The organism is Longimicrobium sp. (assembly GCA_036377595.1).
GTDB lineage: Bacteria > Gemmatimonadota > Gemmatimonadetes > Longimicrobiales > Longimicrobiaceae > Longimicrobium.
This window is the reverse complement of sequence record DASUYB010000130.1, coordinates 1-111,547: the sequence shown is the minus strand read 5'-3', so window position 1 is coordinate 111,547 and position 111,547 is coordinate 1. Positions and strand designations below refer to the sequence as shown.

Genomic DNA, 111,547 nt, shown 5'->3' with positions numbered 1-111,547 from the left:
CGACGTGCGGGCGCTCTGGTCCGCGCTGTCCGGGGTGCCCGCGGAGACCGGCCGGCCCACCGTGGTGATCGCGCACACGGTGAAGGGGAAGGGAGTGAGCTTCATGGAGCACCAGCTCCTCTGGCACTACCGCTGCCCGAAGGGCGACGAGCTGGAGAGCGCGCTGGCCGAGCTGGAGGCTGCCCGCCCATGAGAACCGCGTTCATCGAGGCGCTGGCCGACGAGGCCCGGCGCGACCCGCGCGTGGTGCTGATGACGGGGGATCTCGGCTTCGGCGTGTTCCACGGCTTCATGGACGAGCTGGGGCCGCAGTTCGTGAACGCCGGCGTGGCCGAGCAGAACATGACCGGGATGGCGGCGGGGATGGCGCTGGCGGGAAAGTGCGTCTTCACCTATTCCATCGCCAACTTCCCCGTGCTGCGCACGCTGGAGCAGATCCGCAACGACGTGTGCTACCACGACGCCGACGTGCGTATCGTGGCCGTGGGCGGGGGGATGTGCTACGGCTCGCTGGGCCCTTCGCATCACGCCACCGAGGACCTGGCGGTGATGCGCGCGATGCCGAACCTGCTCGTCGTCGCGCCGGGCGATCCCGTGGAGACGAAGCTGGCGGTGCGCGCGCTGGTCCGCCACCGCGGCCCCGCGTACCTGCGCCTGGGCCGCGCGGGCGAGCCCGTCGTCCACACCTCCGAGCCGCCGTTCGAGCTGGGGAAGGCGATCACGGTTCGCGAGGGCGGCGACGTCACCCTCATCTCCACCGGCGGGCAGCTGCGCGACACGGTGGCCGCGGCGGAGATCCTGGCAGCCGAGGACAGGGTGGGCGCGCGCGTCGTCTCCATGCACACGCTCAAGCCGCTGGACGCCGACGCGGTGCTGGCGGCCGCGCGGGAGACCGGCGCGATCTTCACCGTCGAGGAGCACAGCATCATCGGCGGGCTGGGGAGCGCGGTGGCCGAGGTGCTGATGGAGGCCGACGAGCGCCCGCAGCACTTCCGGCGCATCGGCCTGCGCGCGGGCTTCTCGTCCGTCACGGGCGACCAGGACTACCTGCGCGCCCACTACGGCCTCGACACCGCCGGCATCCTGCAGACGGTCCGCGGCGTCCTCGCCGGCGCGCCATCGTCCTGATCTCTTCTCGGTCGATTGCTGATGACGAAGCGGCGGCCTCCCTCGCGGAGAGCCGCCGCTTCATCCTCATGTAGATTCTAAAACAGACAGGTCTCACGCAGAGTCAGCAGGGTGAGCAGTTGAACTGCAGTTCACTGCTTACCCTGCTGACTCTGCGTGATACAAATTCATCCTCGACCTCACGCGGAGACGTGAAGTCGCGGAGATGCCGGTGCGGAACTGAGTTCTCCGCATCTCCGCGTGAGGTTCTCTTCGGCGTTGGGGAAACGAGAGCGGCGGCACCCCGCGCGGGATGCCGCCGCTCTCGACGATGGTGGCGGAGCGACTCAGTGCTTGCCGTTGCTGCCGTTGCCCTGGTTCGCGTACACACCGTAGGAGCCGTACGAGTACCCGTAACCGTAGCCGTAGTACCGGCCGCTCCCCTCCACGTCGACGTCGTTCAGCACCACGCCGCAGATGCGCGCGTGCACCTGCTGCAGTTGCATGGCCGCGTGCTGCAGCGCGCGCTTGTCGGTGAAGCCGGTGCGGGTGACCAGCACCGCCCCGTCCACCAGCCGCGCCATGATCGACGCGTCGGTCACCAGGTTCAGCGGCGGCGCGTCGAGCACGATCGCGTCGAAGCGCGAGCGCAGCTCCTTCATCAGCCGCGCCATGGCGTCGGAGCCCAGCAGCTCGGCCGGGTTGGGCGGGAACACGCCGGTGGGAAGGAAGTGCAGCACCCCGCCGTGCTCGCCCGGCACCTCCACCAGCGCCTCGTCGAGCGAGGCGCGCCCCAGCAGCACGTGGGTGAGCCCCGGCTCCGACGGGGTCTGCAGCAGGTTGTGCAGCGTGCCGCGGCGCAGGTCGGCGTCCACCAGCAGGGTGCGCGCGCCCTGCTGCGCCTGCGTCAGCGCCAGGTTCACCGAGCTGGTGCTCTTCCCCTCGCCCGGCACCGCGCTGGTGATGACCAGCGCCTGCGGCGGGCGATCGAGGGTGGAAAAGGCCAGCGTGGTGCGCAGCGCCCGGAAGGCCTCGGCGGCCGGGCTCTGCGGGTTGGCCTGCACCACCGGCAGCAGCCCCGCGATGCGGTCGCCCGACACGCGCCGGGCCCGGCTCCCGTTCTGCCCCTCGGTCTGCAGGCGGAAGCGCGGGATGAGCGCCAGCACCGGCATCCCCGAGGTGGCGGCCTGCACGTCTTCCTTGGTGCGCACCTTGGTGTCGAGCACCTCGCGCGCCAGCGCCGCGGCCAGGCCGGCCAGCAGCCCCAGCATCAGCGAGAGCACGCCGGTGCGAAGCGGGCGCGGGGCCATGGGCCGGGTGGGCACCAGCGCCGCGTCGATCACGCGGATGTCCGAAGCCTGCCCCGCCTGGCGGATCTCCGCCTCCTTCAGCCGCGTCTGCAGCAGCTTGTACAGCTCGCCCACCAGCTCCTGGTTGCGCGACAGCCGGGCGAACTCCACCTCGCGCGAGGGGATGGCGCCCAGCGCGCTGTTGAAGCGCGACAGCGTCTGCTCGGCCGAGCCGATCTGGCTGTCGAGCCCCTCCAGGTAGTTGCGCGACATCTGGTACAGCTGCAGCTCGATGTCCTGGATGCGCTTGTCGAAGCCGCGCACGTCCTCGTTGCGCTCGGTGCGGCGCACCAGCAGCAGCGCGCGCTGGTTCTCCAGGTCGGTCAGCGACTGGAGCATGTCCTGGATGGCGCGGTTGCTCAGGAACACCGGGAACGACGCCAGCTGCCGGAAGGGCGAGGGCGCGTCGGCCGCGCGCTGCGCGCTGCCCACCTGGTTCAGCAGCCTGGCCAGCGCGTCGCGCTCGGAGCGCAGCCGGTCGCGCTCGGCCTGCAGCTGCGCCAGGCGCTGCACCTGCTGCGTGGCCTCTTCCTGCGGGTTCACCACGCGCTGCGCCTCGCGGAACGAGCGCAGCCCCTCCTCGGCCCGCTGCAGCTCGCCCGCGTACTGCGACACCTGCTCGCGCAGGAAGCGCACGGTGCCCTGCACCTCGGCCCGGTTCCACGAGGCCTTGAGCCCGATGAAGGTGGCCGTGGCGGCGTTGGGCACCGCGGCCGCCAGCGCCGGGTCGGTGCTCTGGTAGCTCACCGCCAGCACGTCGGCCTTGGGGTCGGGGCGGCTGACGCCCAGCCCCGACTGCAGCGCCGCCACCGCGTCCTCGAAGCGGCTGACGGTGAGCGTGATCCGCCCCGGCGGGTCGTCGGCCAGCGAGGGGGCCAGCGCCAGCGTGGCGCCGCCCAGCTGGAACGGCACCCCGATGCGCACCCGCGGGGGCACGCGCACGCCGCGCACCGGCTTCTTCGCCTCGACCGAGTAGCTGCCGTCGTCCCGACGCTCCAGCACCCAGGTGCCGGCGGGGGCGTTGCGCGGCACCGCCAGCGGCCGCACCACCTCGGCGCGCGGGCGCTTGGGCTCGTCCACCTGCACCGCCAGCCCCAGCGAGTCCACCACCGCCTCGGCGATCTGCCGGCTGCGCAGGATGGCCATCTCCGTCTCGATCCGCCCCGCCCCGCCCACCCCCGCCAGCGGCGAGAGCTCCGACAGGATGTCGCGCTGCTGGCGGCTCAGGTCCAGGCTGAGCGTGGCCGTGCTCCCGTACACCGGGCGCGAGCGGACGATGTAGGCCAGCCCCAGCAGCACCACCGCCAGGGTGGTGCCCAGCACCAGCCAGCGGTTGCGCAGGACCCCGTTCCAGATCTCGCGGATGTTCAGCTCGTCTCCGTCGGCGGCGGGCGCCGCCGGAGGGGCTGCTTGAGTGGTCAGCATCGGTGCCTGAAGCTTCTTCCTGACATGGTTCGCCCTGGGCCGCGCGGCCCTTTGTCGCGCGAACGCTAGCGGTTGACGATGATGGCGGTGGTGATGATGGTGGCCAGGACCGACAGCCCCGAGGCCAGCACCGTGGCGCTGTTGCGGTCGAGCCAGCTGCGCCGCTCCACCACGATCTGGTCGTTCGAGCGGATCCCCGCCGAGTTCAGCGTCTGCGCCGCGTCGGCGCGCTCGAGCAGCACGGTGGTGCCGCGCAGGATGCGGATGCGGTCGAGCCGCCCCCACCCCGTGGCGCCGCCCGCCATGGCCACCACCCCGGCCAGGCTCACGGTGGGATCCACCGGGTACATCCCCGGCTTCTGCACCTCGCCCAGCACGTTCACCCGCCGCAGCGGCACGATGTTGATGGACGGGTTGCGCAGGTTGGCCTGGTACAGCCCCACCAGCCGGTTGCGCAGCTGCCGCAGCGGCACGCCCGCCACCGTCTGCGGGCCGATCATGGGCAGCGTCACCACGCCGTCGGGGTCCACCTGGAACTCGCCGGAGAGGTCGGGCTCGCGCCATACCGTGACCCTCACCAGGTCGCCCGGCTGCAGCGTGAGCGCGGCCCAGGCGCTCGAGTCGGTCTGGGGCGGCGCGGCGGGGGCCTGCGCGGCCAGGGGCCGGGCGGCGAGGGTGGTGGCGAGGAGAAGGAGCCCGAAAAACGTTCGCATGTGCCTGAGGCCGGGTGACAGGGACCGGACCCGATGGTCCAGCCTTTCAGTATAACGGGGAGAGGCATGGAGATACAAGCGCACGCCGCATACGTTCCACCCCGGCCCGCGTGTTGCGAGGGCGCGGGCGCGCGCGTACGTTTGCGCGCCTCAATGACTGAAGGCGGGCGGGCCCGGCGTGCCCTCCGCCGTTTCACCGTTCTTCCGGAGCACGCATGCACATCGCCGTGGTGGGGTCGGGCTACGTGGGCCTGGTGGCCGGCGCCTGCCTGGCCGAGACCGGCAACGACGTGGTCTGCGCCGACATCGACGCCGCCAAGGTGGAGCGGCTCTCGCGCGGCGAGATCCCCATCTACGAGCCCGGGCTGGAGCCGCTGGTGCGCCGCAATCTCGACCAGGGGCGCCTTTCCTTCACCGCCGACGTCTCCGCCGCCGTGCGCGACGCCGAGGTCGTGTTCATCGCCGTGGGCACGCCGCCGGGCGAGGACGGCTCGGCCGACCTGCAGCACGTCCTGTCGGTCGCCGAGACCATCGGGCGCAGCATGCCTGCGAGCGGGCCCGACAAGATCGTCATCACCAAGAGCACCGTTCCCGTGGGCACCGCCAGGCGGGTGCGCGAGGCCATCGCGCGGCACACGGGGCGCACCTTCCACGTCTGCTCGAACCCCGAGTTCCTCAAGGAGGGGGCGGCGGTCCAGGACTTCATGAAGCCCGACCGCGTGGTGGTGGGCGTCGACCATCCCCACGCGCGCGAGCGGCTGGCCGAGCTGTACGCGCCCTTCGTGCGCACGGGGAACCCCATCCTGTTCATGGACATCGCCTCGGCCGAGATCACCAAGTACGCGGCCAACGCCATGCTGGCCACGCGGATCTCGTTCATGAACACCATGGCCGCGCTGTGCGAGGCGGTGGGCGCCGACGTGGGCCAGGTGCGGGTGGGGATCGGCTCCGACGACCGCATCGGCCCGTCCTTCCTGTTCGCGGGGATCGGCTACGGCGGGAGCTGCTTTCCCAAGGACGTGAAGGCGCTGATCCACACGCTGCGCGACTGCGGCGTCGATCCCGCCATCCTCGACGGGGTGGAGCGGGTGAACGCGGCGCAGAAGCGCCTCCTGGCCGACCGCGTGCGCGAGGCGTACGGCGGCGACCTCTCCGGCCGCATCTTCGCCGTGTGGGGATTGTCGTTCAAGCCCGAGACCGACGACATGCGCGAGGCGCCGTCGCTCACCATCGTGCGCGAGCTGTGCGTGGCGGGGGCGAAGGTGCGCGCGCACGACCCCGAGGCGCGCGACGAGGCGGGGCGCTACTTCGCCGACCTGCTGGCCACGGGCTCGCTGGAGCTGTGCGAGCGCAACTACGACTGCCTTCCCGGCGCCGACGCGCTGCTGGTGCTGACCGAGTGGGGCCCCTACCGCGTGCCCGACTTCGAGCGGGTGCGCGCCCTGCTGAAGGAGCCCGTGGTGTTCGACGGCCGCAACCTGTGGGACCCCGAGCGGATGGCCGAGCTGGGCTTCCGCTACCTCTCCGTCGGCCGGCGCCCCGCCGTGCCCGAGGGGGCGGGGCACTCCGCCGCCCGCGCGGGGTGACGGCCGGGATGCGCGTGCTGATCACCGGCGCGGCCGGGTTCCTGGGCTCGCACCTGTGCGACCGGTTCCTGGCCGAGGGGCACCAGGTGGTGGGGATGGACAACTTCATCACCGGCCACCCCGACAACATCGCGCACCTGATCGGGCGCGGCGACTTCCACTTCGTGCAGCACGACGTCACCAACTTCATCTACGTCGACGGGCCGCTCGACGGGGTGCTGCACTTCGCCAGCCCCGCCTCTCCCGTCGACTACCTGGAGAAGCCGATCCAGACGCTCAAGGTGGGCTCGCTGGGGACGCACAAGGCGCTGGGGCTGGCCAAGGCGAAGGGGGCGCGCTTCCTCCTCGCCTCGACGTCGGAGGTCTACGGCGACCCGCAGGTGCATCCGCAGCCGGAGAGCTACTGGGGGAACGTCAATCCCGTCGGTCCCCGCGGGGTGTACGACGAGGCCAAGCGCTTCGCCGAGGCCATGACCATGGCGTACCACCGCTTCCACGGGGTGGAGACGCGCATCGTGCGCATCTTCAACACCTACGGCCCGCGCATGCGGCCGGGCGACGGGCGGGTGGTGAGCAACTTCATCGTGCAGGCGCTGCGCGGCGAGCCGCTGTCGGTGTACGGCGACGGGAGCCAGACGCGCTCGTTCTGCTACGTCGACGACCTGATCGACGGGATCTATCGCCTCTTCTTCTCCGATCGCGCGGAGCCGACCAACATCGGCAATCCCAACGAGTTCACCGTGCTGGAGCTGGCGGAGAAGGTGATCGCGCAGACCTCGAGCTCCTCGTCCATCGACCGGCGCCCGCTGCCGGAAGACGACCCCAAGGTGCGCCGCCCCGACATCTCCATCGCCCACGACGTGCTGGGGTGGGAGCCGCGGGTGCCGCTGGACGAGGGGCTGGCGCGCACCATCCCGCACTTCCGCCGCCTGGTGGAGGAGCAGGGCTCCACCGCCCGCACGCTGTAGGCGTCCGCGCGTGATCGACTTCCACAACCACGTCATCCCCGGGGTGGACGACGGCGCCGCCGACCTGGACGCGTCGCGCGCCGCGCTGGCCGAGTACCAGGCGCAGGGGGTGACCGCGCTGATCGCCACGCCGCACCTGCGCGGCTCGGAGACGATCAACGAGGGGATGCGCGAGCTCTGGCTGACCCGCGTGGACGCGGCGTGGGAGCGGCTGCGGGAGATGGCGAGCGCCGAGTTCCCCGGCCTCCGCCTGGAGCGGGGCGCGGAGGTGATGCTGGACGTGCCCCTTCCCACCCTCGGCGACGCGCGCATCCGCCTGGCGGGAACGCGCTTCGTGCTGGTGGAGTTCCCCTTCATGACCGTGCCCCCGCGCGCGAGCGAGGTGCTGTTCGAGCTGGCGATGGCGGGGTGGACGCCGGTGCTGGCGCACCCCGAGCGCTACGCCAACCTCGACACCGGCCCCGACGGCGCGGCCGAGTGGCACCGCCGCGGGACGCTGCTGCAGGTGAACTGCGGCTCGCTGCTGGGGAAGTACGGCCCCACGGCGCGCGACGTGGCGTGGGGGCTACTGAAAGCGGGCGTGGTGGACTATCTTTGCAGCGACTTCCACACCCGGGGCTCGCTGCACCTGGCCGCCTGCCGCGCCGAGCTGGAGCGCCGCGGCGGCGCCGCGCAGGCCGCGCTGCTGATGGAGCGCAACCCGGCGCTGCTGCTGCAGGGCGCTCCGCCGGAGCCGGTGCCGCCGCTGGAGGGCGGCGGGCTGTGGAAGCGCCTGTTCGGGCGCGGGTAGGACCGCGCGTCCGCACCCTCTCTTCGATCTCCCTGACGTTTTTACCAGGCTCCCCCGACATGTCCGAGCAGCAGTCCGCGGCGCCGCCGGTGACGGCGCCGAAGGTGGTCCCCAAGCCGTGGGGGCGCGAGATCTGGTACGCGCACGAGGAGCGCTACGCAGGCAAGGTGCTGGAGGTCACCAAGGGCCACGCGCTGAGCCTGCAGAAGCACGAGCGGAAGATGGAGACGATGTACCTGCTCTCCGGCCGCCTGCTGTACCACTTCAACGGCGTGGACTTCGAGATGAGCCCCGGCGAGTGCATCACCGTGCGCCCGGGCGACGTGCACCGCGTGGAGGCGCTGGAAGACGCGGTGATCCTGGAGGTCAGCACCCCCGAGCTGGACGACCTGATCCGGCTCGAAGACCGCTACGGCCGCGGCTGAGCCCAGCGATGAGCGCGCCCGCCGGCGACGGCGTGGTGAGGGAGGCGCTGGCGCTGCGCGCGTGGGCGCTGCGGCTGCTGGGCGGCGAGCCCGCGCCGCCGCCGCGGGCCGGCGAGGCGGCGTGGCAGGCCTTCCTCTTCGCCGAGCGCTGCGCGATGCCGCTGCGCGTGCGGATGGCGATGCAGGTCTCCGGGGCGGAGACGGTCGGTGTGCTGGAGGCGCGCGCCACGATCGAGCTGCAGCGGGCGATGGCCGCGCGCGCGGGGCTGGCGGAGCTCGCGCGCATGGTGCGCGAGCACGGGCTGCGCGCGATGGTGCTGAAGGGCGGCGTGCCGCTGGCCCAGGGCGGCGAGATGCTCGACGTCTCGGACGTGGACCTGCTCCTCTCCGCCGAACACGCGGCGGCGCTGGCGGCGGCGATGGACCGCTCCGGATGGAGCCCGGAGTACGCCGACCCGGTGCCCGGCACGCCCGGGTGCTTTCATCTGGCCGGGCGGACGCGGCCGGGGTACGTTGGTGTCGAACTGCACTACGCGCTGGCCTTCCTGGGCGGGGATTTCGATCCGTGGGAGGGCGCGCGGCCGTCGGCCATCCCCGGGCTGCTGCGGATGGCGCCGCGGGCGCAGGCGTGGCACGTGCTGGCCCACGCGGTGGTGCACCACCCCGCGCGGCGCGGCACCCTCCGCGACCTGCTGGTGCTGGCGCAGGCGCTGCGCGAGTGCACGGCCGACGACCTGGCCGCGCTGGAGGCGCGCGCCGCGGCTTCCGTCCACGCCGCGCCGCTGGGCGACGCGCTGGCGATGGCGCGCGCGCTGGCCGGGGGGCGGGCGCCGGACGACGCGTTCGCGGCGGTGGCGGCCATCGTGTACCTGCTCGTGTCCGGCGCGTCGCGGGTGCCGCACGACGGCCGCTTCGGCGGCGCGCTGGTGGCGGCGGCGACCGGCTTCGTCGCCGGCGGCGGCGAGTACCGGCGGCTGTGGGCGGGCGGGCCGACCGCGGTGCTCACCCCCGAGGCCTTCCAGGGCGGCTACGGGATCGACCGCTGGGCGCCGGGCGCCGCCCGCGCGCTGCGCAAGCTGCAGCGCGGGAGCGTACTGGCCGCGGCGTCGGTGCCGGGATGGATGCTGGCGCGGCGCGCGGCCCGGCTGACGGGGCGCGCGGAGCAGGCAGCGGCGCGGAACTGACTTCACCTCACGCGGAGGACGCATGGCGCTGGACCCGGCCGTCGAGCAGATGATCGCGCGGGCCAAGGACAGCTTCGCGCGCGGCGCCTACATCGCCGCGCTCGAAGAGCTGCAGCCCGTGGCCGAGCGGCACCCGGCGTTCGCGGACGTGCAGAACCTGATCGGCCTCTGCCTCTCGCTGCTGGGACGGGGCGAGGAGGCGCTGGCGGCGTTCGAGCGGGCCACGGAGCTGAACCCGGGCTACGTGGAGGCGCACCTGAACCGCGCCATCACGCTGAACGACCTGGGGCGAATCGACGAGGCGCGCGAGAGCTTCCAGCGCGCGGCCGAGGCCGACGAGGAGAAGGCCGGCGGCGGCCGCTTCAGCAGCGCGGCGGCGGCGCGGCTGGCCAACATGCACGCCGAGCTGGGCGACACCTACGCCGCGGCGGGCGCGGGCGAGGAGGCGCTGGAGGAGTACCGAAAGGCGGCGGGGTTGCGCCCGCAGTTCCTCGACATCCGCAACAAGCTGGCGCGCACCCTGATCGACCTGGGCCGCGCCGACGAGGCGGTGGCCGAGCTGCAGGCGATCCTCGACGCGCGCCCCTCGTTCGTGGCCGCGCGCGCGAACCTGGGGCTGGCGCACTACCGCGCCGGCCGCCTGGACGACGCCGAGCGCGAATGGCGCCGCTGCGAGCAGCAGCAGCCGGAGAACGCGCAGGTCTCGGGCTACCTGGGGATGCTGGCGCGGCAGCGGGAGACGGGCGCCAGCTGAAAGTGCGTGAGTGCGGAAGTGCGTGAGTGCGCTGCGCGATCCGCACTCATGCACTTCCGCACTCACGCACTCCGGCGATGAGGTTCGGCTCGCGCTGGATGGCGGGTCCCTGCCGAACGCGCACGGACCCTGACGAAAACGGATGCGCCGCGCCGGGCGCGCCGCCGGAACGGCAGCCTTGGCGCGGCGCGCGCCTTGCGGAAATCCCCGCCCCGTGCACCGGATGCGCGGGGCCCACACGGAATGAACAACCCCCCGCCCGGCGGGGTACTCGGCTCGCATGACCAGAAACCGTATCGGGCGCAGGCTCGCCCCCGCGCTCATCGTGGCGCTTTTCCTGCCCGCCTGCGCCGTCTTCAAGAAGGAGCTCCCGCTCACCCCGGAGATGGCCTATGTGCGCGGGATGGCCGCGTACCAGGCCAAGCGCTACGCCCGCGCGGCGGACCTCATCAAGCGCTGGGTCGACGCCAACTCCGCCGGCGATCCGCGCATGCCGCAGGCGCTGCTGGCGCTGGGGATCTCGCACATCCACACGGGCGAGTACCTGACCAGCGCGTCGGAGCTGCTGCGGCTGATCACCGACTATCCGCAGCAGGCCGAGCAGCAGGAGGCGCGCTACCGCCTGTGCGACGCGTACCACCACCTGTCGCCGCGCGCGCAGCTCGACCAGCAGTACACCGAGACGGCCATCACCTACTGCGAGAGCTTCGCGCAGTACTACGGCACCACGCCGCAGGCCGACACGGTGCGCCAGTGGGTGTCGGGGATGCGCGACAAGCTGGCCTACAAGTCGTACCTGAACGGGATGTTCTACCTGCGCCGGCAGGCGTACGACGCGGCGGTGATCTATTTCAACGACACCGCCAACGGCTTTCCCGACACGCCCTGGGCGCCCGCCGCGCTGGCGCGGATGGTGGAGGCGTACGGGAAGATCAACTACCGCGAGGAGGCCGAGGAGGCGCGCCAGCGGCTGCTGCGCGACTTCCCCCAGAGCGCCGAGGCCCGGCAGCTGAGCGCCGCCGCCACCCCCGCGCGGGCCGATTCGGCCGCGGCGGCGGGCTCGGCGTCGACGCCCACCCCGACGCCGTAGCACGGGGCGGCGGAAGGCGGGCGGCGCGGTGAGGCTCGGCGTGTTTGGCGGCACCTTCGACCCACCGCACGTGGGTCACCTGGCCGCCGCCTCGGAGGCGGCGGAGGTGCTCGGGCTGGACCGGGTGCTGTGGGTGCCGGCGGCGGTGCACCCGTTCAAGGGCGGCGCCGTGGCCGCCTCGCCCGACGCACGGCTGGAGATGGTGCGCGCGGCGATCGCCGGCGACGAACGGTTCGAGGCGTGCGACCTGGAACTGCGCCGCTCCGGGCCGTCGTACACCGTCACCACGCTCCGGGAGCTGCAGGCGCGGCACCCCGGGGCGGAGCTGTTCTTCCTGACGGGCGCCGACAACCTGCGCGACCTCCCCAAGTGGAAGGAGCCGGACGAGGTGGTCCGTCTCGCCCGCTTGGTCGTCGTCTCCCGGCGCGGTGAAGGGGTGCCCGCCGGGCTGCCGTATCCCGCGACGGCGGTGAGCGTCACGAGGATCGACGTCTCCTCCACCGAGCTGCGCCGCCGCGCCGCGGCGGGCGAGACGATCCGCTACCTGGTGACCGAGCCGGTGCGTGAGATCATCGAGCGGATGGGGCTGTATCGGGGCGAAGAAGAAAGTCCTGAGTCCTGAGTCCCAAGTCCTAAGTTTCTTGGGTCCGAGATTCGCGGGCGTGTCCGACAGTTTTGCCACTCAGGACTTAGGACCCAGGACTTAGGACTTTGATCGTCTGATGTCCGACTGAAAACAAGAGCGGAAGGGTTCGTTTCCGATGTTGAAGAGCGTGATCCGGGCGGTGTTCGGCACGCGCCACCAGCGCGAGCTGAAGCGCCTGCAGCCGATCGTGGACGAGATCAACCAGCACTTCGAGAGCCTGCAGGGGCTCTCGGAGGACGAGCTGAAGGCGCAGACGGAGAAGTTCCGCGCCTACATCCGCGAGGCCACGGGCGAGGTGCAGGCCGAGCTCGACGAGCTGCGCGAGCGCAAGCGCTCTGCCGAGAGCGCCGCCGAGCGCGAGCAGCTGGCCGTGGAGATGGGCGACGCCGAGCGCCGCCTGAAGAGCGCCACCGAGGCCGCGCTCGACGAGATCCTGCCCGAGGCGTTCGCCACGGTGAAGGAGGCGTGCCGCCGCCTCGTCGGCACCGAGGTCTCCGTCACCGGTCAGCCGCTGGTGTGGGACATGGTGCCGTACGACGTGCAGCTGATCGGCGGCATCGTGCTGCACCAGGGCAAGGTCGCCGAGATGGCCACCGGCGAGGGGAAGACGCTGGTCGCCACGCTGCCGCTGTACCTGAACGCGCTCACCGGGCGCGGCGCGCACCTCGTCACCGTCAACAGCTACCTGGCCCAGCGCGACAGCGAGTGGATGGGCCACGTCTACAAGTACCTGGGCCTGTCCGTGGGCTGCATCGACCTGCACGAGCCCAACGGGCCCGAGCGGCGCGGCGCCTACGCGGCCGACATCACCTACGGCACCAACAACGAGTTCGGCTTCGACTACCTCCGCGACAACATGGTGCACGCGCTGGAGCAGCGCGTGCAGCGCGGCCACGCGTACGCCATCGTCGACGAGGTCGACAGCGTGCTGATCGACGAGGCGCGTACCCCGCTGATCATCAGCGGCCCCGTGGGGAACGAGACGAACGACGCGTACGCGCGCTACAACCCGCAGGTGGCCGACCTCTACCGCCGCCAGACGCGCATCGTCAACGAGCTGATCGCGCAGGCCGAGAAGGACATCGCCGGGAACGAGAGCTACGCCGCCGGCGAGCGGCTCTTCCTGGCCCGCCGCGGATCTCCCCGCAACAAGCGCCTGCTCAAGCTGCTGGCCGACGACCCCGGGCTGGTGAAGACGATGGGGAAGGTCGAGCGCGACTACATGCAGGAAAAGAAGGTGCACGAGCTCGAGGAGCAGCTGCTCTTCTCCATGGACGAGAAGGGGCACAACGTGCACCTGACCGACCAGGGGCTCGACGTCCTCGCCCCGGATGACCACGAGGCCTTCGTGGTGCCCGACATCAGCGAGGAGGTCCACCGCGTGGAGGTGAACGCCGAGCTGGGCGTGGACGAGAAGCGCGACGCCATCGCCACGCTCGAGCGCGAGTACGCGGAGAAGAGCGAGAAGATCCACGTCATCCACCAGCTGCTGAAGGCGTACGCCCTGTTCAACAAGGACGAGCAGTACGTCATCCAGAACGGCGAGGTGATGATCGTGGACGAGTTCACCGGCCGCATGATGCAGGGCCGGCGCTGGTCCGACGGGCTGCACCAGGCGGTGGAGGCCAAGGAGGGCGTGTCGGTGAAGGCCGAGACGCAGACCATGGCCACCATCACCATCCAGAACTACTTCCGCATGTACGACAAGCTCGGCGGCATGACCGGCACCGCCGAGACCGAAGAGGGCGAGTTCCACCAGATCTACGGCCTGGAGGTGATGGTCATCCCCACCAACCGGCCGGTGCAGCGCGACGACCGCCACGACCTGGTCTACAAGACCAAGCGCGAGAAGCTGAACGCCATCATCACCGAGATCCAGCGGCTGAACGCCATGGAGCTCCCGGTCCTGGTCGGCACCGTCTCGGTCGACGTCAGCGAGACGCTGTCGCGGATGCTGAAGCGGGCGGGGGTGCCGCACGAGGTGCTGAACGCCAAGCAGCACCAGCGCGAGGCCGAGATCGTGGCGCGCGCGGGGCAGCCGGGGTCGGTGACCATCGCCACGAACATGGCCGGGCGCGGCACCGACATCAAGCTGGGGCCCGGCGTCACCGAGCCGCGCACCATCGCCTGGCTGAAGGAGCGCGGCGTCGACCTCAAGCTCGTGGGCACGCTGCCGGATCCCGAGCAGAGCGAGGATCTCACCACCAAGCCCGACGACTACGTGGTGGAGGTGGGCGGGCTGCACATCCTGGGAAGCGAGCGCCACGAGAGCCGGCGCATCGACCGGCAGCTGCGCGGCCGCGCCGGCCGCCAGGGCGACCCCGGCGCCAGCGAGTTCATGATGTCGCTGGAAGACGACCTGATGCGCCTGTTCGGCTCCGAGCGCATCGCCAGCATCATGGACCGCCTCGGCGCGCAGGAGGGCGAGGTCATCACCCACCCGTGGATCACCAACTCGATCTCGGGCGCGCAGAAGCGGGTGGAACTGCAGAATTTCGAGGCGCGCAAGCGGCTGCTGGACTACGACGACGTGATGAACCAGCAGCGCGAGGTGATCTACGACCTGCGCACCTTCGCGCTCGAGGGCGGCGGCGAGCTGCAGGGCGAGGTGTGGGAGATGATCGAGAAGTCGCTCCCGCCCATCGTGGACGAGTACACCGACGGGCCGCACCCCGAGGAGTGGGACCTGACCGGGCTGCGCCAGCGGCTGACGCTGGACTTCTTCATCACCGCCGACCGCTTCCCCTCGATCGAGGGCGGCGGCGACACGTTCGACAGCAAGCAGGAGGTGGTGGACTACGTGCAGGAGCTGGCGCACGAGGCCTATCACCAGAAGCTCGACCAGTTCGGCGCCGCCAGCGACGACGTGCTGCGCTACATCGTGCTGTCCACCATCGACGAGAAGTGGAAGGACCACCTCTACGATCTGGACCACCTGAAGGCCAGCATCGGGTTCCGCGGGTGGGGGCAGAAGGACCCGCTGGTAGAGTACAAGGCCGAGGCCTACGACATGTTCGAGTCGCTGATGCGCGACCTGTACCTGTCGGTGGCCAAGTTCGCCTTCCGCGCCACCATCGCCGCGCCGCAGCCCGCGCCGCCGCCGCCGCTGTTCTACGGCACGCCCATGCACGGCGACGAGCCGGTCGACGCCACCTACGGCGACGAGACGCCGGCGCCTGATGCCGAGCCCGCGCCGCCGCCGCGCCGGTCGTCGCTGGGGATCAACCCCTACGCGGCGGTACCGCCCTCGCAGCGGCAGCTGAGGACGAACCGCGAGGAGGAGGCAGGCCCGAAGCCCGCGGCCGCCGCGGCCACGGTGGGACGCAACGACCCCTGCCCCTGCGGCAGCGGCAAGAAGTACAAGAACTGCCACGGCCGCGGGGCATAGCGGACGGGCAGAGGGCAGCAGGAAGGCGGGGTGGCGTGCCAACGGGTGCGCCACCCCGCTTCTTCTTTGGGTGATCAAAGACTCTGGACAGGGTGGGGGTACTTTCGTATTTTGTTCGGTATTGTAAAGGGCATCCACCTTTGCTCCGCGTGGCAGCCATGCACTTCCCCATCAAGCAGTGGCCCGTCGACGAGCGTCCTCGCGAGCGCGTGCGCGCGCTGGGGGTGCGGGCGCTCTCCACCCGCGAGCTGCTGGCGCTGCTGATCGAAACCGGGCAGGCGCCGCGCAACGGTTTGCCCGGGCGGAGCGCGCTGGAGCTGGCCGGCGATCTGCTGGCCGCGTTCCCGGGCGAAGACGGCGGCGAGTCGTTGCGCCGCCTGATGGCGGCGCCGGTGTGCGTGGTGGCCGGCAGCGTGCGCGGCGTGGGCCAGGCCAAGGCCACGCGCGTGCTGGCGGCGCTCGAGCTGGGGCGCCGCGCCGCCGAGGAGGCGCGTCCCGAGCGCATCCGCCTGGCCACCGGGCGCGACGTGTACGAGCGCTACCGCTTCCGCATGCGCGACCTGCAGCACGAGGAGTTCTACGTGCTGGTGCTGAACACGCAGAACGAGCTGCTGAACGAAACCCTCGTCTCCCGTGGCACGCTCGACGAGTCGCTGGTGCACGCGCGCGAGGTGTTCCGCCACGCGCTGCATCACTCCGCGGCGTCGGTGGTGCTGATGCACAACCATCCCAGCGGCGAGCCCACCCCGTCGGGCGCCGACCGCCAGATCACCGCCGACCTGGTGAAGGCCGGCGAGATCCTGGGCGTCCCCGTCGCCGACCACGTCATCATTGGCGAGTCGCGCTACTGGTCGTTCCAGGAACGCGGCGAGCTCTACCGTGGCGTGCCAACTCTGCAGGCGCTGGCCGCGTAGATCGCAGTCCGGGGCGGGGCGCGCACACAGTTCTCCGCCGGCTCCAGCACGTCGGCGAGCCCGGCGTTCCAGGCGGTAATCTTTGTTGCGGTGGATCGAACCAGCTCGCGCAGCTCGGGCGGGAACTCGGGGTGGTCGGCGCCGAGCGCGAGGATGCGGAGGTACCGCGCCAGATCGCCCGCCTCATCTGCCACGATCTCGAAGTTCGGTCCTGGCCGCTGCGACGCGTCTGGAATGGCGCGCATGCAGATGTTCGTGATTCCGCGGAAGACGTCGATCGGATCGCACTCGATGAACGTCGTCACGTCCTCCGCGGTCGCTCCGGCGAGGCCCGGTCCGCACACGATGCGGTTCGCGACGACGTGCAGCGGGCGAATGATCTCCCATCCCCGTTCCAGGTAATTCAGAAGCGCGAAGAACATCCGCCGGTCTCGCGCGGACCTGAGCATCGCCACCCTCTCGCGCGCCGCACGCCATTCTTGTGCGGTCAGCATGCAGGCAGGTCCGTCGGCGAGCACGATGTTTCGGGCGAGCTTCGACATACCGCGACTCCTTCTCGCGATGAACAATCGATGCGGGCGCGCCGGTTCTGTTATCTATGACCCCTTGTTCTAGCGCTCCAATACAAGTAGGCTGTCCCGTGTATCCTACCTGAAACGCACCACCTTCGTACGGTAATTCTTTCACGCGGGAGCGTCAATGCTTCCGCGTGAGACTGCTGTATCCCGTGAGAATGCTGTATCCGTAGACGAACTCCGCACCGCGGCTACCGATCGGGTGCGCCGGAGCAGCTTCCGGCTAGTCGCACAAGAAATCGGTGTGGCTCACACCACGCTGGCGAGCTTCATTCACGGCGCTGAGCCATACGGGCGCACTTTGGCCAAGCTGCAGGCTTGGTATCGAGGAGAGGCGAACGAATTGGCGCGCCTCCGGAACGAAGTCGCGGAGTTGAAGAAGCGAGTCGCCGAGTTGGAGGCGCAGCTTCGTGAAGCCAGGAAATAGAGTGGGGCACCCCGGATAGAGGCGCTCCGAAGCATTTGTGCGTCACACCCGCGGCTGGGCGATTCGAGCCTGATACCATATCCGCGCACAGGGGGACGTGACCTACGGCGCCTGTGCGTTTACATTTGACGATATGCGAACGCCGCGCAGCATCCCGGCCGCAGGTTCCTGCGCCCGCCCGTCCACTCTGGACGGGCGGGCGTGTGTGCTGGCCCGAGGGAGGCGCTGATGGCCACCGCCGTCCCCGTGGTGCTGGAAGGCGACGCGCTGGAGCACGCGCGCTCCATCCTTCCGCCGATCCTCTTCAACAGCATCGAGAGCTACGCCGACCGGCTGGACCTTGAGCTGGTCACGAAGGCGTACGAGTTCAGCAGCGTGGCCCACTCCGGCCAGAAGCGCCGCTCGGGCGAAGACTACGTCACCCACTGCGTGGAGGTGGCCGCCATCTTGGGCGAGCTGCACCTGGACTCGGTGACCATCGCCAGCGCGCTGATCCACGACGTGGTGGAAGACACGCCCGCCACCGTCGAGGACGTGCGCGAGGCGTTCGGCGACGAGGTGGCCACCGTCGTCGATGGTCTCACCAAGCTGGCCAAGGTCCAGTTCCGCACCAGCACCGAGCAGCAGGTGGAGAACTTCCGCAAGCTGCTGCTGTCGATGGCGCAGGACGCGCGCGTGATCCTGGTGAAGCTGGCGGACCGGCTGCACAACATGCGCACGCTGGACTACCTCCCCGAGGAGAAGCGCCGCCGCATCGCGCTGGAGACGCGCGAGATCTACGCGCCGCTGGCCCACCGTCTGGGTGTCGCGACCATCAAGTGGGAGCTCGAGGACCTGTGCTTCAAGTTCCTGGAGCCCGAGGCCTATCGAGATCTCGCCAAGAAGATCAGCGAGAAGCGGCGCGAGCGCGAAGACCTGGTGGAGCGGATGCGCGAGCCGCTGCAGCAGGAGCTGCTCGACGCGGGGATCGACGCCGAGGTGACGGGCCGGCCCAAGCACCTGTGGTCCATCTACCGCAAGATGGTGCGCCGGACCAAGAACTACGAGGAGATCTACGACCTGATGGCCATGCGGGTGATCGTGGAGACGGTCACCGACTGCTACCACGCGCTGGGGGTGATCCACAACCGCTGGACGCCGCTGACGGAGCGGTTCCACGACTACATCGCCACGCCGAAGAGCAACATGTACCGGTCGCTGCACACGACCATCTTCGGCCCCGGCGGCAGGCTGTACGAGATCCAGATCCGCACGCGCGAGATGCACCGCACCGCCGAGTACGGCATCGCGGCGCACTGGAAGTACAAGGAGGGGCGCGCCACCGACGACGTCGACGAGACGCTGACCTGGTTCCGCCAGGTGCTGGAGTGGCAGCAGGAGACGAAGGAGCCGGAGGAGTTCATGGAATTCCTCCGGATCGACCTGTTCCAGGACGAGATCTTCGTCTTCACCCCCATGGGCGACGTGAAGCAGCTTCCCAAGTCCGCCACGCCCATCGACTTCGCCTTCTCGGTGCACACCGAGGTGGGTGTGCACTGCGTGGGCGCGCGGGTGAACGGGCGCATCAGCCCCATCACCCGCGAGCTGCAGAACGGCGACACGGTGGAGATCCTCACCGACCCGCGGCAGCGCCCCTCGCGCGACTGGCTGGCGTTCGTGAAGACGGCGCGCGCGCGCAACAAGATCCGCCAGTGGATCAAGGAGGAGGAGTTCGGCAGCTCGGTGGAGCTGGGGCGCGAGTTCATCGAGCGCGAGATCAAGAAGGCGCGCCGCGAGAAGGTGACCGAGGAGCGCTTCGACGAGGCGGCGCGGGCGCTGAACCTGCCCAACGCGCAGCACCTGTTCGCCGCCCTGGGGCGCGGCGACCTGGGCCCCGGCGCGGTGATGCGCGAGCTGTGGCCCGAGCTGGCCGAGCAGCCCAAGCAGCCGTCGGCGTTCGAGCGGCTGGTCTCCCGCGTGCGCGGCGAGCCGCCGGCGGTGAAGATCCAGGGGATGAGCAACCTGATGGTGCGCTACTCCCAGTGCTGCCAGCCGGTGCCGGGCGACAAGGTGATCGGCTACATCACGCGCGGGCGGGGCGTCAGCATCCACCGCATCGACTGCCCCAACATCCTGCAGCTGCGCGACCACCCCGAGCGCCGCGTCGACATCCAGTGGGACGGCGACGGCAGCGACCGCTTCTTCGTGCGGCTGGTGATGGAGGGCACCGACCGGCGCGGGCTGATGGCCGAGGTGGCCAGCGCCATCACCGGCACCAACACCAACATCCAGAGCGCCGAGATGAAGGCCGACGAGCGCGGGATGAAGGGCGAGTTCGTGGTGGAGGTGGAGAACCTGACGCACCTGAACCGCGTGATCAGCGCGGTGAAGAAGATCAAGGGCGTGGTGAAGGTGGAGCGGCGCGAGCAGGTGGACCCCGGCGACGTGGTCGACGCCTGACGGCGGTCCGCGCCCGGCCGGCTGCTCGCCCCCGCGATCGCGGGGGCGTTTTTGTTGCGGTCGAGCGCGAAATTATCTGGGACGATGCGACTGAAGTCGCGGCTACAACTACACGCTGTCCGCCTTCGCGGACATCATCGGCGTGCGGCCACGGCTCCCGCGCGTGAGACGAGTCATGCCAGTCCGGGTATTCAGTTTATGCATCCCACACTGGCCCCACTGACGTCATCCTGAAGCCGGCCAGACTGTAACCAGCGTATGCACAGTAGCTTGCAGGCCGAAGGATCTATAATCGACTCAGCACTGGCTCAGACGAGTTGCATCAATTCTTCAGCCGGAGTTGGTATCATCAATGACGAGTCCATCAACCCAGATCCTGCGCACGCCGGACGAGCGGTTTCGCGATCTCCCCGGATATCCGTTCGAGCCGCGGTACGTCACCGTCGACGGATTGCGGATTCACTACGTGGACGAGGGGCCGCGGGATGGATCGCCCGTGCTGATGCTGCACGGCGAGCCGTCGTGGTCGTATCTCTACCGCAAGATGATCCCGGTCATCGCCGCGGCGGGTTTCCGCGCCGTGGCGCCCGATCTCGTTGGGTTCGGGCGGTCGGACAAGCCGGCGGATATCGGCGCGTACTCGTACCAGCGGCACGTGGACTGGATGCGCGGCTTCATCGAGGCCATCGGGCTCGAGGCGATCACGCTCGTCTGCCAGGACTGGGGTTCGCTGATCGGGCTGCGGATCGCGGCGGAGGATCCGGAGCGCTTCGCGCGCATCGTCGCCGCCAACGCCGCGCTGCCGACGGGGGATGGGCGCACGCCGTTGATCTTCCGCGCATGCCAGGCGTGGGCGCGGTGGACGCCATGGTTCCCCGCCGGCCGCATCGTGCAGGCGGGATCGCATACCAAGCTTCCGCGCGAGGTGCGGCGGGCCTACGACGCGCCGTTCCCGCCGGAGCGGTACAAGGCCGGCGCGCGCGCCTTCCCGCCGCTCGTCCCCACGCGCCCGGACGACCCCGCCGCGGAGGCCAACCGCCGCGCGTGGGCGGTGCTGGAGCGCTGGGGGAAGCCGTTCCTGACCGCGTACGGTCAGCACGAGCGCATCACCCGAAGCTTCGAGCGGCGGTTCCAGCAGCGGATCCCGGGCGCGGCCGGACAGCCGCACGCCACCATCCGCGGCGCCGGCCACTTCCTGCAGGAGGATCGCGGCGAGGAGCTGGCGCGCGTCGTGGGGGAGTTCATCCGCTGTACCTCCTGAATCTCCCTGCACGAACGTCGGTCCCGCCCTTGCATTTACGCGGTGTGACTGCAGGAACGTGATGAACCCGTTGCGGGACGTGCCTTGACCGATCTCCAGCCCGACAATCCCCCCGCGCCCGGCGCGCGCCGCCGCCGCGGCGATGCCGTCCGCACCGTGGCGACCGTCGTCATCGCGGTGGTGGCGGTGGCGTTCGCGCTGTACTTCGGGCGCGAGGTGTTCATCCCCATCGCCCTGTCGCTGGTGTTCATGGCGCTGCTGCGGCCGGTGGTGCGCGCGCTGGAGAAGCTGCGCATCCCGACCGCCCTGGCGGCGCTCGTCGTGGTGCTCGGCTCGCTGGCGCTGCTGGCCGGGGCGGGATTCGCGGTGGCCGCGCCGGTGCAGAGCTGGGTGAAGGAGGCACCGCAGAGCATCCACAAGGCACAGGGAAAGCTGCGCGAGCTGGCGCGCGGCTTCGACCCCGTGGTCCGATCGATGGGCGGTGCGTCCGGCGGCGGACCGGCCGGCGGCGCGCGCTCCGCGGGCTCCGGCGGTTCCGGCGGCACCGGCGGGGAGACGCCGAGCCCGGCCATGCCGGGCGTAGCCACGAAGGTGTTCGGCACCACGGCCGGCGTGCTGTCGGCGTTCGTGGAGGTGGTGCTGCTCGTGTGGTTCCTGCTGGCGTCGGGCGACCTGTTCCTGCGCAAGCTGGTGCACGTGCTGCCGCTGATCGGCGAGAAGAAGCGCGCGGTGGAGGCGGTGCGCGAAACCGAGGCGGTGGTCTCGCGCTACCTGGTGGTGTCGCTGCTGATCAACCTCGGGCAGGGTGCCGCCGTGGGGGTGGCCATGTGGCTGATCGGCATGCCCACGCCGGTAATGTGGGGGATGATGACCGTGCTGCTGGAGTTCATCCCCTATCTGGGCGGCGCGCTGATGGTGCTGCTCCTGACGCTGATCGGCCTGGCCACGTTCGACTCGGCGGGGCACGCGCTGCTGGCGCCCGGCGCGTACCTGCTCATCACCACGCTGCAGAACAACCTGGTCAGCCCCATCCTCTACGGCCGGCGGCTGAAGCTGAACCCGGTGGCGGTGCTGGTGGGGGTGATGGTGTGGTGGTTCCTGTGGGGCGTGCCCGGCGCGTTCCTGGCCGTGCCCATCGTCGCCGCCGCCAAGGTGCTGGCCGACCGCGTCCCCGGCCTGGCCGCCCTCGGCGAGTTCCTAGGCGATTGAGGGCGAGCTTGCCTTCAGAGTGACGGGAGAGGCTGGATCGGAGGAATGACAGCGAGCGGCGCGAGTAGGTCCTAATTACTAAGGCACGAAAGGTGCGCAAACGGGTTACGAAAGCTTCGCTCGGCATCTCCCATCGAACCACGGAGGAACCATGGCCAAGCTCAGGATCGACGTCGATGCCCTGAAGGTCGAAACCTTCCAGACGGTGCCCGACGCTGGGCCGCGTGGCACAGTGGTCGGCGCGGCAGACGCCCCGCTGAACCGAGGAACCCGCTTCACACGGTGCTATGCTGAATGTGGGGTGTGCACTTACAGCAACTGCAACAGCACCGAACGGACGGAAATCGACTGCTTCTGCTGAGCGGTTCCAGCTGGCGCCAAGCTCGGTGCGGCGTGCGGTGCCGCGCCGAGCTGCGATGTATAACCCCTCTACTAAACATCAACGTCTGTCCGAGCCTCGTTTCCGACCGGATCTGCAATATTCCGCCACGGATGGTTCCGCCGCATGCGTTGCTGGCTGATGAACAGCGCGCGTAGAATTCGCCTCGGGCCTGTTGTGGTGGAAGCGGGCCGACGACGCACTCCCCTTGGCCGAGCCTTCGAAGAGCCTGTATGCCAACCGCGGATGTGGTGGTGATCGGCGGCGGGGTGATCGGCGCGAGCGTGGCGTATCACCTGGCGGCGCGCGGGTGCTCGGGTGTGCGCGTGCTGGAGCGCGAGCCGCGGCCGGGGCAGGGGAGCACGGGGAAGGCGACCGGCGGCTTCCGCTGCCAGTTCGGCTCCGACGTCGGCGTCCGCCTGTCGCTGCTGTCGAAGGAGAAGCTGCTGCGCTTCGCGGACGAGACCGGTGTGGACCCCGGCTATCGCCCGTGCGGCTACCTCTTCCTCGCCGATGACGCCGTCACGCTGAACCTCCTCCTGGCATCGCAGACAGTGCAGCACGCGGCGGGCGCGCTGGATCCGCGCGCGGTTACGCCGGAGGAGGCGAAGGAGATCAATCCCGCCATCTCCATCGACGGGCTGGTGGGCGGCACGTACTGCTCGTGCGACGGGTTCATCCGCCCGCTGGAGATCCTGCGCGGCTACACCGAGGCCGCGCAGCGTCTCGGTGTGCGCTTCGACCACGGGTGCGAGGTGACGGGGCTGCGGATGGAGGGCGGCCGCATCGCCGCCGTGCGGACGCGGGGCGGAGAGATCGCGGCCGGCGCCGTGGTCGACGCGGCGGGCGCGTGGGCGGGCGCCGTCGCGCGGATGGCGGGTGTGGAGATCCCGGTGACGCCGCTGCGGCGGCAGGTGGCGGCGACGGTGGCCACGGACGCGCTGCCGGAGACGATGCCGATGACCATCTTCGCCCCCGACGGTTTCCACGCGCGCGTCCGCGACGGCCGCGTGCTGATGCTCTGGCCCGACGAGCCGGCCACGCCATCCCCCTACGACCACGTGTTCGACGAGCGGTGGCTGCCGCAGGTGACGTCGCGCGCGCACCGGCGCATCCCCGCGTTGCGCGAGGTGGCGGTGGATCGCGGCGCGTGCTGGGCGGGGCTGTACGAGATGAGTCCCGACCGGCACGTGCTGCTGGGCGCCGCGCCGGGCGTCGACAATCTCTATCTCGCCAACGGATCGTCCGGCCACGGGGTGATGCACTCGCCCGCGCTGGGCCAGCTCCTGGCCGAGATCATCCTCGACGGCGCCGCGTCCACGCTGGACGTCCATCCCCTGCGCCCGTCGCGCTTCGCCGAGGGCGAGCCGATCGCATCTCCCGAGCTGCTGTGAACCGAAGTGCGTGAGCGCGGAAGTGCATGAGTGCGCTCGATCTCCAAGCGCACTCATGCACTCCCGCACTCACGCACTTCAGTTCACGCACTTCCCTCGAAGGTATCACACTGCTGCGGGTCGCCGGACCGGAGGCCGCGGGTGAACCATTCCACGCGCTGCGCCGAGGTGCCGTGCGTGAACGACTCGGGGACCACGCGGCCCTGCGCCTCCTGCTGCAGCTTGTCGTCGCCGATGGCGCTGGCGGCGTTGAGCGCGGTTTCCACGTCGCCCGGCTCCAGCACCAGCTCGCCGCGCTGGCGCGCCTGGTTGGCCCACACGCCGGCGAAGCAGTCGGCCTGCAGCTCCAGCCGCACGGAGTACCGGTTGGCCTCGGCGCGGCTGCCGGCCTGCTGCTCGGCCTGCTGCACCTGCGCCGAGATCCCCAGCAGGTTCTGCACATGGTGCCCCACCTCGTGCGCGATCACGTACGCGCGCGCGAACTCGCCCGGGGCGTGCAGCCGCTCCTCCATCTCGCGGTAGAAGCTCAGGTCGATGTACACCTTCTCGTCGCGCGGGCAGTAGAACGGGCCCATGGCCGCCTGGCCCATCCCGCACGCCGAGGGGTAGGCGTTGCTGAACAGCACCAGCCGCGGCTCCTGGTACTGGCGCCCCATCTTCTGGAAGATGTCGCCCCAGGTGAGCTCGGTGCTGCGCAGCACCTTGCTGACCCACTGGCTCTGCGCGTCGTTCTGCTGCGCCGGCGCGCCCGCGTTGCTCGGCGGCGGCTCGCCGCCGGTGACGTCGCCGGGATTGCCGCCCAGCAGCATGTACAGCAGTCCCAGCACCAGCGCGCCCAGGCCGCCCCCCACGGCCATCCCGCCACCCATGCCGCGGCGGTCCTCGACGTTGCTGCTTCCCCCCGTGTTCAGGCGCATCGGCCTTTCTCCGCGTCGCTGATCCCTTCGGCCCCGCTCGAACCCCGGGTCCGTCTAGCAAGCCCTTTGCCATTGAGCGGATGTGTACGCCGGGCCTTGCTTTGCGGCGCCACGGGACGTATTCCCCGACGCACCTTCCGGCGCGGCGTGCGCCGGTGGATCACCCGCATGCGGATGGACTGGACGGATGGACGGACAGATGTGGCTGGAGCTGCTGGGCTACGTGGCGTCGGTGCTGGTGGCGGTGTCGCTGATGATGAGCCGCATCCTGCGGCTGCGCCTGATCAACCTCGTGGGATCGCTCGCGTTCACCGTCTACGGCGTGCTGATCGGGGCGTACCCGGTGGCGGCTGTGAACGGGTTCATCTGCCTGATCAACCTGTGGTTCCTGGTGAAGATGCTCCGCGCGCACGAGTACTTCCGCCTGCTGGAGATCGAGCCGGACACGAAGTACCTGCGCTACTTCCTCTCCTTTCACGCCGACGACATCAAGCGCTTTCTCCCCTCGTTCGAGCACGCGCCGCGGAAGGGCGAGATGACGCTGTTCGTGCTGCGCGACCTGGTGCCGGCGGGGCTGTTCATCGGCGAGCCGCGCGGCGACGGGTGCCTGTGGGTGCGGCTGGACTACGTCATCCCCGCGTTCCGCGACCTCAAGGTGGGGCGATACCTGTACGAGGAGTGCGCCGGCTTCTTTCGCGAGCGCGGCATCCACACCATCGTCAGTCCCGCGGGACATGCCGGACACGCGAAGTACCTGCGCCGCATGGGCTTCACGCCTGCGGACCCACGGAATCGCGACGGAGCGTACCGGCTGCGCGTGGGGTGAGCCGACAGTCGGCGGGTTGGATTTCGGGGATTGTGTGACGGGGGATTGAAATGCCCCGCTGGAACTTCAAGAAGTCCGCCTTCGCGGACTGGGAATGGCGCGGCATCACCATCGAAGCGGGGGATGACGCGGCCGCACGCCGCGAACCCATCCTCCCGCGCCCGTCCAACCTTGCGGGTGAGCGGCTCGCTCACGCGCATCTTGATCGCATCTACCGACCTTTTATCGTGCACATCAGGGCGATCCGGCGATCTCACGGCGTCGTCCACCATCCCGTTCATGGCAGGAGGGGATCATGAGCTCGCTCGCGGAGGTTACGCCCATCGCGGTGGCCGTCATCGGGCTGATCGGCACGGTGGCGGTGAAACTCCTCGACCGCCCGCGTCCGGCCGGCGCGGACGGGACGCGGGAGCGCGGACGGCGGTCGCCGCGCGCGGGGATCGTCTTCTACTTGTTCATGGGGATGCTGGTGGGTGGCGCGGCCGTGGCCGCCGTCTCCCGCATCACCAGGCCGGCCGCCACGCCCGAGGTGCGCATCACCTCGCCGGCCAACGGCGGCAGCGCGGGCATGCAGGAGACCATCCGCGGCACCTCGCGCCACCTGCCGCGCGGCGACTCGATCTGGGTGGTGCTCTACATCCCCTCCACGGCGCGGTACTACCCGCAGGACCGCCCGGCCGACGTGCAGGCGGGGGGCGGATGGAACGCGCTGGCGCAGTTGGGCGGCGCGCAGGACGCCGGCCGCCGCTTCGAGGTGCTGGCCGTGGCGGCGGACGCGGCCGCGCGGGCAGAGTTCCACGGCTACATCGACGAGGGTGCGCGCCGGCAGAGCTGGGACGGCCTGGTGCGCCTCCCCGCCGGCGCGCGCGAGTACGACCGCGTGGCGGTGACGCGGCTGCCGTAGCTTCTCCGTCGCGGGGAAAACGGAGTCAACCTTGAGGGGATCGCGCAGCGTCGTGAAGAAACCCGCCATTCAACAGCAACTCGGCGGTGCGGGGAAGGCGGGCTGTCCCTCTCAACGCGGTCAGGTAGTCGGCAGGCGCGAGGGGGCTGATACGGAGGGAGCAGCGGTGTTGCTCTGCCGCGGCGAGAACTCGTTGTCGATCGAGGAACCAGAGGATCCCGACGAACGCGTCCGGATCGATTGCCGCAGTGCCTAGCGGATGAAGAATAGTCGAAGGGAAGTGCTTCAGATTGTGTGTCACAATGAAGTCGGCTTCATAGTGTACCGCAAGCGCGAGGACGTGGCGGTCTCCCTCGTCGGGCAGCTCGATGCGATCCGCACGTCCAGCGAAACCCGATCCCCATGCGGATGCGAAGACGCGGCGCATCTGGACGAGTAGGTGGTCGCACTGGGCTTGAGTGAGCTGGGCGTCACGACGCAGCGCGCGCATGCACTCGTCGATGATCTCGGCTGACCAGAGTGGCCGGAAGAGACCTTCGACCGCGAGGTGCAGCAGCAGGTTCCTGAGCTGGAACGGGAAAAGAACGTTTGCATCGAGCACCACGAGCGGGTGCTCGCGCATCAGTACCCCAGGCCCAGGCCGTGGGTGTACTCCGCCATCTCCTCCATGGCGCGAAGCATCTCCTCGCGCGAGGGTTCGGGTGCCGGCCGCTCTGCCCGTTCACGGAATGCGAGAACGTCGACCACCAGAAGACGGCGGTGGGTGCCTACGAAGCGGTACGGGATCGATCCCTGGTTCAGGAGGTTGATGAGGGTTGGGCGAGACATTCCGAGCAGGCGAGCAGCCTGGCTGGTCGTAAGCTCGGTGCTGTCGTCGGGAATGGCATGCACGGCGATTCGGTGTCCTTCGGACAACTCGTCCACCATGCGCGACAACGCGCGCACCACGGACACCGGCAGCTCCAGCTCCTCGAGCCGGACCGTTCCGGACCGCCGCATCCCCGCACGCTCGGCGGCCTCGGCGATGGAGTCGCGGCTGCGCTGCGCAGCTTTCACCGCGGACGCGGTGGGCTCGATGATCTCGAGGGGCTCAGTGGTCGCCATGGGATCTCTCTGGTTCGGTGCTTCCAGAATATAATCTAAGTGCAGCAAACGCAAAATCGGCGGCAGTGTCGATGGCGCGGCGAATTGCATCGCGGCGGCGGGGGCGCTACGCTGTCGGCACATCTCACATCTCACGACCGATGCGCGGAGCCGCCCCGATGCCGATCTTCCGTCGTCTGCTCTTCATCCCCCTCCTGCTCGCCCTCGCGTCGCCCGCCGCGGCGCAGCGGACGGTGAAGCCGGTGCTGCACGGGCGCCACTGGGTGGCGGTGACCGGAAAGCCGCTGGCCGCCACCGCCGGCGCCATGATCTTCCAGAAGGGCGGCAACGCGGTGGACGCGGCGTGCGCCATGATCGCCGCCACCAGCACCATGTGGGACGTGCTGAGCTGGGGCGGCGAGACGCAGGCGCTGATCTACAATCCCCACACGGGGCAGGTGATCGGCGTGAACGCGCTGGGGGTGGCTCCGTCCGGCGCCACGCCCGAGTTCTACCGCGGGCGGGGGATGCGGTATCCCCCCGAGTACGGGCCGCTGGCCGCGGTCACGCCGGGGACGCCGGGCGGGATCATGACCATGCTGGCGGAGTGGGGGACGATGTCGCTGAAGGATGTCCTGGCCCCCGCCATCCAGATGGCCGACGGCTACCCGATGGAGGACGAGGCGTCGAACTCCATCGAGCGCAACAAGAGCTGGATCCGGCAGTGGCCGTACTCGCGCGCGCTGTTCCTGGTGCACCCCGGCCAGCCGCGCGAGGGCCCCGCCATCGGCGAGATCTTCCGCCAGCCGGACCTCGCGCGCACGCTGCGCAGCCTGGTGGAGGCCGAGCAGCAGGCGCTGGCGCAGGGGAAGGGCCGCAAGGAGGCCATCTACGCCGCCTACGACCGCTTCTACCGCGGCGACATCGCGCAGGAGATCGTGCGCTCGGTGCGCGAGCAGGGCGGGCTGTTCACGATGGAAGACCTGGCGAGCTGGCGCGTGCGCATCGAGGAGCCGGTGCACACCAGCTACCGGGGGATCGAGGTCTACAAGCTGAACGTGTGGCAGCAGGGGCCGGCCATGCTCCAGGCGCTCAACATCCTGGAGACGTTCGACCTGAAGTCGATGGGCTACAACTCGCCGCGCTACCTGAACACCGTGTACCAGGCGATGTCGCTGGCCTTCGCCGACCGCGACTTCTACTACGGCGACCCCTACGTGCCGCCCGACGAGCCGGTGCGCGGCCTCCTCTCCAAGGAGTACGCCCGCCAGCGCGCGCGGCTGATCAACCCCCAGCGCAACGATCCGGACATCGGCCCGGGCGACCCGTATCCGTTCCAGGGCGGGCGCAACCCGTTCGTCGCCCTGCTGCGCGACTGGCCGAAGACGATGAACGGGCGCGACTCCGTCTCCGCGCCGCCCACGTCGTTCGCCGAGTTCCAGCGCCAGTTCCAGATGGGCACCACGTCGGTGGAGACGGCGGACGAGGAGGGGTGGGTGGTGAGCGTGACGCCCAGCGGCGGGTGGATCCCCGCCGTGGTCGCCGGGCGCACGGGGGTGGGGTTGAGCCAGCGGATGCAGAGCTTCGTGACCGACCGGGCGGAGAACCCGTTCAACGTCGTCCGCCCGGGCCAGCACCCGCGGGTGACGCTGACGCCCACGCTGGCGCTGCGCGACGGCAAGCCGATGCTGGCGTTCGGCGTGCAGGGCGGCGACAGCCAGGACCAGAATCTCCTCCAGTTCTTCCTGAACGTGGTGGAGTTCGGGATGAACGTGCAGCAGGCCGTCGAGGCGCCCAACATCAACACCTACCAGATGCGCAGCTCCTTCGGCGGGCACGAGGCGCGGCCCGGGCGGATGCTGGTGAACGCGTCGATGCCCGACTCGGTGCGCGCCGAGCTGCGGCGGATGGGGTACACGCTCGAGGTGCAGCGGCTGACGTCTGGCCCCATCAACGCCGTCTTCATCGACCGCGAGCACGGCAGCTTCTGGGGCGGCAGCAGCAACTACGGCGAGGACTACGGCATCGCCTGGTAGGAGATGGGGATTGGGAATGAGACGAGGGCCGGCGCTTCCACGCCGGCCCTCGTTCGTCGTCGTCGCCTGGACAGTCACGGGGTGATGCGGGCCACCGACATCCCCTCGCGCCTGCGATCCTCCCTCGCCGGGCCGTCCGCGATCGCCACCAGCCCGGTGAGGATCGTGAGCGGCGCGCACCGGGATTGGGGAATAAATGAATCACACGGAGGGAACGGAGGGAACGGAGGAACTCAGATCAGTCCTCCGTTCCCTCCGCGTGATTCATTTCTTTGGGTGTCACCGCGCCGGGGTAGGGCCGGGGAGCCGCTCCTCCATGTTGGCGGCGGTGTAGGCGATCACCGCCATCGCGGCCACGCACTCGCCCATCTCCCGCGGGTCCAGCTTGTCCAGTGTGTCGGCCTCCGTGTGGTGGTACCAGAAGTAGCGCGACGGGTCCGTGGCGATGGCCATCGCGGGGACGCCGCGCTGGAAGAGCGGGCCGACGTCCGCCTCCGGGCCGCTCGCCTGCACCGAGTCGACGCCCACCTGCCGCAGCAGGCCGGCCATCTCGCGCACCAGCGGCAGCCCGCCCTCGCCGCCGGAAAAGAGCAGGCCCTGCGGGTGGAAGACGCCGTTGTCGCTCTCCATCGCCAGGACGTGCTTCGCCAGCTCGGCGGCGTGCGCGTCGCGGTAGGCCAGGGCGCCGGCCAGCCCGATCTCCTCGTTCGTCCACAGCACCACGCGCACGGTCCGCCTGGGACGCTGGCCGAGCTGCCGGATCAGCCGCAGCGCCTCCCACGCGGCCACGCTTCCCCCGCCGTCGTCCACCGCGCCCTGCCCCACGTCCCACGAATCGATGTGGCCGCCGAGGACCACCACCTCGTCGGGACGCTCGGAGCCGCGCACCTCGGCCACCACGTTGCGCGACCGCGCGGGCGGCAGCGTGCGCGCGCCCATCGTCAGCCGCACCACCGGGCGCTCGCCGCGGTCCTGCATGCGCTGCAGCATCTCGGCGTCTTCCACGGTGATGGCGGCGCCGGGGATCCGCGGGACGGTGCGCGTGGTGTCGGTGTACGCCAGCCCGCCCGTGTGCGGCGTGCGCAGCGAGTGCGGGGTGACGGAGCGGACCAGCACGCCCACCGCGCCCAGCGCCGCGGCCGAGTCCACGCCGAAGGCGCGGTACTGCACCGCCGCGCCGTAGCCGGCGAAGGGATGCACGGTGGTGTCGAACGGCGCGTTGAAGACCACGATCCTCCCCCGCGCCTCCGCCCCGCGGCGCCGCAGCTCGGCGAAGTCGCGCACCACCAGCACCGGCGCGGCGATCCCCCTGGGCGGCGTGCCCACGCTGCGCCCCAGCCCCAGCATGTGCAGCGGCATGCGGCGCGGGCTCTCGAGCACCGCCGACTCCTCGCCGCGCACCCAGTGCATCACGGCCACCGGCTCGGTGTGCACGTTCTCCAGCCCGTCGCGGCGCATCTCCTCCACGATCCAGTCGATGGCGCGCTCCAGGCTCTCCGACCCGCTCGCGCGGTGCCCGAAGCGGTCGACGAGCACGCCCAGCCGGGCGTAGGCGGCGCTGTCGCGCAGGGCGGCGCGCACCAGGCGGTCGGCGGCGGCGCGGTGCGCGTCCAGCCGCTGCGCGCCGGCGGAGACGGGGAGCGCAAGCATCACGGCCGCGCACAGGAAGCGGCGAAGCGGAGTCATCGGTCGGGTCGGGAAGGGGATGGGGGATGGGGAGTGGCGGTGTCCGATCGGGTTTGCTCGCTCATCCTATGCGCCCCATCGCGGGACGCCAGTGGGTGATCGTATGGGATCTGTAAAAAGATCAGCGCGCCGTTGCGGCCAGCGGTGAGCATCTTTGTATCACTTCTGCCGATGCTGGTTTCGCTGCGGCGCATTCGGTGCTATCTTACAGCGTATCATCCCGTGCGCGAACGACTTCGGCGCCCGGGTGTACAGATGAATGCGGCTCAGTGCGGGGGCGCTCGTCCCCGCCGGCCACCGCCCGCGGCGCCCGTCCACCGCTGACGCGCGCCGCGGGCGTTCTTCCCCACTGCCGGACGTATCCGGCGGAAAGCGACGGTATGGCCAAGCAGGAATCGATCGAGATGGAGGGGGTGGTGAAGGAGGTCCTGCCCGACCGGCGCTACCGCGTGGAGCTCGTCAACGGTCACAGCGTGCTGGCCTACGGCGCGGGGAAGATGGCCAAGTTCCGGATCCGCGTGCTGGAGGGCGACCGCGTGACGCTCGCCATCAGCCCGTACGACCTCACCAAGGGGCGCATCACCTACCGGCACAAGTAAGCCGGCGGCCCCTTCCGCAATCACCGGAGGCAGGATGACGATGAACAACAGTGCCCGGCGGATCGAGCGTGAGTCCCTGACGGTGAACCACGATGCGCGTCCGGGCTGGGTCACGGCCATGGACCGCGTCCCCATGGCCGGCGAAGAGGTGTTCTGCACCGCCGGCGCCGGCACCGTCGTGCGCGTGCTGGGCCGCACCGGAGACGGCGGCCGCCTGCTGGAGCTGAAGCTGACGGAGGGAGACGGGAAGCCGTTCTTCGCCGCGTCGTCCAACGTGCTCCTGCCGCCCGAGCCCGCCGTCCTGGCCGGCTGAAGCGCCTCTGGCCCCGCCGCGCGCGCGGGCCGATCTTCCGGGAATGACGGAGGCGCGTTCCCACCCCCATGACGCAGCAGACGAGCGCGGCGCCGCCGACCCGGCCGCCGCGCTGCTGCGCTTCCTGCACCTGGCCGGGCGGCTGAAGGACACGCCGCGCGCCGGCTGGGCCCTGCGCGGCATCTCCGCCCCCGAGTCCGTCGCCGAGCACTCGCACCGCGTCGCATTGCTGGCGCTCGTCCTCGCCCCGCGCGCCGCGCCGCCGCTGGACGCCGCGCGGTGCGTGGCCATCGCCCTCGTCCACGACCTGGCCGAGGCGCTGGTGGGTGACATCACCCCGTACGACGGTGTCTCCGCGGACGAGAAGCGCCGCCGCGAGGAAGCGGCGATGCGCGAGCTGGCCGCGCTGGCCGGCGATGCGTCGCTGCTGGCGCTCTGGCGCGAGTACGACGCGGCGGAGACGCCCGAAGCGCGCTTCGTCAAGGAGCTGGACAAGCTCGAAACCGTGCTCCAGGCTGCCGAATACGGCCGCGACGAAGCCGCCGCCGGCGCGCTGGACGAGTTCTGGGCCAGCGCCGGGGCGCGCCTCGCCTCGCCCGTCACCCGCGCGCTGCTCGAGGCGCTCCACCGCGAGCGGCGGGGCGATGGGTGAGATGACGGACCTCGCCGCGGGACTCGAATCTTCCATCTCCGCCGACTACCGCCGGCACGCGGACGCGAAGGAGGCGCGCATCGCCGCCGTTCTCGCGGAGCACGGGCTGGACGGCCTGTTCCGCGGGATGATGCGCTCCCCGGTGGACGCGGGCTACCGCATGCGCGCCAGCTTCTACGTCTCGCGGGGCGATGACGGAGAGGCGCGCGTCGTCGGCGTGGACCCGCGAGTGGGCCGCGTCCCCTTCGAGCAGGCGCTGTGGGTGATGCCGCCCGCCGCGCACGGCCACGTCCGCCGCGCCGCGGACGCGATCTCCGCATTGCCCGGCGACGGCGCGGTCTCGGGCTTCGAGGTGCGGCTGGAGTTCGGCAGCGACCGCGCACATCTCACGCTCGCGGCGGAGCGGGGGAGCGCACCGCTGGACGGGTTCTGCCGCGGGTTGCTGGACGCATCGCCCGGCCTGCTCGGCATCGCCGTTCCCTCCCAATCGCTCGAGCTGGGCGAGACGCACCTGCGGCACGTGCTGCTGGGGAAGACCGTCCTCGCCCACCATCTCGCCTTCTTCCAGACCAACCGCTGGCTCACGCCCGAGCTGGCCGCCGCCGCGCGCGCGGCGGCGGCCGATCCGTCGCGCATCGTGGACCTGTACTGCGGCGTGGGGTTGCACTCCATCCTGGCCGCCGTGCCGGAGAGCGCGATCCTGGGCGTCGACACCAACCGCTGGGCCATCGAGAGCGCCGGGCGCAACGCCGCGCTGCACGGGCTGGCGCACGCCCGCTACGAGCGCATCCCCGCGGAACGCCTGGCGGGGCGGCGCGAGGTGGAGCGGCCATCGGTCGTCTTCGTCAATCCGTCGCGCTACGGGTGCGCGCCGGGCGTGCCGGAGCGGATCGCGGCATGGCGCCCCGAGGCGGTGTGCCTCGTCTCCTGCTCGATCGATTCGCACGCGCGCGACCTGGCCGCATTCGCGCGCGCGGGGTACGTGCCGCGCCCGTTCTCCAGCTTCGACATGTTCCCCTTCAGCGACTTCGTGGAGAGCGTCACCGAGCTGCGGCCCGCGTGAACCGGCGGGCGCGCGGCGGGTAACTCATCTCCATCAAACTCTTGGTGATGTGAGGGTCGGGAGCACCGGAACGAGAGGAGACGACGATGGCTGATAGAGAGCTTGCCACGCTGGCGGGCGGGTGCTTCTGGTGCCTGGAGGCGGTGTACGAGGAGCTGCGCGGGGTGGAGAAGGTGGTGAGCGGCTATTCGGGCGGGCACGTGCCGAACCCCGACTACGGCGCCGTGTGCAGCGGCAAGACCGGGCACGCCGAGGTGGTGCAGGTGACGTTCGACCCGGCCGTGGTGAGCTTCCGCGAGATCCTGGAGGTGTTCTTCACCATCCACGACCCCACCACGCTGAACCGCCAGGGCGCCGACGTGGGGACGCAGTACCGGTCCGCGGTCTTCACCCACTCGCCCGAGCAGGAGCAGACCGCGCGCGAGGTGATCCGCGACCTGGAGGCCGAGGGGGTGTGGGAGAACCCGATCGTGACCCAGGTGGTGCCGCTGACGGAGTTCCATCCCGCCGAGGAGTACCACCAGCACTACTTCGCGCGGAACCCGGGGCAGGGGTACTGCCGCGTGGTCATCGCGCCGAAGGTGGCCAAGTTCCGGCAGAAGTATCTCTCTCGGCTGCGGCAGACGGCGTGACGGGAGTGCTGAGTGCTGAGTGCGGGGGTCCTCGTCGGGTGGGGCTCTCGCTTTCTTTTTCGACGACGGAGAGACGATCTGTCATTCCGAGGGCGGCCAGACCGTAACCGCGTCCACGGCGATGGTTGCAGCCCGAGGAATCTTTGGCCAGCGTACGCGCGAGCGCCCGGCTGTCGCGCGGAAGCAGGCCACAGATTCCTCGGGAGCCGCCAGGCGCCTGTGCAGTCGCGGGTTCGGCGCAGCGGCTCCGCTCGGAATGACGGAGGATCGGAGTTGCGCGGTCGATAGCGATCCGTGGTATGATTTCCCCATGATCCCGATCCTCGACTCCATGACCGATCCCGCGGCGCTGCTCGCGCGCCTGCGCGCCGCCCTCGCCGCGGCGGGCGACCCCGCGACGGCGGAGGGCGCTCGGGCGTACATGAAGTCCGCGATGCCGTACCATGGCGTGAAGGCGACGCCGCAGCGCGCCATCTTCCGCCAGGTGTTCGCGGACGTCGATCTCCCCACGGGTGAGGCGTGGCGCACGTTGGTGCTCGGGATCTGGCGCGGGGCGGAGTTCCGCGAGGAGCGCTACGCCGCGCTCTGGCTGGCGGGCGACCGGCGCTTCGCCCGGTTCCAGTCGATGGACGCGCTGCCGATGTACGAGGAGATGATCGTCACCGGCGCGTGGTGGGATTACGTCGACGACGTCGCCACGCACCGGCTGCCGGTGCTCGTCCGCCGCCACTCCGTGGAGATGCGGCGCGCGATGCTGGGGTGGAGCATGGACGACGACATCTGGAAGCGCCGCGCCTCCATCCTCTGCCAACTCCCGCTCAAGCGCGAGACCGACGTTGACCTGCTCGCCCGCTGCATCGAGCCGTCGCTGGGCAGGAGCGAGTTCTGGCTGCGCAAGGCGATCGGGTGGGCGCTGCGCCACTACGCGCGCACGGACGCCGATTGGGTGCGCCGCTACGTCCGCGAGCACGAAGCCAGTCTCTCCCCGCTCAGCAAGCGCGAGGCGCTGAAGCACGTCGGGGCGGGGTGATGGCCGCTCGCGCGAGGCAAGGGGCGAGGATTGTGCTCGGCCCGAGTTGAGAAGGGCGAATGAATTCGCATCAACAACCACACGAAGTCCGCCTTCGCGGACTACAGGCTTTGGTGTAGACGAGATCTCCGTGCTCGCGGCGGGTGCTCGTGCCCACGCGCCGCCCAATGCCCGTCGCGAGCGCGGATGCCGGGGCGGGGCCGGAGGGTGTAGTCCGCGAAGGCGGACTTCGTGTCGTTGTTGCCGCGAATTTATTCGCCTTCTATCCTTCCCAGGATCCCCCCGGCGCCGCGCACCCAAGCACCTCCGCACGCCCATGAAACGCACCCTCGCCCTCGCCGCGCTCGGCCTGCTCGCGACCCTGCCCGCCCGCGCGCAGATCGTCCCCGCCACGGCCCGCACCGCCGCGCCGATGCGGCCGCCGGTGGCGCGCACCGTTCCGCACGCCGACACCACGCTGGGCGACGTGCGCATCGACAACTACCACTGGCTGCGCGACGACCGCCGCCAGGACACGGCCGTCATCCACTACCTCGAGGCGGAGAACCGCTACACCGAGGCCATGCTGGCGCACACCGCCGCGCTGCAGGAGCGGCTCTTCCAGGAGATGCGCGGGCGGATCAAGGAGACCGACCTCTCCGTTCCCGAGCGCATCGGCGAGTACTTCTACTACTCGCGCACCGAGGCGGGGAAGCAGTACCCGATCTATGCCCGCAAGCGCGGCAGCCTGGCCGCGCCCGAAGAGGTGATGCTGGACCTGAACGCGATGGCGGGGAACCGACCGTACTTCTCCGTCTCCGGCCAGCAGGTGAGCCCCGACGCGCGCCTCCTCGCGTTCGCCACCGACACCAGCGGCGCCGAGCGCTACACGCTGATGGTGAAGGACCTTTCCACCGGCCAGCTCCTCCCCGACCGCATCCCCGGCGTGAACGGGAACGTGGCGTGGGCGGCCGACGACCGCACGCTCTTATACGGCACCAGCGACGCCGCCAACCGCCCGTACCGGGTGATGCGCCACGTCTTGGGCACCGACGCGTCCGCCGACGCCGTCGTGGCCGAGGAGCCGGACGTGCTGTACCGCATCGGCGTGTCGAGGACGAAGGACCGCAGGTTCCTGCTGATCACCTCGTCGTCGTTCAGCGCGTCGGAGGTCAGCTATCTCCCGTCCGACCGGCCGGCGGAGCGCTTCCGGATGATCCGCCCGCGCACGCCGGACGTGCTGTACGGGGTGGAGCACCACGGCGACCGCTTCCTGATCTCCACCAACGAGGGCGCGCCCAACTTCAAGCTCGTGTCCGCGCCCGACACCGACCCGCGGCGCGAGAACTGGAGGGAGATGGTTCCCGCCAGCGACTCGGTGCTGCTGGACGGGATCGAGGTGTTCCGCGACTACCTCGTGCTCTACCAGCGGCAGAACGCGCTGCGGAAGATCCGCGTCGTCCCCTTCGGCGGCGGCGCAGCGTACGACGTGGACTTCCCCGAGCCGATCTACACCTTCCGCGGCGGCAACAATGCCGAGTACGACAGCCGCGTGCTGCGCTTCACCTATCAGTCGATGGTCACCCCGTCCGCCGTCTACGACTTCGACCTGGCGACCCGCACGCGCGAGCTGAAGAAGGCCACCGAGGTCCCGGGCTACGACCCGTCGCTCTACGCCAGCGAGCGCACCTGGGCGCGGGCGGAGGACGGCACGATGGTCCCCATCTCCCTGGTCTACCGCAAGCCGCTGGTGCGCGACGGGAGCCGGCCGCTCCTCCTCTACGCCTACGGCTCGTACGGCTCCAGCACCGATCCCACCTTCAGCAGCAACAACCTCAGCCTGCTGGACCGCGGCGTGGTCTACGCCATCGCGCACATCCGCGGCGGGCAGGAGATGGGGCGGCACTGGTACGACCAGGGGAAGCTGCTGAACAAGAAGAACACCTTCACCGACTTCATCGCCTCTGCCGAGCACCTGATCGCGCAGCGCTACACCACGCGCGAGCGGCTGGCCATCCGCGGCGGGAGCGCGGGCGGGCTGCTGATGGGCGCGGTGGTCAACATGCGCCCCGAGCTCTTCCACGCCGTGGTGGCCGACGTCCCCTTCGTCGACGTCATCAACACCATGCTCGACGCGTCGATTCCGCTGACCGCGGGCGAGTGGCTGCAGTGGGGCGACCCGCATCAGCCGCAGTACTACGCGTACATGAAGTCGTACTCGCCGTACGACAACGTCCGCGCCACGGCGTATCCCGCGATGCTCGTCACCACCGGGCTGAACGACCCGCGCGTGGCGTATTGGGAGCCGGCCAAGTGGGTGGCGAAGCTGCGCGCCACCAAGACGGACGACCACCCGCTCCTGCTGCGGACGAACATGGGCGCGGGCCACGGCGGGTCGTCCGGCCGCTACGACGCGCTGCGCGAGTGGGCCATCCGCTACGCCTTTCTGCTGGACCAGTGGGGGATCGGGCAGTGAAACGCTGAGGCCGGTCCAGCGCGTATTGTGGGAAGTGTCGTCGCGGCAGGGGGAGTTGGGCGAATAAATTCGCGGCAACAACTACACGAAGTCCGCCTTCGCGGACTACATACTTTTGTGTGGGCGCGGTTTCCGTGCTCGCGCCAAGGTCACGTTCCGCCGCGCCACCGCGATGCTCGTGGCGTGCTCCGATGCCGCGGATGCGCCGAAGCCGGTAGTCCGCGAAGGCGGACTTCGTGTGGTTGTTGCAGCGAATTCATTCGCCCTCCACCACCTTGAAACTCTGCATTCCACCTGAACGAACAGGCGAATGGGATCATCATACTCGAACATCACCCTGCGCGGGTCGGAGCGTGGGCGCGTGATCGCGGCGCTGGAGGCGCGCGGCCGCACCGCGTACGTGGGGCCGGTGACGGACGGCTGCGTGGTGGTGTTCGACGAGGAGAGCGAGGACGATCCGGCGCTCGGCTCCGAGCTCGCGGTGGAGCTGAACCGCGAGCTGGGCGGCGTGGCTCTGCTGGCCACCATCTACGACGACGACATCTTCCTCTACACTCTGGTCCGCGGCGGCCGGGTGGAAGACGAGTACGACTCGTGCCCCGGCTACTTCGGCGGCGACGACGTGGCGCCCACCGGGGGCGATGCCGCGAAGCTCGTCGACGCGTTCGGCCGTGGCGACGCGGCGGCGGTGGAGCGCATCCTCCGCGCGCCGGCCAAGGAGGGCGAGTACTTCTTCGAGAGCGCGCGCCACGGCGACTTCGCCGAGGCGCTGGGGCTGCCGGAGCACTCGGTGGGGCTGGGCTACGGCTACGTGTACCAGGGCGAGGCCGAGGGGCTGGAAGACGAGCTGACGGAGATCGGCGGCGAACCGGACGAGCCCCACGACCCCCGCGCGCTGGCCACCGCCCGCCTCGCGCGGACGCCCGGCGGCGCCGACGCGCTGGCGGCGATGGAAGCGTTCGTGGCCGCGGGCAAGGGCCCCGCGCACGGCTACTTCCGCGCGCTGCTCGCTGGTGATGCGGCCGCCGTGCGCGCGCTGTTCGCGGGCGAGCCGGTGCTGGACGACCCGCTGAGCGGGCGCGTCGACGGAACCTCGCTCGATGCGCACGTCGCCGCCGCCCGCGCGCGGTTCCCCGACGCCTCCCAGTACGGCCCCCTCGGGCTGGTCGAGACGACGGAGCGCGTCGTGGCCTGGGGGCGCATCATGGCCGTCCGGCCGGGACAGGTGAGAGCGCTCTCCGTCGCCTGCGTCTGGGAGAAGGCCCCAGAAGGCGGCTTCCGCGAGCTGCGCGCGTACTGGTCGCCCGCCGCGCTGCAGGGCGGGCGGGGCGAGCGCCCGCCGGTGCTGGAGCCGCGCCCGGGGCTGGAGCTGCCGGAGCCGATCGGGCGCCATCTCCGCGCGCTGGCGGCCGACGACCTCGCCGGGGTGCTGGCGACGTACGACGAGACCAGCCTGGCGCCGATCCCGGTCCCCTGGGTCACCCCCGAGGGAACCGCGCGCCGCCACTACGGGGCGCAGATCGGCCAAGGGGGCGCGGTGGTCCTGGCGCCCTGCACCGTCACCGACGACGGCCAGGCGTGCGCGGTCGAGTTCGTGGCCACGCGCTGGAACGGCGCCGAGATCCCGCCCCAGGCCGGGCTGGTGGTGTACCGGCGCCGCCGCGGGCTGATCAGCGAGGTGGAGATCTACGGCGACCTGGCCCCCGAGCCCACGGTCGGTCCGGGCGGCGTCTCGCCCCAGGCGATGCAGCAGGCCATGCAGGAGATGATGCAGAAGGTGATGCGGGGCGAGACCGCGTTCCCGGGCGCCCCGCCCGGCCTGGCCGACATGATGAAGGGGCTGCAGCGGATGATGGGCGGGGCGATGCCCGGGATGCCGCCGCAAGATGAGGACGACGAGTGATACGGTCCGAGAACCTGGATGATGCACCGCGCCCGATCCACCGCGCCGACGTCATCCTGAGGCCGGCCAGACTGTAATCAGCGTCTGCGCAAGAGCTTGCAGGCCGAAGGATCCATAACCGCGTCGGCACGCGATCCGGTCGGACGCACTGTCGACGCGGCGAGGGAGCCGGGCGAATAAATTCGCGGCAACAACGACACGAAGTCCGCCTTCGCGGACTACAAACGCTCGTGCGGACGCGGTTCCGGGGCTCGCAACAAGGTCACGTTCCGCCGCGCCACCGCGATGCTCGCCGCGCGCTGCGATACCGCGGATGCGCCGAAGCCGGTAGTCCGCGAAGGCGGACTTCGTGTGGTTGTTGCAGCGAATTCATTCGCCCTCCACCCCGCTCCGCGACGATGCGGGGTGGTTTTCTCCCAACCTCGGAACTCGTCATTTCACCTGAACGGACAGGCGAATGGGATCATCGTACTCGAACATCATCCTGCGCGGGCCGGAGCGCGGCCGTGTGATCGAGGCGCTCGAGGCGCGGGGGCGCAGCGCGTACGTGGGGCCGGCGACCGACGGCGCCGTGGTGGTGTTCGACCGCCAGAGCGAGGACGACCCGAACCTCGGCTCCGCGCTGGCGGCCGAGCTGAACCGCGAGCTCGGCGGCGTGGCGCTGCTGGCCACCGTCTACGACGAGGACATCTTCCTCTTCCGCCTCTTCCGCGACGGCCAGGTGGCCGACGAGTACGACTCCAACCCCGGCTACTTCGACGGCGAGGCGCTGGAGCCCGCCGGCGGCGACGCCGCGAAGCTCGTCGAGGCGTTCGGCGGCGGCGACGCGGCGGCGGTGGAGCGCATCCTCCGCGCGCCCGCCAACAGCGGCGACTACACCTTCGAGACCGCGCGGCACCAGGATTTCGCCCGCGCGCTGCGTCTCCCCGCGCACTCCGTCGGCCTCGGCTACGGTTACGTGCAGCAGGGCGACGCGGAGGAGCTGCAGACGCAGATGACGCACGTCGGCCCCACCGAGGAGGAAGAGGACGGCGGCGGCGGGGGGATGGCGGACCCGTTCGCCTTCCTGCGCGACAGCCTGGGGCAGTCCCCCGGCGGCGCGGCGGCGCTGGCGCAGCTCGACGCGATGAGCGCGCTGGGGCAGACGCCCGCGCACGGCTACTTCCAGGCGCTGCTCGAGGGCGATGCATCCGCCGTCCGCGACCTGTTCGGCGGGATGCCGGTGATCGACGACCCACTCTCGGGCAAGGTCGACGGCGCGTCGCTCGAGGCGCACGTCACCGCCGCGCACGCGCTCTTCGCCGGCGGGATGGCGCAGTACGTGGCGTCGGCGACGGTGGAGACGCCGGAGCGCGTGGTCGCGCAGGGGATGGTCTCCGTGCAGGGGGCGATGGGGATGCAGGTGCTCCCCGCGGCGTGCGTGTGGGAGCGCTCCGCCGACGGCCGCTTCCGGGCGCTGCGCGCGTACTGGGCGCCAGGCGGGCTGCGGGGGATGCGCGGCGAGCGCGAGCCCATCCTCGAGCCGCAGCCCGAGATGGCGCTGCCGGAGCCGATCGGGCGCCATCTCCAGGCGCTGGCGGCCGACGACCTCGACGCGCTGCGGCAGACGTACGACGACGCCTGCCTCGTCCCCATCCCCATCCCCTGGGTCACCGCCGAGGACACCATCCGCCGCCAGTACGGCGCGCGCATCGGCGAGGAGGGCTCCATCGTCCTCATCCCCTGCCTGCTGACGGACGATGGCACCACCTGCGCGGTGGAGTACGTCACCACGCGCTGGGACGGCGCCGACGTGCAGCCGCAGGCCGGGCTCGCGGTCTACCAGCGCCGCGGCGGGAAGATCTGCGAGGTGCAGGTCTACGGCGATTTCGCGCCCGCGCCCGAGGCCGGCCTCCCCGGCGGCCTCCCCTTCTCGTCCGAGGGGATGCAGCAGGTCATGCAGCAGATGATGCAGGGCGGCGGCGCGGACCTCTTCGGCGGCCTGGGGGGATTGGGCGATCTCGGGGGGATGCAGAGCCTGGAGGGGCTCGGCGACCTCGGCCAGATGGGCGATCTCGACGAGATGATGAAGCAGCTGCAGGGGATGCTGGGCGGCGGGATGCCCGACCTCTCCGGAGGCGCTGCTTCGGAGGGTGAGGAGAAGAAGGAGGGCGATGGGGACGGCGGGGCGGGGGAGTCTCCGAAGCCCTGATGCGCATCCGCGCCGCCACCGACGACGACGTCCCGCTGATCCTGCGCTTCATCCGCGCGCTGGCCGAGTACGAGCGCTTGGCACACGAGGCCGTCGCCACCGAGGACGGTCTGCGCGAGACGCTGTTCGGCCCGCGCCCGTACGCCGAGGTGGTGATCGCGGAAGACGAGGGCGAGCCGGAGGGATTCGCGCTCTTCTTCCACAACTACTCGACCTTCCTGGGCCGCCCGGGGGTCTACCTCGAAGACCTGTTCGTGCGCCCCGAGGCGCGCGGGAAGGGCGTGGGGCGCGCGCTGCTGGCGCACCTGGCGCGGCTGGCGGTGGAGCGGGGATGCGGGCGGCTGGAGTGGTGGGTGCTGGACTGGAACGAAGATGCCATCCGCTTCTACCGCTCCCTCGGCGCCCAGCCGATGAACGACTGGACCGTCTTCCGCGTGGCCGGAGAGGCGCTCCAGCGGCTGGCGGAGGGTGTTCGTAGAGGGACCGATGGAGCGTCCCGGGCATCGCTAACTGACGGCGATCAGGTGGGTGCGGGGGAGTCTCCCCGCCGCTCCGATAAGTCTGGGGTGGCCAAGTATCATGAGATGCGCAGGGATGGGAGATACTTTAGCACTTACTTAAGTATTCGAATCCGGGAAAGGCATGGCGATGAGAGGATCATCTGATACTTAAGTGGATGCTTAAGTATCATCCCCGCAATGAGATCCCCATCGTCTCCTTCCGGCCGGGGAGGTGGGATCGCGAGTGCGCAGCCCCCGCACCCACCCGATCGAATCTGTTTGTCCGTTTTCAGTCGAGGGAAACATCCCGTTTCCGCGCCTACACCCGGCGATCTGGCATTGCGAGCCGTTGCTTACCACCGCGTACAACTGTGGCAGCGTGGCGATCGATCACGACGCAGCGGGGTTCCTGGAGCTCGTCTCCGGCCGGCGGGGACACTTTCGGCTGGAGTCGGGGCATCACGGCGGACTGTGGCTGGACCTCGACCCCCTTTTCACCGAGCCGGCGCGGGTCGATCCGTTCGTCGCGCGGCTGACCGAGGCGCTGCGGCCGCACGCCGCGGACGTGGTCTGCGGCCCGTTGCTCGGGGGCGCGTTCCTGGCGCAGCTGGTGGCGCGCGAGTTGGGCGTGGCGTTCTGCTTCACCGAGCGCGTGACAGTGACGGGCGACGGCGCGCTGTTCGGCGCGCGCTACCGCCTGCCGCCCGCCTTCGCCCCGCGCGTCCGCGGCCGCCGCGTGGCGATGGTGGACGACGTGATGAGCGCGGGGTCGGCGCTGCGGGGAACGTTTGCGGAACTGCGGGCGCACGGTGCCGTTCCCGTCGCCGCCGGCGCGCTGATGGTGCTCGGCTCGGCGGGCGCGGATTTCTTCGCCCAGCGCGGCATCCCCGTCGAGGCCGCCGCGCGCGACGAGTATCCGCTCTGGCTCCCGTCCGACTGCCCGTTGTGCGCCGCCGGCGTGCCGCTGGAGGACGTCACCGCGACCATGGCGGGAGATGACGCGTCGGGAGCCTGACGAGCGGGTGTTCGAAGAGATCCGCGGGCGCTATCTCCACTTCGCGGAGCACGAGGCGCGGGGAGTCTCGCCGCTGTACGAAGAGCTCGCCCGCGCGGTGGCGGATTCCGAGCCGCTGCTGCGCTTCGTCGCCGCGCTCCCCGGCGCGAAGAAGCAGCCGAATCTCGTCTTCGCCGCCGTGCGCCATCTCTATGGCACGCCGAAGGATACGCGGCACTTCGCGGCGCTGGTCGAGCAGAATCCCGCGCCGATCCGCCTCGCGATCTTCTCGCACGGAACGCAGACGAACGAGCCCGGCCGCTGCGCGGTGCTGCTGCCCGTGCTCGCGCGGCTGCCGGAGCCGCTCGCGCTGCTGGAGGTCGGCGCGTCCGCCGGGCTGTGCCTCCTCCCCGACCGCTACGCATACGACTACGGCCGGGCGCAGGTCGAGCCGGCGTGGCCCGGCGCGTCGCCATCCCCCGTCTTCCCCTGCCGCGCGAACGAGGCGACGCCGATCCCGCCGCGCGCGCCGCGCATCGCCTGGCGCGCGGGGATGGACGTCAACCCCGTCGACGTCTCCGATCTCGAAGCGTCGCGGTGGCTGGAAACGCTCGTCTGGCCGGGCGACGAGGCGCGCGCCGCCCGGCTGCGCGCGGCGCTGGCGATCGCCCGCGAATCGCCGCCCGAGGTGGTGCAGGGCGACCTCACCGCCGATCCCCCCGCGCGGATCTCCGATCTCCCCGCGTTGGCCGCGAAGGCGCCGCGCGACGCGACGCTGGTCGTCTTCCATTCCGCCGTGCTGGCGTACGTCTCGCCCGAGGACCGCCGGGAATTCGCGGAGATGGTGAAGGAGCTCGGGGCGGTCTGGATCAGCAACGAGGCGCCGCGCGTCTTCCCCGGGATCGCCGCGAAGCTCCCCGATCCCCCACCCGAGGATCGCTTCCTGCTCGCGGTCGATGGCGATCCCGTTGCATTCACCGGCCCGCACGGGCAGTCGATCGACTGGCTGGCCTGACCGCCTCTTCTCCGAGCCCCGTGCCGATCTCCCCCTACCTCCGCACCCTCCGTGAGCGCGTCGGCTCGATGCGCCTGGTGCTGCCGTCCGCGAGCGCCACGGTGCGCGACGAGGCCGGCGGCGTGCTCCTCGTCCGCCAGCGCGACGACAGCGTGTCTTCAGCAGATGCTCACGTCATCGGTGCAGTACCAGAGCGAGTTGGGGCAGCCGTGCTCGGGATACGTGCCGCACCAGCCGTACAGCGGCTCGCAACTATCGGGTGCACCGCACGAGCCGCCGCAGGTGCCGTCGCAGGTCCACTGCCTGTACGTCTCCTGGTTCGCGCGCACCGTTCCGCGCCCCTCTTCGGCATCAGCGGTCTCGAACGACTGCACCTCCAGTTCTTCCGCGTTCAGCGTGAGCTTGCGCACGGCGTCCTCCTGATGATGAGTGGTGGGGAGACGTGCAGCCTCTTCGGGAACCGCACGGAATCTGGCCGATTCGATTGCCGGCCAGAGCTGCCCGGCGGGCGATATGCGCCGGATCTCTCCGTCTGATCCACTGCGACAGGCTGGTCTTGCCAGAACGTCAAGGCGCTTTAGGTGCTGCAACTCTCGTACCGATCACCGGGGCGGGCGCCGTGACTGCACTGGCGGGTGAAGCCGATCGTCGGCTATCGCCGCGGCTTCGCCCTTGCCGTCGCTTCCGCCACGAGCGGGTCGTCGGGCCAGTAGTGCTTGGGATAGCGGCCTTTCAGATCCTTCTTCACCTCGAAGTAGCCGGTGCGCCAGAAGCTGGCCAGGTCGCGCGTGACCTGAACGGGCCGGTGCGCGGGCGACAGCAGGTGCAGCGTCAGCGGCACGCGCCCGCCCGCGATCCGCGGCGTCTCCGTCCACCCGAACACCTCCTGCAGCCGCACCGCCAGCACCGGTGCCTCCGCGTCCGAGTAGTCTACCGGGATGCGCGAGCCGCTGGGCACCTGCACGTGCGTCGGCGCCAGCTCGTCCAGCCGGCGCCGCTGCTCCCACGCCAGCATCCCCTCCAGCACGGGACCGAGGTCGATCCGTCGCACCTCGTCCATCTTCCGCATCCCGTAGACGTGCGGCCCCAACCAATCGGCCAGCGTCTCCGAAAGGGCCACGTCCGACACGTCCGGGAACGACGGGTCGTGGAGATGGAGGAAGGCGATGCGCTCGCGCAGCTGCGCCGACGCCTTCGTCCACGGCAGCGACGCGACGCCCGCCTGCCGCACCGCGTCGAGCAGCGCGGCGGCGATGCGCCCGGGATCGGGGTCCGCCAGCGGCGCCTCGCGCAGGGTGAGGGCACCCAGCCGCTCGACCCGCCGCGCGCGGACGGCGCCCGCCGCCTCGTCCCACGCCACCGACTCCTCGGCGACCACCTGGTCGGCGAACCCGCGCTCGATCTCCGCCGCCTCCACCGGCGCGGCGATCAGGATGCGCCCCTCGCGCCCGGCGTCGTCCAGCTCCGCGGCCACGATCCAGGGCGCTTCGGAGAGCGACTGCGGCTCGGGGAAGGCGGCGCCGCGGCCGTTGCGCAGGAGATAGCGCCCGCTCGTTCCCGGCCGCCGCTGCGCGATGCGGTCGGGATACGCGAACGCCAGCAGCACCCCCGCCGCCTCATCGTCCGCGTCGGAGGAAGATGCGGAGAGGTGGCGGCGGAGATCCTTCGCCTCGGCGCGGACGCGGTGCAGCGCCGCGTGGTCCACGCCATGGCCGCCGTGCCCGCGGTCGCCGCGGAGCGCGGCCAGGCGCAGCCGCACGTCGGCGTCCGGCGCGCGCCCCTCGCCGCGCAGCACGTCGCGCTCGGCGAGCAGGGCGGCCAGGTCGCAGGCGGTGGCGCCCAGGCGCATCTCCTTCGCGCGCAACAGCATGTGGGCCAGGCGCGGATGCAGCGGGAGCGCCGCCATCGCCCGCCCGTGCGGGGTGACCGCGCCGGGGGCGTCGAGCGCGCCGAGCTCGGCCAGCAGCTCGCGCGCCTGGGCGAAGGCCGCGGCGGGCGGCGGGTCCAGCCACTGCAGCTCGGCGGGATCGGCCACGCCCCACGCGGCCAGCTCGAGCGCGAGCGGCGCCAGGTCCGCCTCCAGGATCTCGGGCGGGCGATACGGCTGCAGCGCCGCGTCCTCCGCCTCGGTCCAGAGACGCCAGCAGATGCCCGGCCCGAGCCGCCCCGCGCGCCCGCGCCGCTGGTCGGCCGACGCGCGCGACACCGGCACCGTCTCCAGCCGCGTCATCCCCGTGCGCGGCGAGAAGCGGGGGACGCGCATCAGCCCCGAATCGACCACCACGCGCACGCCTTCGATGGTCAGGCTCGTCTCCGCGATCGCCGTCGCCAGCACGATTTTCCTGCGGCCGGGCGGGCTGGGGCGGATGGCCTCGTCCTGCTGCTCCGGCGGGAGGTTGCCGAAGAGCGGGTAGATGCGGACACCGGGGGGCAGATCGCCGCCCAGCATCTCCTCCACCCGGCGAATCTCGCCCGCGCCGGGAAGGAAGACGAGCACGTCGCCGTCCTCCGTCTCCAGCGCGTGGCGGACCGTGCGCGCGGTGACGGCTTCGATGCGCGCCTCGGGCCGGCGCGGCAGCCAGCGCGTCTCCACCGGGTGCGCGCGCCCCTCGCTGGTGACGACCGGCGCATCCCCCAGCAGCGCGGCGACGGGGCCGCCGTCCAGCGTGGCGCTCATCGCCAGCACGCGCAGGTCGTCGCGCAGCACGGCGCGCGACTGCAGCGTCAGGGCGAGGCCGAGGTCCGCGTGCAGGCTGCGCTCGTGGAACTCGTCGAAGATGACGATCCCCACCCCCTCGAGCGCCGGATCGTGCTGCAGCATCCGCGTCAGCACGCCCTCGGTGACCACTTCCACGCGCGTCGCTGGGCCCACCCGCGTCTCCATGCGGATGCGGTAGCCGACGGTGTCGCCGACGCGCTCGCCCAGCAGCTGCGCCATGCGGTGCGCGGCGGCGCGCGCGGCCAGGCGGCGCGGCTCCAGCATCACGATGCGGCGCCCTTCGAGCCACGGCTCGTCCAGCAGCGCCAGGGGGACCACGGTGGTCTTCCCCGCGCCCGGCGGCGCCTGCAGCACGGCCGACGTCCCCACGCGCAGCGCGTCGCGCACGGCGGGGAGCACGGCCTCGATGGGCAGTCCGGTGTGGGGGAGGCGAGTCATCGCGGCGCAATATCGCACCTCGACGCGGCGCGTTCCACTCGCGTCGAGCGGGCGCGGCGTGCATGTTGGTCGGCATCCCATCTTCCGGAACGGACGATTCCCATGCGCCGCAGCCTCGTCTCCATCTTCGCAGCCGCCGTCGCCATCGGCTCGCTCGCCGCTTCGTCCCCGCCGCCGCGGGCGCCGCAGCTCGCCTATACGATCGCCCGCGCCCGCACGCTGCCGGTCGGCAGGACCGTGACGGTGGAGGGGATCGTCACCGTTCCCTCCGGCGTGATCGACGCGGGGTTCGCGATGCAGGATGCGAGCGGCGGCATCTACGTCGCGGACAGTAGCGGCCACTGGCGCACGGGCACGCGGATGCGGGTGACGGGGAGGCTGGCGAGCAACCACGGCCTGCTGACCGTCGCGCCGACGGCGGTGCGCAGGATCGGGCGCGGACGGGTGCCGCGGCCGCGCCGGGTGCGCACCTCCGCGGTCGGCGAGCGCACGGAGGGGCGGCTGGTGACGGTGCGGGGGACGGCGGTCGATTCGGTGCAGAACGACCTGCCGTACGGCCACAAGCTGTGGATCGACGACGGGTCCGGCCGCGTGCAGGTGTTCTTCCCCGCGGGCGCCGGCGTGTTCGACTTCTCCGCCATCCGCCGCGGCACGCGCGTGACGGCGATCGGCTTCAGCGGCCAATACGACCAGGCGTACGAGGTGATGCCGCGGTCGCGCGCGGACTTGATAGTGGTAACGCGCGGGAGGTGAGCTGATGACCTCATATTGATGAATGTCTCCGTCGGGTCGATGTGGCACTCGGCAGAAACATGTCCAGCCTCCAAGTATCCTGCTACGATGTTGTTGTATCTACACTTGCGCGCTGTTTACTTCTTTCGTATGTTTCTCGTCCCGGAAGTCTCGCTCCTGCCTTTGGTCGGATTGCCACTCCTCCCGCAGTCCGATTCCGTTCCACCTATCCCCGCACATACGAAGTCGGCAGATCAATCGTCGTGTGCGCCCCGACTCTCGCGATTCCTGAACCTTGATCGACGGGATAGTCATGACCAACGAGCGAAAGGCGTATCTTTGTACCGCGGTTGCGGGGTGCGTGGCGGCTCTCGGTATGCTGTACGTTCTGGCACGCGTCGTTACGTCTCGTCAGCCGGCACTGCTGATCGCGGCCGTGGCACTCGCCTGCGTCGAGGGAGCGATCCTCACCTGGATCGCGTATCGCCGCTTCCGGTTCGGCCGCGCCGCCGACATCGCGCGCTGGGTCCGCGCGGGGGGCGTGCTCACCTGGATGGTGCTCGTCCTGCTGTTCGCGCCCCGCATCTGATCCCTCCTGCACCACTGACCGCAGATTTCGACGAAAACGAAGCGGGCGGGGCGCCGATGCGCCCCGCCCGCTTCGCATTTTCACCCGCGGCGGCGCCGGATGCCGGCGCCCAGCGCGAGGCCGATCGCCAGCGCCGCGCCGGCGCCCAGCAGGATCGGCGCGGCGTGGAAGATGGGCGGCGGCACGGAGAGGGTGCCGCGCTCGTCGGCCAGCGCCGGGGCGCGCACGTAGCGGCCGTCGCGCGGCACGGCCAGCATCTCGAAGTTGGCCGCCAGCATCTCCAGCGCCTCGCGCATCACCCGGCCGCGCATCGGCGGGCCGTGCCCCGTGGCGGCCACCTCGGGGTGCAGCTCCGCCAGCCGCTGCACCGACCCGCGCGCCGCGTCCCAGTCCTGCGTGAAGTACGACGGCGGCCCGTGCAACTCCGGGCGCTGCTCCAGCACCGCCAGCAGCGACTCCTGCTTCGTGGTGACGAACGCGTCGCCCGCCAGCAGCACCGCGTCGGCCTCGCGGAAGAAGGAGACGTGGCCGGGCGTGTGGCCGGGGGTGAAGAGCCAGCGCCACCCCGGCATCCCCGGCACCGAGCCGTCCTCGGGGAGCGCGTGGACCCGATCACCGAGATGGAGCGGGCGGCGCGGGAAGAGCGGGCTGCTGAGCGCCATGAATCCCCCGCCCACCGTGGGGTCCGGCGGGGGATACGAGGAGCGGCCCGTGAGGTACGGCAGCTCCAGCGTGTGCGCGTACACCGGCGCGTCCCACGCCTCCGACAGCTCGCGCAGCCCTCCCACGTGGTCGAAATGCGCGTGCGTCAGCACGATGGCCGCCGGCCGCGCCTCGATGCCGAAGCGTGCTTCCGCCTTGCGCGCGATGGTGTGCGCGAAGCCGATCATTCCCGCGTCCACCAGCACCCATCCCCGGTCGCCCGCGCCCGGCTCGCCGACGAGGAAGCAGTTGACGATCCCCGTGCGCAGGCATTCCACGTCGCGCGCGATCTCCGTGTCCGGGCGGCCCCTCAGGACCTCCGGCAGCAGCTCCGTCGCCATGCTCCACTCCTGGCCGATGTGACTGTCATCGCATGAGATGCGGGGACCGGAACCCCGCTTCAAGGCGTGTGCCGCCACCGATGGGATCGCGCCGGGCGATCGCGGGGCTCACGGCGGCGGATGGACGACGGATCGGGGGGAGACGGAGGAGCGGAGCGCCTCCCGCCGGCATCCCGGCGAAGGCGTGGACGAAAGCACCGGAGGCATCGGGACGGGCGCTCCCGATGCCTCCGGTGGTCTGGATGGATGGCGATCGCGTCGCCTACGCCGCGGCCCCGGCCTGCGCCACCTCGGCCAGCGCGGCGTCGATGCGCGCCTTGGGCACGGCGCCGACGATCTGCCCCAGGGGCTCGCCGTCCTTGAAGAAGATCATCGTCGGAACGGAGCGCACGTTGAAGCGCGCCGCGGTCCGCGGGTTCTCGTCGGTGTCGAGCTTCACCACCTTCACCTCGCCGGCGCGCTCGGCGGCCACCTGGTCCAGGATGGGCCCCAGCATGCGGCACGGGCCGCACCAGGTGGCGGTGAAGTCCACCACCGTCACCCCGGCGTGCTGCTCGACCTCGGCGGCGAAGGTCGCGTCGGTCACCTCCATCGTGCTGCTCATCTCGTTTCCCCAGCGTCGGATGTGGTCGATCGGGCGGCGCGCTTCAGCACGGCTCCAGCAGGGCGATGCGCTCCTCAATGCGCCCGCGCAGCTGCGAGAGCGTCTGCAGCTGCAGGTCGATCTTCGCGAGCTTGGAGCGGTAGAGCGCCACCGTCTGGGTGCAGCAGCAGGCGTCGTCGCCCCCGGCGGTCAGGCAGGAGGAGAGCGACTGCACCTCCTCGAGCGTGAACCCCGTCTCCAGCAACGAGCGGATGGCGCCGACGCGCTCCACCGCCGACGCGTCGAACTCGCGGTAGCCGTTCGGCCGCCGCGCCGCGGGCAGGAGCCCCGCCTGCTCGTAGTACCGGATCGAGCGGACGCTCACCCCCGTCCGCGCCGAAAGCTCACCCACGCGCATCTGTCCGCCTTTCATCGCCTGTCCGCCGGCCGCGCCGCCCCGGACGCAGTGAAGTTAAACCGTGACACTGATGTTAGGGTCAAGAGGCGCATAGAAAAAGCAGAGGCCGCCCGAAGGCGGCCTCGCACCCGGTCACCGAAGTAAGCCGGGGGGGTTGGATGTTCCTTGGAAAGATAGTATCTCCGACCGCGTCTGTCAGGCCTCCCAGCGACGATCTCGTGGAACGGCTGCTCAATACTGCTCCTCGAACAGAACCACGATGCGCTCCAGCGCGCGGGCAAGGATCGGGCGCTGCTTCCACTCGTGCAGGCGGATCTCGCGGCTCTGCGCCAGGTCGGCGAAGAAGGTGTCGGTCAGCTCGCGTGCGAAACCCTTGTCGGCGATCCCCAGCACCGCCTCCTGGTTCAGCTCCTTGCTGCGGATGTCCATGTTGGCCGAGCCCACCACCCCCCATGCGTTGTCGACCACCAGCGCCTTGGTGTGCATCATCGTGGTCTGGTACTCGTAGATGCGCACCCCCGCCTCCAGCAGCCCGCGGTAGTAGAAGTGCCCCGCCAGCCGCACGATCTTCACGTCGGTCAGCTTGTTGGGAAGGAGGAGACGAACGTCGAGCCCCGCGCGCGCCCGCTCGGCCAGCGCGCGGCGGATGTCGCGGTCGGGGACGAAGTAGGCCGAGGTGAGGTAGATCGTCTCGGTGGCGCAGGCGATAGAGGTCCAGTAGAAGAGCCGCAGCGGGTGCGACCCGTCGGCCGGCGAGCTGATGACGGCGATGTGGCGCGACACCCCCTCGGCGCCCGGGTCCTCCGCCGCCTCCTCGGCGCTGGGGAAGTGGTCGGGCCCGATCAGGATCTCGCCCGTGCTGTTGGCCCACAGCTGGGTGAAGGCGCTCTGGAGGTTCGCGGCCAGGCACCCGCGCACCTCGATCATCACGTCGCGCCAGTGGTCGCGGTCCTGCGCGTTCCCCAGCCACTTGTCGCCGATGGACGCGCCGCCGGTGAAGGCCACCTTCCCGTCCACCACGACCGCGCGGCGGTGGTTGCGGCGGTAGAACGCGGTCAGCTTCCCCACGCGGAAGGGGTTGAACCAGCGCACCCGCCCGCCGGCCGCCTCCAGCTCCTTGAAGCGGCGGTGCGGCGCGCGCCAGGCGCCCATCCCGTCCAGCATCACCCGCACCTCCACCCCCGCCTTCGCCCGCTCGACCAGCACGTCCAGCGTCTCGTCCGACAGCTTCCCCTTGTGCCAGATGTAGGTCATGAAGTTGATGGTGCGCTTCGCGTTGCGGAGCGCGTCGAGCATGGCCGGGAAGATCTGGTCGCCGTTGTTGAGCAGGCGCACGGTGCCGCCGCGCTGCAGCGGCTCGTTCAGCAGCCCCGACACGCTCTCCAGGAAGCGCGCCGAGCCCGCGGCCGGGCGGTCGTAGATGGTGAGGCGGCGCGGGCGGCGGCCCAGCGCCAGGAACATGGTGGCGAAGGCCCACGCCGTGGCCAGCACGCCCACCACGAAGAAGAGCGAGATCCACCAGGGCCAGTCGATCCACTCGGTCCACTTCAGGATCATCGCGCCGGCCCTCGCGTCACGGCGCGCCCACGCCCGCCGGCGGCCAGCGCGGCGGCGGAGCGGGGCGCCCCGGCTGCGGCGCCACGGGAAGCGGCTGGCCGCGGTGCTCGCGGATCACCACCGTCTCGCTGATCTTGTCCTGGATCGCCTGGCGGTTGCGGTCCCAGAACACCTGCGCGTAGCCCATCAGCCCGGTGAAGAAGCCGGCCGCGTAGCCGCCGAAGCGCTCGAAGCTGGCCCACAGCGTCATCGGCAGCCCGTCCAGCCGCAGCACGCGGATCCCCATCAGCTTCTTCCCCGGCGTCTGCCCCTTCCAGAGCGCCGTGAAGGCGGTGAAGTACAGGCCGATCCACCCGAACCCCAGTCCCAGGTCGTCCAGCCATTCGATCAGGGTGGAAAGGAGGCCGCGGTTCTGCAGCTTCTCCTTCTCCCGCCGCAGCTCGTCCCGGTCCGAGCGCAGCTCCGTCATCTGCCCGCGCAGCTCGTCCAGCGAGTCGCGTGCGAGCGCCGAAGCAAGTCTCGGGCGCAGCGCCTCGGCGCGGGCGCTGTCGCGGGCGTGCACGGCGGCCACGTAGGCGCCGGCCAGCGAGTCCGGCCCCGCCGCGGCCGCCCGCGCGGCGATCGCCTCGGGGGAGGCGGCGCTGTCCGCCGCGGTCGTGTCCGCGCGCGATGAGTCCGCCGCGGCGGCAGCGGCGTCGACCACGGCCAGGGCGGAGCGGATGCCGGCGCGCACCGGGGCGGAGCGCTCGTTGCCGGCGTCGTTCAGCGCCTCGTGGATCTGCGCGCTGGTCAGGTTCATCCGGCGGAGCTCGCGCGCCGCGGTCAGCGAGGCGGCGTGCGCGCTGGCGGAGTCGTCCGCGCGCCCCAGCGCGGCCACGGCCAGGGCCACCCGCGCCGCATCGACCACCGACGCCTTGCGCTCCCCGCCGCCGCTGACTGACATCGCCGCCGTGCGGGGGCGATCGCCGTCATCCTCGTCCGAGGCGGAGGCGATCGAGCGGCGCGCGCCGTTCCACCCGGCGATGGCGGCGATGAAGAGGAAGAGCGCGCCGAATCCGCGCAGCGCCATCCGGCTCGACCACGAGAAGAAGCCGCCGCCCTTCCCCAGCTTGCGCCCGGCCATGTAGAAGAAGGCCACGGACAGGGCGAGCGCGAAGAACACCTTGCCGCTGTTGGCCAGGATGGCGACGAGGAGCAGGTCGATGAGGATGGCCGTGAGCCGGCGGCCGGGCGACGCCAGCGGCAGCCCCAGCAGGTGCGGCGCCACGTGGAACGACTCGGCGGTGATGATCTTGCGCGGGTCGAACCCGGGGGCGGTCTGCGCGTGCTGCATCGCGGTGCCGGGGAGCGCGGAGACGGGGCGGGGGGAGGCGGAAATGTATCTGCGCGTGGCCCCGGCGGACAACCTTCCCCCGGTTCTACAGGAGAAGATCACACGGAGGAAACGGAGGGAACGGAGATGAAGAAGTCCTCCGTTTCCTCCGTTCCCTCCGTGCCGTGTGATCCCTCTTTTTCGTCACTCGGCCACGCAGTCGAACGCCATCAGGTGCCAGGGGAAGCGGATGGACCGGCGATGCTCGGCGGCGACGCGGAAGCCGGCGCCCCGCAGCAGCGCCGCCGCCTCGTCGCGCGAGTACATGCGGTGGAAGGGATTGCGGGTGACGCGGAGAAAGGTGTTCAGCGCCTGCATCGGAAGGGTGTCGCGGCACCAGTCGAGGAGGAGGAAGCGGCCGCCGTTGCCGAGCACGCGGCGGATCTCCGCCAGTGCGCGCTCCGGGTGCGGCCAGTCGTGCAGCGCGGAGGCGGAGACCGCCGTCTGGAACATCGCCGGCGGCATCGGCAGCGCGGCGACGTCCGCATCCACGAGCACCGCGGGGAACGGCGCGGCCGCGGCCTTCGCCTCCGCGACCGCCAGCATCTCCGGCGACAGGTCCACGCCGACGTAGTGGTGCACGCCGACGCCCCACGCGGCGAGCCGCGGCAGCAGGTTTCCCGTGCCGCACCCCGCGTCGAGCAGGTGGCGCACGTTCGCGCCGGCGACGAACGGCCGCAGCAGCGCCAAGCTCTGCTCGTTGTACGCGCGCCAGCGTCGGTCGTACCGCGCCGCCAGCCGCGCGTAGTCACGTCGGACCGGGGATTCCATCGCACTCAACTCATCAAAACAGAGACAACCTATGGTCTCACGCAGAGGAGCAGAGGCAGCAGAGAACTCACCTCTGCTGCCTCTGCTCCTCTGCGTGAGACAAATCTTTTTCGATTCCTCACATCCGCTTGTACGCCGGCCCGCTCCCGCCCTCGCGCGGCGTCCAGCGTGGACCCACCACGTCCGTCGCCTTGCAGTCGATGCAGTTCGGCGCGTTGACCACCAGCTTGTCGCCCTGGCGCTCGTAGACGCCGGCGGGGCAGACGTGCGCGTAGAAGTCGGCCACCTCGCCGTCCACGTCCTGGCCGACGATCAGGTGACTGGGGATGTCGTCGCGGGTCTGGTTCCCGCTCTTGAACACCGCGTCCACCTTGCTGAAGGTCAGCTTGCCATCGGGGACGAACGGCTGCTCGGGCGCCACCTGCCGCGGCGCCTCGGCGTCGGCGTGCATGGAGATCTTCCCGCCCGGCACCTTGCCGCCGGTGAGCGTCATCAGCCCCGCCTTGAAGCCGCCCACGAAGAAGCCGCTCTTGAACGCCAGCCGCATGTTGCGCGTGCGGAACAGGTCCTCGCGGATGTAGCTCTGGTCGACCGCCTTGTCGTACGCGGCGAGCCCCGCCTGCGAGGTGTCGCCCGCCTTCAGCGCGTCGAAGATGGCGCGCGCGGCGTAGATCCCGCTCTGCATCGCGTAGTGGATCCCCTTGAGCGACGGCACGTCAACGAAGCCCGCGGTGTCGCCCACCATCACCATCCCGTCACCGGTGCGGCGCTGGGGGAGGGCGTAGAAGCCGCCCTCGGGGATGGTCTTCGCACCCCACTCCACCATCTCCCCGCCCTCCAGGTACCTGCGGAAGAACGGGTGCTGCTTCATCCGCTGGAAGAGCTGGTGCACGTCGAGCGTCGACGACTTGTAGTCCAGGCCCACGACGAGGCCGAGCGCGACGAGGTTCGGCTCCAGCGCGTACATGAACGAGCCGCCGAATGCGTCGCGCGGAAGCGGCCACCCGAGCGTGTGCACGATCCCCTCGAACGGCACCTTCGTCTCCCACAGCTCCTTTACGCCCAGCGCGAAGATCTGCGGGTTCTCCGAGCCGATCCCCTGCCAGTCGCGCCAGGCCTGCCCCAGCGCCCCGCGCGTTCCCTCGGCCAGGACGGTGACGCGCGCGGTGAGGTCCGTCGGCGGCTCCGAGCCGGGTCCGGGCGTGCCGTCGCGCTTGAGTCCCGACGGCGTCGTCCGGCAGCCGATCACCTTCTGCCCGTCCACCAGCAGGGAATCGACGGGGAAGCCGGGGAGGACGTTGATCTCCAGCTCCTCGGCCTTCGTTCCCAGCCATCGCACGATCTCGCAGATCGAGGCGATGTAGTTGCCGTGGTTCTTCATCGGCGGCGGCGTGGGAAGGCGGATCTGGCCGTTCTCGCGCAGGAGCAGCACCTGCTCGCGCTTCACCTCGCCGCGGAAGGGGAAGTCGCTGTCCTTCATCTCCGGGAACAGCTCCCGGAAGGCGCGTGGGTTGACCACGGCGCCCGACAGGTTGTGCTCGCCGAGCGCCGCCGCCTTGTCGAGGATGGCGATCTGCAGCTCGCCCAGCGCGCCGCCCGCCTCTCCGTCCTTCTTCGCCAGCCGCGCGAGCTCGATGGCGCAGGCCAGCCCCGCCGGCCCGGCGCCGACGATCACCACGTCCATCTCCAGCGCCTCGGCGTCGGGCGCCTCGGCCAGGATCAGCCGCTCGCGCGGGAGTGCGGGCTGGTGGGCGATGGGAAGGATGCGGTCAGCCATCGGGTGCTCTCCGACGCGGTTCGGATCGTGTTTCGCTCGCGATGAGTTCAGGAACGGCGCGGAAGATACGGCGCGTCGAGGAGAGCCGCAAAGGCTGAACGGCGGGTTCTGGGCGTGTTTGGCGCCGAGACGCCAAACCGGGCTGCGCGCGCCGTAGGCCACGATACCGCTGTGGCCAACGGCGCCGGGCCTCCGCCGCGCCCGGCATCCGCGCGGTCACGCGGCGACGGCGCGCGCGTGGCGGTGTCCCGGCCCTCCGGGCGCGCATCTCTGACGCCGAAGCGGGAAGCTGTGTCGGGGCGCGTATTCCGGATTGCTGCACGACGTCGGTGGGAAAAACGCCGGCATACGACCATCCGATTCAGGCGGAGGACGTTCGTCCTCCATCGCACCCGCACGCACCTCCCTCTCACCGTGGATCTCACATGAACACAGGAATGATTCGTTCGCTCGCGCTGCTCGCCCTGCTCGGCGCCGCACCCGTGGCCGCGCACGCACAGATTGGCTTTCCCGGCGGGATCCGCGAGTCCGGGCGGCAGGTGGTGGACGCCGGACAACCGGTGCAACTGGTCGCCGCCGCCACCGCGGCCCCGAAGGTGAACTGGTTCTTCGGCCCCGCTGGCCGCGTGAGCGACAACGCGAGCGGTTTCTCGGGAGCGGCCGGATTCTCGTGGGAAGGTGCTGTTCCGGTCGAGGCAGCGCTGGGCTACGCCCGGAGCGAGCCAGACGGGGTGGACGGAACGAACGCGTTCTCCGCCACAGTGGAGGTGGGGGTGCCCAGCAAGGCGCTCGCCTCGCTCGGAACCACGCTGGCGGTGAGCGGCGAGGGAGTTTGGGTTGTGGACGTGGCGCAGTCGTATACCGCTGCCGCCTCGCTGACCCAAGAGCTCGGTTCGCACGTCGAGGTGGTCGGGAGCATGGCCTACGGGAGGACGGACCCGGAGGCCGGTCTCACCACGACCGGTTTTCGCCCGGGAGCCTCGCTGGCCGTCGTTCCCGCGAAGGGAACGCAGGTGCGCGTGGAGTACACCTTCGACAACGACCTCGACGGAGAGGACTCGGTGGAGCTCCGCGTCGCGCAACGCGTCGCGCCGCGAGGCGTCATCCCGTTTCAGCTCCGCGGCGGCATCGCCAAGCACGGCGTGGTGTCTGTGGGGATACTGTTCTTCCCCTGATCGCAGGGAACTGCCGCGCGGCGCCGCCTCGACAGTTGTGCGCCGCGTCGGCGCCGACGATGGGTTCCAGATCGAGCTCCGGATCACCGACCGGCTCACTCCCGTGCAGCAGGAGGTGGTGGTTGGTGCGGCCGAACGGTGGGTCAAGCTCGTTCGCGGCCCCGCGGGAATGGTTCAGGAGGTCGGGGGAACAAAGGTCCGTGGGCTCCTCGTACATGTCACCGCGAGTTTCGGCAAGCACGGGGGCGTGGTCGCATCAACCCAGTCTGTACGTAAGTGGCCCGTGGGCCCGCTCGCCGGGCTTCCCCGCGTGGTGAAGATTGAGTTCGACACCGCCGAGCTCGACGAGTTGCAGGAGGATGGTCGCTTAGGAGACGTCGCCGTCCACGAGCTTGCACACGCGCTGGGCTTCGGTGTCGTCTGGCGTGACCGGAAGCTCGTGGAAAAGGATGCTGCGGGACAGCTGGTCTTCCGTGGCACTATGGCGATGCAGGAGTACGCCCGGTTGCGGGGCGCGGTCTCTCCCGTTCCCGTCCCCATCGACGAGGGGATCGGGAAGTCGGACGACCACTGGCAGGAAAAGACCTTCGCTCCGGAGTCGATGACGCCGACCGTCCACAAGGCCTCGCGGCCCCTCAGCCGCATCACGGTGAGTAGTCTCGGCGACCTCGGCTACGCCGTAAGCCTCGACGCGGCCGACCCGTTCAAGCTCGCTCCGCCCGTCAAGTGAGCGGGCCAAGGTTCGCGGCGTCGGAGATTGCGATCCGTGACCGCGATCTATGTCGTTCCCGCAGACACCGTGTCGTGCGCTGATACATCGAAGCCCCTCGCCGGACACTCCGGCGAGGGGCTTCACGGTAGGGTGCTCCATCCGCTCGCGTGTCCCCAATCATGCGAGCCAATGCGTCGGCGGGCGGGGAGCGCGGCGGTCCCTCCGTGGGGGACGCGAGGGCGTCCGCGGCGGAGGTCAGGCGGCGTCGGGGGCCATCAGCTTCACCATGATCGCCTTCTGCGCGTGCAGGCGGTTCTCGGCCTCGTCCCACACGCGGCTGCGCGGGCCCTCGATCACCTCGTCGGCCACCTCCTCGCCGCGGTGCGCGGGGAGGCAGTGGAGGAAGATGGAGCGCCGGGACGCGCGCGCCATCAGCGCGTCGTCCACGTAGTAGCCCTGGAAGTCGCGCAGCCGCTTCTGCGCCTCCTCCTCCTGGCCCATCGACGTCCACACGTCGGTGTTGACCACGTCCGCGCCTTCGACGGCCTCGCGGGGATCGTGGGTGAGCACGACGTTGGCGGCCGAGCGGGCGCGCGCCAGGATCTCCGCGTCGGGCTCGTAGCCGGCGGGCACGGCCAGGCGCAGCTCGAAGCCCAGGCGGTACGCGGCGTTCAGCCAGGAGTTGGCCATGTTGTTGCCGTCGCCCACCCACGCCACCTTCACCGGCTCGAGGTCGGGCCCGAAGCTCTCGCGGATGGTCTGCAGGTCGGCCATGATCTGGCACGGATGAAGCAGGTCGGTCAGCCCGTTGATCACCGGGATCGACCCGAAGCGCGCCAGGTCTTCCACGTCCTGCTGCGCGAAGGTGCGGATCATGATCCCGTCCACGTAGCGGCTGAGCACGCGGGCGGTGTCGGCGATGGGCTCGCCGCGACCCAGCTGGATGTCGCGGCTGGAGAGGAAGAGCGCGTGGCCGCCCAGCTGGTACGTTCCCACCTCGAACGACACGCGGGTGCGCGTGGAGCTCTTGGTGAAGATCATGGCCAGCGTCTTGCCCGCCAGCGGCTTCGCGGCGTATTCGCCCCGCTTCATGCGCGCCGCCAGGTCGAGCGTGGCGATCAGCTCCTCGCGCGTGAAGTCGGGGATGGACAGGAAGTGGCGGACGTCGGGCATGGCTCGAAGAACGTAGACGGAGTGCGGGTTGGGCCGGGAGCGGCGCGGGAAGATAGCACCCGCCGCGCGGCCGGACCACACCCGCGGAACCATCGCACCGCGAATGCGTACAACTCCTTTCACTGCATCGAGTTGTGGGCGCAGGAACACCGCCGTGCGGGCGCGCGCGGCGGTCGGGGGTGCCTTCCGTTTTCGGACGGACGTTCCTACACTATCCGGCAGCAGACGAACCACCAGCTTCCCGCGCGTGTCGCAGACGTGCCGCGCGGGGCGTTCTAACGCGTCCGCGCGAGAGCGCGCGGGCACCGATCCCTCACCGCTGAGCCCAACATGAAGCGTACCCTCCCGCTCCTCCTACTTGCCCTGGGCGGCCTGGCCGCCTGCAGCGACGGCACGGGAGGCGAACCGCTGGCCCAGCTCGACGTGGAGCCCAGCACCTACTTCCTGAGCGTGGGCGACACCTTCCGCCTGACCGTGACGGGGAAGAACGACGCGGGCACCACCGTGTCGGTGAACGGCGCCAGCTTCAAGAGCGAGAACCCCGGCGTGGCCTCGGTCACCGGCGACGGCAAGGTCACCGGCGTGTCCGTCGGCACCACCGACATCATCGTGAAGGCGGGGGGGCAGACCGACACCTCCACCATCAACGTGCTGGCGCAGGGCTCCATCAAGACCTTCAACGTCGACGCGCTGAGCGAGACGGGGTGCGAGGAGCCCGTCTACCATCCCGCCCGGCAGGTGGCCAGCGCGGCGCACGTGGCGATCTACGAGGACCTGAACAACCCGTCGGGGGGCTTCACGGCGGCCGAGTACCAGTCGATCGCCGACGAGTTCGAGGCCAAGATCTATCCCACCGACATCGCCAACTTCGGCACGCCGACCGACCTCGACGCCAACGGCAAGGTCATCATCCTCTACACCCGCGCGGTGAACGAGCTGACCCCGCCGGGCGCCGGGTTCATCTACGGCGGCTTCTTCTACGAGCGCGACCTCTTCCCGCGCACGGAGACCTCGCAGTTCCAGGCCTGCCCGACCAGCAACCTGGCCGAGATGTTCTACCTGCTGTCGGTGGACCCCACCGGGAGCATCAACGGGCACGTGCGCGACAAGGCGTACGTGCGCGAGAGCACGCTCAGCACCACCGCGCACGAGCTGCAGCACCTGATCAACCACTCGCGCCGGCTGTACGTGACGCACGCGCCCGCCGAGACGCTGTGGCTGGACGAGGGGCTGTCGCACGTGGCCGAGGAGCTGGTCTACTACGCCGAGAGCGGGCGCTCGCCGCGGCAGAACCTGGGGCAGGCGCAGATCCTGGCCAGCCAGGCGCAGCTCGACGACTTCAACGAGTTCATGATCCAGAACACGGTGCGCTACCGCGAGTACCTGCGCGCGCCGGCGCCCAACTCGCCCTGGGCCAACAACGACGAGCTGGAGACCCGCGGCGCCACGTGGAGCTACCTGCGCTACCTGGCCGACCGCAAGGGCGGGAGCGAGCCGGCGTTCTGGGCGGCGCTGGTCAACTCCAGCACCACCGGCATCGGCAACCTGAACGCGGCCACCGGCACCGACGCCACGGCGTGGGCGCGCGACTGGGCGGTGTCGAACTACACCGACGACGCGGGCTTCACCACGGGCGCGCAGTTCACGCAGCCCAGCTGGAACTATCGCGACATCTTCAAGAACTCGGGGCTGGGCGGCACGTATCCGCTGCAGGTGAGCACGCTGGGCGCCGGCACCACCGGCGTGTCGGTGAAGGCGGGCTCGGCCGCGTACCTGAAGTTCGGCGTGGCCGCGGGGCAGCAGGGCGACATCCGCGTGGCGCCGTCGGGAGGCACGGTGGCGGGCGCCTGCACGGTGCTGAACCTGAACGTGGGCGACGTGCACCAGGTGGTGATGGGCACCGGCGTGGCGCTCTGCCCGGCGGGCGGCGCGGCCGGGGCCGAGTTCGTGGTGATCCCCTTCTACGGCTCGGCCACCTCCGACGCGACCATCGGCATCGGGGTGACGGCGGCGAACGTGATCGCGCCGGTCGGTCCGCCCAACCCCAGCCGCACGGCCGAGTCGAGCCTGGTCTCGCCCTTCCCGCTGGACCACTACGGGCTGTCGCGGCCGTACGACGGCGGGCTGGAGCTGCGCCTGCGCCTGCGCGAGCGCCGCATCGCCGAGCGCCTGCGGCCGTCCACCACCAGCGGCGCCCGCCGCGACGCCAACGCCGTCGACGGGCCCAACGGCGTGACCGTGAACGTGGTGCGCACGAAGTAGTCTCCGCGCTGCAACCGAACGCGAATGAAGCCCCCGCCGTCACCGTGACGGCGGGGGCTTCGTCGTGGGGTGGTGGAGATCGCGCTCCAGCCGTCTTCGCCTTACGGCGATCGCCGCCGCCGGCGCGGGATCAGCACCGGTGTAGCAGCGCCTCCAGCTCCCGCGCGCCTTCGTAGTTCGGGTTGAAGACCTGCAGGCCGTGGCGGCGGGCCGCGGAGTACAGCCCCTGGTCGGCCGTGGCGAACACCAGCGGCGCGCCGGTGTCGCGCACGATCCCTAGCGCTGTGGCCAGGTGGATGGCGTCGCCCGCGCCGATCTCGTGCTGGGGGTTCCGCCTCAGCTCCGCGATCCCCGCCTGCACCAGCGCCTCGTCCACGTGCACGATGGTGAAAGCGCCGCCGCGGAACGCGCGCTGGAACTCGTCCACCGTCTTCGGGACCCGCCGCAGCGCCTCGCCGCGTCCTAGCGGGTTGCGGTACTCGCGCGCGGACTTCGCGATGCCGGACACCACCTCGATCTCCACGAACTCCGAAACGACCAGGCCGCCCCAGCGGACGGGACGGCCCGTGATCTCCTTCATCCTCTGGCTGCTGATCCCCTCGTGCAGGTAGCGCTTGACGAGGGCGCAGGCGTCAAGGAACAGCATACGGCACCCCCGCGGACCTGCGGTGGAACAGCCTGCCGAGCAGGTGTCGGATCCCCGCGAAGGCGGCGGCGCCGCGGGGCGGCAGGGTGTGGACGGGGGGCGGCAGATCGTCGCGCGTGGCGGCGGTCACGTGATAACCCGCGGCGCGGAGACGCGCGACCCAGTCGAGCTCGACCTGATGGGACATACGCTCGCTCTCCTGAGTGGGTGTGGACGTGCAGGCGGTGGCGCGAGGAGCCGCGTCCGCCGTGCCCCAAGGATGATGCATCACGGCGTTCACGTCAACGGGTCCGAAACCGTGTAAATGGCCTCAGGACAGCACTTTGCGTGAAACTGTACAGGCGCAGGTCATCGCCCCGACAGCGTTTACCACCCATCTCGGATTCCGGTGGCCGCTTTGGATGTGCCAGAAAGCCGCCACCGCTGCTCCAGCGTTGCGTCCACTATGCCGGGATGTGTCCCCTTCGGCCGCTGACGCCTGGCTCCTGTTCCCGCTACGCGCGTCCCGAACACCAACGTATCACGCGGAGACGCGGAGAACTCAGCACCGCGCCCTCCGCGCCTCCGCGTGAGGCCTGCTCTGGGTTCGTCGCCCTCATCCCCGGTCCTTCCGCCGCCGGCCGACGCGGGTCCACAGCGCGCGGAGCTTGCGCAGCACGTTGTCGAGCTTGACATGCGCCTCGCGCAGCTCGTTGAGCGCCTGGCCGATGAGGCGCTGGTGCACGGTCAGCTGCTCGCGCACCGCGTCTTCCAGCCGCTCCAGGCGCTGCCGGTCGGCCACCGCCTGCTCGTACACGCGCTCCAGCCGCTTGCGGTCCTCCGCCGTGAAGCCCGCGGCCGCGGCGCCGCCGGCCGCGGGCGCTGCGTCGCCGCCGCCGCGCCACACGGGGAGCTTGTCCACCACCTTCGACAGCAGCTGAACCAGCCCGTAGGCCAGCAGCGCCAGCCCCACCGTGTTCAGCGGGTCGATCCCGCCCCGCCCGGCGCCGGGGATGAGCGTGGGATCCACCGGCAGCTGCCCGGCGGCCGTGGTGTCGTTGGTCTGCAGCAGCGCCGCGCCCAGGGCCATCCCGGGCGCGACGCGTGCGTGAAGTACGGGGTCCATCGCGTACCTCCCTGCGCGCGTGGGTCCGCCAGCGCGCGCGGACGGCGCACGCATGCTCACCGGGCGCCCTCGTGGCGGCGCCGGTCTCGCTTCGGTCGCTTGGGCCGGCGATCCCCGGCCTCTGTCTGTGGCGGATTGTAGCGCAGCGGGGGAGGGGGCCGCCGCGGCAGAAGGGGGCTCAGCTCGCGCGCTGGAAGGCGGCGGCGCTGATGTCGTAGATGGCGCCGCACCCGCGGCGCTGGCACTGGTAGGTGCCGATCCTCATCGTCGGCGGCTGCCCGTCGAGCGCGCGCACCACCGCCGGCGTCACCCGCATCGCCGGGCGCGCGCCGCAGCGCGGACAGCTGGCCGCGGGGCGAAGCAGCCGGCCGTCGTCACCCCGCTCCGGCTGCTGCGGCTCCTCCGAGGGCGGCCTGGGGCGGAGCACGCGCCGCACCGTGCGCGGCGCGTCCGGGGGTCCGGCTGGAACGCTGGACTGCATTGTTCCGACCTCCTGGAATTGGGTAAACACTTGCGGGGAACCTCCCGCCCGACCAACGGGACCGTTGACACCACGCCTCCACATGTTTAACACTTATAACGAATCTGATCGTTTGTTTCGTCGCTGTCAACCGCTGGGCGTAGCAGCCGCAGGATTGGACCGGGGAGTGGAACGATGACGACCGACGAGCGGAGATGCGTGGGGTTCCGCATCCGCGCGGCGCGCGAGCGCCAGGGGTGGGACCGGGGCGAGCTTGCGCGGCGCCTGGGGGTGCACGCCGGGTCCGTGGCGCGATGGGAGTCGGGCGGCGCGGTACCGCACGCCTGGACGGTGCAGCGCATCGCCGAGCTGGCGGGAACCACGCCCGAATGGCTGACTTCTGGTGGGGATGCGGTGCCGTCCGCCGGGGACGGAGTCGCGGGAGAAACGGCGGGGGTGAAGGCGGATCCCTTCACCCTCGAGGCGATGGCCCCGTTCGTGGCGGCCATCGCCCCGCCAGGCGGCGAGCGGCTGCGCAAGCTCGACGTGCTCGAGGGGCTGCGGCGGATGCTCACCGCGCGCGGCGCGCTCCCCGGCTGGTGGTACCAGCTGCACGCGCGCGTGGAGGAAGGGGCGCTGTAGAAGCTCCACGCGTCAAAGGTGTTGTGGGCACGCCTTGACGGGCGACTGTGGAATACATATTTTTACAGCAGGAAAACCACGACAACGGACGCGCTCAGGTCCTGCTCCCGGGAAGCCCGGGGCGGGGCCTTTTTGCGTCCAGGAACCGGGCGGCGGAGGCCGGCGGGACGCCTCGCGAGAGGCTACCGCGGTGGAGGGCGGTCTTCGCCGCCCGCACCCGGATCGACGGGACGGAACGGGACAGGAACAGATAGACGGGAACAACTGGGAGATTGCCGGGAAAGGCCTTGCCGGAACCACTTGGGTCCGGCCGGGCCTTTCGCGCTTTCTCACCATGCAGAAGATGGTGTACTGCAGGCTCGAGCCGCAGACATAGATGGCGGCACATCGTCGCGATGAGGCCCCCGACGGCGGTAGCACTTCGACCGCCGCAGGTGCAAAGTGCTTCCACGTCGGCCCGACTCCTGCTTAGGACCTTTACTTACCTGAAATGAGCTATTTGTTTTCGAACGTTATGGCGCTTATGTCACAAAAGATGAATGCGGGCTTGGAGATGGAACCGTTTTCAGAATTTTGGTGGAAAAAAACTTTACAATAAAATTGTCGGAACATGGCATGATCCTCCGGTGTTCAACATGACACGAAACTGACCGGGCGCGGCGCCGCGGCGCCGGTCCCGTCGAAGCCGCAACGAGCGAGCGGAGGCACAGCATGTCGAGCGACGCAATGGTGATCGCGTCGGCCGCTCGTCTCGTGGCGGCCGCGCGCGGTGCGGTGGACGACTACGCGGCGGCGGGCGCGCCCATCACCCCCGACCAGGTGGGGGCGCTGCTGGCGGCCAGCGGCTGCCACGTGGAGATCTTCCCCTTCCGCTCGGGCGCGATGGGGATGACGCTGCCGCTGTGCGAGGGCGTGCACCCGGTGCTGGTGAACGGCGGCGCGCGGGGGATGGACCTGGGGCTGGCGCTGCGCCACCAGGCCGCGCACGTGCTGGCCGAAGACTCGTCGGGCGCGGTGTGCCTGGCCGACGAGGGGTACGTGCGCCATCCCGAGCGGCTGGCGGACCTGTTCGCGCTGGCCGACGCGGTGCCGGGGTGGTGGATCTCGCGGGTGATGCGGCGGACGTGCTCGTGGGGCCACGTGCACGAGGAGATCGCCGCGTGCTGCGAGGAGCTGGCGCCCGCCTGGCCCGCCGAGCGCGTGCACGACCGCGCCCGGCTCCGCCTCCGCCTCTTCCGCCAGACCGGCATCTGAGGAGCTGAAAAGAAGGGCTCACGCAAAGTCGGCAGGGGAAGCGGTTTGTTGGCTGCTTCCTCTGCTGACCCTGTGTGAGCCCTTCTTTATTGAGATCCGGTGCGACGCGATATAATCTCCCATCTCCGCGATCCCCATCCTCTCCGATTCGGTGACGCAGATGAAGATGCCGCGCGCGCTCGTCCTCCTCGCGCTCTCCGCCGCCCTCCCGCGCGCGCTGGCGGCGCAGGGCGAGATCCGCGTGACCTCCATGAACGGCCCCGGCGGCGATCCGCCCGCGTTCAGCGCCATCCGCGAGGCCGACCTGCGGCGCGACCTGACGGCGATGGCGGCGGACACCTTCCGCGGGCGCGAGGCGGGGACGCTGGACGAGCTGCGCGCGTCGATGTGGCTGGCCGAGCGCGCCCGCGCGGCCGGTCTCCAGCCCGCCGGCGACGACGGCACCTTCTTCCAGTTCTGGCCCATGCGCCGCGTGCGCGTCGCCGGCCACAGCCGCATCGAGGTGGGCGGCCGCGCGCTCGCCCTCTGGCGCGAGGCGACCGTCGTCTCTCCGGCGGACGCGGTCATCGACGCCCCGGTCGTGTGGGTGGGGGAGGGAGACAGCGCCGCGCTGGCGGGGATGGATCTCCGCGGCAAGGCCGTCGCGGCGGTGGTGACGCCGCCGCGCGCCGTACCCCCGCGCTCGGTGAGCCTGTGGGCGTGGCGCTACGTGCGCGCCGCGCTGCGCGACCGCGCGGAGACCTTCCTGGCGCGCGGCGCGGCGGCCGTGCTGCTGGTCTCCGACTCCATCGCCGACACGCAGTTCGACGTGCAGTCGTCGTACATGGAGCGGGGGACGTACGGGCTCGACTCGGCCGGCGTGGAGCCGCGGCGCCCGTCGCGCGCGCCGGTGGTCTGGCTGCGGCGGGGGATGGCGGAGGCGCTGCAGCGGCCGGGGCAGCGGCTCGTGGCGCGCATCTCCAGCGAGTCGTTCGTCTACCCGTCGGTGAACGTGGTGGCGATGGTCTCCGGCGCGGACCCGTCGCTGCGGCGCGAGTACGTGGTGTTCAGCGGGCACCAGGACCACGACGGCGTCCGCTTCCCCGCCAACGGCGACTCGATCTGGAACGGCGCCGACGACAACGGCACGGTGAGCGTGGCGATGCTGGCCATCGGCCGGGCGTTCGCGCGGCAGCCGGGGAAGCGCACCGCGCTCTTCGTCTGGCACGGCGCGGAGGAGCGCGGGCTGCTGGGCTCGCGCTGGTTCGTCGAGCATCCGACGGTGCCGAAGGGCGCGCTGGTGGCGGTGCTGAACGGCGACATGATCGGGCGCAACCGGCCGGACAGCGCCGCGCTGCTGGGCGCCGTGCCGCCGCACCGCAACTCCGTGCGGCTGGTGGAGATGGCGATGGACGCGAACCGCCGTTTCACCCGCTTCGCGCTGGACACCACCTGGGACGACCCCGCGCACCCGGAGTTCTGGTACTTCCGCAGCGACCACCTGCCGTACGCGCGCGCGGGGATCCCGGCGATCTTCTTCACCACGCTGCTGCACCCCGACTACCACACGCCGCGCGACGAGGCCGAGCGGATCGACTACGCCAAGCTGGCGCGGATGACGAGGTGGATGTACGCCACCGGCTGGGCCGTGACCAACGCGCCGCAGCGGCCGGCGGTGGACCCCGGCTTCCGGCTCGAGCGGTAGATCCGCGGAGCGGCGGAGAATCTCCTTGCACGGCGGAGCGCCCCCGCAGAGCTTGTGGGGGCGCTTCTCCATCTCCGCGCGATCCGCGCATCATCCCCATCCCACCGATTTTCGAGAGATCCATGAGCGACACCTTCGCATCCACGGACATCGCCGCCGAGGTCGCGCCGATCGTGCAGGCGCTGCAGGACGCCTGGAACGCGGGCGACAGCGCCGGGTTCGCCGCGCCCTTCGCCGGCGACGCGGACTTCGTGAACATCGTGGGGATGCACGCCCGCGGGCGCGACGCCATCGCCGCGGGGCACGAGCACATCTTCCGGACGATCTACGCCGGCAGCCGCGTCGAATACCGCCTGAAGTCCGCGCGCCTGCTGCGGGCGGACGTGGCGCTGGCGCACGTGGACGCGAAGCTGCACGTGCCCGCGGGCCCGGCGGCGGGCGACATGGCCGCGCTCTGGAGCGCCGTGCTCACCCGCGACGGTGGCGCCTGGAAGATCGCCTCGTTCCACAACACCCTCGTGCAGGAGCGCCGCTGATGTCGAACCCAGCGCCCGACCGGCTGATCATGACCACGACGATGGCCATCGAGGGCTACCGCATCCGCGAGTACCTGGGGCTGGTGCGCGGCGTGGTGGTGCGCGCGCCGACCTTCTCACAGGGGTTCATCGGGGGGCTGAAGACCATCGTGGGCGGGCAGATCCGCGAGTTCACGGAGATGTGCGAGCAGACGCGCCAGCAGGCCACCGCCGAGCTGGCCCGCCACGCGCGCGAGCTGGGCGCCGACGCGGTGATCGGCATCGGCTACGACGCGTCGGAGATCGGCCAGTCCGCCACCGAGGTGCTCTGCTACGGCACGGCGGTGATGCTGGAGCGCCTGGGCGACGCGTCGTAGGTCTCCCGCCGCCCATTGCGCGCGGGGGCGGGGAATGCCAGGTTACGCGCCGATCAAGACTTCCGACCGAGACGAACCGATCCCGATAGACCGACCGGAGGAGCTGGAGATGTCGCACGTGGAGTACACGCGGGAGGATTCCCGGAAGGACCGCGCCGCCAGCTTCCTGGGCCTGGCCGCGGGGCTCACGTGGGTGCTGATCGTGGGCGCCATCAGCTACTACATCGCCATCCGGATGCTCTGACGCGCGGCCGCGCGAAACGAAGATCGGGGTGACCGGCCATGTGCCGGTCACCCCGATCTGCGTTGGGGAGATTGCCCCTCCAGGGCTCGAACCTGGACTTTCCTGATCCAGAGTCAGGCGTGTTGCCAATTACACCAAGGGGCAGTGCACCGGGAAGGAATCGAACCTTCAACCTTGGGATTAAGAGTCCCCTGCTCTGCCAATTGAGCTACCGGTGCGAGCCCCTCAATCTATCGAATTCCTCTTCGGTTTTCAACCCCTAATGGGTCCCCAACATCTTGCAGGAAGATGATTTACGAAAAGAAATCTCACGCAGAGGGCGCAGAGGACGCAGAGAACTCACCGTGGTCCTCTGCGTCCTCTGCGCCCTCTGCGTGAGACTTTCTGTTTCTATCTCACACCGCGTCGGAGAGCGAGGTGAAGGTGAAGTCGTGCGCCTTGATCGCCGGGACGACCACGGCCGGGCTCACGTCGCCGCTCTCGCTGGCCGAGATGCGCACCGGCGCGCTCATCATCTCCACGTTGTTCAGCATGAACACGGGCGACTCGTTCCAGCGCAGGTTCTTCACCGCCGTGGTGATCTGGCCGTTCTCGATCAGGAAGGTGCCGTCGCGGGTGAGGCCGGTGTACAGGATCGTGCGCGGGTCCACCGGGCGGATGTACCAGAAGCGGGTGACCAGCAGCCCGCGCTCGGTGGCGCGGATCATCTCCTCCACCGTGCTGGTGCCGCCCGCCATCTCGAACCCGGCCGGGAAGCCGGTGGGCTCGCGCCCCTGCCGCTGCGCCCAGAAGCGGTTGTAGACCAGGTTCCGCAGCGACCCGTTCTCGATCCACAGCATCCGCCGGTTGGGAAGCCCCTGCCCGTTGAACGCCGCCATCGGCGCCACCGCGCTGCCGGGGTCCGAAACGATGGTCACCCGCTGGTCCAGGAACTTCTCGCCGATCTTGTTCCCCCCGGCCTTCGAGAAGAACGAGCGCCCCTCGTCGGCCTGGCGCGCGTCGAGCGACCCCATCATCAGCCCCACCATGTTGGCCACGGCGGTGGGCTCCAGGATCACCGTCCACTTCCCCGGCTCCACGGCGCGCGGGTTGCGCGAGAGCTGCGCCTTGCGGATGGCGCGCTCGGCCATGGCCCCCGGGTTCAGCCGCGCCCAGTCGTTGGCCGCGTCGCCCGCCCACCCCGAGCCGGTGCCGTCGGGCGTCCGGACGGTGGTGGTCAGGTTCACGATCGACGCGGTGTCGTACGCGAACAGCCCCTTCTTCGTCGCCACCGCCTGCGAGCCGGTGATGATGTCGAGGAAGCCCGTGGAGATGAGCCCCTGCGCCTCGGCGGGGCGGGTGATGGCGTTGACCGCCGCGGCCCGCTGCTCGGGCGTCAGGTTGGCCGTGGCCTCGGAGAAGGCCGTGGTGCGGGAATACTGCTGCGGGCCCAGCTCGCCCAGGTACTCGGGATCCTCGGGCACCAGCCGCGCCAGCCGCTCGGCCGTCTGCACCACGCTGCGCAGCGACTCCTCGTCGAAGCGGTTGGTGCTGGCCGAGGCCACCTTCTTCCCGAAGGCCGCGGTCACGGCCAGGGTGGCGTCGTACGCGTCGCCGGCGGTGGACACCTGGTTGCGGGCGAAGCGGGTGTTGCCGTGCGTGGAGCTCTGGATCTGCACGCGCGCGTCGTCGGCCGTGGAAAACGCGAGCGTGCGCCGGGCGATGGACTCGGCCTCGTCGCGCGAGATGAATCTGGCAGGCATGGCGGGGTTACGCTCTGCGTCCGGTGTTGATGACGTTGACCCGGCGGAAGCGGGCCGCGGGCGAGCCGTGGTTCACGGCGTTTACCTGGCTGGGCTGGCCCTTGCCGTCGAAGAACGAGCCGCCGATGAAGTAGGTGCCGCGCCCGCCGATGGCGTCCATCGAGTTCCAGAACTCCGGCGTGCGCATCTGGTAGGCGACGTCCTTCAGCGGGCCGGTGATCCGCCCGTTCTTGATCTCCTTGAACACCTGCCCGCCGAACTGCGCGTTGTACCGCTGCTGGTCGATCGAGAAGGAGCCGTCGCCGTCGATCAGGATCCCGTCCTGCACGTCGCCGATCAGCTCCTCCAGCGTCACCTCGCTCGTCGCGGGAAGGAGGTTGACGTTGGGCATGCGCTGGAACTGCACGTCGGACCAGTTCTGGGCGTACGAGTTGCCGTGGCTGCTCACGGGGCGCCCCTGCTGGCGGTACCAGTCGGCCAGCCACGGCGCCTGCTCGCGCGTGGTCTGCAGGTCGTTGACCACGCCGTTGCGCACGATCAGGAACTCGTCGGGCTTCACGCCTTCGTCGTCCCACCCGGTGGCCGAGAGCGTTCCCGGCGTGCTGCGCTCGCCCTGGATGTTCATGAAGTCGGGGCCGTAGCGGAACTTGCCCAGGTAGTCGGCCGGCGGGGTGACGAACGAGGTGCCCGCGTAGTTGGCCTCGAACCCCATGATGCGGTCGAGCTCGGTGGGGTGCGCGATGGACTCGTGGATGGTGAGCCAGAGGTGGGTGGGCAGGAGCACCAGGTCGTAGCGCCCCGGCTGCACCGGCTTGGCGGAGAGCTTGGCCACCGCCTCCTCGGCCCAGCGGCCGGCGGTCTCCACCAGCCTGGCGGCGGTGACGTGCTCGTATCCCATCCCCCGCGGGGCGATGTCGGTGCTCTGCCGGCTCTGGAAGTCGGAGCGGTCGGCCGACACCGCGGTGATGGTCATCGACGGATAGGCGCGGTAGTACGTCTGCTCGATCCAGCTTCCGTCGGTGCTGGCGAAGCTCTTCTCCTGCTTGAGGAAGAACATCGACGAGGTGACGAAGCGCGCGCCCTGCACCTTGAGCGCCTCGGCGTTGGCGCGCAGCAGCAGGTCCACCTTCTGCTCGATGGCGATGGTGAAGGGGTCGACCTGCATGGCCGAGGTCCACTTCCCGTCGGCCACGCGCTCGGCCGGCGCCAGCTCGATGGGGCGCTTGACCGTGGCCGCGTTGGCGCGGGCCTGCGCGACTGCCTGGCGGGCCACGCGGACCACCTCGTCGGGCGTCACGTCGCGGCTGGCGGCGAAGCCCCACGCGCCGCCGGCCAGCACGCGCACGCCGAAGCCGTAGGTGTCGCTGTCGTTGAAGGAGGTGATCTGCTGCTCGCGGGTGCCCAGCGACTGCGAGCGGTTGCGCGAGATGCGCACGTCGGCGTAGGTGGCGCCCGCCTGGCGCGCGGCGTCGACGGCGCGCATGGCCAGCTCGCGGGTGGCCGGGTCGGCCAGCCAGTCCTCGCGCGCGGGGCGGGCGTCGAGCGCGCGCGGCAGGAGCGCCGACCCCGCCGCCAGCCCCGCGGCGGCGGCGGTGCCGTGCAGGATGAACTCTCTGCGTCTCATAGGCTCCGGGAAGGGAGGGGGTGATGGGGGTGAAGCTAGATCGGGCGTTCGTCCGCTGCAACCAGTTCGTTCGGCGCCGCGATGGCTGACGCGGCGGGGATGCGCGTGGCGGTGGCCGGCGGCGGGCCGGCGGGGCTGGCGGCGGCCTTCCGCCTGGCGCGCGCCGGCGCGTCGGTCACCGTGCTCGAGGCGGCGCCGGCGTGGGGCGGCCGCACGCGCACCGACGAGGTCGACGGGTGCCGCATCGACGCGGCCACGCAGCTGTTCGGCTCGGTGTACACGTCGTTCCTGCGCGTGTTGCGCGAAGCCGGCGCCGCCGCGCTGTGCGAGCGCACCTCGGGGCGCGACGCGCTCTGGCGCCGGGGCGCGGCGCACGAGGTGGTGTATGGGTCTCCGACGTCGATGCTGGCGTCGGGGGCCATTCCCTTCGGGCTCAAGCTGAAGCTCGGCGCGCACTACCTCCCCTATCTCCACCGCCACGCCGACGCGCTGCGGATGGAGGCGCTGGAGCGCGCCGCCGGGCTGGACCGCGAGTCGGCCGCCGCGTGGGGCCTCAGGGAGATGGGGCGCGACTTCGTGGACCTGCTGGCCGACCCGCTCCTCTGCACCCTCTACGGCACGCGCGCGGAGGAGGCCAGCGCCGGTTTCTACCACGCGCTCGCGCGCCAGGGGATGTCGCTCGACGTGCTGGCGCTGCGCGGCGGCGCCCGCGGCTTCTGCGACGCGCTGGCCGGCGCCGTCCGCCAGGCCGGCGGCGAGGTGCGCGTCCGCACGGCCGTCCGCCGCCTCTCCGCGGACGAGCACGGGGTGGAGCTGGCGGGGGATGGGTGGGCGGAGCGCTTCGACGCCGCCGTCGTGGCCCTTCCCGCGCCCGCGGCGCGCGCCGCCGTACAAGCTCAGATGCCGCGCATGGGCGAATGGTTAGGAGCGGTCGACGTGCGGCCCACGGTGACGGTGGGGATCGTGCTCGACCGCCCGGTAGGGACGCGCTGGTTCGGCCTGTCGTGGGCGCGCGGCGAGTCGCGCGCGCTGGCGGCCGTCTGCTCGCAGGAGGCCAAGCTCCCCGGGCAGGTGGCGCCGGGGCTGGGCGCTCTCCTCGCGCTCCCCCTCCCCGAGGTGGGGCCGGGGCTGATGGACGCGACCGCGGAGGAGGCGATGAAACTCATCCTCCCCGACCTGGCGAAGCCGTTCCCCCGCATCGCGTCGCTGATCCGCACCGTGCGCCTGTACCGCTGGGAGCACGGGTGGACCGTCTTCCGCCCCGGCTCGCTGCAGCACCTGGCCCGCCTCCGCGCGGAGCGGCCCGACGCGGAGCACCCGCGCGTCGCGTTCGCGGGAGATTATCTCGTCGCGCCGAACGTGGAGGGCGCGGTGTCGTCCGGCCTGCGCGCGGCGGAGCGGCTCCTTGCCTCGCGCGGAGGGTGACCCCATCCCAGCCGGATTGCTCGAGTGGCCCAGAGACTGTTTTTACTCACGCGGAGACGCGGAGGCGCGGAGAACCAACCGCGGCGCTGAGTTCTCCGCGTCTCCGCGTCTCCGCGTGAGGATAATGATCGTGTCGATGGGAACGAGATCATGAACGCGCGATCTGTCCCACGTCCGCCGCCGCATGTTCCCATCTCCCGCCGCGGAAGTTATGATTGTCCCGATAGTCCGGCTCCATCGTCCCGCCGCGATGTGATCTCCGTCTTTCCTGCGATCTTCCATCTCCAGACGAGCAGTGATCCACGCTTCGAAATGCCTGGTTGCGGCCGCGGTGCTCGCCGCGGCGCTGCTGGTGCGTCCCACGTCCGCGGCGGCGCAGTTCATGTCGCCCGTCACCGACAACGCGGTCACGGTGGACAGCGCCGGGCCCGCCGCGCCGGAGCTGCTGAACCCCGGGCGGCTGGCCGGCCTGGTGCGGCGCTATTATCCGTCGCTGCTGCGCGACGCAGGCGTCATGGGCGACGTCATGGTGCGCGTGCGGGTGGACGAGGCCGGGCGCGCCGCGAGGGTGACCGTGGTCTCCCAGTCTCACGAGAAGTTCGGCGACGCCGCGCGGAGCATCGCGCACCAGCTGCGCTTCCGCCCCGCGGCGGAGGGCGGCGCGGCGGTTGACGTCATCCTGCGCATCACCTTCCATCCCGACCGGTGATCCTCCGTCAGGGCCGGGGGATCAGGATCGTTTCAGCGTAGATGGTTGTTCCGCACCTCGCTCCCATCACCCTCTCCTCCCGGAGGCTCCCATGAGCCGCACCCTCGATCGCCTGCTCCTCGTCGCCGCGATGGCGGCGGCCGCGATGCTCGCGCAGCCGCGCACCGCCGCCGCGCAGGTCGCTCCGCCGCCCGCCGACACGGCGGACGGCCTCGCGCCGGGCGAGGTGGAGGTGGACGTGCCGCCGGAGCTGCTGACGCCCGCGCAGCTGCCGCGGCTGGCGCGGCAGCACTATCCCGAGGTGCTGCGGCGCACCGGCACCGAGGGGAGCGTGGTGCTGGAGTTCACCGTCGCCGCGGACGGGCACGTGCAGCGCGGCACCGTTCACGTCGTCTCCGTCTCCCACCAGGAGTTCCTGGAGCCGGCGATGCGCGTGGTGCACCGGCTGCGCTTCCGCCCCGCCACGTTCCAGGGGAAGGCGATCGCGGCGCCGATCACCCTTCCCATCGTCTTCGCCCTCCACGACGCCTGACCGATCTCCTTCGGGATGAGAATCCGCCTCCTCCTCTGCACCGCCGGCCTTCTCGCGGCGATGACGATGCCGCGGGCCGCATCCGCCCAGGCGTGCGACTCGCTCGTCGCAACGCAGCCGGCGGCCGAGCCCGCATCTCCCGGCGACTCGGTGTTCGCGCTGGAGCAGGTCGACGCCAGGCCGCAGCTCATCAACGTCGGCAACGTGGCGATGGCGATGGCGCGCAACTATCCGCGCGAGCAGCGCGACGCAGGGACGTCGGGGTGCGCCGTCGTCCGCGTCGAGGTGCGTCCCAACGGCAGGGCGGGAAAGATCGAGGTGTTGTACGCCACCATCCCCGCGTTCGGGCGCGGCGCGATCGCCGTCGTGCGGCAGATGCACTTCCACCCCGCCACGCGCGAAGGGCATCCCGTGGCGGTGTGGATGACGCTCCCGCTCACCTTCCAGCTGCAGCCGTTCTCGTCCGGGGCCGCGGAGTCGTCCCAGTAAACGCTTGTTTATTGTGGGACTACTCGTAGATTCCTCGCGGGACCCGCCGCTGTAGTGGGTGAATCGACGAAGTCAAATCACCATCAAAGATGAAGAAGCTGCTCCCGGTGCAGGGTAGATCCGGAGTCCGTCGCATCGCCGTTGCGTTGGCGGCGCTGCTCGCGTGGACGGCGCCCGCGGCCGCGCAGGGCTCCGCCGCGCCGGCCGACAGCGCGCGCGAGCTCGTCGCGGTCGAGGAGCAGCCGGCGCTGCTGAACCGCCGTGAGGTGGTGCGGGAGATCCGGCGCAACTACCCGTGGGCGCTGTGGCAGGCAAAGGTTTCGGGGACGGTGACGCTCAGGTTCCGCGTCACGGCTGCGGGCCTGCCCGACTCGGCGTCGGTGCAGGTGATGTCGGCCACGCACGAGGGTTTCGGCGCCGCCGGCGTGGCCTCGGCGCTGGCGATGCGGTTCTCGCCCGCCAGGCTGAACGGACACGCCGTGCCGGTGTGGGTGATGCTCCCCATCTCGTTCATCTACGACCCTCGGGCCTCTCCGCCGCGCCCGCGCGGGTGAGATGAGTGCGAGAGTGCGCTGCAGCGATGCGCGATGGCGATCCGCCGTCGCGCATCTCTGCTTTGGGGGATGATGACGTGCCGGAGGTGAAGACGCACTCGTGCACTTCCGCACTCACGCACTCGCCGTTCGATGGCCTCGCGCAGGCGCGGCGGGTAGATTCCCGCGCTTCCCATCTCCCGAAGACGAACGACGATCCGCGACGATGCCGACCGACGCGCCCGAGCTGCTCGACCCCGACCTGTGGTGCCCGCTGACCGACCGCGAGCGGCGCGAGGCGCTGGCGCGCGCGGTGCTCGCGGCGCTCGCGGCGCTCGGCGGCGCGCCGGGGGTGCGGGGCGCGCGGATCGAGGTGGGGCCCGTGGAGCGGCCGTACGACTACACGGCGGTGGTGGAGACGGACGTCGGCTACCTGCGCACGCCGCTCTGGTCGCACGCGCGCGCGGTGATCTTCTGCGACCCGTCGATCCACGTGGCCAACCGCCGCCAGCTGGCGCCCGCGCTGGAGGTGGACCGCGCGGCGGACCGGCTGCGGCGGCGCCTGGCGGTGCCGTTCACGCTCGAGTCGCGCGGGCTGACGCTGAAGCTGGAGCCCGAGCCCGGGGTGGAGCGCACCTGGACGGCCGAGCGCAGCCGCTTCCGCAACCGCACCGCCGTCCTCCGCGAGGACGTGGTGACGGCGAAGACGGAGGAGACGGACGTGCGCGACCTGCTGGCGCACTTCTACACCGGCCCGTCGCTCCGCGCGGTCGCGGACGACGGCACCGCGTTCCTCCTCCCCGCCCAATCGGACGAGGAGGGGCGATTGATCACCCTGTGCGTGAAGTGCGGGAGATGGCAGGAAGGCGCGGCCGCGGAATGCGCGGAGTGCGGCGGCCCCACCGAGGTGGTGATGGCGGTGCGGCCGCCCAGGAGGACGGGGTGAAGAAGTGCTGAGTGCTGAGTGCGGTTCCGTCCACGCCAAATCGTCGCGCGCACTGCGAACGGGATCGCGGGCAGAAGCAGCGATGCGCGACGGCATCTGCCATCGCGCATCGACCAAACGCACTTTCGCACTTTCGCACTTTCGCACTTTCGCACTTGTATCATGCACTCACGCTGGCCGCCGGATCGCCAGGATCGCGTCGACCAGCTCCTCGGGCGGGTCCTGGAGCTCGGGCTCGGCGAACGCCTCGCGCTCCATCTCGATCGTGCGGCGGTAGCTGTCGAGGTAGCCGCGGCACGAGGGGCAGAGCGCCAGGTGCCGCTCGAAGGCCCCGGTGCGCATGGGGTCGAGCTCGCCGGCGTAGTAGTCGTCGAGGAAGTCAAGCACCTCGCGGCAGTTGGGAAGCGCGCTCATTCCCGCTCCCCCCGCATCCACGGGTCGAGCAGCGTGCGTAGCGCCTGCCGCGCGCGGTGCAGCCGCACCTTCACCGCGCCGGGTGAGATACCGAGCACCTCGGCCGCCTCGTCGGTGCTGAGCTCCTCGATGTCGCGCAGGAGGATGACGGTGCGGTAGGTGTCGGGGAGGCGGTCGATCGCGCGGCGCACGTGGGCGCGCACCTCGGCCTGCTCGGCGCCGGCGTCGGTCGGCCACGGCGCGCTCGGCTCCACCTGGTGCCCGTCTTCCGCGAAGCGCGGGAGCCACTCGTCCAGGCTCACCTCGTCGGCGCCCGCGCGCGCCCGTAGCTTGGCCAGCGCCGCGTTCACGGCGATGCGGTAGAGCCAGGTGCCCAGCCGCGAGTCGCCGCGGAAGGAGGGGAGCCCCCGGAAGGCGGCCACGAACGCGTCCTGCACCGCGTCGCGCGCCTCGTCCTCGGAGCGCAGCAGCCGCCGGGTCACGCGCAGGAGGATGGGCATCTGCTCGCGCACCAGCTCGCGGAACGCGTCGTCGTCGCCCGCGCGGAGGCGGGCGAGGAGGGCGGCGTCCGGGCCGGTGGCGGCGGGCTCGGCGGGCGGCGCGGGTTGCACGGGCGGCAGGTGCGTGCGGCGGAATCGCTGCGCGGGCGGACGGCGCCGCGCGGGTGGGCGCACGGACGATGGCGAGGGGAACAGATACGGCAGCGCACGCGGCACGCGCAACACTCTCGGCGTCAGGTGGGTGGGCTGTGCTGGCTCGAAGGGTGTGATGCGGCGCGGCGGTGGCGGGTTACGCGCGGGTGGTTGCGGATCTGTCGGCGACGGGGTGAAGATTGTGAGCTTCCAGCGCCATTCAGGGTGGCTGCCCGCCGGTGTCGGTGGGTTGAAACCCACCGCTGGAACTTCAAGAAGTCCGCCTTCGCGGACTGTGGCCGCGGCTTCCATTCGCGGCCGCAGGCGTCACTCTCGCCCCGGGGGATCGCCATGAGCAGCCATGCCGAGTTGTACCTGCATCTGGTCTGGGCCACCTGGGACCGGCTTCCGCTCCTGGCCGGCGAGGTTCGCGACGCGGTGTACCGGTCACTCCAGGCGGAGTGCCGCAAGCTCCGGGTCGCGGTGATCGCCATCGGCGGCATGGAGGACCATGTGCACCTGCTGGTCCGCGCGCCGGCATCCATCGCTCCCGCCGATCTGGTGAAGCAGTTGAAAGGCGCCTCGTCGTTCCTCGTGAACAGTGCTGCACGCCCGGTTCAGATATTCCGGTGGCAGGGCGGGTACGGCGCGTTCAGCGTCTCTCGCCAGCACGTGGCGCGAATCCGTGGCTATGTGCTGAACCAGGAGCAGCACCACCGCACGGGCCGGGTGGCAAACTTTCTCGAGCCGACGGTCCCCGGCGATCCTGATGCCGCCAACATGCCGGCATCCCGGCAGGACATGGCCACCGGAGTCCGCGAAGGCGGACTTCTTGAAGTTCCAGCGGCAGGTTTCAACCTGCCGCCAAGAGCGGACGCCGCGCTTGGTTAGAGCACAGTTTCGCAGACCGGGAGAGAAATAGCTTGTCGAATGAATCTTTCGGCGGGGCCACGCACCTGGAGTGCACCCGCTGCGGCGCGCGCTACGAGAGCGAGACCCCGCACCGGCTCTCGCCATGCTGCGAGAAGCCGCTGTATCCGCGCTACGACCTGGCGTCCGTCGCCCGCCGCCTCTCGCGCGACGAGCTGGCGTGCCGCGACGCCGACCTGTGGCGCTACCACGAGCTCCTTCCCGTGCGCGACCCCGCCCACGCCGTCCGCCTCGGCGAGGGGTGGACGCCGCTGGTCGACGCGCCGCGGCTCGCGGATCGCCTCGGGGTCGCGCGGATGTGGATCAAGGACGAGGGGCAGAACCCCACCGCGTCGTTCAAGGCGCGCGGGCTGTGCATGGCCGTCTCGCGCGCGAAGGAGCTGGGGATCGGCGAGGTCGCCCTCCCCAGCGCGGGGAACGCGGGGAGCGCCACCGCCGCCTACGCCGCCGCCGCCGGGATGCGCGCGCACGTCGTCGTCCCCAGCGACACGCCCGCGCCCATCGTGGAGGAGATGCGCGCGCTCGGCGCCGACGTGGAGCTGCTCGACGGGCTGATCACCGACTGCGCGGTGCGCGTGGCCGCCGGCGCGCGCGAGCACGGCTGGTTCGACCTGTCGACGCTCAAGGAGCCGTATCGCGTGGAGGGGAAGAAGACCATGGGGTACGAGGTGGCCGAGCAGCTCGGCTGGACGCTGCCCGACGTGATCGTCTATCCCACCGGCGGGGGGACGGGGCTGGTGGGGATGTGGAAGGCGTTCGAGGAGATGGAGGCGATGGGGTGGATCGGCTCCGCGCGCCCGCGGATGATCTCCGTGCAGGCCGCCGGCTGCGCCCCCATCGTCCGCGCCTGGGAGCAGGGGACGGAGGACGCCGCGCCGTGGGAGGACGCGGAGACGTACGCCTCGGGGCTGCGCGTCCCCCGCGCCGTGGGCGACTTCCTGATGCTGCGCGCCATCCGCGAGTCCGGCGGCGCCGCCGTCGCCGTCCCCGACGACGAGATGCGGCGATGGACGCCCATCGTCGGCGGCGACACCGGCATCTTCTGCGCGCCCGAGGGCGCCGCCACCGCCGCCGCCGTCGAGCGCCTCCGCTCCACCGGAGCCATCCGCGAGAGCGACTCCGTCGTCCTCTTCAACACCGGCAGCGGCCTGAAGTACGTGGGGATGTAGCCGCCGGTCTCCATCACCATCGCGAAGAGAGGCCGTCCTGCCCCGGGCGGCCTCTCGTCGTTCGAAAGTATTGACAGTGTGCATGGTGGACGGCACACTGCGGACGCCGCATCGAATCCCCTTTCTCCCGCCGTCAATCCCCCCGGAGGTGGGCCATGAAGACGAAGTTCGTGCTGGTCGGCGCCGTGGTCGCGGGCGTGATCCTGTTCGCCTGGGGCGCCGCCTGGAACATGAGCCTGGACCCGCTGGTGCTGAAGCAGTTCTCCAACGACCAGGCCGTGGCCGCGACTGTGCGCCAGGGCGCGGCCTCGAACGGGCTGTACTTCTCCTCGCGCGGCGTGGTCGCGGCCGTGCGGATGACGCCCGACATGGCCGACCAGAGCAATGCGCCGGTGGGTCCGTTCCTGGTGAAGGAAGGGCTCGCGGACCTCGCGCTCGGCGCGCTGCTGGCGATGCTGGTGCTCGCGTTCGCGTCGGCCACCGTGGCGCGCGACGGGATGCTGCTCGGGCTCGCCGGGCTGGCGGCGGGCGTGGGGATCTCGTTCTCCGATGCGATCTGGTTCGGCTTCCCCTGGTCGTACGCGCTGCTGGCCACCGGCGAGCAGGTGTTCGGGTGGATGCTGGCCGGCCTCGCGCTGGGCGCGCTGCGCCGGAAGCTGCTCCCCGTCGCGGTGCCCGTGGAAGCCGCGCAGCCCCGGCCCGTGGCCGCCGTGGCCTGAGCGTCGCGATTCGCCTCACAAACGATCGAGCCGCCGGAGCGTTCTCCGGCGGCTCGATTCGTGGATGATGAGTCCCGGCGTGGGATCATCTCAGCACGTAGGGCATCGAAGAAGTCGCCGGAAGGGGTGAAGTTGCCGCGTTCGATTTCTCGTTCTTCGCGGAGTGAAAGGCCGCACGCCGGCGAACGGGTCGATGAGCTGCTGCCCGTCCGCGGCCTGCGGCGCGAGCAGAAGGGAAATCGCGGCGAGGAGTGTCAGCCGCATGCGTCGGCGCCCTCCACGTCGGCGCGGTCCATCCGGATCCATCCGCCGCGGCCCGCGCGGGTGCGGACCTTCACCCACCACAACTCGTCGGGGTCGCGCACCATCACCCCCGGGCGGTCCGTCGGCCGCGGGTATTCGTGGCGGTCGTCCCAGAACGCCTCGTACGACTGGATCTCGCCGCGAATCCAGAGGCGGTAGTAGCCCTCCCCGACATAGCTGAGGACGTACGCCGTGTCGCCCGCGGCCAGGCTGCGCGGCTGCTCGCCGACGGCTACTTCGAGCGGCACGGCGCGGCGGGCCACGACGATGCCCACCTGCCGCAGGTGCACGTCGCCGGTGACGGCGCGGAAGGTGGCGCGGGGCGCGATGGTGAACATCTCCCGCGCGCCGATCTTCGGCTCGGCGTAGACGGGGATCGTTCCCACCGCCGTCCAGTCGCGGTAGGTGCAGCACTCGAACGGGCAGATGCCGCGGTCGATGTACGGCTCGGGCGGGCGCTGCGCCGCGAGTGGCGACGCGGCGAGCAGGGCGAGCGCGAGGCTCGGGAGCGGGATGCGCATCGGCGGGATGGGTGAGGCGTGGGCGCGATGGCGTGGCGATCAAACGTCATCGACGGCAATGCATCGCACAAGCATCGCGTGGCCTCGCGGGGCCGCTTCTTGCAACCGGTGGCGCGCGGCCTCATCGTCACGGTCGTCCCAACCGCATCACCATCATCATCCCCATCTTCCCGAGGCGCGATGAGCGAGACGGGCACAGGCGTGGGTCCGGGCCGCATCACCCCCGACGAGATGGAGCGCGCCATCCGCTCCGGCGCCATCGACACCGTGATCGTGGCCATCACCGACATGCAGGGGCGGCTGATGGGCAAGCGCGTGACCGGCGGCTTCTTCCTGGAGCACGCGCGGCACGGCACGCACTTCTGCACGTACCTGCTGGGCACCGACATGGAGATGACCACGCCCGCCGGGTACCGCCTCACGAATTGGGAGACCGGCTACGGCGACTGGCTGGCCGAGCCCGACTGGGGCACGCTGCGCGTCATCCCCTGGCTGGAGAAGACCGCGCTGGTTCTCGCGGACGCGAAGGACGAGGCGACGGGCGACGACATCCCCATCGCGCCGCGCGGGATCCTGAAGCGGCAGATCGAGCGCGCGCGCGGGATGGGGCTGGCGCCGAAGATGGCCAGCGAGCTGGAGTTCTACGTCCTCAAGGAGACCTACGAGCAGGCGGCGGAGAAGGGCTTCTCCAATCTCACCCCCTTCGGCTGGTACAACGAGGACTACCACCTGCTGCAGGCCACCAAGGCCGAGCCGCTCTACCGCCGCTTCCGCAACGAGATGACGGCGGCGGGAGTGCCGATCGAGTTCAGCAAGGGCGAGGCGGCGCCGGGGCAGCACGAGGTCAACATCCACTACGCCGACGCGCTGGAGGCGGCCGACCGGCACGCGCTGTTCAAGCACGGGGTGAAGGAGATGGCGTGGCAGGGCGGCCATGCGGTGACCTTCATGGCCAAGCCGGACCACCGCTGGACGGGGAACAGCGCGCACGTGCACGTGAGCGTGTGGGACGCGGGGGAGGGCGGCCGCAACCGGTTCTTCGCCGAGGGCGCCGAGCCGTTCGGGATGAGCGACACGATGCGCCACTTCCTGGGCGGGATGATGTACGTCGCGCGCGACCTGGCGTTCTTCATCGCCCCGTTCGTGAACAGCTACAAGCGCTACGCGGTGGCCAGCTGGGCACCGGTGAACGTGGTGTGGGGCCGCGACAACCGCACCTGCGGCTTCCGCGTGGTGGGCAACGGTGCGTCGCTGCGCATCGAGAACCGCCTCCCCGGCGGCGACGCGAACCCGTACCTGACGTACGCGGCGATCCTGGGCGCGGGGCTGCACGGGATCGAGCACGGGATCGAGCCGCCGGAGCAGTTCCTGGGGAACGGCTACGCGGCCACAGGCGTGCCGCGCATCCCCCGCGCGCTGTGGGAGGCAGCGCGGCTGCTGGAGGAGAGCACCCTCGCCCGCGAGATTTTCGGCGACGAGGTGGTGGAGCACTACGCCAACGCCGCCCGCGTCGAGCAGGAGACGTACGACGCGGTGGTGACGACGTGGGAGCGGGAGCGGTACCTCGAGCGGGGGTGATGGGGAGTGCTGAGTGCTGATGCTGAGTGCTGAGTGCTGAGTGCTGAGTGCTGAGTGGTGGGGTGGAGTCCGATGCCGGCAGCGTACGTTTCCGCGGCCGCGGGCGGCCCCCTCCCCCCGGCCCCCTCCCCCGCTTCGCAGGGGCGGGGGAGAACTCAGCGCTGTAGCCTGCCTCCGTGCTGAGGTCTCCCCTCCCCCATCCCTCCCCCCTCGTGGGGGAGGGGCCGGGGGTGGGGGGGAGCCGGCGGCCGCGCGAGCGCTGGTCCTTGAAGGCGAGTTCGTCCACACGTCCGAAGCATTCGACCCGGCTCTGATTCCGATATGCGCGTAGCAGTCCTCTTCGGCGGCACCAGCGCGGAGCGCGACGTCTCCATCGCCAGCGGGGCGCAGGTGGTGAAGGCGCTGCGCGAGGGCGGCCACGACGTCGTCGCGATCGACACGGCGCGCGGGGCGCTGGGGCCCGCCGAGGAGCAGCGCCTGCTGACCGCCGGCGTGGCGCCCGCGCCGCCCGACGCGGACGAGCTGGCGATGGTGCGCGCGGGCTCGTCGGGCTCGCTGCTCGGCGGAGCGGACCTGCGCGGCATCGATGTCGTCTTCCTCGTCCTCCACGGCGGCACCGGCGAGGACGGGACGATCCAGGCGCTGCTCGATCTCACCGGCATCCCCTACGTAGGAAGCGGGCACCGCGCGAGCGCGACCGCGATGGACAAGGACGTGTCCAAGCGCCTCTTCCGCGCCGCCGGCGTCCCCACGCCCGATTGGCTGATGGCGCCCACCGACGCTGCGGAAGTGGAGGCGCGGCTCGGCTATCCCGTAGTGGTGAAGCCGAACAAGCAGGGCTCCACCGTGGGGCTGACGGTGGTGAAGGAGCCGGCGCGGCTCGAGCCCGCCATCGCCGAGGCGTTCCGGCACGACGACGAGGTGATGCTGGAGCGCTTCGTCCCGGGACGCGAGCTGACCTGCGGCATCCTGGGCGGGGAGGCGCTGGCGGTGGGCGAGATCGTGCCGCGGCGGGGCGAGATCTTCGACTACGAGAGCAAGTACCAGCACGGGGGCGCGGACGAGATCTTCCCCGCCGACCTGACGGACGAGCAGACGCGGACCGTGCAGGAGCTGTCGCTACGGGCGCACCGCGCGCTCAAGCTGGAGGGCTTCAGCCGCGTGGACTTCCGCATGGACCCCGACGGCGGCCTCTGGTGCCTGGAGGTCAACACCCTGCCGGGGATGACGTCGACGAGCCTCCTCCCCCAGTCCGCCGCCGCGGCGGGAATCTCCTTCCCCGAGCTGTGCGACCGCATCTGCCGGCTGGCGGTGGAGAAGCGGAACCGCGGTGCGTGAGTGCGAAACGTGCGTGAGTGCGTCCGGCTGCGTGGATTCCGCGCACCGACGCACTCACGCACTTCTGTTCCTGGGCACTGGGCACTGAGCACTGGGCACTTTCACCTGAGATCCGGATGCGTCTCGAGAACAAGGTCATCTTCGTAACCGGCGGCGGCAGCGGGATGGGACGCGTGGCCGCCGAGTCGTTCTGCCGCGAGGGCGCGCGCGTCGCCGTGGCCGACCTGACGGAGGACGCCGGCCGCGAGGCCGCCGACGCCGCGAAGGCCGCCGGCGGCGATGCCTTCTTCGTGCGCTGCGACGTGTCGAAGGAGGGCGACGTCCAGGCCGCCATCGCCGCCACGGTGGAGCGCTTCGGGCGGCTGGACGTGCTCTACAACAACGCGGGGATCATGATGGAGCAGGACCACTCCGTCGTCGACACCGACGAGTGGGTGTGGGATAAAACCCTCGGCGTGAACGTCAAGGGGATCTACTTCTGCTGCAAATACGGGATTCCCGAGATGGTGAAGGGCGGGGGAGGGTCGGTCATCAACATCGCCAGCTTCGTGGCGCTGCTGGGATGCAGCGTGCCGCAGGACGCCTACACCGCCAGCAAGGGCGCGGTGATCGCGCTCACCAAGTCGCTGGCGGTGCAGTTCGGACCGCGGGGGGTGCGCAGCAACGCCGTCTGCCCCGGCCCCATCGAGACGCCGCTGATGACCGAGTGGCTGCTGAGCGACCCCGAGGCCAAGCGAATCCGCCTGGCGCGCAACCCCACGGGCCGCTTCGGACGCCCGGAGGACATCGTCAACGCCGGCATCTACCTGGCCAGCGACGAGAGCACGTGGACGAACGGCGCGGTGATCGTGCTCGACGGCGGCATCACCAGCAACTACTTCTGACGGTGGATGGGATGGGAGCGGGAAGCAGGCTTCTGCGCGGCCGCGGGCGGCCCCCTCCCCCAGCCCCTCCCCCGCTGCGCAGGGGCGGGGGAGAACAAAGCGCCGAATCCAGCTTCCGCGCTGAGTGCTCCCCTCCCCTGCGCAGCGGGGGAGGGGCTGGGGGAGGGGGCCGGCCGGGCGGGCAGGATGCTCGTCGAAGCCGCTGGGATGCCTGCCCTGCGCGGAGTATTCATCCCATGACCCGCCCGCGCATCGGCGTGGCGCCGTGCTTTCTTCACGCGGACCCGCAGCGTCCGATCTTCAAGGGGAAGACGCTGCTGTACGCGGAGGAGTCGCTCACGCACTGGCTGCAGCGCGGCGGCGCGCTTCCGCTCGTGCTCCCCACGCCCGCGGGCGACGTCACGATCGGCGACCTGCTCGGCGAGGTGGACGGGCTGGTGCTGCAGGGCGGCTCGGACCTCTGCCCCGGCAGCTACGGCGAGGAGCCGCTCAAGCCCGAGTGGGCGGGAGACGAGGTGCGCGACCGCTACGAGATCGCGCTGGTGCGCGCGTGCCTGGAGCGCGACATCCCCGTGCTGGGCGTGTGCCGCGGGATGCAGGTGATGAACGTGGCGCTGGGCGGCTCGCTCTGGCAGGACATCGCCACGCAGAACCCGCAGTGCCGCACGCACCGCGACTGGAACGTCTACGACCAGCTCTTCCACGAGGTGCGCTTCGAGCCGGATTCGTGGATCGCGCGGCTGTACGGCGATCGCGAGGGCGGCCGCGTGAACACCGTGCACCACCAGGGCGTCCGCCGCCTGGGAGACGGCCTGCGCGTCGAGGCCGTCTCCCCCGACGACGGCATCGTCGAGGCGCTGCGCTACGACCCGCGCGGCGACGGAGAGCCGGAGTCGGCGTCGCCCTTCGCCTACGGCGTGCAGTGGCATCCGGAGTTCCAGGACCCCGGCGACGCGTCGCTCCTGCACGGCACCCCGATCCTCGCCGCCTTCCTCCGCGCCGTGGAGTCGCGGAGAGGTACGAGGGTGAGCGCGAAGTAGAGAGCCGGGGGAGGGGGATACGTCCGTTCCGCGCCGAACCCTCTCCCCGCGCTGAGGTCTCCCCCTCCCCCAGTCGGTTTTGGGGGAGGGGGCCGGGGGGAGAGGGCCTCCGCGTGGCGACCGGACAGATGTCTCTCACGGCGCGTTGAAAACCGACCCACTGAAGAAGGTGTGATCTCCATGCTGCAGGTCGTGAATCCCGCCACCGAAGAGGTGATCCGGGAGCTGGACGAGGACACGCCCGACTCCATCCGCGCGAAGGCGTGGGCCGCGCGCGAGGCCCAGCCCGCGTGGGCCGCGCGCCCCGTGGCCGAGCGGGTGGAGTGCGCCCGCCGCTTCGGCGAGCTGCTGGCGGCGGAGACGGACCGCCTCGCCGCGACGCTGACCAGCGAGATGGGGAAGCCGATCCGCCAGTCGCGCAACGAGCTGGCGGCCATGGCCGCGCGCATCGGTTTCTTCGTCGACCATACCGAGCGCGCCATCGCCGACGAGGTGGTGCAGACGGACGGCACCGAGGAGCGCATCCGCTGGGAGCCGCTGGGCATCGTCGCCAACATCTCCGCGTGGAACTACCCGTACTTCGTCGGCTCCAACGTCTTCATCCCTGCGCTGGCGACGGGGAACGCGGTGCTGTACAAGCCGTCGGAGCTCGCCACGCTCACGGGGCTGGCCATCGCCGACCTGCTGTACCGCGCCGGGGTGCCGCGCGAGCTGTTCGCGCCGATCGTGGGTGCGGGGCCGGTGGGCGCGGCGCTGCTGGAGCAGGACGTCGACGGCGTGTTCTTCACCGGCTCGTACGGCACGGGGCGACGCATCGCCGAGACGGTGGCGGGGCGGCTGGTGCGGGTGCAGCTGGAGCTCGGCGGCAAGGACCCGGCGTACGTGTGCGACGACGTCGACGTCTCCGCCGCGGCGGCCGCGGTCGCGGAGGGCGCGTTCTACAACGCCGGGCAGAGCTGCTGCGCCGTCGAGCGCGTGTACGTCCACCGCGCCGTCGCCCGCGAGTTCACCGACGCCTTCGTCGAGGCGGTGCGCGGCTACCGGGTCGGCGATCCGATGGACGAGGAGACGTACGTCGGCCCCCTCGCGCGGAAGCCGCAGCTGGACGTGCTGCAGGAGCAGGTGGACGAGGCCGTCCGCTGCGGCGCGAGGCTCCTGGCCGGCGGCGAGCGGCGTGCGGGGCGGGGATGGTTCTGGGAGCCGACGGTGCTGGCGGGGGTGACGCACGAGATGAAGGTGATGCGCGACGAGACCTTCGGCCCGGTGATCGGGATCATGGAGGTGGAGGGCGACGACGATGGGGTGCGGCGGATGAACGACACCGAGTACGGGCTGACGGCCGCCGTCTACACGCCCGACCGCGCGCGTGCCGAGCGCATCCTGCGGCAGGTGGACGCGGGCACCGTCTACTGGAACTGCTGCGACCGCGTGAGCCCGCGCCTCCCGTGGACCGGCCGCCGCCACTCGGGGATCGGCTCCACGCTGGGCATCGTCGGCATCCGCGCGTTCGTGCAGCCCAAGGCGTATCACCTGAATCCGACGTGCGGGGCCTGATCTCGATTCGTGTGGGTGGATTTCGTGCGGAGAGTATGCGACTCAAGTCGCGGCTACAACGACACGCAGTCCGCCTTCGCGGACTTCACCACGGCGGGGTCGGTGACGGCGCCGTAAGCATGTCATTCCGAAGGCGCTGCGCCGAATCCTTCGAACGCGCTGAATCCAGGCGCCTGAGGAATCTGTAATCAGCGCCCGCGCCGATCTCGACGGTCGCGCGGGCGCTGTTCTCGTTGTCGGGATATGGACGCTTACACGGTCGCGTTCTGCGCGCCTGCTCCGGCGGCGGGCAGCGCCTTCTCGGCCACCAGCGCCTCGAGGAACTCCTGCCGCTCGGCGAGGCGCTCGAGCTCGGTGCGCGTGCGCTCCAGCTCGTCGCGCGTGCGGTCGAGCTCGGCACGGAGCTCAGGGGCTGGCGCGGCGGGCGCGTCCTTCCTGCGGCTTTCCCCGAGCCCGGTCAGGTATCTCCCCAACCCCTTCGCGATCGGGTTCAGCACGATCGCCGAAACGATCAGCGAGGTGATGATGACGTAGGCGGTTCCCGCATCCATTTCTCGGTCTCCTGGAGATTTCCGCGACGGCAGGGCCGGCTCTCCCCAAGTTGATCCGCCAGCGCGGATCGCGCCATACTTCTGTTTTGCGACGGCTTACGGCGCAGCGTCGTCGCCGGCGGCGAGGGCGGGGGCGGGGCGGGATGCCAGCAGCGCCTCGACGAACGCCTGGCGCTCGTTCAGGCGCGCCAGTTCCTCGCGGGTGCGCTCCAGCTCCTCGGTCAGCTCCTGCACGTCCTTCGGCGGGTTCAGGCGGTTGCGGCGCTCCTCGATCAGCATCTCCACGTACCTGCCCATCCGTCGCGCCGTGGGGAACATCAGCACTCCGCCGACGATGATCGCCAGCGCCATCACCTCGGCCGCCATGACCGTCGCGAAGAAGGGATCCATGGGCCGGCTCCGCGGGAAGGGTGGGAGTGGGTGGGAGAGCAATTGCGGTCCGCGCGCGACAAACGACGCACTTGGCGGGAGATTTGTTTCACGCGCAGATCGTATCGACAGACGACGGCCGCGAAGGAGAATCCGATCTCCGCCGCGGCCTTCACTTTTCCCCTGTCCCCGATCCCCTAACACCAGGTCCGAAGTATTGGTGCGTCCCGACTGATTCTCGTGCTGACGCGATTATAGATCCTTCGGCCTGCAAGCACTTGCGCAGACGCTGATTACAGTCTGGGCCGGCCTCAGGATGACGTCAGCGTGGAATCGGTTCGGGTGCATCAACCAGATTCCCGGGTTTCGCATGAACCCTACTCCCCGCAGTCGAACGGGATCGAAGCGGTGACGGGGGCGCCGGCGGGCGTCTGGCCGAGAATGCGCGCGGAGAGGCGCAGGCGCGTGCAGCCGGTGCCGTACAGCCAGAACGCCACGTACGTGCGCCCCTGCGTGGTGAGGATCCCCGTCTCCTGCGCGCGCTGGAAGGTGGTGCGGCCGCGCTCGGTCACCGTCAGCTCCACCTTGCGCTCGGGGAGGTAGCTCCCCGGCTCGCCGGTGACGACGGCCACCACCAGCGTGGCGTTCGACGAGCCGCCCGCGCGCCCCTCGAAGGCGGGCGTGTTCCACAGCGTCACGGGCCGGGCGATCAGGTCCGGCGAGAACGTTCCCTTGTCCGTGTAGAACAGCATCGCGCGCAGCGACAGGCGGTACGGCGGCGGCACGGCGGCCGGGCGCGCGTCCGCCTCGGAGCGGGCGACGGAGGCCAGCGCCAGGAGCGCGGCGGCGGCCAGCTGCGTTCGTCTCGTCGGCATCATCCCTGTTCGTCCTCCGGGGTGAGAGGGAGATCTCCTGCGTGGTCGGGATTGAACGACGGGAAGATTCGTGATGCGATCGGTTGTTCCCCCGCCGGTCACGATCTCCCCGACGCGGGTGGGAAGATGCGGCCGGGGCGGCGGCGCGGGAAAGATCTCCCACGCTCGCCGTCCCGGTCGACGTGCGATTGGATCTCAGTGCATGCGGTCGAGGTTCACGCGGAACTCGGCCATGCGCGCGGGGCTCAGCATCAGCCGGCGGGCGTCGATGGTCCGGCCGTTCGCGGCGGTCCGCACGGAGACGAAGACCCACTCGGCCGTCTCCATCGGCACCACGAAGCGGGCGGTGCCGTTGGGGTTGACGGTGCCCAGCAGCTGCGGCGGCTCGCGCAGCGCGTTGTAGTAGACCTCGATCTCCTGCGCGCCCGGGTTGCTCACCAGCACGCGGCATTCGTTGTTGCACGGCTGCCCGCGCGTGGCGAGCGGCGTGTCGGACGGGGGCGGCGCGGGGGCGCAGGCGGCGGCGAGCACGAGTGCGGCGGCGGCGAGCGAGGTGGTGCGGAGCTTCATCATGGCGTCCATGAGGATGCGGGGAACGGTGCCGGATCTGCATCCCCGGCCGAGCAACGCACATGCCGGGTGCGAAGACGTTTCCCCGCAACGAGTTCGGATGGGCGCCCAACTACATCTGTCTCCGCGAGGGTACACTCCGGCGCGCGGGGGTGTCCACGCGGGCGAATCTCCGGATCAACCGTGCATTGGAGGAAGGAATATGTCATACCGCCGCCGCGGCGCGGGGAGAACGGCGCGATCGCGCGGAAGTCGAGCACGTCACCGGCCGTGTCACCAGGACTCTCCGTCCCCGCGCGTCACGAGCGAAGCGAGCCCGTCCCTCCCCCAGTCCGTTTTGGGGGAGGGACAGGCGCGAAGCGCCAGGGAGAGGGCGCGGCGGCGGCGGGCCCCGGAATGACCGTCGCCCCGCGCGACACCCTCCTTCGGGCGAAACTCACCGGCCGCGGCGGGGCGGCTGGAGCGCTTCTTCGATGGTGAGGAAGCGCGGCGGCGGCAGTGTGAGCGTCGTGCGCGAGACGGTGCCGGTGGACAGGAACTCGGCGACGAGCGACTGGACCTCGTCGACCGGAAGCAGCTCGTGGCCGCCGTTCTCCACCGTCACCACGCGCGCGCCGGCGAACCAGCGGCGCGCGCGCTCGGCGTTCGCGGGCGGCGTGCGGTCGTCGAGCGTGCCGGTGACGAAGAGCGCGGCGCCGGGCCACGGCCGCGCGGGCGGCGGGGCGTACGCGCCCGGCGCGATCCCGATCTCGCGGCAGAAGTCGGACGATTCGGGGATGTTGTCGAACACCTGGCCCAGCATCGCGCGGCCGGCCAGCGACCGCGCCAGCCGCTCGCGCTCGCGCGGCGCGGGGGCCGAGCAGTAGACGGCGCGCCCGAAGAGCGATCCCCCGCCGCCCGCCAGGTCGCGCCAGATGCCGCCCGCCAGCGCCGCCAGCACCCGCGTGTCGCCCGCGCGCAGCGTGGCCGCCAGCGCGGGAAGGCGCGGGTCCGCGATGCGGCCGGAGACGAGGGCCTCGAGCCCGCCGCGGCCCACCCGCAGCCGCACCGGGGCGCCGTCCGCGCCGGGGACCGTCACCTCGAACGGGCGGCGGCCGGCGTCAGCCAGCACATCCTCCAGCGCCGTGCTCAGCTCCGGCGTCAGCGACCGGGCGACGGAGTCCCGCGCCGCCGCGGCGCTCACGCGCGCGAGCACCGAGTCCAGCGCCGTGGGCGTGCGGATCACCTCGTCGAAGCCGAGCGTGCCCTGCAGCACCGCGCGGTCCACGCGCCCGGGATACAGCCGCGCGTACTCCAGCGCCAGCCGCGTCCCGTAGCTGAACGCCAGCAGCGACACCTTCTCCGCACCCAGCCGCCGCCGCACCTCCTCCACGTCGCGCGCGATCTCGGCCGCGGAGACCCACTCGGGCCGCACGCCGCGCGCGCGCCACGCGGCCACGCACGGCGCGTACGTGGCCACCAGCGCGCGCCGCAGCGTGCGCAGGCTCTCCAGGAAGTCCGGGCGCGGCGGATCGCCCGGCGCGCAGTCGAGCGACGGGTGGGAGAGGCCGGTGCCGCGCTGGTCCAGCAGCACCACGTCGGCCACGGAGCGCAGCCGGTCGAACAGCGCCCAGTACGGCGGCACGCGCCCGATCACGCTGGCGGGGACGCCGGGGCCGCCCATCAGGAACACGATCGGGCTCCCCGGGCGCGGCGTGCGCGCGGGGAGCCGCAGGTACGCGACGGTGACGGTGGACGTGTCGGTCGCGCCGGGCCACACCTGGCGCACGGTGAGCGTGGTCCGCTCCGCCTCCTGCCGCCGCCCGTCGAACGATGCCAGCGAGTCCGCCGCCGTGCGCGCCGTCACCGCCACGCGCACCGCCTCCTGCGCGCGCGCCGGCGCGGCGGCCAGGATGGACGCCGCCAGGAGGGCCCCGAGCGCGGATCTCCGCATCCGCGCCGTCAGCACGAGCGGATCAACGGCTCGCCGCCAGGCGCCGGGCCTCGGCCAGCTCCGCCGTCTCGTCGCCCTGCTTCCAGTTGGCCAGGAGGCTGCGGGCGGCGTCGGCCGCGGCATCCCGCTCGCCCAGGGCGGCGCGCGCGCGCGCCAGGCCCAGAAGCGCGGAGGAGCGGTTCGGCATCAGGGCCAGCGCGCCCGCGTACGCCTCGGCCGCGCCGCGCGCGTCGCCCGCCCGCAGCAGCCACGCGCCCAGCAGTTCGTGCGCGGAAAGGGAGACCGGCCCCACGGGCTGAGTGCGGTCCTCCACCGCCGCCGCCTCGCGCATCAGCGCGATGGCGCCGGGGCCGTCGCCCCGCGCGTGCGCGGCGATGGCCCGCAACCTCGTCGCGGCGAACTGCAGCCCCACGCCGCCCTCGCCCGCGTCGATCAGCCGCTGGAAGTCGCGCGCGGCGGCGGCCGGGGCGGCGGAATCGCCCCGCATCCCCGCGGCGGCGGCCTGCTGGAACGCCGCGATGTTGGCGAAGATCCACGCGCGCTGCGACGGTGCGGCCGACGACGGTCCGGGACGGGGCGCGCCGGCGGCGGGCACCAGCGTCCAGTCCCCCGTCTCCGCGGCCAGGGCGAAGCGCAGCGACGGCTCGGCCAGCCGCGCGTCGGCGCCGCCGCCGCCGGCGGGGGAGAGATCGACGCCGGCCAGCACCGCGTGCGCCGTGTCGACCAGCGCGCGGGCGGCGCGGAAGCGGCCCTGCTGCAGGTAGGCGTACTGCAGCCAGCCGAGCGTGTGGAAGCTCAGCGCGCGTGGCGACGCCCCGCGCGCCCGCACCCACTCGCGGCTGGCGGCCCACGCGCGCTCGTTGCTGGCCACCACGTCGTCCCACATCCCCACCTGCAGGAAGATGTGCGACGGCATGTGCAGCGCGTGCTCCGCGTCGGGCGCGATGCGGGCGTAGGCGCGCGCCGCGTCCAGTCCGCCCGCGGCGAAGCCGGGGGCGTCGGTGGCGTGGATCAGGTAGTGCGCCGCGCCCGGGTGCCGCGGCGCCACGCGGAAGACGCGCTGGGCCAGGGTGATGGCGTCGCCGCGGACGGCGGCGCGGCGCTCGGCAGGCACGGCCCCGGAGTACAGCGCCATCTGCAGCGCCAGCGACGCCAGCGAGGCCGCCTCCAGGTCCGCCGTGTCGCGCGCCGAGAGGGCGCGCATGGAGTCGGCGAACGCCGTGTACCGCGCGGCCGGCGGCGCGTCGGCGAAGAACGCCTCCACCGCCGCGCCGTACGCCCGCTCGCGCGCGGTCCCCGCCAGCGCCAGCCGCGCGGCCGGCGTGGCCGCCAGCCGCGCGAGGGCGGCGCGCGACGCCGGGAGGTCTTCCTCGAACCACAGGACGTGCGAGTAGGTGAGCGCCTCGCCCCAGTACGCCATGGCGAAGCGCGGATCGGCGCGCTGCGCCTCGCGGAAGGCGTCGGCCGCGTCCCGGTACTCGAAGTTGTGCAGGAAGGCCAGCCCGCGCAGGAACGGCGCCTGCGCCGCGGCCGCGCCGGAGTTGCGGAACGACACCGTCCCCAGCTGCGGCGTCCCGTGCGCGTGCGCGTGCGCCGGCTCCTGCGCGCGCACCGCCGCCGGCAGGGCAAGGAGCGCGAGGGTGAGGAGGTGCGGCTTCATGGCATCCTCCAGGCGGAGGGAGATCCGGCGGGCGTGACGTCCCAACTATGCCGCGAGGCCCTCGCCCGCGCCAGAATTCTCCCCCTTCTCCTGCAGTTCGGGAGAAGGGGGTCGGGGGGATGAGGGTCCCCGGCGCGGAGCGCCGCCCGCCGTCACCTCGTCCGCGCCGTCGCCGTGTGGCGATGATGAGCGCCGCGCGTCACCGCCCGTTGGCGGGCTCGAAGCGCGGGCGCGCGGTGCGGGTGTGGCGGTAGGTGCCGCTGGCGTAGACGTTGTGGCCGAAGCCGCATCCGCCGCCCTCCTCCTCGTGCCGCGCCCGCATCCATCCGTCGAAGAAGGTGAAGCGGATCTCGCACCTCCCGAACTCGTCGCTGCGGTAGACGGCCACGCCGCGGGAGATGGGGATGGTGTCCTCCGCGCTCCCCACGTTGTACGACGGTCCGCCGCGGCTGCAGTCGAGCAGGAAGTGGATGCGGCTCCGCGGCAGCTGCTCCACCTCGAGCGAGCATCCCGCCGAAGGCCCCATCCGCATCTCCCAGGTCCCGGTGACGCTCGCCCCCGGCGCCAGCGGCGGGGCCCGGAACGGGCACTCCGGCACGTCGCCCTGCTGGTCCGTCGGGCGGTTGAGGGTGATGATGCGCAGCGCGCCGCGCGGCCCCACCGCGGCGATCCACACCAGCCCGCCGTTGAGCCCCACCGCGTCGTCCGCCACGAAGATGCTGTCGCGCCGGATCGCCGCGAGCTCGCGCGCCATCCCCGGCGAGAACGTCCCGCCGTACCGCGCCAGCAGCTGCTGCGGGCCCAGGACCGTCGCGTAGCATCGCCCCGTCCACACGTCGGCGGGATAGTGCACCATCCGCGCGACGGCCGCGCTGTCGCGCGCGCGGACGGCGGCGTTCAGGCGGCGGACGAAGGCGAACACCGACGCGGAATCCGTCCCCACGTCGCGGAAGTCGGGGTCCTGCGCGGCCGCCGCGGCGGGGAGCGCGAGCGCCATCGCCAGCGCGGCGGCCAGTCTGCGGAGCATGAAGGGCGTGGGATGGAGATGGAGGTCAGCCGACGGAGACGCGCGTCTCGTCGCGAGGGGCGGCGCGGCTGGCGAGCACGCGCAGCAGCACCGTGGCGATCAGGAAGCCGATCACCGCGCCGATGACCGAGTTGTAGACCTGGTCGATGTCGTGCGCGGGCAGGAGCCACCCCACCGTCCCCCCGGCGATGGTGCCCACGACCGTGCCGAGCAGCGCCAGCCCCAGCGCCACGCGCCGCAGCAGCACCCAGCAGGTGACGGGAAAGAGGACGCCGCCGAACAGCGCGCCCACGCCGAACACCATCTCGTACACGTCGGTGGGCACGTCGATGGGCATCCCCTCGGTGAGCGCGAAGGCGATCAGCAGCGCCGCGAGCGCCGCCAGCCCGCCGAACACCGCCCCGCCCACGATCAGCCCCGCGGTCACGGCGAGGATACGTCCAGTCCGGTTCATGGTTGCGTCCGATTGAATGTCGTCGCGCGCCTCAGCCGGCGGAGACGCGCGTGGCCTCGCGGCGCGCGGCACGGCCGGCGAGGACGCGCAGCAGCACCGTGGCCACCAGGAAGCCGAGCAGCGCGCCGTTCACGGCGTGGATGATCTGGCCGTCGACCTGGAACTCCGCCGGCAGCATCCAGCCGGCGATTCCCCCGGCCATCGTGCCCAGCAGCGTGCCGAGCAACGCCAGCCCCAGCGGCACGGTGCGCATCAGCAGGAAGCCGGCGGCGGGAAAGAGCACGGCGCCCATCGCTCCCCCGGTCGCGAACCGGGCGAGCATGGCCGGGTGGAACAGGTCGGGGTCGGCCGGCTGCCCCGTGGCGGTCAGCGCGGTGGCCACCCAGAACGCCAGGATCGCCGCCATCCCGCCGAACACGAACCCGCCCGCTGCCAGCCCGGCGGTCACGGCCAGGATGCGTCCAACTCGGTTCATCATCCTGTCAGGCATGAGGTGATAATGATGCGGCTGTCGGTTCGATGTCATCCTGAGGGCGCGTAGACGGAACGCTCGTTGTGCCGGAAACTTGACGCGCCCGAAGGATCTACTCTCCGCCGAGCGAGGCCAGGCATTCGCGCACGGAGCCGGCCTCGCTCCTGACGATGCAAGATCCTTCGTCGGCGCCGGAGATTCGCGCCGACGCCGGCGCCGCGCGGCGCCTCCTCAGGATGACACCGGAGGCGCGGTGTCCCGCGAATCGACGGAATCCCGCCCCAGCACGCGGCGGACGAACTCCGCGGCGGCGGCCAGCACCACGTCCGGGTGCTCGGCGTGCGGCGCGTGGCCGCAGCGGGGGACGGGGAGCACCTCGACGGGACCGCCGGACTGGCGCTGAATGGCCTCGACCTGCGCCCAGGTGCCGTACTCGTCGTCCTCGCCCTGCACCACCAGCAGCGGCACGCGCACGGCGGGGAGGAACTCCTCCAGGTTCCACGCGCGGAAGCCGGGGTCCAGCCACACGTCGTTCCAGCCGCGGAACGCCACGTCCACGTTGGCGCCGTGGTGCCGCGCCAGCCGCGCGCGCAGGTCCGTCTCCGCGTACACCTCGCGGATGCGCGCGATGCTGGCCAGCCCGTGCTCCTCGGCGAAGACGTGCGGCGCCTCGAGCACCGCGCCGCGCAGCCCCGGCCGCGGCTCGCGCCCCGCGTGGATCAGCGCGATGGAGGCGCCATCGCTGTGCCCGAACAGCACGTGCTCGCCGATCTCCAGCGCATCGAGCAGCTCGCCGAGCACCGCCGCCTCGTCGTGCATGAAGCGGATCGGGCGGGGGAGGGGGACGGGGTCCGAGCCGCCGTAGCCCGCGCGCGAGTACGCCATGGCCCCGCATCCCGTCATCTCCGCCAGCCGCGCGGGAAAGGTGCGCCAGAGCCCCGCGCTCCCCAGCCCCTCGTGCAGGAAGACGACCGTCGGCGCGTCGCCCGGCCCCGGACCGAACCAGCGGTACTCCAGCCGTCTCCCGCCCGCCTCCACGAACCCGGATCTCACCCTGCCACGCGGGTTTCGGCGGCGCTCACGGCTTCACCCGGGGGAGCAGAGACGGAGTGGAGGATGGGGATGCACATCGGCGGCGACCAGCGGGGAAATCGAGGACCTGACCGATCAATGAATAACAGCGGAGATTCGATACAAACAGATGTGCTGCGAAAGGGCGTCTTAGACGGGTGACACGCTGATGTCATTCCGAGCGGAGCCGCCGCACCGAGCCCGCGGCCGCACCGATGGTTGGCGGCTCCCGAGGAATCTTTGGCCTGCGTCCGAGCGACAGGCGGCCCGTGGCTCGGGAGCCGGCCACAGATTCCTCAGGCGCCACGGCTACGGCATGGAGGACAGGGCGGCGCAGCGCCTTCGGAATGACATCCCTTCCTCCAATGCAGAGGTGAGATTCTGGTGCGGAGCCACATCGACGCGGATCAATCCCTTTCGCCCGCGCCGACGAGGCGGTAGCCGATCTCCAACTCGTCGCGGTCCAGAAGGTGGCCCCAGCGCGCGTGCCAGGTGCCGTCGGCCAGGTCGGCGGCCAGGCGCGCGACCGCAGGCTCGGGGTCGCGCATCTTCGCGAAGGCGGAGATGGCGGCCCGCGCGTTCGGATCGAGGTAGACCTCGGGGCGGCGCCAGTACGCGCCCAGGAAGCCGTCCACGCAGTCCGCCGGGACGGGGACGGGCTCGACGGAGACGTCGCCCAGCACCTCCGCGATCTCGTCCATCCCCGTGAAGATGGCGCGGTCTTCCTCCACGATCTCCGGGAAGTACTCCTGCACCAGCCAGAATCCCGGGCTGGCCGGGTCCCAGGTGAGCAGCACCACCCGCCGCGCCACACGCCGCATCTCGCGCAGCCCGCGGCGCCAGTCCGGCCAGTGGTGGATCGTGAGAATCGCCATCGCCGCGTCGAAGCGCGCGTCCGCGAAGGGAAGGTCGACGCCGGACGCGCGGACCACGGGCGCGCTCCCCGGCCGCCGCTGCCGCACCATCACTTCCGACGGCTCCACCGCGACCACGCGGCGGTCCGCGGGCTCGTACGATCCGGTGCCGGCGCCCACGTTCACCACCGTGCGGGCATCCCCCAGCGCGGAGTGGATGCGCACCGCCATCCGCGGGTCCTCGCGCCGCAACTGCGCGTAGCCGCGGCCGATCGTGTCGTAGAGTGCTGCCGCCACGGGATCTTCGTTCAGGTGAGCATCGGCCGGATCGCCTCGGCCAGCCGCAGCACGGGCGCGTCGGCGGGGACAGGGAAGCCGTCCTCCACGCCCCAGATCGCCGAGAGCACGGCCTGCGCGAAGGCCCACCCCAGCGCGCGCCGGGCGTCGATCCCCAGCGCCGCCTCGAATCTACGCAACCTCCGCTCGACGATCACGGGGGACGCGAAGAGGTCGGGGCGCTCGACGGGATTGCGGAGCGCGGCGCCCAGCTCGTACTCCGCCTCGCCCACCACGCCCTTGGGATCGATGGCGAGCCAGGCGCGGCGCTCGTCGAACAGCACGTTGTAGTGCTGGAGATCGCCGTGCAGCAGCCGCCTCTCCCGCTGCGTGGCGCAGAGGTCGTGGAAGACGCGCCGGCCGTGCTCGGCGAGATCGCGGGGGACCTGGAGATCTCCACCCTCGAGATAACGATCGAATCCCCGCCCCCACCGCGCGACCGTGGGGGAGGACGGCGGCGGGGGATCGGGATGCGCCATCCGCCGCATCACCCCGGCGATGACGTCCACCGCCTCGTCGTCGCGCCCGGCGAGCGCCATCTCGACGAGCGGCGTCCCCGGCGCCGCCCGTTCCAGCAGCACGGCGCCGGGGGCGTGCTCCATCGCGCGCACCATCCCCCGTCCCCCGAACGCGGCGACGACCTCGCCTGCGTGCCATTCGTCGCACGGGCGCAGCACCACCTTCAGCACCACCGCGTCCGCGCCGCGCCGGCCGAAGGCGACCAGCGACGTCTCCGTCTCCAGCACGGAATCGACGGCCACGCGCCACTCGCGGGCGTGCTCCGCCAGGCGGTCGGCGGGAGACGCGGCGTCGTCCGCGGCCGCGCTCAGGGCTCGTTCCCGAGCTGCCAGATCACCGCGTGCACGGTGCCCGAGGCGTCCGCGGCGCGCCCGGTGACCTGCCCGCGCGCGTTGATGCTGCCGGTGGACGACTCGGCGCCGCCCAGCGTGGGGAGGTCCACCTTGCCGCCCTCCTTCGTCCAGATGAAGGCGTGGCGCACCAGGTCGGCCGTCTCGTAGAACCCGGCCACGCGCCCGTGGTTGTCGATCTCGAAGGCGAAGCTGCGCGTGCCGCCGAAGGTGCCCAGGTCGATCAGCCCGTCCTCCGCGCTCCAGTAGAAGGCGTGGAAGGCGCAGCCGGGGCACACCTGCCCGAAGCCGGCCACCTCGCCGCGCGCGTTGATGGAGCGCGCCATGGCGTTGCCGCCCATCGTGCCGATGTCGGTGACCGTGCCGTCGCGCCACCAGATCACCGCGTGGTCCACGAAGGGCGGGGAGACGGTGCTGCTTCCGACGACGTCGCCCGCCTCGTTGATTCCCCCCGGCTGGCTGCGCAGCCCGGCAATCGGGGGAATCGTCTCGATCCCCCCGTCCTCCGTCCAGCGGAAGCCGGTCGGTGGGCCGAAGACGAAGGGCGTGGACCAGCCCACCACCACGCCGGCGTTGTTCACGTCCTCAGCCTGCCCGTTCACGAACGGCCCCAGCTCGATCGTCTCGAACCCGCTCTGCGACACGCGCCAGACGGTGGGGTGGCGCTGGAAGAGCGCGTCGCCCGCCTTCTGCGCCAGGCCGACGACCAGGCCGTGGTCGTTCAGCGCGCGCGTCTCGGAATTCGTGCCGCCCAGCGTCCCCAGGTCGGTCACGCCGTCGCGGGGCGACCAGAACACCGCGTGCGCCTGCGTCGGCGCGTTGGGCGGGCCGAGGTCGGTGCGCCCGGCGATCTCGCCCCGGTTGTTGATCTCGAACCCGAAACCGTGGTTCCAGCCGAAGGTGCCCAGGTCGGCCAGGTCGCGCACCTCCGTGTGGGGGACGGCGTCCCGCCGCGCGCCGGTGGAAGTCGCGGGCGCGGACGGCGATTCATCCCCGCACGCGGCGGCGGCAAGGACGAGGGCGAGGGAGGAGAGGATGGGGATGCGGCTCATGATACGGCCTCCACGTGATGGTGGGTGGCCGGCCGGCCCGCGCCGGAGAGCTCGGGAGGAACCGCGGCGGGCGGAGGGGATTCACCGGCGCCGCGGTCCGGCGCGCGGCCGGGGAGACCGGCCCGTGGGACCCGCGGTGAGTCACTGCACGCACAGGGTACGGCGCGCCGCGGCGGCGGAGCAAGCGCGCCGTGGGTGCAAACCTTCACGGCTGCCGGGCCGCCGCGTCCCCCGCGTCCTTCGTCAGCAAGACGTACGTCCCCGCCAGCGAGTCGCCGATGCGCTGGTGGTGGCGCGACAGGAACGCGAACAGCCCGGCCGGCGCGCCGCCGAACAGGCACGGGTTCACCTCCACCGGCCGCAGCAGCGTGCGGACGCAGGCGCGCAGCACGCCGGGCGGCGTTCCCCGCGGGCCCACCACGCGCGTTCCGGCCAGCCACTTTCCCAGCGTCACCCCGCGCAGCCCTTCCAGCAGCGGAAAGTAGAGGAGCTGCAGCCCGATCCACAGCGGCAGCAGCTCCTGGTAGCGCGCGTTCCCCAGCACCGCCTCGGCTGCGGGGAGGAGGGCTATGAGCGCGGCGTAGTCCACGACGGTGGCCAGCAGCCGGCGCAGCACCATCTTCTCGTCGTAGCCCGCAGCGTACTGCTGCACCAGCGACGGCGGCGCGCCCGCCGGGGCCGCCGCGCCGCCGGGGGCGTACCAGCCGGCCGGCAGCTCGGGCGCCGGCCACGGCCCCGCTGCCGGAGCCTCCGCCGGTGGGGAGCCGAACGGGGGACCCGTTTCACGCGCGTCTGCGCGGCACTCGCAGCGCGCCACGGGCAGTCCGCATTCCGCGCAGATCATCGATCGAGGGTGGGCCGAACGGTGAGTGAGGGCACAGCGGCGCCGCCCACGCGGAGCAACCCGTGTACCCGCCCGCCCGGCGTGGTGCGGCGAACCTCCAACCCGTTGCGGCGCCGGAGGATGGCAGGCTGCGCGCAACGCGCCGCGACGGCGCGGACCCGCGCGGGTCGGACATGCGCGTGCCCCGCCGGTGTCCCAGCCGCGCCCCTCCACGTCCGAACACCCGGAACGTTTTCTACGTTCGGGACGCGCGTTCGGCAGGTGCGCGGCGGCGGACACCTATGCAGCCACGTCTTTACGAATCGCGTCAGACCTCGGCTTCACCGATTGGTTCGTCGCTCGTGGTGATGTACCCAAGCATGCTTTGGTCGTCGAAGTAGAACCTGATCGGCTTTTCGTTGCGCAGCAGGTCCAGCACGTTGGCAAACTGCGCGTAACGGTAGCGCATGGTGTACAAGAAGTTTCCGAGGCCAAGGGGGACCATGGTGTTGGCCGGGATCACCGCGCCGTCGTGATAGAACACGAGGCTGACGGTCGAGTGCCCGGCCGGCAGGACGATCGCCGCGTCGATATGGCTGATCGGGTTAGGCCCCCCGTACGCGTACACCTGGTACGTCGAAACATCCATGAATATGGTACCCATGGTAGTGTGTCTCCCTTTGAGGGAAGAAAAATTATCCTGCGCACATTTCCGCAGAAGGTGATCGAGCAATCGTCGTTCCCAGACAAGGGATCCTGACGCATCATTACGTAACGTCCGATCGGCCAAGCAGTTCGGTATCGTGCGCCGTACGGGTGCGCTGCACTTCAGGGTAAGTGGCGGGTCTCCGCCGTCCCACGTGGGGAGCCGGCGCTACAGCGGGCCTGCCTTCGTTGGACCGGAGATGGTGGAACGCGGCCGGGCCGGCGGTGGTGTTGCCACGGCTTCTTCTGCGGCTGGTGTGGATGCGGCCGGGCGCGCGAGGGGCGGCCGGAGATGCTCCGGCCGCCCCTCGGCGGATCGTTCGCGCAGGCGGGGCCGTCCGGCAGCGGCCCCGGCGGACGCGCTACAGCGAGTTCAGGTACTCGAGCAGCTGCGCCCTCTGCGTCGACGTCAGGCTGTTGAAGCGGGCGCGGGCGTTGGCGCCCTCGCCGCCGTGCCGCGCGATGGCGTCGGAGATGGTGGGCGAGGCGCCGTCGTGCATGAAGAACTCCATGAAGCGCACGCCCATCAGCGGCTCGGTGCGGAACTCGCGCCGCGTGGCCTGCCCCAGGCAGATGTCGGCGGTGCCCATGTCGTGCAGCAGGAAGTCGCTGAACGGCTTCACCGTCTTGTAGCTCAGCGGCGCGATGCCCACGTCGGTGGTGGTGTACTGCGGCGTGTGGCAGGTCTTGCAGCCGATGGAGTTGAAGATGTCGCGCCCGTACAGCGCGTTGGTCGTCAGCGCGGCCTGCGGGGGCGGCGCCAGGAAGATCACGAACGAGTTCAGGTCGTCGAAGGTGGCGCTGCTGATCTCGGGGTCGGCCGCCAGGTCCACCCCTGGCGGGATGGCCATCCCGCCGATGTTGTTCTCGGTGGGATTGAACTTGTTGGTGATCCCCATCTCCTGCAGCAGCGCGCCGGCGTTGAACAGCGTGATGCTCCCCTCCTGCGCCTTGCGGCCGAACTTGCCGATGTCGTTGTCGGGCGTGTAGTGCGCGCGCCCCGAGACGCCGTCGTAGTTGAAGTCGTACGGGTCTTCCTGGTTCAGGATGGCCGCGTTGGGGATGGCCGCGATCAGCCCGAAGCCGAAGATGTCGGGCGTGCTGCGCGTCCCCCGCTGGTGGGTGACCGTGGGGAACGGCTCGCTGGTGAGCCCGGTGACCTGGAACAGCTTGGGCGTCACCGAGTCCTGGTGCACGAAGCCGCCCTTGGCCGTCAGCGGGTCGCAGCTGCCGTCGGAGCGCACGTTGGTGAAGTGGGTCTCCACCTCGTCGCCCGTGCCGCCCAGCGGGCCTTCCTCCTCGCCGTGGCACTCGGCGCACGAGCTGGCGTTGAAGATGGGCCCCAGCCCGTTGAACTGGTTGAAGTTGGTGTCGAAGATCTCCGCCCCGCGGTTGAACGCCGCCAGCTGCGACAGCGACAGGCCGGGGACGGGCTGCCCCAGCGTGGTTCCCGCGGTGGACACGGCGCCCAGGGGACCGACCGGCTGCACCCCCGTGGCCGTGGGGCTCGGCCCCTGCCGTGCGTCGGTGCACGCGGCAGCCAACAGGCCGAAGAGGAGCGTGAGTGGGACTTGGGCCGCGCGACGCATGCGACCTCCGGGGCACGATGGTGGGTGGCCGGCGAGGCAGCGCGAAGACGCGTTCGGTACGGCGGAAAGGGTGGCCGGAGAGGCTGCCGGGCCCCTCCACCTCCGCCGCCGGAGCGCGCGTCGCACCGCGGCCAGCCGGGTGGGCAACGGCCGCCGGAGGGGGATCGGCACTCGGGTGAGCGCCTGTCGTATGGCGTGAGGTCGCGCGGCGGCTCGACGGCTGCCGCCAGCGGCCCGGCGCCGGCAGGCGCGGGCGAGAAGTGCGCGGTCCCGTGCTCCCGGGTCCGTCGCTCGTGGGTACGGTATACTAATGTTCGGCTAATCTTGTCGTCAATGATTTCATGTCACGAAATGATACGCGTTGCAACGACATAACCCTCAACTTCATGCGGCGCATCGCGATCCCGCCACGGCTGGAAACGTGCGATTCCTTTCTCACCTCGAAATCTGCGGACACTCCTGATACCCAATCTCCGGACAACGGTGCATCGGAAGAATGAATGTCATTCCGAAGGCGCTGCGCCGCCCTCTCCTCCGTGCCAAAGCCGTGGCGCCCGAGGAATCTGTGGCCGGCTCCCGAGTCACAGGCTGCCTGACGCTCGGACGCATGCCACAGATTCCTCGGGCGCCGCCACGCATCAGCGCGTTTGGCGATTCGGAGCAGCGGCGCCGCTCGGAATGACACTCGATCCGAATGCACAATCAATTGCGGTAGCCCGTATTGATATTTGGAAAAAACCTGCTCCGCGTGCGATCACCTCCTTCGAGGGATGCTGGGCGGCTGGCATGCATCTGGCCCCTTCCCCACGCCCGTTTCGTCGGAGTCGGGAACCTGTTGCGCGGGATGGAGATGCGAGGCTGGGCGATGGGGATGGCGATCGCGGCGCTGGCCGTCTGCGGCTGCGCGCGCGGCGAGGCGGACGGGGGCGCACGGGCGCAGGCGCCGCGGCGGGAGATCGAGGAGGCTCCCCCGCGGCGTCCCCCGCCGCCGATGACTGGGGCGGACTCGGCGCGCGATCTGGCGCGGATCGCCGCGCGGGCCGACTCGGTGCGGACGGCGTTCGCGCGCGCCCGGCCGCTGGGCGCGCGCGAAGTCGGCGAGCTTCGCCAGGACGTGAACGCCGGGCAGATCGCCACCGCGCAGCGGCTCGGCATCCGCTCCTCCGACTCCACGCGGATCACGGCGCTCCAGCGCGAGGGCCGCCTCGTGTTCCTGGGCGACAGCACCGCGTGGTGGGTACTGCGCGACATGGACCACTCCGTCCCCTTCGCCACCCCCGACGCGCGCGCGATGCTGGCCGAGCTCGGGCGCCGCTTCCACGCGCGGCTCGACCGGCTGGGCCTGCCGCGCTACCGGATGAAGGTGACGTCCGCGCTGCGCACGGCCGAGACGCAGGCGGACCTACGGCGGACGAACTCGTACGCGTCGCGCACGGTCAGCGCTCATGAGTTCGGCACCACGGTGGACGTGTCGCACGAGCGCTTCGCGGTGCCCGCCGGGGTGGGCGAGATGGAGGCGGACACGCTGGAGGAGATCGGGAAGGCGAACGCGAAGGTCCTGCAGGCGGAGCTCGGCCGCGCCATCGCAGAGATGCGCGACGAGCACGCGCTGCACGTGATGATGGAGAACCAGCAGCCCGTCTACCACATGACTGTCGCTCGCCACTTTCCCTGAAACAAACAGATAGGTCTCACGCAGAGTCAGCAGGGTCAGCAGAGAACTGCAGCTGCCTCAGCTGTTCTCTCTGCTGACCCTGCTGACTCTGCGTGAGATTTTCTTTTTCTTTATCGAGGGCGGCCGCAGCGCGGGACGCCGGCGGGCGCGCGCATCGCCGCCTCCACCTCGGTGAGGGCGCGCGGCACGTCGTGCGACAGCCACTCCACGCCCGTCTCCGTCACCAGGTAGTCGTCCTCGATGCGCACGCCGATGCTGGCGTAGCGCTGCATCGCCGGGCGCAGGCGGGCGATCATCGCGCGGTTGCGCGGCGTGTCGGGAAGCCGGTCCAGCATCGCCGGGTTCACGTAGATCCCCGGCTCCACGGTGAAGACGTCGCCGGGCTTGAAGGTGCCGTCACCCGTGTAGTACTGCGCGGGATCGTGCACCTCCAGCCCGATCCCGTGGCCGCCGTAGCCGTGCCACGCGTAGAGGCGCACCTGCCGGCAACCCTCGCGCGGGCACTCGTCGGCGTCGTACATCGCCCCGGGAGATTCGATCAGCCCCAGCTTCGTCAGCCCTGCCGCGACCACCGCGCGCCCGGAGTCGTTCGCCACGGTGCGCGTGCCGCCCGGGCGGATCTGGCGCACGAACGCCGCCTGCGCGTCGAGCACGATCCCGTACACCACCGCCTGGTCGGGGGTGAACCGCCCGCTCACCGGCAGCGTGCGGGTGATGTCGGCCGAGTAGTGGCCCAGCGCCGTGGCGGCGTCGATCACCAGCACGTCGCCCGCCTGCATCACGCGGTCGTTGCGCTGGTAGTGCAGCGCCAGCGCGTTCGGCCCCGAGCCCACGATGCTGCCATATCCCGGGCGCTCGCCGCCCAGCCGGCGGAAGGTGCCTTCGAGCACCGCCTGGATCTCGCCCTCGTTGCACCCGGGGCCCACCGCGCGCATCGCGTCGCGGTGCCCGGCGCCGCTGATCTCCGTCGCGCGGCGGAGGAGCGCGATCTCGGCGGGGCTCTTCCGCGCGCGCAGCTCCAGCACGGTGGCGTCGATCGCCTTCACCACGAGCCCCGGATGCGCCCGCCGCAGCATCTCCGCGAAGTGCGAGCCGCGCGTCAGCGAGTCCGCCGGTGCGAAGTCGGTGGTGTGCACGTCGCTGACCAGGTAGACCGGAAGGCCCGCCGCCACGAGCGAATCGACCGCGGCGCGAAGCCCGGCCATCGGGCGCCCGGGGATCCCCGTGCGCGCCATCGCCTCGTCCGGACCCGTGCGCGCGCCGACGAACAGCTCGTTGCGCGGGTTGCGTGGCATCAGGAAGAGCTGTGCCGTCCCCGCGCCGCCGCGTTTCGTGAGCAGCAGCGCCGCGTTCGGCTCGCCGAAGCCGGTCAGGTACTCGAACGAGGGCAGCTGCGCGAACGGCGGCCAGGCCTCCACCGGCTCCACCCCGCCGAACGCCACCACGGCGCCCGAGTCGATCGTGGCCAGCAGCGCCTCGCGGCGGGCGGCGTATTCCCGCGGCGCGATCTGCGCGGCCAGCAGGCAGGGCATCGCCGCAGCGGCAAGCGCATGGAGCGCCGCGCGGCGGGCGAGACGAAACGGGTTCATGGAGATGCTCCGGCAGGATGGGGCGGGGGATGAAGATGGGCGGGGCGCGCCGCCGATTCAGTCTGCCGGGTTGGAGCGGGGAAGGAAAGGATTGGTTACGTCCGCGCCGGTCTCCGCGCGCGCGTGCCGGCGGGATGATGCGCACGCAGCCACGCCCGCGCCGTCTCGGCCGCGCGCTCGCGCGGCATTTCCGTTGCCGGCCCGTGCGTGGCGATGGGCGGAAGGCCCGGCTCCCACGGGTGCGGGAACAGCGCCCAGCAGAGGACGAAGCCGGGACGGCCGTCACCTCCGGCGGCGGGCTCCGCCTCCTCCGCGTGGGGCTTCACGACGAACGCCTCGCCGCCGTGCTCGATTCGCACCGGCGCGAACCACTGCCCGGCCGCTTGGGGAGAGGGCATCTGGGTCTGGATGGTATCTGGATGGGGATTGGATCTTATGGGGGCCATAGCAATAAGCGCCGAGAGGGACGCGGTCAAGAGGTCCCATCCAAAGAAAACGGAGTGACTCTGATACGCCCCATGGGAGCAGCGCGGCATGGAATGTGCAAGCCGGACGCCGCGCAAGTTCGGGCACCCCAAACGCTTAGGGGGCGATCATGGCCGCGCGCAGCTTCATGGGTCCCGATGGTACCTCTTGGCAGGCTTGGGACGTGATCCCCGGCCAGCACGGCGACTGGCCTGCCCACGCGCGAAAGCACCTTCCCGAGGCGATGGGCAACGGCTGGCTCTGCTTCGAATCGGCTGTGGAAAAGCGCCGGCTGCATCCCATCCCGCAGGCGTGGGAGCAGAGCAGCGATACCGAGCTGTGGACCATCTGCACCCTGGCGCAGCCGGTCCCGCGCCGCGAGATGGTGCCGCCCGCCGTGGCCTGCGGCGGCTGACGGGGAAGATCTCCCTACGGCTTGTCCTGGCGCCGCGGGGGCTTCGCCACGCAGTCGGCGCGGCTCCAGAGCGCCACCAGCTCCGGCTCCTCCAGGCTCGCCCACCCCTCCGGCGGCGGCGCCAGGCGCCGCTTCTCTCCGTCGCACTCGAACACGAGCCATCCGTGCTCGAGGCCGCCGCCGAGCCGCGGCAGGCGCGGAAGGCCCTTCCGCCGCTCGGCCTCCCTCCGCTCCGCTCCCTTCCAGCGCAGCACCGGGTCCGGGCTGCGGCGGTCGCGCACCCGCCGCTCGGCGACACCGCCGGGCGGCGCGGAAGGCGTCACCTGCCAGACCCTCCATGCCGTGCCGTCCGGAGCGGTGAAGCTGCGCAGTGCCATCGTGGGGCTCGTCGTGTGGCGGTGTGTGACCGCGTCCCGGGGCTGGGGTCGCGAAAGGGCGGCGAACAGCACCAAACGTGCCTGCGGCCTCGTATCGTGTTGCGGCATAAACAGTTGGATGGATCCGTCCGCGTCCCTTGGCGGCCGCGCCGCTACTCCGCGATCCTTGCCACGCCGGTGACGTCCTCGCCCGCGACGAGGGCGAACTCGTTGCGCGCGCCGGCCTTGCGGCTCTCGCGGAAGGGGCGGTACTCCTCGCTCTCGTAGAACGCCATCGCCGCCTCGCGCGACGGCCATTCCACGAGCACCATCACCTGCGGCGCGGCGCGCTCGCCCTCCAGCTTCTCGATCCGCGGCGTCCGCGCCAGGTACCGTCCGCCGAAGCGCTCGATCAGCTTCGTCACCGTCTCCACGTACGGCTGCACCCACGCGCGGTCGGTGACGTCCATCTCCGCGACGGCGTAGTACTTCACGGTTCCTCCGGGTGACGGTGGAGATCGGGTCGGGTAGAGCTGGATGAAGTCGCAAGGGACGGGGAGATTAGATACGGCCGGAGCGGACGGCAAGCGCGGACACGAAGGTGGACGACGTGCTTGCGGCCCGGCAACAGGGCGATTAGGTTGACGCCGCGCACCGAAAGAATCCCGAATCCGGGATCCGGGAGACGTCCCCCCAACCCGAGCGAGGCCGCCGTGTCGACCGCATCCGATGCATCCGCCGCCACCGCCGTCTTCATCACCCCCGAGGCGCTGCTGGAGCACTGGCAGGGCCACCGCCGCCTGACGCGGCGGGTGATCGAGGCGTTCCCCGACGACCAGCTCTTCACCTTCTCCGTCGGCGGCATGCGCACCTTCGGCGAGCTGGCGATGGAGATGCTGAGCATGGCCGCGCCCATGGTGCGCGGCGTCCACAGCGGTGACTGGAACACCTCGTGGGACCGCGAGGCGCATCCCAAGGTGGAGATCCTGCGGATGTGGGACGAGTCGACCGAGGAGCTGAACCGCCTCTGGCCGCAGATCCCGGCCGCGCGCTTCGGCGAGCAGATGACGGCGTTCGGGCAGTACCCCGGCATCGCGCACGACCTGGTGCTGTACGTGATCGACAACGAGATCCACCACCGCGGCCAGGGCTACGTCTACCTGCGCGCGCTCGGCGTCGAGCCGCCTCCGTTCTACGAGCGGTAGACGTCCATCCCCTCACGCGGAGCCGCGGAGACGCGGAGATCTCCGAACCGGCGCTGAGTTCTCCGCGCCTCCGCGCCTCCGCGTGAGAAAAGCAGGTCCGTCCTCCGCTCCATCATCGCGAACCCCGCGGCGCAATCGTGTCGCGGGGATTTCTGCGTCCATCATCCCCATTCCGTCTGCTTTCGCGAGCCACGAGACAGCGCAGCAGAGGCTTGGATGCGGCGCTCTCCGTCCATCTCTTTCCCGACGCTTCCGGTGCGTGGAGACGGGAAACGGAGCGGCCCGGGGGGATTGGACAAACAGTTGTTGAAATACGTTTGTTCTGCTACTAGCTTGCCCTTCCGCCTCACGGCGCGGGCGTCCGCGCGCGCCGCTCTCCACCGCGGTCTGACGGCTACCAAGGAGCCATCCACCGTTCGCCCCACCGCACGTCCCACCCGCGGCCGCACGCCGGGGGAGGATGCGCGGCGTCCCACCCCCTCCGCACCGAATCGGCCGCCGGAGACACACCTTCGTGCGCCACCCGGTGCGAGTCTCACCATCCCGGAGCCGGAGGTTGCCATGAAGCGAAGTCCCAGGCTGGCGCTGCCGCTGATCGCGGCCGGTGTGGCCGCCTGCGCCGACACCCCCACCACCCCGGCCGCCGCGCCGGCCAGCCCGCAGGCCGACGTCGCCGCGGCGGCGGTCGACCTCAGGCCGGGGCTGGCGCTGGCGGTCGACGACGCACGCGACCGGGTGATCCCCACGCTGGGCGACGCGGGCGCGGTGCGCGCGGTCGACCGCACCTTTGCCGTGCTGGGCGCCGCGGTGCGCTCGGGCGACGCGAAGGCGGTGCGCGACGCGATCGACGCGGCGAACGGCTCGCTGACGGCGCTGACCCGCTCGGCGCCCGAGACCGACGAAGTCGAGGTGGCCGCGCTGCGGCTGGTGGTGCTGAACGCGGACGTGCTGTTCCCCGCCGCGTGAGCGCCGGGAAGGAAACCATCGACTCCACGAGACCCACCCCCACACCGGAGGCTCTCCCATGCGTCACCGTTTCCTGGCCCTCGCGCTCTCCGCCGGCGCGCTGGCGCTCTCCGCGGCCCCGGCCGCGGCGCAGGTCGACTCGATCCGCGCCTGCTACGTGCCCACCACGGGCAACGTCTACCGCGTCGGCACCCCCGACACGCACGCCACCTGCGTGGCCCCGTCGCACGTCCGCTTCGCCTGGCCGGCCACGCAGCCCGACCTGGGCATCGGCGGCGGCTACCTCCTGCGCCTGCGCTCCGGCAGCCCGCCGACCGACCGCTTCCTCGTGGACAGCGCGGGCGGCATGGCGGCGCTGGGCCAGCTCGGCATCGGCTTCATTCCCGTCACGGGCGCCGGGTACCGGATGATGTGGTATCCGTTCAAGGCCTCGTTCCGCGCCGGCGGCGTCACCGGCACCCAGTGGGACGACGCCAACAGCGGCTTCTTCTCCTGGGCGGGCGGCAACAACACCATCGCCAGCGGCTACGGCAGCTTCGCGCACGGCGACCAGGTCACCGTCAGCAGCACCCTCGGCGTCGGGTTCGGGTCCAACAACAACGTGAGCGGCACCATCGGCTTCTCGACGGGCGCCAACAACCGGTGCCCCGGCTTCTCGTGCATCGCCATGGGCTTCACCGTGAACGCCGATGGGCAGGCGGCGGTGGCCATCGGCTACCGCGTGACGGCCGACGCCGACTACACCACGGTGCTGGGCTACCGCGCGTCGGCCGACGGCCACTCGGGCGCGTTCGTGCGCGGCGACGGGTCGACCACCGACTCGATCCTGGCCGTGGCCAACAACGAGTTCGCGGTGCGCGCGTCGGGCGGGTTCCGCTTCCGCACCAACCCCACGCTGACCACCGGGTGCAACCTGCCGGCGGGGTCGGGTGTGTTCGCCTGCTCGTCGAGCCGCGCGCTGAAGGAGAACTTCGGCCGGGTGGACGGCGAGGAGCTGCTGGCGCGCCTGCGCGGCGTGCCGGTGACCACGTGGAACTACATCGCCGAGGGGCGCGAGGTGCGGCACCTGGGGCCCTTCGCCGAGGACTTCCGCGCGGCCTTCGGGCTGGGCGTGGACGACCGCTCCATCGGGCTGCTCGACATCGCCGGGGTGAACTTCGCGGCGGTGCAGGCGCTCGAGGCGCGCACCGCGCAGCTGCAGGCGAAGACGGCCGAGGTGGAGCGGCTGAACGCCGAGGTCGCCGCCCTGCGCGAGCGCCAGGCCGCCACCGACGCGCGCCTGGCCGAGCTCGAGGCGTTGGTGAAGCGGATCGCGCCGCGGCAGTGAGCTCGCGCCGCCGCGCGTGAGAAACCCCGGCGCTCGCCCGAGCGCCGGTGTCTCGTTGATTTAGAAAAGTCCGGGGTTTGGTTGATTTAGAAATGTCCGGCGAAAGGTTCCTTGCTTGCGCCAGGGATGATCGGGCGCGGGTTTGTTGGGTTTGGAAGTTGTTTGATCCCTCTTCTCCCGAGGAGGA

General features: G+C 71.1%; 109 protein-coding genes and 2 tRNA genes (1 of these 111 cut by a window edge). 63 read left to right on the top strand and 48 right to left on the bottom strand.

The window, feature by feature from the left end; translation table 11 throughout:
- Both VF092_23185 and VF092_23180 read left to right on the top strand, forming a co-directional pair.
- On the top strand, positions 1–193 hold the final stretch of the coding sequence (locus VF092_23185) for a transketolase (protein HEX6750217.1). The gene continues 647 nt to the left of window position 1, outside the view; the window shows 193 of its 840 coding nt (coding positions 648–840); the start codon falls outside the window, past its left edge; the stop codon is at positions 191–193.
- Positions 190–1,128: a transketolase C-terminal domain-containing protein gene (locus tag VF092_23180; protein HEX6750216.1), complete on the top strand. Its 939-nt coding sequence runs from the start codon at positions 190–192 to the stop codon at positions 1,126–1,128. The genes VF092_23185 and VF092_23180 overlap by 4 nt, the downstream gene beginning before the upstream one ends.
- Before the next feature lie 326 nt (positions 1,129–1,454).
- Here VF092_23180 and VF092_23175 read toward each other — a convergent pair whose 3' ends face one another.
- A complete protein-coding gene (locus tag VF092_23175; protein ID HEX6750215.1) occupies positions 1,455–3,881 on the bottom strand; it encodes a polysaccharide biosynthesis tyrosine autokinase in 2,427 nt (808 codons plus the stop codon).
- A 65-nt stretch (positions 3,882–3,946) separates the two neighbouring features.
- The gene (locus VF092_23170) at positions 3,947–4,594 is read right to left on the bottom strand and encodes a polysaccharide biosynthesis/export family protein (GenBank protein ID HEX6750214.1); all 648 of its coding nucleotides are present in this window, start codon (positions 4,592–4,594) and stop codon (positions 3,947–3,949) included.
- Positions 4,595–4,809: 215 nt separating this feature from the next.
- Between VF092_23170 and VF092_23165 the strand changes: the two genes are divergently transcribed.
- The 10 genes from VF092_23165 to radC all read left to right on the top strand — a co-directional run bounded on the left by VF092_23165 (position 4,810) and on the right by radC (position 16,339).
- On the top strand, positions 4,810–6,180 hold the full coding sequence (locus tag VF092_23165; GenBank protein HEX6750213.1) for a UDP-glucose/GDP-mannose dehydrogenase family protein: 1,371 nt from the start codon (positions 4,810–4,812) through the stop codon (positions 6,178–6,180).
- Positions 6,181–6,188: 8 nt separating this feature from the next.
- A complete protein-coding gene (locus VF092_23160; GenBank protein ID HEX6750212.1) occupies positions 6,189–7,148 on the top strand; it encodes a UDP-glucuronic acid decarboxylase family protein in 960 nt (319 codons plus the stop codon).
- 10 nt (positions 7,149–7,158) lie between these two features.
- The gene (locus VF092_23155; GenBank protein ID HEX6750211.1) at positions 7,159–7,938 is read left to right on the top strand and encodes a CpsB/CapC family capsule biosynthesis tyrosine phosphatase; all 780 of its coding nucleotides are present in this window, start codon (positions 7,159–7,161) and stop codon (positions 7,936–7,938) included.
- Between the two features lie 59 nt (positions 7,939–7,997).
- Complete coding sequence (locus VF092_23150) at positions 7,998–8,363, top strand: cupin domain-containing protein (protein ID HEX6750210.1); 366 nt, start codon at positions 7,998–8,000, stop codon at positions 8,361–8,363.
- 8 nt (positions 8,364–8,371) lie between these two features.
- Entirely contained in the window at positions 8,372–9,547 is a 1,176-nt protein-coding gene (locus VF092_23145) for a nucleotidyltransferase family protein (protein HEX6750209.1), read from the top strand.
- A gap of 22 nt (positions 9,548–9,569) precedes the next feature.
- Complete coding sequence (locus VF092_23140) at positions 9,570–10,301, top strand: tetratricopeptide repeat protein (protein ID HEX6750208.1); 732 nt, start codon at positions 9,570–9,572, stop codon at positions 10,299–10,301.
- Positions 10,302–10,581: 280 nt separating this feature from the next.
- Complete coding sequence (gene bamD / locus VF092_23135) at positions 10,582–11,391, top strand: outer membrane protein assembly factor BamD (GenBank protein HEX6750207.1); 810 nt, start codon at positions 10,582–10,584, stop codon at positions 11,389–11,391.
- A gap of 28 nt (positions 11,392–11,419) precedes the next feature.
- The gene (gene nadD / locus VF092_23130) at positions 11,420–12,013 is read left to right on the top strand and encodes a nicotinate-nucleotide adenylyltransferase (protein HEX6750206.1); all 594 of its coding nucleotides are present in this window, start codon (positions 11,420–11,422) and stop codon (positions 12,011–12,013) included.
- 151 nt (positions 12,014–12,164) lie between these two features.
- Positions 12,165–15,425, top strand: a complete 3,261-nt coding sequence (gene secA, locus VF092_23125; protein HEX6750205.1) for a preprotein translocase subunit SecA — start codon at positions 12,165–12,167, stop codon at positions 15,423–15,425.
- Between the two features lie 158 nt (positions 15,426–15,583).
- Positions 15,584–16,339, top strand: coding sequence for a DNA repair protein RadC (radC, locus tag VF092_23120; GenBank protein ID HEX6750204.1), 756 nt, complete (start codon positions 15,584–15,586; stop codon positions 16,337–16,339).
- Here the strand turns inward: radC and VF092_23115 are convergent.
- Positions 16,300–16,881 (bottom strand): hypothetical protein, encoded by a 582-nt coding sequence (locus VF092_23115; protein HEX6750203.1) that lies wholly within the window; start codon positions 16,879–16,881, stop codon positions 16,300–16,302. The two genes, radC and VF092_23115, sit on opposite strands and share 40 nt — an antisense overlap.
- Before the next feature lie 688 nt (positions 16,882–17,569).
- Here VF092_23115 and VF092_23110 point away from each other — a divergent pair.
- The 5 genes from VF092_23110 (at position 17,570) to VF092_23090 (ending at position 24,023) form a co-directional block, all read left to right on the top strand.
- Positions 17,570–19,780, top strand: a complete 2,211-nt coding sequence (locus VF092_23110; GenBank protein ID HEX6750202.1) for a bifunctional (p)ppGpp synthetase/guanosine-3',5'-bis(diphosphate) 3'-pyrophosphohydrolase — start codon at positions 17,570–17,572, stop codon at positions 19,778–19,780.
- Between the two features lie 352 nt (positions 19,781–20,132).
- Positions 20,133–21,041: a haloalkane dehalogenase gene (locus VF092_23105; GenBank protein HEX6750201.1), complete on the top strand. Its 909-nt coding sequence runs from the start codon at positions 20,133–20,135 to the stop codon at positions 21,039–21,041.
- Between the two features lie 84 nt (positions 21,042–21,125).
- Positions 21,126–22,250, top strand: coding sequence for an AI-2E family transporter (locus VF092_23100; GenBank protein HEX6750200.1), 1,125 nt, complete (start codon positions 21,126–21,128; stop codon positions 22,248–22,250).
- Positions 22,251–22,401: 151 nt separating this feature from the next.
- Positions 22,402–22,611, top strand: coding sequence for a hypothetical protein (locus VF092_23095; protein ID HEX6750199.1), 210 nt, complete (start codon positions 22,402–22,404; stop codon positions 22,609–22,611).
- Between the two features lie 251 nt (positions 22,612–22,862).
- A complete protein-coding gene (locus tag VF092_23090) occupies positions 22,863–24,023 on the top strand; it encodes an FAD-binding oxidoreductase (GenBank protein HEX6750198.1) in 1,161 nt (386 codons plus the stop codon).
- 83 nt (positions 24,024–24,106) lie between these two features.
- On the opposite strand, the gene VF092_23085 is transcribed toward VF092_23090, so the two are convergent.
- Positions 24,107–24,940, bottom strand: a complete 834-nt coding sequence (locus VF092_23085; protein HEX6750197.1) for a neutral zinc metallopeptidase — start codon at positions 24,938–24,940, stop codon at positions 24,107–24,109.
- Between the two features lie 187 nt (positions 24,941–25,127).
- Between VF092_23085 and VF092_23080 the strand changes: the two genes are divergently transcribed.
- From VF092_23080 to VF092_23070, 3 genes are read left to right on the top strand one after another with little or no spacing between them, the layout of a single operon-like run.
- Positions 25,128–25,766 carry a GNAT family N-acetyltransferase gene (locus VF092_23080; GenBank protein ID HEX6750196.1) on the top strand — a complete coding sequence of 213 codons (639 nt, stop codon included), beginning with the start codon at positions 25,128–25,130 and terminating at the stop codon, positions 25,764–25,766.
- A gap of 50 nt (positions 25,767–25,816) precedes the next feature.
- On the top strand, positions 25,817–26,065 hold the full coding sequence (locus VF092_23075; GenBank protein HEX6750195.1) for a hypothetical protein: 249 nt from the start codon (positions 25,817–25,819) through the stop codon (positions 26,063–26,065).
- Entirely contained in the window at positions 26,062–26,670 is a 609-nt protein-coding gene (locus VF092_23070; protein HEX6750194.1) for a hypothetical protein, read from the top strand. The genes VF092_23075 and VF092_23070 overlap by 4 nt, the downstream gene beginning before the upstream one ends.
- A gap of 25 nt (positions 26,671–26,695) precedes the next feature.
- Here the strand turns inward: VF092_23070 and VF092_23065 are convergent, their stop codons facing one another.
- Both VF092_23065 and VF092_23060 read right to left on the bottom strand, forming a co-directional pair.
- Positions 26,696–27,292 carry a PIN domain-containing protein gene (locus tag VF092_23065; GenBank protein HEX6750193.1) on the bottom strand — a complete coding sequence of 199 codons (597 nt, stop codon included), beginning with the start codon at positions 27,290–27,292 and terminating at the stop codon, positions 26,696–26,698.
- Complete coding sequence (locus VF092_23060; protein HEX6750192.1) at positions 27,292–27,774, bottom strand: helix-turn-helix domain-containing protein; 483 nt, start codon at positions 27,772–27,774, stop codon at positions 27,292–27,294. Before VF092_23060 ends, VF092_23065 begins: the two co-directional genes overlap by 1 nt.
- Before the next feature lie 158 nt (positions 27,775–27,932).
- On the opposite strand from VF092_23060, the gene VF092_23055 reads away from it, so the two are divergent.
- The gene (locus VF092_23055; protein ID HEX6750191.1) at positions 27,933–29,789 is read left to right on the top strand and encodes a gamma-glutamyltransferase; all 1,857 of its coding nucleotides are present in this window, start codon (positions 27,933–27,935) and stop codon (positions 29,787–29,789) included.
- A 279-nt stretch (positions 29,790–30,068) separates the two neighbouring features.
- On the opposite strand, the gene VF092_23050 is transcribed toward VF092_23055, so the two are convergent.
- Positions 30,069–31,475, bottom strand: a complete 1,407-nt coding sequence (locus VF092_23050; GenBank protein ID HEX6750190.1) for a M20/M25/M40 family metallo-hydrolase — start codon at positions 31,473–31,475, stop codon at positions 30,069–30,071.
- Between the two features lie 380 nt (positions 31,476–31,855).
- Between VF092_23050 and infA the strand changes: the two genes are divergently transcribed.
- The 12 genes from infA (at position 31,856) to VF092_22990 (ending at position 44,822) form a co-directional block, all read left to right on the top strand.
- The gene (gene infA, locus VF092_23045) at positions 31,856–32,074 is read left to right on the top strand and encodes a translation initiation factor IF-1 (GenBank protein ID HEX6750189.1); all 219 of its coding nucleotides are present in this window, start codon (positions 31,856–31,858) and stop codon (positions 32,072–32,074) included.
- A 40-nt stretch (positions 32,075–32,114) separates the two neighbouring features.
- Positions 32,115–32,387, top strand: coding sequence for a hypothetical protein (locus VF092_23040; GenBank protein HEX6750188.1), 273 nt, complete (start codon positions 32,115–32,117; stop codon positions 32,385–32,387).
- Positions 32,388–32,430: 43 nt separating this feature from the next.
- Entirely contained in the window at positions 32,431–33,039 is a 609-nt protein-coding gene (locus VF092_23035) for an HD domain-containing protein (GenBank protein HEX6750187.1), read from the top strand.
- The gene (locus tag VF092_23030) at positions 33,032–34,102 is read left to right on the top strand and encodes a hypothetical protein (protein HEX6750186.1); all 1,071 of its coding nucleotides are present in this window, start codon (positions 33,032–33,034) and stop codon (positions 34,100–34,102) included. The genes VF092_23035 and VF092_23030 overlap by 8 nt, the downstream gene beginning before the upstream one ends.
- 86 nt (positions 34,103–34,188) lie before the next feature.
- A complete protein-coding gene (gene msrA, locus VF092_23025; protein ID HEX6750185.1) occupies positions 34,189–34,734 on the top strand; it encodes a peptide-methionine (S)-S-oxide reductase MsrA in 546 nt (181 codons plus the stop codon).
- Between the two features lie 310 nt (positions 34,735–35,044).
- The gene (locus VF092_23020) at positions 35,045–35,764 is read left to right on the top strand and encodes a DNA alkylation repair protein (GenBank protein ID HEX6750184.1); all 720 of its coding nucleotides are present in this window, start codon (positions 35,045–35,047) and stop codon (positions 35,762–35,764) included.
- A gap of 316 nt (positions 35,765–36,080) precedes the next feature.
- A complete protein-coding gene (locus VF092_23015) occupies positions 36,081–38,219 on the top strand; it encodes a S9 family peptidase (protein ID HEX6750183.1) in 2,139 nt (712 codons plus the stop codon).
- Between the two features lie 310 nt (positions 38,220–38,529).
- Positions 38,530–40,122 (top strand): hypothetical protein, encoded by a 1,593-nt coding sequence (locus VF092_23010; GenBank protein HEX6750182.1) that lies wholly within the window; start codon positions 38,530–38,532, stop codon positions 40,120–40,122.
- A gap of 457 nt (positions 40,123–40,579) precedes the next feature.
- Positions 40,580–42,313 (top strand): hypothetical protein, encoded by a 1,734-nt coding sequence (locus VF092_23005; protein HEX6750181.1) that lies wholly within the window; start codon positions 40,580–40,582, stop codon positions 42,311–42,313.
- Positions 42,313–42,978 carry a GNAT family N-acetyltransferase gene (locus tag VF092_23000; protein HEX6750180.1) on the top strand — a complete coding sequence of 222 codons (666 nt, stop codon included), beginning with the start codon at positions 42,313–42,315 and terminating at the stop codon, positions 42,976–42,978. The genes VF092_23005 and VF092_23000 overlap by 1 nt, the downstream gene beginning before the upstream one ends.
- Before the next feature lie 184 nt (positions 42,979–43,162).
- Positions 43,163–43,828, top strand: a complete 666-nt coding sequence (locus tag VF092_22995; GenBank protein ID HEX6750179.1) for a phosphoribosyltransferase family protein — start codon at positions 43,163–43,165, stop codon at positions 43,826–43,828.
- The gene (locus tag VF092_22990; GenBank protein ID HEX6750178.1) at positions 43,809–44,822 is read left to right on the top strand and encodes a DUF2332 domain-containing protein; all 1,014 of its coding nucleotides are present in this window, start codon (positions 43,809–43,811) and stop codon (positions 44,820–44,822) included. Before VF092_22995 ends, VF092_22990 begins: the two co-directional genes overlap by 20 nt.
- Positions 44,823–44,980: 158 nt before the next feature.
- On the opposite strand, the gene VF092_22985 is transcribed toward VF092_22990, so the two are convergent.
- Complete coding sequence (locus tag VF092_22985; protein ID HEX6750177.1) at positions 44,981–45,232, bottom strand: hypothetical protein; 252 nt, start codon at positions 45,230–45,232, stop codon at positions 44,981–44,983.
- A 242-nt stretch (positions 45,233–45,474) separates the two neighbouring features.
- A complete protein-coding gene (gene hrpB / locus VF092_22980; GenBank protein HEX6750176.1) occupies positions 45,475–47,979 on the bottom strand; it encodes an ATP-dependent helicase HrpB in 2,505 nt (834 codons plus the stop codon).
- Positions 47,980–48,081: 102 nt separating this feature from the next.
- Here hrpB and VF092_22975 point away from each other — a divergent pair, with 102 nt between their 5' ends.
- Positions 48,082–48,732 carry a hypothetical protein gene (locus VF092_22975; GenBank protein ID HEX6750175.1) on the top strand — a complete coding sequence of 217 codons (651 nt, stop codon included), beginning with the start codon at positions 48,082–48,084 and terminating at the stop codon, positions 48,730–48,732.
- A gap of 292 nt (positions 48,733–49,024) precedes the next feature.
- The gene (locus tag VF092_22970) at positions 49,025–49,300 is read left to right on the top strand and encodes a hypothetical protein (protein ID HEX6750174.1); all 276 of its coding nucleotides are present in this window, start codon (positions 49,025–49,027) and stop codon (positions 49,298–49,300) included.
- Positions 49,301–49,380: 80 nt separating this feature from the next.
- On the opposite strand, the gene VF092_22965 is transcribed toward VF092_22970, so the two are convergent.
- The 7 genes from VF092_22965 to VF092_22935 form a co-directional block, all read right to left on the bottom strand.
- The gene (locus tag VF092_22965; GenBank protein ID HEX6750173.1) at positions 49,381–50,343 is read right to left on the bottom strand and encodes an MBL fold metallo-hydrolase; all 963 of its coding nucleotides are present in this window, start codon (positions 50,341–50,343) and stop codon (positions 49,381–49,383) included.
- A 262-nt stretch (positions 50,344–50,605) separates the two neighbouring features.
- Positions 50,606–50,947 carry a thioredoxin gene (trxA, locus tag VF092_22960; GenBank protein ID HEX6750172.1) on the bottom strand — a complete coding sequence of 114 codons (342 nt, stop codon included), beginning with the start codon at positions 50,945–50,947 and terminating at the stop codon, positions 50,606–50,608.
- 43 nt (positions 50,948–50,990) lie between these two features.
- Positions 50,991–51,338: a MerR family transcriptional regulator gene (locus VF092_22955; GenBank protein ID HEX6750171.1), complete on the bottom strand. Its 348-nt coding sequence runs from the start codon at positions 51,336–51,338 to the stop codon at positions 50,991–50,993.
- Positions 51,339–51,575: 237 nt separating this feature from the next.
- Entirely contained in the window at positions 51,576–52,901 is a 1,326-nt protein-coding gene (locus VF092_22950) for a phospholipase D-like domain-containing protein (GenBank protein HEX6750170.1), read from the bottom strand.
- Positions 52,902–52,917: 16 nt separating this feature from the next.
- Positions 52,918–54,234: an RDD family protein gene (locus VF092_22945; protein ID HEX6750169.1), complete on the bottom strand. Its 1,317-nt coding sequence runs from the start codon at positions 54,232–54,234 to the stop codon at positions 52,918–52,920.
- Between the two features lie 183 nt (positions 54,235–54,417).
- Positions 54,418–55,044 carry a methyltransferase domain-containing protein gene (locus tag VF092_22940; protein ID HEX6750168.1) on the bottom strand — a complete coding sequence of 209 codons (627 nt, stop codon included), beginning with the start codon at positions 55,042–55,044 and terminating at the stop codon, positions 54,418–54,420.
- A 118-nt stretch (positions 55,045–55,162) separates the two neighbouring features.
- On the bottom strand, positions 55,163–56,821 hold the full coding sequence (locus VF092_22935) for an electron-transfer flavoprotein:ubiquinone oxidoreductase (GenBank protein ID HEX6750167.1): 1,659 nt from the start codon (positions 56,819–56,821) through the stop codon (positions 55,163–55,165).
- A 437-nt stretch (positions 56,822–57,258) separates the two neighbouring features.
- On the opposite strand from VF092_22935, the gene VF092_22930 reads away from it, so the two are divergent.
- Both VF092_22930 and VF092_22925 read left to right on the top strand, forming a co-directional pair.
- On the top strand, positions 57,259–57,996 hold the full coding sequence (locus tag VF092_22930) for a hypothetical protein (GenBank protein HEX6750166.1): 738 nt from the start codon (positions 57,259–57,261) through the stop codon (positions 57,994–57,996).
- Positions 57,997–58,033: 37 nt separating this feature from the next.
- A complete protein-coding gene (locus tag VF092_22925; protein ID HEX6750165.1) occupies positions 58,034–58,726 on the top strand; it encodes a hypothetical protein in 693 nt (230 codons plus the stop codon).
- Positions 58,727–58,963: 237 nt separating this feature from the next.
- Here the strand turns inward: VF092_22925 and argF are convergent, their stop codons facing one another.
- On the bottom strand, positions 58,964–59,881 hold the full coding sequence (gene argF / locus VF092_22920) for an ornithine carbamoyltransferase (GenBank protein ID HEX6750164.1): 918 nt from the start codon (positions 59,879–59,881) through the stop codon (positions 58,964–58,966).
- A gap of 330 nt (positions 59,882–60,211) precedes the next feature.
- Between argF and VF092_22915 the strand changes: the two genes are divergently transcribed.
- Positions 60,212–62,143, top strand: a complete 1,932-nt coding sequence (locus tag VF092_22915; GenBank protein ID HEX6750163.1) for an Ig-like domain-containing protein — start codon at positions 60,212–60,214, stop codon at positions 62,141–62,143.
- A 130-nt stretch (positions 62,144–62,273) separates the two neighbouring features.
- Here VF092_22915 and VF092_22910 read toward each other — a convergent pair whose 3' ends face one another.
- From VF092_22910 to VF092_22895, 4 genes are all read right to left on the bottom strand, one after another.
- Positions 62,274–62,789 (bottom strand): type II toxin-antitoxin system VapC family toxin, encoded by a 516-nt coding sequence (locus VF092_22910; protein ID HEX6750162.1) that lies wholly within the window; start codon positions 62,787–62,789, stop codon positions 62,274–62,276.
- A complete protein-coding gene (locus tag VF092_22905) occupies positions 62,776–62,976 on the bottom strand; it encodes a hypothetical protein (GenBank protein ID HEX6750161.1) in 201 nt (66 codons plus the stop codon). Before VF092_22905 ends, VF092_22910 begins: the two co-directional genes overlap by 14 nt.
- 408 nt (positions 62,977–63,384) lie before the next feature.
- Positions 63,385–63,894, bottom strand: a complete 510-nt coding sequence (locus VF092_22900) for a hypothetical protein (protein HEX6750160.1) — start codon at positions 63,892–63,894, stop codon at positions 63,385–63,387.
- A gap of 178 nt (positions 63,895–64,072) precedes the next feature.
- Entirely contained in the window at positions 64,073–64,375 is a 303-nt protein-coding gene (locus VF092_22895; protein ID HEX6750159.1) for a hypothetical protein, read from the bottom strand.
- A 174-nt stretch (positions 64,376–64,549) separates the two neighbouring features.
- On the opposite strand from VF092_22895, the gene VF092_22890 reads away from it, so the two are divergent.
- The 6 genes from VF092_22890 to VF092_22865 all read left to right on the top strand — a co-directional run bounded on the left by VF092_22890 (position 64,550) and on the right by VF092_22865 (position 69,070).
- Entirely contained in the window at positions 64,550–64,996 is a 447-nt protein-coding gene (locus VF092_22890) for a helix-turn-helix transcriptional regulator (protein HEX6750158.1), read from the top strand.
- Between the two features lie 711 nt (positions 64,997–65,707).
- Positions 65,708–66,250 (top strand): hypothetical protein, encoded by a 543-nt coding sequence (locus tag VF092_22885; protein HEX6750157.1) that lies wholly within the window; start codon positions 65,708–65,710, stop codon positions 66,248–66,250.
- Positions 66,251–66,410: 160 nt separating this feature from the next.
- Positions 66,411–67,934: a M28 family peptidase gene (locus VF092_22880; protein HEX6750156.1), complete on the top strand. Its 1,524-nt coding sequence runs from the start codon at positions 66,411–66,413 to the stop codon at positions 67,932–67,934.
- 122 nt (positions 67,935–68,056) lie between these two features.
- Positions 68,057–68,470, top strand: coding sequence for an SgcJ/EcaC family oxidoreductase (locus tag VF092_22875; protein ID HEX6750155.1), 414 nt, complete (start codon positions 68,057–68,059; stop codon positions 68,468–68,470).
- Positions 68,470–68,826, top strand: coding sequence for a YbjQ family protein (locus VF092_22870; protein ID HEX6750154.1), 357 nt, complete (start codon positions 68,470–68,472; stop codon positions 68,824–68,826). The genes VF092_22875 and VF092_22870 overlap by 1 nt, the downstream gene beginning before the upstream one ends.
- 109 nt (positions 68,827–68,935) lie before the next feature.
- Positions 68,936–69,070 carry a hypothetical protein gene (locus VF092_22865; protein HEX6750153.1) on the top strand — a complete coding sequence of 45 codons (135 nt, stop codon included), beginning with the start codon at positions 68,936–68,938 and terminating at the stop codon, positions 69,068–69,070.
- A gap of 71 nt (positions 69,071–69,141) precedes the next feature.
- Here the strand turns inward: VF092_22865 and VF092_22860 are convergent.
- The 4 genes from VF092_22860 to VF092_22845 all read right to left on the bottom strand — a co-directional run bounded on the left by VF092_22860 (position 69,142) and on the right by VF092_22845 (position 72,436).
- Positions 69,142–69,214: transfer RNA gene (locus VF092_22860), tRNA-Gln, on the bottom strand.
- A gap of 1 nt (position 69,215) precedes the next feature.
- Positions 69,216–69,288 (bottom strand) — tRNA-Lys (locus VF092_22855).
- Positions 69,289–69,465: 177 nt separating this feature from the next.
- On the bottom strand, positions 69,466–70,812 hold the full coding sequence (locus VF092_22850) for a TldD/PmbA family protein (GenBank protein ID HEX6750152.1): 1,347 nt from the start codon (positions 70,810–70,812) through the stop codon (positions 69,466–69,468).
- 7 nt (positions 70,813–70,819) lie between these two features.
- A complete protein-coding gene (locus VF092_22845; GenBank protein ID HEX6750151.1) occupies positions 70,820–72,436 on the bottom strand; it encodes a TldD/PmbA family protein in 1,617 nt (538 codons plus the stop codon).
- Positions 72,437–72,517: 81 nt separating this feature from the next.
- Between VF092_22845 and VF092_22840 the strand changes: the two genes are divergently transcribed.
- From VF092_22840 to VF092_22815, 6 genes are all read left to right on the top strand, one after another.
- On the top strand, positions 72,518–73,861 hold the full coding sequence (locus VF092_22840; protein HEX6750150.1) for an FAD-dependent oxidoreductase: 1,344 nt from the start codon (positions 72,518–72,520) through the stop codon (positions 73,859–73,861).
- 295 nt (positions 73,862–74,156) lie between these two features.
- A complete protein-coding gene (locus tag VF092_22835) occupies positions 74,157–74,570 on the top strand; it encodes an energy transducer TonB (protein ID HEX6750149.1) in 414 nt (137 codons plus the stop codon).
- Between the two features lie 91 nt (positions 74,571–74,661).
- Positions 74,662–75,102, top strand: a complete 441-nt coding sequence (locus VF092_22830) for an energy transducer TonB (GenBank protein HEX6750148.1) — start codon at positions 74,662–74,664, stop codon at positions 75,100–75,102.
- A gap of 15 nt (positions 75,103–75,117) precedes the next feature.
- Entirely contained in the window at positions 75,118–75,591 is a 474-nt protein-coding gene (locus VF092_22825) for an energy transducer TonB (protein ID HEX6750147.1), read from the top strand.
- Positions 75,592–75,680: 89 nt separating this feature from the next.
- Positions 75,681–76,145, top strand: coding sequence for a TonB family protein (locus VF092_22820; GenBank protein HEX6750146.1), 465 nt, complete (start codon positions 75,681–75,683; stop codon positions 76,143–76,145).
- A 205-nt stretch (positions 76,146–76,350) separates the two neighbouring features.
- A complete protein-coding gene (locus VF092_22815) occupies positions 76,351–77,070 on the top strand; it encodes a hypothetical protein (GenBank protein ID HEX6750145.1) in 720 nt (239 codons plus the stop codon).
- 168 nt (positions 77,071–77,238) lie between these two features.
- On the opposite strand, the gene VF092_22810 is transcribed toward VF092_22815, so the two are convergent.
- Together VF092_22810 and VF092_22805 are read right to left on the bottom strand one after the other, a co-directional pair.
- Positions 77,239–77,484, bottom strand: coding sequence for a zf-HC2 domain-containing protein (locus VF092_22810; protein HEX6750144.1), 246 nt, complete (start codon positions 77,482–77,484; stop codon positions 77,239–77,241).
- Positions 77,481–78,200 carry a sigma-70 family RNA polymerase sigma factor gene (locus tag VF092_22805; GenBank protein HEX6750143.1) on the bottom strand — a complete coding sequence of 240 codons (720 nt, stop codon included), beginning with the start codon at positions 78,198–78,200 and terminating at the stop codon, positions 77,481–77,483. The genes VF092_22810 and VF092_22805 overlap by 4 nt, the downstream gene beginning before the upstream one ends.
- 267 nt (positions 78,201–78,467) lie before the next feature.
- Between VF092_22805 and tnpA the strand changes: the two genes are divergently transcribed.
- The 3 genes from tnpA to VF092_22790 all read left to right on the top strand — a co-directional run bounded on the left by tnpA (position 78,468) and on the right by VF092_22790 (position 80,934).
- Positions 78,468–79,007 (top strand): IS200/IS605 family transposase, encoded by a 540-nt coding sequence (tnpA, locus tag VF092_22800; protein HEX6750142.1) that lies wholly within the window; start codon positions 78,468–78,470, stop codon positions 79,005–79,007.
- A 32-nt stretch (positions 79,008–79,039) separates the two neighbouring features.
- Positions 79,040–80,215: a threonine synthase gene (locus VF092_22795; GenBank protein ID HEX6750141.1), complete on the top strand. Its 1,176-nt coding sequence runs from the start codon at positions 79,040–79,042 to the stop codon at positions 80,213–80,215.
- Between the two features lie 155 nt (positions 80,216–80,370).
- Entirely contained in the window at positions 80,371–80,934 is a 564-nt protein-coding gene (locus tag VF092_22790; protein ID HEX6750140.1) for a hypothetical protein, read from the top strand.
- A gap of 254 nt (positions 80,935–81,188) precedes the next feature.
- Here the strand turns inward: VF092_22790 and VF092_22785 are convergent, their stop codons facing one another.
- Positions 81,189–81,758: a hypothetical protein gene (locus VF092_22785; GenBank protein ID HEX6750139.1), complete on the bottom strand. Its 570-nt coding sequence runs from the start codon at positions 81,756–81,758 to the stop codon at positions 81,189–81,191.
- A 180-nt stretch (positions 81,759–81,938) separates the two neighbouring features.
- On the opposite strand from VF092_22785, the gene VF092_22780 reads away from it, so the two are divergent.
- The 5 genes from VF092_22780 to VF092_22760 all read left to right on the top strand — a co-directional run bounded on the left by VF092_22780 (position 81,939) and on the right by VF092_22760 (position 88,152).
- Entirely contained in the window at positions 81,939–83,336 is a 1,398-nt protein-coding gene (locus VF092_22780; protein HEX6750138.1) for a glutamine synthetase family protein, read from the top strand.
- A 321-nt stretch (positions 83,337–83,657) separates the two neighbouring features.
- The gene (locus tag VF092_22775; GenBank protein HEX6750137.1) at positions 83,658–84,674 is read left to right on the top strand and encodes a D-alanine--D-alanine ligase; all 1,017 of its coding nucleotides are present in this window, start codon (positions 83,658–83,660) and stop codon (positions 84,672–84,674) included.
- Positions 84,675–84,790: 116 nt separating this feature from the next.
- Positions 84,791–85,558 carry a glucose 1-dehydrogenase gene (locus VF092_22770; protein ID HEX6750136.1) on the top strand — a complete coding sequence of 256 codons (768 nt, stop codon included), beginning with the start codon at positions 84,791–84,793 and terminating at the stop codon, positions 85,556–85,558.
- A 236-nt stretch (positions 85,559–85,794) separates the two neighbouring features.
- Complete coding sequence (locus VF092_22765) at positions 85,795–86,598, top strand: gamma-glutamyl-gamma-aminobutyrate hydrolase family protein (GenBank protein HEX6750135.1); 804 nt, start codon at positions 85,795–85,797, stop codon at positions 86,596–86,598.
- A 180-nt stretch (positions 86,599–86,778) separates the two neighbouring features.
- Positions 86,779–88,152 carry an aldehyde dehydrogenase family protein gene (locus VF092_22760; GenBank protein ID HEX6750134.1) on the top strand — a complete coding sequence of 458 codons (1,374 nt, stop codon included), beginning with the start codon at positions 86,779–86,781 and terminating at the stop codon, positions 88,150–88,152.
- Positions 88,153–88,403: 251 nt separating this feature from the next.
- Here the strand turns inward: VF092_22760 and VF092_22755 are convergent, their stop codons facing one another.
- The 16 genes from VF092_22755 to VF092_22680 form a co-directional block, all read right to left on the bottom strand.
- Positions 88,404–88,703 carry a hypothetical protein gene (locus VF092_22755; GenBank protein HEX6750133.1) on the bottom strand — a complete coding sequence of 100 codons (300 nt, stop codon included), beginning with the start codon at positions 88,701–88,703 and terminating at the stop codon, positions 88,404–88,406.
- 96 nt (positions 88,704–88,799) lie between these two features.
- Entirely contained in the window at positions 88,800–89,093 is a 294-nt protein-coding gene (locus VF092_22750) for a hypothetical protein (GenBank protein ID HEX6750132.1), read from the bottom strand.
- Between the two features lie 356 nt (positions 89,094–89,449).
- On the bottom strand, positions 89,450–89,947 hold the full coding sequence (locus VF092_22745) for a hypothetical protein (GenBank protein ID HEX6750131.1): 498 nt from the start codon (positions 89,945–89,947) through the stop codon (positions 89,450–89,452).
- 195 nt (positions 89,948–90,142) lie between these two features.
- Positions 90,143–90,517 carry a hypothetical protein gene (locus VF092_22740; GenBank protein HEX6750130.1) on the bottom strand — a complete coding sequence of 125 codons (375 nt, stop codon included), beginning with the start codon at positions 90,515–90,517 and terminating at the stop codon, positions 90,143–90,145.
- 436 nt (positions 90,518–90,953) lie between these two features.
- Positions 90,954–92,450 (bottom strand): alpha/beta hydrolase, encoded by a 1,497-nt coding sequence (locus tag VF092_22735; GenBank protein HEX6750129.1) that lies wholly within the window; start codon positions 92,448–92,450, stop codon positions 90,954–90,956.
- Between the two features lie 22 nt (positions 92,451–92,472).
- Entirely contained in the window at positions 92,473–94,110 is a 1,638-nt protein-coding gene (locus VF092_22730; GenBank protein HEX6750128.1) for a hypothetical protein, read from the bottom strand.
- Between the two features lie 199 nt (positions 94,111–94,309).
- The gene (locus VF092_22725; protein HEX6750127.1) at positions 94,310–95,137 is read right to left on the bottom strand and encodes a hypothetical protein; all 828 of its coding nucleotides are present in this window, start codon (positions 95,135–95,137) and stop codon (positions 94,310–94,312) included.
- A gap of 25 nt (positions 95,138–95,162) precedes the next feature.
- Positions 95,163–95,591 carry a hypothetical protein gene (locus VF092_22720; GenBank protein HEX6750126.1) on the bottom strand — a complete coding sequence of 143 codons (429 nt, stop codon included), beginning with the start codon at positions 95,589–95,591 and terminating at the stop codon, positions 95,163–95,165.
- Between the two features lie 31 nt (positions 95,592–95,622).
- Positions 95,623–96,066, bottom strand: a complete 444-nt coding sequence (locus VF092_22715) for a hypothetical protein (GenBank protein ID HEX6750125.1) — start codon at positions 96,064–96,066, stop codon at positions 95,623–95,625.
- Positions 96,067–96,294: 228 nt separating this feature from the next.
- A complete protein-coding gene (locus VF092_22710) occupies positions 96,295–97,116 on the bottom strand; it encodes an alpha/beta hydrolase (protein HEX6750124.1) in 822 nt (273 codons plus the stop codon).
- Between the two features lie 425 nt (positions 97,117–97,541).
- Positions 97,542–98,285: a class I SAM-dependent methyltransferase gene (locus VF092_22705; protein HEX6750123.1), complete on the bottom strand. Its 744-nt coding sequence runs from the start codon at positions 98,283–98,285 to the stop codon at positions 97,542–97,544.
- A gap of 11 nt (positions 98,286–98,296) precedes the next feature.
- The gene (locus tag VF092_22700) at positions 98,297–99,085 is read right to left on the bottom strand and encodes an aminoglycoside phosphotransferase family protein (protein ID HEX6750122.1); all 789 of its coding nucleotides are present in this window, start codon (positions 99,083–99,085) and stop codon (positions 98,297–98,299) included.
- Between the two features lie 65 nt (positions 99,086–99,150).
- Positions 99,151–100,245 carry a hypothetical protein gene (locus VF092_22695; protein HEX6750121.1) on the bottom strand — a complete coding sequence of 365 codons (1,095 nt, stop codon included), beginning with the start codon at positions 100,243–100,245 and terminating at the stop codon, positions 99,151–99,153.
- A 205-nt stretch (positions 100,246–100,450) separates the two neighbouring features.
- The gene (locus VF092_22690; protein ID HEX6750120.1) at positions 100,451–101,062 is read right to left on the bottom strand and encodes an RDD family protein; all 612 of its coding nucleotides are present in this window, start codon (positions 101,060–101,062) and stop codon (positions 100,451–100,453) included.
- Positions 101,063–101,396: 334 nt separating this feature from the next.
- Positions 101,397–101,732, bottom strand: coding sequence for a hypothetical protein (locus tag VF092_22685; GenBank protein HEX6750119.1), 336 nt, complete (start codon positions 101,730–101,732; stop codon positions 101,397–101,399).
- Between the two features lie 403 nt (positions 101,733–102,135).
- Positions 102,136–103,362, bottom strand: coding sequence for a di-heme oxidoredictase family protein (locus tag VF092_22680; protein HEX6750118.1), 1,227 nt, complete (start codon positions 103,360–103,362; stop codon positions 102,136–102,138).
- A gap of 844 nt (positions 103,363–104,206) precedes the next feature.
- On the opposite strand from VF092_22680, the gene VF092_22675 reads away from it, so the two are divergent.
- A complete protein-coding gene (locus tag VF092_22675) occupies positions 104,207–105,037 on the top strand; it encodes a DUF5715 family protein (GenBank protein ID HEX6750117.1) in 831 nt (276 codons plus the stop codon).
- Positions 105,038–105,147: 110 nt separating this feature from the next.
- Here VF092_22675 and VF092_22670 read toward each other — a convergent pair whose 3' ends face one another.
- Positions 105,148–106,626: a Xaa-Pro aminopeptidase gene (locus tag VF092_22670; GenBank protein ID HEX6750116.1), complete on the bottom strand. Its 1,479-nt coding sequence runs from the start codon at positions 106,624–106,626 to the stop codon at positions 105,148–105,150.
- A gap of 95 nt (positions 106,627–106,721) precedes the next feature.
- Positions 106,722–107,024: a hypothetical protein gene (locus tag VF092_22665; protein HEX6750115.1), complete on the bottom strand. Its 303-nt coding sequence runs from the start codon at positions 107,022–107,024 to the stop codon at positions 106,722–106,724.
- 197 nt (positions 107,025–107,221) lie between these two features.
- On the opposite strand from VF092_22665, the gene VF092_22660 reads away from it, so the two are divergent.
- A complete protein-coding gene (locus tag VF092_22660; protein HEX6750114.1) occupies positions 107,222–107,506 on the top strand; it encodes a hypothetical protein in 285 nt (94 codons plus the stop codon).
- 14 nt (positions 107,507–107,520) lie between these two features.
- Here VF092_22660 and VF092_22655 read toward each other — a convergent pair whose 3' ends face one another.
- A complete protein-coding gene (locus VF092_22655; GenBank protein ID HEX6750113.1) occupies positions 107,521–107,883 on the bottom strand; it encodes a hypothetical protein in 363 nt (120 codons plus the stop codon).
- 152 nt (positions 107,884–108,035) lie between these two features.
- Positions 108,036–108,356, bottom strand: a complete 321-nt coding sequence (locus tag VF092_22650) for a DUF1330 domain-containing protein (GenBank protein HEX6750112.1) — start codon at positions 108,354–108,356, stop codon at positions 108,036–108,038.
- Positions 108,357–108,575: 219 nt separating this feature from the next.
- On the opposite strand from VF092_22650, the gene VF092_22645 reads away from it, so the two are divergent.
- From VF092_22645 to VF092_22635, 3 genes are all read left to right on the top strand, one after another.
- Positions 108,576–109,067, top strand: a complete 492-nt coding sequence (locus VF092_22645; protein ID HEX6750111.1) for a DinB family protein — start codon at positions 108,576–108,578, stop codon at positions 109,065–109,067.
- A gap of 561 nt (positions 109,068–109,628) precedes the next feature.
- Entirely contained in the window at positions 109,629–110,033 is a 405-nt protein-coding gene (locus VF092_22640; protein HEX6750110.1) for a hypothetical protein, read from the top strand.
- Between the two features lie 58 nt (positions 110,034–110,091).
- Positions 110,092–111,360 carry a tail fiber domain-containing protein gene (locus VF092_22635; protein HEX6750109.1) on the top strand — a complete coding sequence of 423 codons (1,269 nt, stop codon included), beginning with the start codon at positions 110,092–110,094 and terminating at the stop codon, positions 111,358–111,360.
- Positions 111,361–111,547 lie beyond the last annotated feature (187 nt).

Excerpts from the sequence above, each read along its gene's own strand:
- VF092_23180 (HEX6750216.1), top strand. The coding sequence starts at position 190 with ATGAGAACCGCGTTCATCGAGGCGCTGGCCGACGAGGCCCGGCGCGAC.
- VF092_23175 (HEX6750215.1), bottom strand. The coding sequence starts at position 3,881 with ATGCTGACCACTCAAGCAGCCCCTCCGGCGGCGCCCGCCGCCGACGGA.
- VF092_23170 (HEX6750214.1), bottom strand. The coding sequence starts at position 4,594 with ATGCGAACGTTTTTCGGGCTCCTTCTCCTCGCCACCACCCTCGCCGCC.
- VF092_23165 (HEX6750213.1), top strand. The coding sequence starts at position 4,810 with ATGCACATCGCCGTGGTGGGGTCGGGCTACGTGGGCCTGGTGGCCGGC.
- VF092_23160 (HEX6750212.1), top strand. The coding sequence starts at position 6,189 with ATGCGCGTGCTGATCACCGGCGCGGCCGGGTTCCTGGGCTCGCACCTG.
- VF092_23150 (HEX6750210.1), top strand. The coding sequence starts at position 7,998 with ATGTCCGAGCAGCAGTCCGCGGCGCCGCCGGTGACGGCGCCGAAGGTG.
- VF092_23145 (HEX6750209.1), top strand. The coding sequence starts at position 8,372 with ATGAGCGCGCCCGCCGGCGACGGCGTGGTGAGGGAGGCGCTGGCGCTG.
- VF092_23140 (HEX6750208.1), top strand. The coding sequence starts at position 9,570 with ATGGCGCTGGACCCGGCCGTCGAGCAGATGATCGCGCGGGCCAAGGAC.
- bamD (HEX6750207.1), top strand. The coding sequence starts at position 10,582 with ATGACCAGAAACCGTATCGGGCGCAGGCTCGCCCCCGCGCTCATCGTG.
- radC (HEX6750204.1), top strand. The coding sequence starts at position 15,584 with ATGCACTTCCCCATCAAGCAGTGGCCCGTCGACGAGCGTCCTCGCGAG.
- VF092_23115 (HEX6750203.1), bottom strand. The coding sequence starts at position 16,881 with ATGTCGAAGCTCGCCCGAAACATCGTGCTCGCCGACGGACCTGCCTGC.
- VF092_23110 (HEX6750202.1), top strand. The coding sequence starts at position 17,570 with ATGGCCACCGCCGTCCCCGTGGTGCTGGAAGGCGACGCGCTGGAGCAC.
- VF092_23105 (HEX6750201.1), top strand. The coding sequence starts at position 20,133 with ATGACGAGTCCATCAACCCAGATCCTGCGCACGCCGGACGAGCGGTTT.
- VF092_23095 (HEX6750199.1), top strand. The coding sequence starts at position 22,402 with ATGGCCAAGCTCAGGATCGACGTCGATGCCCTGAAGGTCGAAACCTTC.
- VF092_23090 (HEX6750198.1), top strand. The coding sequence starts at position 22,863 with ATGCCAACCGCGGATGTGGTGGTGATCGGCGGCGGGGTGATCGGCGCG.
- VF092_23085 (HEX6750197.1), bottom strand. The coding sequence starts at position 24,940 with ATGCGCCTGAACACGGGGGGAAGCAGCAACGTCGAGGACCGCCGCGGC.
- VF092_23080 (HEX6750196.1), top strand. The coding sequence starts at position 25,128 with ATGGACGGACAGATGTGGCTGGAGCTGCTGGGCTACGTGGCGTCGGTG.
- VF092_23075 (HEX6750195.1), top strand. The coding sequence starts at position 25,817 with ATGCCCCGCTGGAACTTCAAGAAGTCCGCCTTCGCGGACTGGGAATGG.
- VF092_23070 (HEX6750194.1), top strand. The coding sequence starts at position 26,062 with ATGAGCTCGCTCGCGGAGGTTACGCCCATCGCGGTGGCCGTCATCGGG.
- VF092_23065 (HEX6750193.1), bottom strand. The coding sequence starts at position 27,292 with ATGCGCGAGCACCCGCTCGTGGTGCTCGATGCAAACGTTCTTTTCCCG.
- VF092_23060 (HEX6750192.1), bottom strand. The coding sequence starts at position 27,774 with ATGGCGACCACTGAGCCCCTCGAGATCATCGAGCCCACCGCGTCCGCG.
- VF092_23055 (HEX6750191.1), top strand. The coding sequence starts at position 27,933 with ATGCCGATCTTCCGTCGTCTGCTCTTCATCCCCCTCCTGCTCGCCCTC.
- VF092_23050 (HEX6750190.1), bottom strand. The coding sequence starts at position 31,475 with ATGACTCCGCTTCGCCGCTTCCTGTGCGCGGCCGTGATGCTTGCGCTC.
- infA (HEX6750189.1), top strand. The coding sequence starts at position 31,856 with ATGGCCAAGCAGGAATCGATCGAGATGGAGGGGGTGGTGAAGGAGGTC.
- VF092_23040 (HEX6750188.1), top strand. The coding sequence starts at position 32,115 with ATGAACAACAGTGCCCGGCGGATCGAGCGTGAGTCCCTGACGGTGAAC.
- VF092_23035 (HEX6750187.1), top strand. The coding sequence starts at position 32,431 with ATGACGGAGGCGCGTTCCCACCCCCATGACGCAGCAGACGAGCGCGGC.
- VF092_23030 (HEX6750186.1), top strand. The coding sequence starts at position 33,032 with ATGGGTGAGATGACGGACCTCGCCGCGGGACTCGAATCTTCCATCTCC.
- msrA (HEX6750185.1), top strand. The coding sequence starts at position 34,189 with ATGGCTGATAGAGAGCTTGCCACGCTGGCGGGCGGGTGCTTCTGGTGC.
- VF092_23020 (HEX6750184.1), top strand. The coding sequence starts at position 35,045 with ATGATCCCGATCCTCGACTCCATGACCGATCCCGCGGCGCTGCTCGCG.
- VF092_23015 (HEX6750183.1), top strand. The coding sequence starts at position 36,081 with ATGAAACGCACCCTCGCCCTCGCCGCGCTCGGCCTGCTCGCGACCCTG.
- VF092_23010 (HEX6750182.1), top strand. The coding sequence starts at position 38,530 with ATGGGATCATCATACTCGAACATCACCCTGCGCGGGTCGGAGCGTGGG.
- VF092_23005 (HEX6750181.1), top strand. The coding sequence starts at position 40,580 with ATGGGATCATCGTACTCGAACATCATCCTGCGCGGGCCGGAGCGCGGC.
- VF092_23000 (HEX6750180.1), top strand. The coding sequence starts at position 42,313 with ATGCGCATCCGCGCCGCCACCGACGACGACGTCCCGCTGATCCTGCGC.
- VF092_22990 (HEX6750178.1), top strand. The coding sequence starts at position 43,809 with ATGACGCGTCGGGAGCCTGACGAGCGGGTGTTCGAAGAGATCCGCGGG.
- hrpB (HEX6750176.1), bottom strand. The coding sequence starts at position 47,979 with ATGACTCGCCTCCCCCACACCGGACTGCCCATCGAGGCCGTGCTCCCC.
- VF092_22975 (HEX6750175.1), top strand. The coding sequence starts at position 48,082 with ATGCGCCGCAGCCTCGTCTCCATCTTCGCAGCCGCCGTCGCCATCGGC.
- VF092_22970 (HEX6750174.1), top strand. The coding sequence starts at position 49,025 with ATGACCAACGAGCGAAAGGCGTATCTTTGTACCGCGGTTGCGGGGTGC.
- VF092_22965 (HEX6750173.1), bottom strand. The coding sequence starts at position 50,343 with ATGGCGACGGAGCTGCTGCCGGAGGTCCTGAGGGGCCGCCCGGACACG.
- trxA (HEX6750172.1), bottom strand. The coding sequence starts at position 50,947 with ATGAGCAGCACGATGGAGGTGACCGACGCGACCTTCGCCGCCGAGGTC.
- VF092_22950 (HEX6750170.1), bottom strand. The coding sequence starts at position 52,901 with ATGATCCTGAAGTGGACCGAGTGGATCGACTGGCCCTGGTGGATCTCG.
- VF092_22945 (HEX6750169.1), bottom strand. The coding sequence starts at position 54,234 with ATGCAGCACGCGCAGACCGCCCCCGGGTTCGACCCGCGCAAGATCATC.
- VF092_22940 (HEX6750168.1), bottom strand. The coding sequence starts at position 55,044 with ATGGAATCCCCGGTCCGACGTGACTACGCGCGGCTGGCGGCGCGGTAC.
- VF092_22935 (HEX6750167.1), bottom strand. The coding sequence starts at position 56,821 with ATGGCTGACCGCATCCTTCCCATCGCCCACCAGCCCGCACTCCCGCGC.
- VF092_22930 (HEX6750166.1), top strand. The coding sequence starts at position 57,259 with ATGATTCGTTCGCTCGCGCTGCTCGCCCTGCTCGGCGCCGCACCCGTG.
- argF (HEX6750164.1), bottom strand. The coding sequence starts at position 59,881 with ATGCCCGACGTCCGCCACTTCCTGTCCATCCCCGACTTCACGCGCGAG.
- VF092_22915 (HEX6750163.1), top strand. The coding sequence starts at position 60,212 with ATGAAGCGTACCCTCCCGCTCCTCCTACTTGCCCTGGGCGGCCTGGCC.
- VF092_22910 (HEX6750162.1), bottom strand. The coding sequence starts at position 62,789 with ATGCTGTTCCTTGACGCCTGCGCCCTCGTCAAGCGCTACCTGCACGAG.
- VF092_22905 (HEX6750161.1), bottom strand. The coding sequence starts at position 62,976 with ATGTCCCATCAGGTCGAGCTCGACTGGGTCGCGCGTCTCCGCGCCGCG.
- VF092_22900 (HEX6750160.1), bottom strand. The coding sequence starts at position 63,894 with ATGGACCCCGTACTTCACGCACGCGTCGCGCCCGGGATGGCCCTGGGC.
- VF092_22895 (HEX6750159.1), bottom strand. The coding sequence starts at position 64,375 with ATGCAGTCCAGCGTTCCAGCCGGACCCCCGGACGCGCCGCGCACGGTG.
- VF092_22890 (HEX6750158.1), top strand. The coding sequence starts at position 64,550 with ATGACGACCGACGAGCGGAGATGCGTGGGGTTCCGCATCCGCGCGGCG.
- VF092_22885 (HEX6750157.1), top strand. The coding sequence starts at position 65,708 with ATGTCGAGCGACGCAATGGTGATCGCGTCGGCCGCTCGTCTCGTGGCG.
- VF092_22880 (HEX6750156.1), top strand. The coding sequence starts at position 66,411 with ATGAAGATGCCGCGCGCGCTCGTCCTCCTCGCGCTCTCCGCCGCCCTC.
- VF092_22875 (HEX6750155.1), top strand. The coding sequence starts at position 68,057 with ATGAGCGACACCTTCGCATCCACGGACATCGCCGCCGAGGTCGCGCCG.
- VF092_22870 (HEX6750154.1), top strand. The coding sequence starts at position 68,470 with ATGTCGAACCCAGCGCCCGACCGGCTGATCATGACCACGACGATGGCC.
- VF092_22865 (HEX6750153.1), top strand. The coding sequence starts at position 68,936 with ATGTCGCACGTGGAGTACACGCGGGAGGATTCCCGGAAGGACCGCGCC.
- VF092_22850 (HEX6750152.1), bottom strand. The coding sequence starts at position 70,812 with ATGCCTGCCAGATTCATCTCGCGCGACGAGGCCGAGTCCATCGCCCGG.
- VF092_22845 (HEX6750151.1), bottom strand. The coding sequence starts at position 72,436 with ATGAGACGCAGAGAGTTCATCCTGCACGGCACCGCCGCCGCCGCGGGG.
- VF092_22840 (HEX6750150.1), top strand. The coding sequence starts at position 72,518 with ATGGCTGACGCGGCGGGGATGCGCGTGGCGGTGGCCGGCGGCGGGCCG.
- VF092_22830 (HEX6750148.1), top strand. The coding sequence starts at position 74,662 with ATGAGCCGCACCCTCGATCGCCTGCTCCTCGTCGCCGCGATGGCGGCG.
- VF092_22825 (HEX6750147.1), top strand. The coding sequence starts at position 75,118 with ATGAGAATCCGCCTCCTCCTCTGCACCGCCGGCCTTCTCGCGGCGATG.
- VF092_22820 (HEX6750146.1), top strand. The coding sequence starts at position 75,681 with ATGAAGAAGCTGCTCCCGGTGCAGGGTAGATCCGGAGTCCGTCGCATC.
- VF092_22815 (HEX6750145.1), top strand. The coding sequence starts at position 76,351 with ATGCCGACCGACGCGCCCGAGCTGCTCGACCCCGACCTGTGGTGCCCG.
- VF092_22810 (HEX6750144.1), bottom strand. The coding sequence starts at position 77,484 with ATGAGCGCGCTTCCCAACTGCCGCGAGGTGCTTGACTTCCTCGACGAC.
- tnpA (HEX6750142.1), top strand. The coding sequence starts at position 78,468 with ATGAGCAGCCATGCCGAGTTGTACCTGCATCTGGTCTGGGCCACCTGG.
- VF092_22790 (HEX6750140.1), top strand. The coding sequence starts at position 80,371 with ATGAAGACGAAGTTCGTGCTGGTCGGCGCCGTGGTCGCGGGCGTGATC.
- VF092_22785 (HEX6750139.1), bottom strand. The coding sequence starts at position 81,758 with ATGCGCATCCCGCTCCCGAGCCTCGCGCTCGCCCTGCTCGCCGCGTCG.
- VF092_22780 (HEX6750138.1), top strand. The coding sequence starts at position 81,939 with ATGAGCGAGACGGGCACAGGCGTGGGTCCGGGCCGCATCACCCCCGAC.
- VF092_22775 (HEX6750137.1), top strand. The coding sequence starts at position 83,658 with ATGCGCGTAGCAGTCCTCTTCGGCGGCACCAGCGCGGAGCGCGACGTC.
- VF092_22770 (HEX6750136.1), top strand. The coding sequence starts at position 84,791 with ATGCGTCTCGAGAACAAGGTCATCTTCGTAACCGGCGGCGGCAGCGGG.
- VF092_22765 (HEX6750135.1), top strand. The coding sequence starts at position 85,795 with ATGACCCGCCCGCGCATCGGCGTGGCGCCGTGCTTTCTTCACGCGGAC.
- VF092_22760 (HEX6750134.1), top strand. The coding sequence starts at position 86,779 with ATGCTGCAGGTCGTGAATCCCGCCACCGAAGAGGTGATCCGGGAGCTG.
- VF092_22755 (HEX6750133.1), bottom strand. The coding sequence starts at position 88,703 with ATGGATGCGGGAACCGCCTACGTCATCATCACCTCGCTGATCGTTTCG.
- VF092_22750 (HEX6750132.1), bottom strand. The coding sequence starts at position 89,093 with ATGGATCCCTTCTTCGCGACGGTCATGGCGGCCGAGGTGATGGCGCTG.
- VF092_22745 (HEX6750131.1), bottom strand. The coding sequence starts at position 89,947 with ATGCCGACGAGACGAACGCAGCTGGCCGCCGCCGCGCTCCTGGCGCTG.
- VF092_22740 (HEX6750130.1), bottom strand. The coding sequence starts at position 90,517 with ATGAAGCTCCGCACCACCTCGCTCGCCGCCGCCGCACTCGTGCTCGCC.
- VF092_22735 (HEX6750129.1), bottom strand. The coding sequence starts at position 92,450 with ATGCGGAGATCCGCGCTCGGGGCCCTCCTGGCGGCGTCCATCCTGGCC.
- VF092_22730 (HEX6750128.1), bottom strand. The coding sequence starts at position 94,110 with ATGAAGCCGCACCTCCTCACCCTCGCGCTCCTTGCCCTGCCGGCGGCG.
- VF092_22725 (HEX6750127.1), bottom strand. The coding sequence starts at position 95,137 with ATGCTCCGCAGACTGGCCGCCGCGCTGGCGATGGCGCTCGCGCTCCCC.
- VF092_22720 (HEX6750126.1), bottom strand. The coding sequence starts at position 95,591 with ATGAACCGGACTGGACGTATCCTCGCCGTGACCGCGGGGCTGATCGTG.
- VF092_22715 (HEX6750125.1), bottom strand. The coding sequence starts at position 96,066 with ATGAACCGAGTTGGACGCATCCTGGCCGTGACCGCCGGGCTGGCAGCG.
- VF092_22695 (HEX6750121.1), bottom strand. The coding sequence starts at position 100,245 with ATGAGCCGCATCCCCATCCTCTCCTCCCTCGCCCTCGTCCTTGCCGCC.
- VF092_22685 (HEX6750119.1), bottom strand. The coding sequence starts at position 101,732 with ATGGGTACCATATTCATGGATGTTTCGACGTACCAGGTGTACGCGTAC.
- VF092_22680 (HEX6750118.1), bottom strand. The coding sequence starts at position 103,362 with ATGCGTCGCGCGGCCCAAGTCCCACTCACGCTCCTCTTCGGCCTGTTG.
- VF092_22675 (HEX6750117.1), top strand. The coding sequence starts at position 104,207 with ATGGAGATGCGAGGCTGGGCGATGGGGATGGCGATCGCGGCGCTGGCC.
- VF092_22670 (HEX6750116.1), bottom strand. The coding sequence starts at position 106,626 with ATGAACCCGTTTCGTCTCGCCCGCCGCGCGGCGCTCCATGCGCTTGCC.
- VF092_22665 (HEX6750115.1), bottom strand. The coding sequence starts at position 107,024 with ATGCCCTCTCCCCAAGCGGCCGGGCAGTGGTTCGCGCCGGTGCGAATC.
- VF092_22660 (HEX6750114.1), top strand. The coding sequence starts at position 107,222 with ATGGCCGCGCGCAGCTTCATGGGTCCCGATGGTACCTCTTGGCAGGCT.
- VF092_22655 (HEX6750113.1), bottom strand. The coding sequence starts at position 107,883 with ATGGCACTGCGCAGCTTCACCGCTCCGGACGGCACGGCATGGAGGGTC.
- VF092_22640 (HEX6750110.1), top strand. The coding sequence starts at position 109,629 with ATGAAGCGAAGTCCCAGGCTGGCGCTGCCGCTGATCGCGGCCGGTGTG.
- VF092_22635 (HEX6750109.1), top strand. The coding sequence starts at position 110,092 with ATGCGTCACCGTTTCCTGGCCCTCGCGCTCTCCGCCGGCGCGCTGGCG.